General features: G+C 38.2%; 92 protein-coding genes, 1 CRISPR repeat array and 1 other annotated feature (2 of these 94 cut by a window edge). Of the genes, 76 read left to right on the top strand and 16 right to left on the bottom strand.

The features are described 5' to 3' along the window. The 4 genes in view from AB3I12_RS09750 to AB3I12_RS09735 are tightly spaced (at most 51 nt apart) and all read left to right on the top strand, a layout consistent with a single transcriptional unit that may run on beyond the window. Positions 1 to 4814, top strand: partial view of a prealbumin-like fold domain-containing protein gene (locus AB3I12_RS09750; protein WP_368015654.1) — the 3' portion only. The gene continues 1 nt to the left of window position 1, outside the view; 4814 of the gene's 4815 nt are visible here — the last part of the coding sequence; the start codon is cut by the window's left edge — 2 of its three bases fall inside, at positions 1 to 2; its stop codon occupies positions 4812 to 4814. A 51-nt stretch (positions 4815 to 4865) separates the two neighbouring features. Then, a complete protein-coding gene (locus tag AB3I12_RS09745; RefSeq protein ID WP_063627625.1) occupies positions 4866 to 6158 on the top strand; it encodes a pilin N-terminal domain-containing protein in 1293 nt (430 codons plus the stop codon). Then, complete coding sequence (locus AB3I12_RS09740) at positions 6151 to 7665, top strand: SpaH/EbpB family LPXTG-anchored major pilin (protein ID WP_063627624.1); 1515 nt, start codon at positions 6151 to 6153, stop codon at positions 7663 to 7665. The genes AB3I12_RS09745 and AB3I12_RS09740 overlap by 8 nt, the downstream gene beginning before the upstream one ends. A gap of 26 nt (positions 7666 to 7691) precedes the next feature. Continuing rightward, positions 7692 to 8519, top strand: coding sequence for a class C sortase (locus tag AB3I12_RS09735; RefSeq protein WP_063627623.1), 828 nt, complete (start codon positions 7692 to 7694; stop codon positions 8517 to 8519). Positions 8520 to 8698: 179 nt separating this feature from the next. On the opposite strand, the gene AB3I12_RS09730 is transcribed toward AB3I12_RS09735, so the two are convergent. The 3 genes from AB3I12_RS09730 to AB3I12_RS09720 all read right to left on the bottom strand — a co-directional run bounded on the left by AB3I12_RS09730 (position 8699) and on the right by AB3I12_RS09720 (position 11121). Then, positions 8699 to 9268 (bottom strand): class I SAM-dependent methyltransferase, encoded by a 570-nt coding sequence (locus AB3I12_RS09730; RefSeq protein WP_063627622.1) that lies wholly within the window; start codon positions 9266 to 9268, stop codon positions 8699 to 8701. After that, the gene (locus tag AB3I12_RS09725) at positions 9268 to 10224 is read right to left on the bottom strand and encodes a TIGR01212 family radical SAM protein (RefSeq protein WP_010736968.1); all 957 of its coding nucleotides are present in this window, start codon (positions 10222 to 10224) and stop codon (positions 9268 to 9270) included. Before AB3I12_RS09725 ends, AB3I12_RS09730 begins: the two co-directional genes overlap by 1 nt. A 246-nt stretch (positions 10225 to 10470) precedes the next feature. Further along, complete coding sequence (locus tag AB3I12_RS09720; RefSeq protein WP_010721028.1) at positions 10471 to 11121, bottom strand: phosphatase PAP2 family protein; 651 nt, start codon at positions 11119 to 11121, stop codon at positions 10471 to 10473. Positions 11122 to 11502: 381 nt separating this feature from the next. On the opposite strand from AB3I12_RS09720, the gene AB3I12_RS09715 reads away from it, so the two are divergent. The 8 genes from AB3I12_RS09715 (at position 11503) to celB (ending at position 25861) form a co-directional block, all read left to right on the top strand. Further along, positions 11503 to 13503, top strand: coding sequence for a muramidase-2 (locus AB3I12_RS09715; protein WP_063627621.1), 2001 nt, complete (start codon positions 11503 to 11505; stop codon positions 13501 to 13503). A gap of 99 nt (positions 13504 to 13602) precedes the next feature. After that, positions 13603 to 13813, top strand: a binding site (T-box leader). 125 nt (positions 13814 to 13938) lie between these two features. After that, positions 13939 to 16353, top strand: a complete 2415-nt coding sequence (gene leuS, locus AB3I12_RS09710) for a leucine--tRNA ligase (RefSeq protein ID WP_063627620.1) — start codon at positions 13939 to 13941, stop codon at positions 16351 to 16353. Positions 16354 to 17424: 1071 nt separating this feature from the next. Then, complete coding sequence (locus AB3I12_RS09705) at positions 17425 to 21114, top strand: hypothetical protein (protein ID WP_063627619.1); 3690 nt, start codon at positions 17425 to 17427, stop codon at positions 21112 to 21114. 221 nt (positions 21115 to 21335) lie between these two features. Next, positions 21336 to 21650 (top strand): PTS cellobiose transporter subunit IIB, encoded by a 315-nt coding sequence (locus AB3I12_RS09700; RefSeq protein WP_010736972.1) that lies wholly within the window; start codon positions 21336 to 21338, stop codon positions 21648 to 21650. Between the two features lie 16 nt (positions 21651 to 21666). Next, a complete protein-coding gene (locus AB3I12_RS09695; RefSeq protein ID WP_010736973.1) occupies positions 21667 to 23646 on the top strand; it encodes a transcription antiterminator in 1980 nt (659 codons plus the stop codon). Between the two features lie 12 nt (positions 23647 to 23658). Further along, positions 23659 to 23985 (top strand): PTS cellobiose transporter subunit IIA, encoded by a 327-nt coding sequence (locus AB3I12_RS09690; RefSeq protein WP_010721022.1) that lies wholly within the window; start codon positions 23659 to 23661, stop codon positions 23983 to 23985. A 14-nt stretch (positions 23986 to 23999) separates the two neighbouring features. Next, positions 24000 to 24518 carry a hypothetical protein gene (locus AB3I12_RS09685; protein WP_063627618.1) on the top strand — a complete coding sequence of 173 codons (519 nt, stop codon included), beginning with the start codon at positions 24000 to 24002 and terminating at the stop codon, positions 24516 to 24518. Further along, positions 24518 to 25861: a PTS cellobiose transporter subunit IIC gene (gene celB / locus AB3I12_RS09680; RefSeq protein ID WP_010721020.1), complete on the top strand. Its 1344-nt coding sequence runs from the start codon at positions 24518 to 24520 to the stop codon at positions 25859 to 25861. The genes AB3I12_RS09685 and celB overlap by 1 nt, the downstream gene beginning before the upstream one ends. 159 nt (positions 25862 to 26020) lie before the next feature. On the opposite strand, the gene AB3I12_RS09675 is transcribed toward celB, so the two are convergent. Further along, the gene (locus AB3I12_RS09675) at positions 26021 to 27523 is read right to left on the bottom strand and encodes a UDP-N-acetylmuramoyl-L-alanyl-D-glutamate--L-lysine ligase (protein WP_034700494.1); all 1503 of its coding nucleotides are present in this window, start codon (positions 27521 to 27523) and stop codon (positions 26021 to 26023) included. Between the two features lie 351 nt (positions 27524 to 27874). Between AB3I12_RS09675 and AB3I12_RS09670 the strand changes: the two genes are divergently transcribed. The 19 genes from AB3I12_RS09670 to AB3I12_RS09580 all read left to right on the top strand — a co-directional run bounded on the left by AB3I12_RS09670 (position 27875) and on the right by AB3I12_RS09580 (position 47850). Beyond that, entirely contained in the window at positions 27875 to 28720 is an 846-nt protein-coding gene (locus tag AB3I12_RS09670) for a hypothetical protein (RefSeq protein ID WP_063627617.1), read from the top strand. A 95-nt stretch (positions 28721 to 28815) separates the two neighbouring features. After that, positions 28816 to 30462, top strand: a complete 1647-nt coding sequence (locus AB3I12_RS09665) for a polysaccharide biosynthesis protein (RefSeq protein WP_063627616.1) — start codon at positions 28816 to 28818, stop codon at positions 30460 to 30462. A gap of 83 nt (positions 30463 to 30545) precedes the next feature. Further along, a complete protein-coding gene (locus AB3I12_RS09660) occupies positions 30546 to 31271 on the top strand; it encodes a pseudouridine synthase (protein ID WP_063627615.1) in 726 nt (241 codons plus the stop codon). Between the two features lie 626 nt (positions 31272 to 31897). Beyond that, on the top strand, positions 31898 to 32845 hold the full coding sequence (locus tag AB3I12_RS09655; protein WP_010721015.1) for a sugar ABC transporter permease: 948 nt from the start codon (positions 31898 to 31900) through the stop codon (positions 32843 to 32845). A 13-nt stretch (positions 32846 to 32858) separates the two neighbouring features. Beyond that, complete coding sequence (locus tag AB3I12_RS09650; protein ID WP_010721014.1) at positions 32859 to 33779, top strand: carbohydrate ABC transporter permease; 921 nt, start codon at positions 32859 to 32861, stop codon at positions 33777 to 33779. Positions 33780 to 33816: 37 nt separating this feature from the next. Beyond that, complete coding sequence (locus AB3I12_RS09645) at positions 33817 to 35271, top strand: ABC transporter substrate-binding protein (RefSeq protein ID WP_010721013.1); 1455 nt, start codon at positions 33817 to 33819, stop codon at positions 35269 to 35271. Positions 35272 to 35494: 223 nt separating this feature from the next. Further along, on the top strand, positions 35495 to 36109 hold the full coding sequence (locus AB3I12_RS09640; RefSeq protein ID WP_010721012.1) for a YesL family protein: 615 nt from the start codon (positions 35495 to 35497) through the stop codon (positions 36107 to 36109). Then, a complete protein-coding gene (locus tag AB3I12_RS09635) occupies positions 36102 to 37829 on the top strand; it encodes a sensor histidine kinase (RefSeq protein ID WP_063627614.1) in 1728 nt (575 codons plus the stop codon). Before AB3I12_RS09640 ends, AB3I12_RS09635 begins: the two co-directional genes overlap by 8 nt. 4 nt (positions 37830 to 37833) lie before the next feature. Then, positions 37834 to 39282 (top strand): response regulator transcription factor, encoded by a 1449-nt coding sequence (locus AB3I12_RS09630; RefSeq protein WP_063627613.1) that lies wholly within the window; start codon positions 37834 to 37836, stop codon positions 39280 to 39282. 186 nt (positions 39283 to 39468) lie between these two features. Next, positions 39469 to 40104 (top strand): DUF998 domain-containing protein, encoded by a 636-nt coding sequence (locus tag AB3I12_RS09625; protein ID WP_063627612.1) that lies wholly within the window; start codon positions 39469 to 39471, stop codon positions 40102 to 40104. A gap of 132 nt (positions 40105 to 40236) precedes the next feature. After that, positions 40237 to 40977 carry a tRNA pseudouridine(38-40) synthase TruA gene (truA, locus tag AB3I12_RS09620; protein ID WP_063627734.1) on the top strand — a complete coding sequence of 247 codons (741 nt, stop codon included), beginning with the start codon at positions 40237 to 40239 and terminating at the stop codon, positions 40975 to 40977. Between the two features lie 195 nt (positions 40978 to 41172). Next, the gene (gene msrA, locus AB3I12_RS09615) at positions 41173 to 41982 is read left to right on the top strand and encodes a peptide-methionine (S)-S-oxide reductase MsrA (RefSeq protein ID WP_196763503.1); all 810 of its coding nucleotides are present in this window, start codon (positions 41173 to 41175) and stop codon (positions 41980 to 41982) included. A 168-nt stretch (positions 41983 to 42150) separates the two neighbouring features. Further along, positions 42151 to 42990, top strand: a complete 840-nt coding sequence (locus tag AB3I12_RS09610) for a GH25 family lysozyme (RefSeq protein ID WP_081248846.1) — start codon at positions 42151 to 42153, stop codon at positions 42988 to 42990. A gap of 176 nt (positions 42991 to 43166) precedes the next feature. Then, the gene (locus tag AB3I12_RS09605) at positions 43167 to 44159 is read left to right on the top strand and encodes an aldo/keto reductase (RefSeq protein ID WP_010721005.1); all 993 of its coding nucleotides are present in this window, start codon (positions 43167 to 43169) and stop codon (positions 44157 to 44159) included. Between the two features lie 53 nt (positions 44160 to 44212). Next, positions 44213 to 44887 (top strand): DUF1003 domain-containing protein, encoded by a 675-nt coding sequence (locus tag AB3I12_RS09600; RefSeq protein WP_034700483.1) that lies wholly within the window; start codon positions 44213 to 44215, stop codon positions 44885 to 44887. 281 nt (positions 44888 to 45168) lie between these two features. After that, on the top strand, positions 45169 to 45489 hold the full coding sequence (locus AB3I12_RS09595) for a PTS sugar transporter subunit IIB (RefSeq protein WP_010721003.1): 321 nt from the start codon (positions 45169 to 45171) through the stop codon (positions 45487 to 45489). Between the two features lie 15 nt (positions 45490 to 45504). Continuing rightward, positions 45505 to 45822 (top strand): PTS lactose/cellobiose transporter subunit IIA, encoded by a 318-nt coding sequence (locus AB3I12_RS09590; protein WP_010721002.1) that lies wholly within the window; start codon positions 45505 to 45507, stop codon positions 45820 to 45822. Positions 45823 to 45856: 34 nt separating this feature from the next. After that, a complete protein-coding gene (locus tag AB3I12_RS09585; protein ID WP_010721001.1) occupies positions 45857 to 47110 on the top strand; it encodes a PTS sugar transporter subunit IIC in 1254 nt (417 codons plus the stop codon). A gap of 272 nt (positions 47111 to 47382) precedes the next feature. Next, on the top strand, positions 47383 to 47850 hold the full coding sequence (locus AB3I12_RS09580; protein WP_010721000.1) for a GNAT family N-acetyltransferase: 468 nt from the start codon (positions 47383 to 47385) through the stop codon (positions 47848 to 47850). A 292-nt stretch (positions 47851 to 48142) separates the two neighbouring features. Here AB3I12_RS09580 and AB3I12_RS09575 read toward each other — a convergent pair whose 3' ends face one another. Together AB3I12_RS09575 and AB3I12_RS09570 are read right to left on the bottom strand one after the other, a co-directional pair. Beyond that, positions 48143 to 48460 (bottom strand): YrhK family protein, encoded by a 318-nt coding sequence (locus tag AB3I12_RS09575; protein ID WP_010720999.1) that lies wholly within the window; start codon positions 48458 to 48460, stop codon positions 48143 to 48145. 27 nt (positions 48461 to 48487) lie between these two features. Further along, the gene (locus tag AB3I12_RS09570) at positions 48488 to 49621 is read right to left on the bottom strand and encodes an alcohol dehydrogenase catalytic domain-containing protein (protein WP_010737002.1); all 1134 of its coding nucleotides are present in this window, start codon (positions 49619 to 49621) and stop codon (positions 48488 to 48490) included. A gap of 250 nt (positions 49622 to 49871) precedes the next feature. Between AB3I12_RS09570 and AB3I12_RS09565 the strand changes: the two genes are divergently transcribed. After that, entirely contained in the window at positions 49872 to 50756 is an 885-nt protein-coding gene (locus AB3I12_RS09565) for a hypothetical protein (RefSeq protein WP_231105520.1), read from the top strand. Positions 50757 to 50883: 127 nt separating this feature from the next. On the opposite strand, the gene AB3I12_RS09560 is transcribed toward AB3I12_RS09565, so the two are convergent. Continuing rightward, on the bottom strand, positions 50884 to 52578 hold the full coding sequence (locus AB3I12_RS09560; protein WP_010720996.1) for an oleate hydratase: 1695 nt from the start codon (positions 52576 to 52578) through the stop codon (positions 50884 to 50886). 53 nt (positions 52579 to 52631) lie between these two features. Continuing rightward, positions 52632 to 52760, bottom strand: a complete 129-nt coding sequence (locus tag AB3I12_RS09555) for a hypothetical protein (RefSeq protein WP_010720995.1) — start codon at positions 52758 to 52760, stop codon at positions 52632 to 52634. A gap of 674 nt (positions 52761 to 53434) precedes the next feature. On the opposite strand from AB3I12_RS09555, the gene cas9 reads away from it, so the two are divergent. The 6 genes from cas9 to AB3I12_RS09525 all read left to right on the top strand — a co-directional run bounded on the left by cas9 (position 53435) and on the right by AB3I12_RS09525 (position 60822). Further along, entirely contained in the window at positions 53435 to 57445 is a 4011-nt protein-coding gene (cas9, locus tag AB3I12_RS09550; protein ID WP_368015653.1) for a type II CRISPR RNA-guided endonuclease Cas9, read from the top strand. Beyond that, entirely contained in the window at positions 57427 to 58293 is an 867-nt protein-coding gene (gene cas1, locus AB3I12_RS09545) for a type II CRISPR-associated endonuclease Cas1 (RefSeq protein WP_053766204.1), read from the top strand. The genes cas9 and cas1 overlap by 19 nt, the downstream gene beginning before the upstream one ends. Beyond that, positions 58290 to 58634 carry a CRISPR-associated endonuclease Cas2 gene (cas2, locus tag AB3I12_RS09540; RefSeq protein ID WP_010720992.1) on the top strand — a complete coding sequence of 115 codons (345 nt, stop codon included), beginning with the start codon at positions 58290 to 58292 and terminating at the stop codon, positions 58632 to 58634. The genes cas1 and cas2 overlap by 4 nt, the downstream gene beginning before the upstream one ends. Then, positions 58624 to 59283 carry a type II-A CRISPR-associated protein Csn2 gene (gene csn2, locus AB3I12_RS09535; RefSeq protein ID WP_053766205.1) on the top strand — a complete coding sequence of 220 codons (660 nt, stop codon included), beginning with the start codon at positions 58624 to 58626 and terminating at the stop codon, positions 59281 to 59283. Before cas2 ends, csn2 begins: the two co-directional genes overlap by 11 nt. Before the next feature lie 116 nt (positions 59284 to 59399). Continuing rightward, positions 59400 to 59700: direct repeats of the CRISPR family, unit length 36 nt; unit sequence GTTTTAGAGCTATGTTGTTTTGAATGCTTCCAAAAC. A 401-nt stretch (positions 59701 to 60101) separates the two neighbouring features. Next, a complete protein-coding gene (locus AB3I12_RS09530; protein ID WP_010720990.1) occupies positions 60102 to 60473 on the top strand; it encodes a DUF1622 domain-containing protein in 372 nt (123 codons plus the stop codon). After that, a complete protein-coding gene (locus AB3I12_RS09525) occupies positions 60463 to 60822 on the top strand; it encodes a DUF1622 domain-containing protein (RefSeq protein WP_063627609.1) in 360 nt (119 codons plus the stop codon). Before AB3I12_RS09530 ends, AB3I12_RS09525 begins: the two co-directional genes overlap by 11 nt. A 234-nt stretch (positions 60823 to 61056) precedes the next feature. Here the strand turns inward: AB3I12_RS09525 and AB3I12_RS09520 are convergent, their stop codons facing one another. After that, positions 61057 to 62487 carry a helix-turn-helix domain-containing protein gene (locus AB3I12_RS09520; RefSeq protein ID WP_063627608.1) on the bottom strand — a complete coding sequence of 477 codons (1431 nt, stop codon included), beginning with the start codon at positions 62485 to 62487 and terminating at the stop codon, positions 61057 to 61059. Between the two features lie 495 nt (positions 62488 to 62982). On the opposite strand from AB3I12_RS09520, the gene tdc reads away from it, so the two are divergent. The 4 genes from tdc to AB3I12_RS09500 all read left to right on the top strand — a co-directional run bounded on the left by tdc (position 62983) and on the right by AB3I12_RS09500 (position 70550). Further along, positions 62983 to 64815, top strand: coding sequence for a tyrosine decarboxylase (gene tdc, locus AB3I12_RS09515; protein WP_063627607.1), 1833 nt, complete (start codon positions 62983 to 62985; stop codon positions 64813 to 64815). Positions 64816 to 65130: 315 nt separating this feature from the next. Beyond that, entirely contained in the window at positions 65131 to 66561 is a 1431-nt protein-coding gene (locus AB3I12_RS09510) for an amino acid permease (RefSeq protein ID WP_063627606.1), read from the top strand. 16 nt (positions 66562 to 66577) lie between these two features. Then, positions 66578 to 67897, top strand: coding sequence for an amino acid permease (locus tag AB3I12_RS09505; RefSeq protein ID WP_063627605.1), 1320 nt, complete (start codon positions 66578 to 66580; stop codon positions 67895 to 67897). A 109-nt stretch (positions 67898 to 68006) separates the two neighbouring features. Continuing rightward, positions 68007 to 70550, top strand: a complete 2544-nt coding sequence (locus AB3I12_RS09500) for an HAD-IC family P-type ATPase (RefSeq protein WP_063627604.1) — start codon at positions 68007 to 68009, stop codon at positions 70548 to 70550. 137 nt (positions 70551 to 70687) lie between these two features. On the opposite strand, the gene AB3I12_RS09495 is transcribed toward AB3I12_RS09500, so the two are convergent. After that, entirely contained in the window at positions 70688 to 72142 is a 1455-nt protein-coding gene (locus AB3I12_RS09495) for a helix-turn-helix domain-containing protein (protein WP_063627603.1), read from the bottom strand. A 255-nt stretch (positions 72143 to 72397) separates the two neighbouring features. On the opposite strand from AB3I12_RS09495, the gene AB3I12_RS09490 reads away from it, so the two are divergent. The 16 genes from AB3I12_RS09490 (at position 72398) to AB3I12_RS09415 (ending at position 85496) form a co-directional block, all read left to right on the top strand. After that, positions 72398 to 72997, top strand: coding sequence for an NUDIX hydrolase N-terminal domain-containing protein (locus tag AB3I12_RS09490; protein ID WP_010720982.1), 600 nt, complete (start codon positions 72398 to 72400; stop codon positions 72995 to 72997). Positions 72998 to 73092: 95 nt separating this feature from the next. Then, positions 73093 to 73545, top strand: a complete 453-nt coding sequence (locus tag AB3I12_RS09485; protein WP_010737013.1) for a MarR family winged helix-turn-helix transcriptional regulator — start codon at positions 73093 to 73095, stop codon at positions 73543 to 73545. A gap of 13 nt (positions 73546 to 73558) precedes the next feature. After that, positions 73559 to 74083 carry a GNAT family N-acetyltransferase gene (locus tag AB3I12_RS09480; RefSeq protein ID WP_034700466.1) on the top strand — a complete coding sequence of 175 codons (525 nt, stop codon included), beginning with the start codon at positions 73559 to 73561 and terminating at the stop codon, positions 74081 to 74083. Positions 74084 to 74096: 13 nt separating this feature from the next. Next, positions 74097 to 74807: a B3/4 domain-containing protein gene (locus tag AB3I12_RS09475; RefSeq protein ID WP_010737015.1), complete on the top strand. Its 711-nt coding sequence runs from the start codon at positions 74097 to 74099 to the stop codon at positions 74805 to 74807. A gap of 288 nt (positions 74808 to 75095) precedes the next feature. Continuing rightward, positions 75096 to 75452, top strand: coding sequence for a VOC family protein (locus tag AB3I12_RS09470; RefSeq protein WP_063627602.1), 357 nt, complete (start codon positions 75096 to 75098; stop codon positions 75450 to 75452). A 102-nt stretch (positions 75453 to 75554) separates the two neighbouring features. Next, positions 75555 to 75815, top strand: coding sequence for a hypothetical protein (locus tag AB3I12_RS09465; RefSeq protein WP_010720977.1), 261 nt, complete (start codon positions 75555 to 75557; stop codon positions 75813 to 75815). A 229-nt stretch (positions 75816 to 76044) separates the two neighbouring features. Further along, entirely contained in the window at positions 76045 to 77358 is a 1314-nt protein-coding gene (locus AB3I12_RS09460; RefSeq protein WP_010737017.1) for an NCS2 family permease, read from the top strand. Positions 77359 to 77624: 266 nt separating this feature from the next. Beyond that, the gene (locus tag AB3I12_RS09455; RefSeq protein WP_063627600.1) at positions 77625 to 79250 is read left to right on the top strand and encodes an alpha-glucosidase; all 1626 of its coding nucleotides are present in this window, start codon (positions 77625 to 77627) and stop codon (positions 79248 to 79250) included. Between the two features lie 63 nt (positions 79251 to 79313). Continuing rightward, positions 79314 to 79778 (top strand): LytTR family DNA-binding domain-containing protein, encoded by a 465-nt coding sequence (locus AB3I12_RS09450; protein ID WP_014834434.1) that lies wholly within the window; start codon positions 79314 to 79316, stop codon positions 79776 to 79778. A gap of 98 nt (positions 79779 to 79876) precedes the next feature. Beyond that, the gene (locus AB3I12_RS09445; RefSeq protein ID WP_063627599.1) at positions 79877 to 80293 is read left to right on the top strand and encodes a DUF3021 family protein; all 417 of its coding nucleotides are present in this window, start codon (positions 79877 to 79879) and stop codon (positions 80291 to 80293) included. 3 nt (positions 80294 to 80296) lie between these two features. After that, complete coding sequence (locus AB3I12_RS09440) at positions 80297 to 80734, top strand: hypothetical protein (RefSeq protein WP_063627598.1); 438 nt, start codon at positions 80297 to 80299, stop codon at positions 80732 to 80734. Positions 80735 to 81008: 274 nt separating this feature from the next. Further along, on the top strand, positions 81009 to 81443 hold the full coding sequence (locus tag AB3I12_RS09435; protein WP_063627597.1) for a MarR family winged helix-turn-helix transcriptional regulator: 435 nt from the start codon (positions 81009 to 81011) through the stop codon (positions 81441 to 81443). A gap of 79 nt (positions 81444 to 81522) precedes the next feature. Beyond that, positions 81523 to 82629: an NADH-dependent flavin oxidoreductase gene (locus AB3I12_RS09430; RefSeq protein ID WP_063627596.1), complete on the top strand. Its 1107-nt coding sequence runs from the start codon at positions 81523 to 81525 to the stop codon at positions 82627 to 82629. A 35-nt stretch (positions 82630 to 82664) separates the two neighbouring features. Then, positions 82665 to 83342 carry a type 1 glutamine amidotransferase domain-containing protein gene (locus AB3I12_RS09425; RefSeq protein ID WP_063627595.1) on the top strand — a complete coding sequence of 226 codons (678 nt, stop codon included), beginning with the start codon at positions 82665 to 82667 and terminating at the stop codon, positions 83340 to 83342. A 344-nt stretch (positions 83343 to 83686) separates the two neighbouring features. Next, positions 83687 to 84508: a hypothetical protein gene (locus AB3I12_RS09420; protein ID WP_063627594.1), complete on the top strand. Its 822-nt coding sequence runs from the start codon at positions 83687 to 83689 to the stop codon at positions 84506 to 84508. A gap of 166 nt (positions 84509 to 84674) precedes the next feature. After that, entirely contained in the window at positions 84675 to 85496 is an 822-nt protein-coding gene (locus tag AB3I12_RS09415) for a hypothetical protein (protein ID WP_063627593.1), read from the top strand. Between the two features lie 118 nt (positions 85497 to 85614). On the opposite strand, the gene AB3I12_RS09410 is transcribed toward AB3I12_RS09415, so the two are convergent. Beyond that, positions 85615 to 87519, bottom strand: coding sequence for an RNase A-like domain-containing protein (locus AB3I12_RS09410; RefSeq protein WP_231105519.1), 1905 nt, complete (start codon positions 87517 to 87519; stop codon positions 85615 to 85617). Positions 87520 to 87922: 403 nt separating this feature from the next. On the opposite strand from AB3I12_RS09410, the gene AB3I12_RS09405 reads away from it, so the two are divergent. The 7 genes from AB3I12_RS09405 to AB3I12_RS09375 all read left to right on the top strand — a co-directional run bounded on the left by AB3I12_RS09405 (position 87923) and on the right by AB3I12_RS09375 (position 97994). Next, positions 87923 to 89218, top strand: a complete 1296-nt coding sequence (locus AB3I12_RS09405) for an FAD-dependent oxidoreductase (RefSeq protein WP_063627592.1) — start codon at positions 87923 to 87925, stop codon at positions 89216 to 89218. Continuing rightward, entirely contained in the window at positions 89208 to 90668 is a 1461-nt protein-coding gene (locus tag AB3I12_RS09400; RefSeq protein WP_053766217.1) for a helix-turn-helix domain-containing protein, read from the top strand. The genes AB3I12_RS09405 and AB3I12_RS09400 overlap by 11 nt, the downstream gene beginning before the upstream one ends. Before the next feature lie 112 nt (positions 90669 to 90780). Beyond that, complete coding sequence (gene glpK, locus AB3I12_RS09395) at positions 90781 to 92277, top strand: glycerol kinase GlpK (RefSeq protein ID WP_010720962.1); 1497 nt, start codon at positions 90781 to 90783, stop codon at positions 92275 to 92277. 14 nt (positions 92278 to 92291) lie between these two features. Then, on the top strand, positions 92292 to 94115 hold the full coding sequence (gene glpO / locus AB3I12_RS09390) for a type 1 glycerol-3-phosphate oxidase (RefSeq protein ID WP_010720961.1): 1824 nt from the start codon (positions 92292 to 92294) through the stop codon (positions 94113 to 94115). Then, complete coding sequence (locus AB3I12_RS09385; RefSeq protein WP_010720960.1) at positions 94116 to 94832, top strand: MIP/aquaporin family protein; 717 nt, start codon at positions 94116 to 94118, stop codon at positions 94830 to 94832. It abuts the gene before it with no gap. A 511-nt stretch (positions 94833 to 95343) separates the two neighbouring features. Beyond that, positions 95344 to 97242, top strand: coding sequence for a mannonate oxidoreductase (locus AB3I12_RS09380; protein ID WP_063627591.1), 1899 nt, complete (start codon positions 95344 to 95346; stop codon positions 97240 to 97242). A gap of 203 nt (positions 97243 to 97445) precedes the next feature. Beyond that, a complete protein-coding gene (locus AB3I12_RS09375) occupies positions 97446 to 97994 on the top strand; it encodes a CDP-alcohol phosphatidyltransferase family protein (protein ID WP_063627590.1) in 549 nt (182 codons plus the stop codon). A 141-nt stretch (positions 97995 to 98135) separates the two neighbouring features. On the opposite strand, the gene AB3I12_RS09370 is transcribed toward AB3I12_RS09375, so the two are convergent. Both AB3I12_RS09370 and AB3I12_RS09365 read right to left on the bottom strand, forming a co-directional pair. Continuing rightward, the gene (locus AB3I12_RS09370) at positions 98136 to 98447 is read right to left on the bottom strand and encodes a DsrE family protein (protein WP_010720957.1); all 312 of its coding nucleotides are present in this window, start codon (positions 98445 to 98447) and stop codon (positions 98136 to 98138) included. Between the two features lie 12 nt (positions 98448 to 98459). After that, positions 98460 to 98720, bottom strand: a complete 261-nt coding sequence (locus AB3I12_RS09365; RefSeq protein WP_010737033.1) for a metal-sensitive transcriptional regulator — start codon at positions 98718 to 98720, stop codon at positions 98460 to 98462. Positions 98721 to 98890: 170 nt separating this feature from the next. Between AB3I12_RS09365 and AB3I12_RS09360 the strand changes: the two genes are divergently transcribed. From AB3I12_RS09360 to AB3I12_RS09335, 6 genes are all read left to right on the top strand, one after another. Further along, positions 98891 to 99202, top strand: a complete 312-nt coding sequence (locus tag AB3I12_RS09360; RefSeq protein ID WP_063627589.1) for a rhodanese-like domain-containing protein — start codon at positions 98891 to 98893, stop codon at positions 99200 to 99202. Continuing rightward, a complete protein-coding gene (locus tag AB3I12_RS09355; protein WP_063627588.1) occupies positions 99203 to 100858 on the top strand; it encodes an FAD-dependent oxidoreductase in 1656 nt (551 codons plus the stop codon). Between the two features lie 75 nt (positions 100859 to 100933). Further along, on the top strand, positions 100934 to 103069 hold the full coding sequence (locus tag AB3I12_RS09350; protein WP_063627587.1) for a UvrD-helicase domain-containing protein: 2136 nt from the start codon (positions 100934 to 100936) through the stop codon (positions 103067 to 103069). Positions 103070 to 103363: 294 nt separating this feature from the next. Continuing rightward, the gene (locus AB3I12_RS09345; RefSeq protein WP_010737037.1) at positions 103364 to 103873 is read left to right on the top strand and encodes a hypothetical protein; all 510 of its coding nucleotides are present in this window, start codon (positions 103364 to 103366) and stop codon (positions 103871 to 103873) included. Then, positions 103873 to 105177, top strand: coding sequence for a glycosyltransferase (locus tag AB3I12_RS09340; RefSeq protein WP_063627586.1), 1305 nt, complete (start codon positions 103873 to 103875; stop codon positions 105175 to 105177). Before AB3I12_RS09345 ends, AB3I12_RS09340 begins: the two co-directional genes overlap by 1 nt. 193 nt (positions 105178 to 105370) lie before the next feature. Further along, entirely contained in the window at positions 105371 to 107242 is a 1872-nt protein-coding gene (locus AB3I12_RS09335) for a glycosyltransferase (protein ID WP_063627585.1), read from the top strand. Between the two features lie 64 nt (positions 107243 to 107306). Here the strand turns inward: AB3I12_RS09335 and AB3I12_RS09330 are convergent, their stop codons facing one another. Further along, positions 107307 to 108185, bottom strand: a complete 879-nt coding sequence (locus AB3I12_RS09330) for a cation diffusion facilitator family transporter (RefSeq protein WP_063627584.1) — start codon at positions 108183 to 108185, stop codon at positions 107307 to 107309. Between the two features lie 294 nt (positions 108186 to 108479). Between AB3I12_RS09330 and AB3I12_RS09325 the strand changes: the two genes are divergently transcribed. Continuing rightward, the gene (locus AB3I12_RS09325; RefSeq protein WP_063627583.1) at positions 108480 to 109937 is read left to right on the top strand and encodes an NAD-dependent succinate-semialdehyde dehydrogenase; all 1458 of its coding nucleotides are present in this window, start codon (positions 108480 to 108482) and stop codon (positions 109935 to 109937) included. Positions 109938 to 110012: 75 nt separating this feature from the next. Here AB3I12_RS09325 and AB3I12_RS09320 read toward each other — a convergent pair whose 3' ends face one another. Both AB3I12_RS09320 and AB3I12_RS09315 read right to left on the bottom strand, forming a co-directional pair. Beyond that, positions 110013 to 110969, bottom strand: a complete 957-nt coding sequence (locus AB3I12_RS09320; RefSeq protein WP_002317103.1) for a glycosyltransferase family 2 protein — start codon at positions 110967 to 110969, stop codon at positions 110013 to 110015. Between the two features lie 171 nt (positions 110970 to 111140). After that, a complete protein-coding gene (locus tag AB3I12_RS09315; protein ID WP_002317104.1) occupies positions 111141 to 111494 on the bottom strand; it encodes a PepSY domain-containing protein in 354 nt (117 codons plus the stop codon). 198 nt (positions 111495 to 111692) lie between these two features. Between AB3I12_RS09315 and pepA the strand changes: the two genes are divergently transcribed. From pepA to AB3I12_RS09295, 4 genes are all read left to right on the top strand, one after another. Beyond that, positions 111693 to 112772: a glutamyl aminopeptidase gene (gene pepA, locus AB3I12_RS09310; protein WP_063627582.1), complete on the top strand. Its 1080-nt coding sequence runs from the start codon at positions 111693 to 111695 to the stop codon at positions 112770 to 112772. Between the two features lie 536 nt (positions 112773 to 113308). After that, positions 113309 to 113629 carry a thioredoxin family protein gene (locus AB3I12_RS09305; RefSeq protein ID WP_002317106.1) on the top strand — a complete coding sequence of 107 codons (321 nt, stop codon included), beginning with the start codon at positions 113309 to 113311 and terminating at the stop codon, positions 113627 to 113629. Positions 113630 to 113658: 29 nt separating this feature from the next. Continuing rightward, positions 113659 to 114126 carry a universal stress protein gene (locus tag AB3I12_RS09300; RefSeq protein WP_053766226.1) on the top strand — a complete coding sequence of 156 codons (468 nt, stop codon included), beginning with the start codon at positions 113659 to 113661 and terminating at the stop codon, positions 114124 to 114126. Positions 114127 to 114657: 531 nt separating this feature from the next. After that, positions 114658 to 115343, top strand: the 5' portion of a protein-coding gene (locus tag AB3I12_RS09295) for a GntR family transcriptional regulator (RefSeq protein WP_053766227.1). Its footprint extends 55 nt past the window's final position; 686 of the gene's 741 nt are visible here — the first part of the coding sequence; its start codon is at positions 114658 to 114660; the stop codon falls past the right edge of the window.

Raw genomic sequence — 115343 nt, 5'->3', positions numbered from 1 at the left:
TGAAGGTAAAAATAAGGCAGGTGTGCTTACAATTGATGATGCTCTTGACGATTTTGGTTCCTTTGTCCAACCCGCTCTTTTTGATGGGGCCGCTAGTCCATGCTTCCTCAAATGGTCATTTCCAGGTAACTGGACAACCAACAGGTTTTCAATTAGGTGAGGCTTACGGGAACAATGATAACGGCGTCCAATTGATGATCGATCCTGAAAAAGACGGCACGTATACGAGTGATTTGCCCGAAACAGGCGTTCCAAGCGATACGAATGTCCGCCTTCAAATCAATTGGTGGTTGGTCGATGACGATATTTATCCTAGTGGCGATCTAATGGCTAATGAACGCTATACGATCATTGAAAATATTCCTGACACATTATTGATTCCAGCAGGTGGTCTATCGGGTGAATTGATGGATGAAACTGGACGATTTTCTTTTGGTACGTTTTATGTAAATGAGGATCGTAGTATAGCGATCCAATTTAATACCCGTATTTATAATTTTAGTGAGATTCAGGGCTCGTTTTCTATTGATACGAGTTTTGATAATATTACCGAAGAATTGATCGTGGATTTGGGAGAATATGGTGTAGTTGAAGTGCCGATCATTGTTAAAGGGGAAGAGATCGTTGAAAAACAGGGGATTAGTTTTAATCGGGATACTGGAATTGTTGAATGGGAAGCGTTGATCAACGAAGAACATCGGGCGTTGACAAATGTGAAAATCACAGATTTCTTTGGTGATAACCAGGAATTTGTGTCAGTTAGTATCCAAAAGAAAGAAGTGGAAGATGAACAGTTCCATCCTTTATTAGCAAGTGATTATAGTCAAGCGCAACAAGACAACCAAATAACTTGGACGATCAAAAATAACGAAACGCCTAAACGAACGGCTTATCGATTAATCATCCGTACCAGAGTCAAAGATCTGAGCCAACCAACTGTTCATAATCAACTCATTGTCGAAAGTGATGAATTAGGTCGGACAGAAACGAATGATGTCGAATTTGATATCGTAAAACAAGACTTTTCAAAACGAATAGCTAAAAATCCAAATGGATCAGACAAAATTGATTTTTATCAGGCGACAGATGAGCCTGGTCAACCAACAGGTAATCGAGAAGCGTATGACTATGTACTCGTGACTTGGCAAATCGACACGTATTATTACGTCGATGGTGAAAAAGACCCTATCGTCGATCGATTATCCGTCATTCCAGCAAATGCTGCGAGCCATACCTTTGAACAAAACTCACTGCAGATCACTGGAACGAATGCGGAAGGCTTTACAGTCGGATTCAATGCAGAAAACACAGAGATGACACTCACACCACCAGGGGATGCGAATGGCACCTACCGAATCACCTACCAAACGAGGATACAAACGACGGATGGACAGGTTTCAGCGGATACGATCCAGTTTTCCAACCATGCAATCCAAGGAAGTTTTGGTGAAGGTAGCGCTGGCGGAATCATTCCTAACCCAAGCATGCCAGGGATCGTAAAACGTGGAGTTGGGGGTGACCAGACTCAGCAGATCCAACATTGGGAGATTTTGTTCAATCAGGAAAACAAATTAGTTGAACAAGTAGAAATCCGTGATTCTTCCATCATCTTTGAAGAGGATCTCGTGCGATTGTTCGATCCTAATAACTATCACGGCTACTATGAGAACAATGTTCGTCCTTTTAAATGGATCTATTATGCTCGCTCATTACTAGAATCGACATTAGTCATCACAGATGACGTAGGCAACACATTAGAAAAGGGTGTTGATTTTGAGTTGGTTTTGCATAATCTTTCTGAACCAGGCGAACGATTGATGTTGCCGGATGGGAGTTATTTACATCAAGCGAATAGTGCTTATCAAACAGGGTTTACGATCCGCTTGATTGGAGATTATGAAACAACGGATCGAACCATTAAGATTCATTTTTCAACGAAAGAGCATCAGTTATCTAGTAGAGGGTATTTAAAAATCTGGGATGAAGATCCTTCTCAGTTCAATAGAAGTAATTACTATTCCAGCGATCCAGTAGTCCAAGGGATCTATCCTTGGTTAGGTGGAACATATATCCATCCAGATATTACGTTCTTCAACTACGCCAAAGCAACTTGGCGACAAGGAGACGTTCAGTATTCTCAAGATTCAGTTGGTTATGGAACATTTGGCAATTGGCACTATAGCCTCATAAACGATGGACATAAAAAAGGGTTATTCCTACAGCCAGGACAAAAGTATGAAGAAGCAATCGCTGAAGATGCAGAACAAGCTGATGCTGGAAATATCGGAACGTTTGAATATTGGACAGATGAAAGTTTTTCAAATGAGAGCCGACAACCGGTCTACACTGGAATCGTTGATCGCTACCAAACACTGTTTCGTCTAGAATTCAATCCTTCCAGTGGTCCATTACCAGCAGGAACCGTCATTGAAGATGATTTTTCGGCCCTTGCTGGTTGGGAGTTTAAGCCAGACTCTGTTCACGTCTTTCATGGGACCGCCAACCTAACTGGTCCGATTGATCCTGATACGAATCAACACCGCTGGAAAATAGCGGCAGGAGATTATACAGGGAATGAACGACTAGTGGAAGGTACGGATTATCGCCTAGAATATGATCCGCAAACACAATTGATGCGGATCGTTCTCTTAAAAGAGAGTCATCGACCAATCGTTATCTTCTTCATTGCCGATTATGTTGCCACTCAAGAACTAGCTGATAATCCATTACTAGCAGGTTCTTATAAAAATATAGTGACACTGACAAGTCCTGGTGGGCGCAAGACAGAAGTAGAAACGCAAGTCACGATACCGACAGAAAGTTTAGTGATCAAGACGGGTGAAGTAGCAGACGACGGCGAACATATCACCTACCGCGTGATCGTGAATCCAGGTGGCGCCAAATACCAGAATTTGTATCTCTTTGATCTCATGGATCATGAAGAAGAAACGACGCTTCTGCTAGATCCCGATACTGGAAAATATCGAATCAACGTTTTTGAAGGAAAATACAATCCCCAGACTCAGCAATTTGAAAAAATACGCCGTTTAATCGATGAACAAGATTTTCTACTGTTGGCACCACAACAACTCTTAGTCCCATATTTGCCAGAGTACATTGGCGTAGATGGGCGAGGTGCTTATCAAATCTTTGAATGGCAAGCAAATCCAGAAAATGATACAAGTGAAGCTCATTGGATCAGTCAGCAAACAGGAAGAGCTTTAAGTGAGCCAGGTGTGAAGGCAGAAACCGCCTTTGACCAGTTAGCTGCGGACGGTTTGATCAATTTATCGCAAAAAACTGCTCATTTCCAATTAGTTGTAGGTGATAATACCGGTCAGTCAGAAGTGACAGATAAAACATTGATCGTAGAATATACTGCCCAAACAACCGCTGATTCTGTCAATAATCGTGCAGGTGTTTTCTTGAATGGAAAACAAAAAGTGACGGAAGAATCCATTACGGACATCACGACGGGCGAAGGTTATGCTTCAGGAATCCACCGAATCGTGGAATTCTATAAAGCCGATCACGAAGGAAATGACCTTACAGGTTCAGAATTCCGTTTAGAGAAAAAATCTAAAAATTTTTTCCAAGAACAATTTCCTGAAAGAGTATTAGGGACATTTACGGTAGATAATCCTACTCAGATCGGTGGTGTTCATGAAGAAGAGGCTTATGGATTGACGAACGGAATCTATCGTCTGACAGAGATTACTCCACCAGCAGGTCCGTTTGCTGTACTACCAGAGCCCATTTATTTCAAGGTACAGGCATCAGGAACGACTAGTAGAGAAGAGGAAATTTTTTTCACCGATGAACAAGGGATTCCAGTGACACAAGAACGAGCAACAATCCAATTAGACAATGGACAGTTCAAGTTGACTGTTGAAAACCGACCAAAGCCTTTCATGATCGAAAAAAATTGGGATTTTACCACGCCTAATGCGGCAGTACCAGAGGAGATCAAAGAAGATTATGAAATTACGGTCAATTTATTAAGGGAACAACGGCATGAACAAAGCGATGAGTGGCGCTTGGATGCTTCATTCACACCCATGACTTTCACTTTGAATCAGGAGAATGAGTTTAAAGTGCTGGTCGAAGAGTTAGCCGATCTAGGTGAGGATTATCGATATATCGTAAAAGAAACCAGCATCATCAATACCAAAACAGGAAAAAACCTGCAACCATATTTTGATTTAAGTAGTGGGGAAGAGGGCGATCAAGTTGATAATCTCAATAAGATCGTGAAAGATGCTAATCAAAATTGGCAAATCATCCTGAAAAATAGCACGACACCTGAAAGTACCCCTGAACGTGTCTATGTGGGATTTGAGAAACAATTTGAATTCAGCGATTTAGATTACTCGAGCATTAACTACATTACCTTTGAGTTATTTAGAAGTGTCGAAGAAGGGGAAAAGCAGAAAATCCAAACGATTCTCTTAACGCCAGGAGATACAGGTGAAGGGTTGAAATGGATCAGTAACCGCTTAGAGAAATTTACCCCAGATGGTCAAGCTTATCATTATTACATTAGAGAAATAAGTATTACTGATCACGAAGGTAGTGACCTTTCTGAACGATTTAGGCTAGCTGATACAGATTACATTTTGTTACAACCACATGAAGCTGTCCAAAACTTGGACGAAATGGAAGTCGTACCAATCATGAATACGGAAACGTCTGGCTTATTGCCAATGACAGGTGGACCTGGACTTCGCTTCTTTCTAATTGCAGCCCTCACTACCATTGTTTTATTACTAGGTTGGTTGTTCTATCGCTTGAGAAGTAAGCGAAATAGCAAATAGTAATTAGGACGGTCTGATGGCATTTCAGCAAATGAGAAAGGAGTAGAGGATATGCAGAAAAAAAGAATGTTTCAATGGCTGCTGCTAGGTCTGCTGTTAGTAACCGGATTCTTCCCATATAGAGGCTATGCTACTGATCCTGAGACTGTGACGTTCATCTTACACAAGAGAGTCCTTGTAGATGAGTCGATCACAGATCCACAGACCTCTCCATCAAATGGCAGACAATTGACAGAAAATGAATTGGCTAACTTAAATGGCCTTGGTCTGAGTGTTCCTTATAATGGCGCCACGTTTCATGTCTATCATTTGACGGATTATTATCTTCAATCACAAGAAGATGCGCAAGCTTTAGCTAAACGCTTGGGACAGATGAACCCGATCCAGATCGAACAATTTATTGCAGAGCAGCAATTAGAAGAAGTGACAGGTAGTCCTGTCCTAACGCAGACTCATGCTGAATTTGGCGAAGGAGTGGGTGTGGTCGATGTTCCCAGAAAGCACAACGGTCACTATGGAATTTATCTGATCGTTGAGGATCATTCCCAGCAAACTAGTTATTTCAATGTGACAAATGCTGCACCGATAATGATTGGCTTGCCTCTAATGGATCCACTAAATGAAGTAGAGCTGACTCAGATTCATCTTTATCCTAAAAATGCTGGGTATTTTCGACAACCGTATTTTTACAAATATGGCAAAGAAGAAGACACTGAGCAGACCGAACCTCTCGAAGGTGTGATTTTTTCCCTGTTTCGTTATAACGAAGCTGGGGAAAAAATCTATTTAGCGCAAAATCAGGAGGCATTAGGGGATGTGTGGAAACAAAGTGATGATCCCTTAAACGATGAAGCAATCGCAACCTTCATCTCTGATGCTGCAGGGCGTGTCAAGATAGCAGACCATTTTTTGATCGGTGGTGAATACTATTTTGAAGAATTGCAAACTCTTCCGGGGTATGAGATCAGTGAAGAAAATCGGCAGATTCCATTATTTATCCCAAATACTTGGAAAAATGAATCAGGTGAGTTTTTATTCATGACACTTAATGAACAAAAAATGTCGGAACCTTTTTCTGATGAACAGGACGAATCGATAGAGAAAGGGCCTAGAATCTATAACATTTCACGAGCAGGAGAGTCTCAAAAGGACGATGATCTGCCAACGGATGCTGGGGGAGGACAAGGAGGAACAGCGACAGGGACGGAACAGTTATTCAATCGTCTGTTACCACGTACTGCAGAAATGAGACAAGCGCTAGCTATTTTAGGCATTGCGTTGTTATTACTGGCTTACTTGTTAAGGAAGTACATGAACAAAACTAGGAGGGAAGAAGATGACTGAAAGTAAAAAGAATAAATTCAGGATATTCGTGATGCTTGCTACGTTGTTGTTTTCGGCATTCAGTATTTTAGGAATGAGTCTTCCAGTAGCAGCAGCCCCAGAGCATGTGAATGTCACGCTTCATAAACGTGTTTGGCAGGATGAAATCCCGAAAGAAGCGTATCAACAAAATACTGGTGAACTAATGGAAAACTTTGGCGGCGATCCGTTAGACGGCGTGACATTTTCTGTCTATGATGTCACAGAACAATATTTTCGTTCTATCAGAGAGGATGGGAAAACAGCACGAGAAGCCTTGGAAAGAATCCAGTCTGATGCGGCTTTATATAAAAGAGCCCCTGATTATGCCAGTGGCCCTTTGCAGACTCAAGTGACAGCAACAGCAAGTGGCGAGACCGATCCAAACAGACAGGGGATTGCGGTCTTTGACCAATTACCTCGAAAAGATGCCCAAGGTAGAGATGCTGTTTATCTCTTTGTCGAAGAAGAATCACCAGCGAATATATATGAAATGGCATACCCACTACTTTTGGCTTTGCCAGTCTATGCTGGTGATGGAGAACTAACAGAGATCCACCTCTATCCTAAAAATATTTTGAAAGAACATTCGAAAACTTTAGTAGATAGCGGTCGGTTTAATGAAGTAACAATCACTCAAGATGGGAATCAAGTAACCTACTATGATGTTGGAACAGATGACATCTTAAATTATCTGTTGACGGTTGCTGTTCCCCGTGACTTAGGTAACAAAGCATTTTTCGAAATCACGGATACACCAACTAATGGGTTGCGACTAACGACCCCTGATTCAATCGAAGTATTGATTGATGGTGTAGCGGTACCTAGTAGTTATTTTACGATTGATACAGCTGCTCCGAATGGTGGGTTTACGATTACTTTCCACATTGACAATGAGGAAGTGGTTGAATTATTACAAGGAAAAACGCTCACGATTTCTTATGACATGTCGCTCACGGGTGATGCAATCACTCAACTATCTGATAATACCGCCACAATCGATTTTGGCTCGGATCCTACGATCTTAGATGGACCAAAAGTCAAGACGAATGAGCATCAATTTAGAAAGATCAATAGTCATGATGGTAATCTATTAAGCGGGGCGGTCTTTCGGATTTTTAAAGATTCTGATGGTCAAGTATTGTACGCACGTCTGAATGAAGAGAATGTCTTGATTGGTTGGGATGATGTCGGGACAGAAATAACCTCAGGACCAGATGGCTATTTTGATATTCGGGGCTTTAAAGCGGGAACTTACACGTTGGAAGAGGTGACGGCTCCAAGTGGTTACGTCATTTTAGATCCTTATACCACTTTTGAAATTGATCCAACTGCTTCAGAGACACCTTTAGTTACGATCGAAAACCAACCTCAAGGGCTTTTACCGGAAACCGGTGGTATGGGCATCTATATTTTCCTGCTGATCGGGGGACTGATTCTCTTAGCAGCCTACGTCGTTTATCGACAAACGAAAAAAAAGCCAATGTAAACAGGTTTTGAAGGAGGGAATATCCAATGTCCCAAAAACAGCGACCAAAAAAGTGGCTTCGGATCGTGATGTATCTCCTTTTTTTAACAGGTGGATTAATTGCGAGTTATCCTTTTTATGTCAATGCCTTCAACCAACTCGTTGATCATTATCGTATCAATGAGTCTCAAAAAACGAAAGCAGAACAGCAACAGGCACGAGAAAGAGCCAAAAAGTATAATCAAGAACTAGCAGAAAGAGGCATGGGAGCGATCACGCTCCCAACCTACACTGGACGGAAAGAAGCGGACCTCGCTAATTATTTAGCAAATCACTTGATTGGTTCGATTCAAATTCCTAAGATTAGGATCAGTGTTCCGCTGTTTGACCATGCAAGCCCAACGATCCTCCAATATGGTGCTGGTGTTTTGGAAGGCACATCCTATCCTACTGGTGGCAAAAATAATCATAGTGTGATCTCTGCCCATAGTGGGATTCCTGAAAGAAAACTTTTTACGGATCTCGATCAACTGGAGTTGGAGGATATTTTCATTATCACCTATGCAGAAGAAAAGTTGGCCTATGAAGTGAATGACATCACTATTGTGACCCCTGACGACGTTAGCTCTCTAAAAATTTATCCAGAGGAAGATCTCGTGACTTTAGTCACCTGTACACCGTATATGATCAATTCCCATCGATTATTAGTCAGAGGACATCGAGTGCCTTATACAGAAGAACTAGCCCAAAAAGAAGCGAATGCAGAACAAAGACAATGGTGGCTCAATCTCATGATCTTACTCATTTTATTGCTCTTTGTAGGAAGTCTATCCCTGTTCATTCTGCGAGTCATACGTGAAAAGCCAATAGAATAGAAAAAGACATGTTGGATTACTTGAGAGAACCAACAATGAGAAAAAGCCCATAACCATAGAAAGCTTAGTGAAAACTTTCTAGTTATGGGCTTTTTTATATTCGTCAATTAGCAAAACTGTCCAAAAACATTGATAAGCCATAAAGAAGCGAACGGAGTAATTGAACAAAGCCAATTATTTCAACATTTTTTCTTCTCCACACAATACAAAATCGGTGGATTGTTTTTTTGATTAATAAATTGATAGTTTAAAACATTATACTGATCTTGAGGGAGCATTTGACAAAACTGTTGTACCATATCCAGTTCTGATTTCCCACCTTCATGACCATAGTAGACGACGATAATCATGCGTCCTCGAGGGGCTAAACGTTTCAGTATCTCTTCCATTGCGATTTTCGTTGTTTCAGGTAAAGTAATGATTGCTTTGTCACTCTTAGGAAGATAACCTAGATTGAAAATCCCTGCTTTGATTGGTTGCTCTGGAGAAACGACCTTCCCCAGTGTCTCATGACCTTGTAAATAAAGAGAGACTCGATCGGTCAATGCTTGTTCAGCGAGTTTTTCTTTCGTGGATTGCAAGGCAGCAGGTTGGATATCAAAACTGTAAACATGTCCGGTCTTCCCGACCAATTCAGCCATAAAAAGCGTATCGTAGCCATTACCCATGGTGGCATCAATAGCATGGTCACCTGGTTGCAGGGTTTCTTTTAATAACGTATGGCTAAAGTGTAAAGCAGTTTGTAGCATTAGCAACGCACTCCTTTACGAACATCAAATTTCCCTTGATAACTATTGCGACGAACCAATTCTTCATCTATCGCATTCAAGACTTCCCACTTTTTCAAACTCCACATTGGTCCGATCAACGAATCCCAAGGCGCATCACCGGTAAGCCGATGGATAATGATTTCTTGAGGGATCATTTCCAATTGATCACAAATCACGTTGACATAATCAGGACGGGTCATCAGTTGCAAACGACCTTCATGATAATCACGAAGCATCCTTGTTTTGCGCATCAAGTGCATTAAGTGAAGCTTGATTCCTTGGATATCTGAATCAAGGATCGTACGTCGGACATTTTCACGCATCATTTCTAATGTTTCACCAGGTAAACCGTTGATTAAGTGAGTGCAGACACGAATGCCATGTTTTCGTAATTTATTCACACCATCAAGGTAAGTTTGGTAGTCATGTGCGCGATTGATCAGTGTAGAGGTTTCTTCAAAAGTCGTTTGTAATCCTAATTCGACCCACAGATAAAGCCGTTCATTTAGTTCTGCGAGATAATCCACGACCGCATCTGGTAAGCAGTCTGGGCGAGTACCAATCGACAACCCGACAACACCAGGAAGGTTGATCACTTGTTCAAAACGCTCGCGAATGATTTCTACAGGTGCATGAGTATTCGTGAAATTTTGGAAATAAACGATATATTGGGTTACCCCTGGCCATTTTTGATGCATCATATCGATTTCTTTATGGAACTGAATAGGTAATGGGTCTTCGGGAGCGACGATCATATCACCTGATCCAGAAACACTACAAAAAGTACAGCCCCCGTGAGCTACTGTACCATCACGATTGGGGCAGTCAAATCCTCCATCGATTGGCACTTTGAAAATTTTCCCGCCAAATTCATTTCTTAACGCATAATTCCATGAGTGGTAGCGTTTATTTCCATCTGAATATGTAAATTCCATTGTTATCCTTCTTTCTTAATGGTGCTAAATTCATCACTTTCTTCTACTCGTATTGAACGATTCAGATCATTATACCTGATGAATGACGTAAAATCTAAGCACTTTATAACGATAATCGTTCTTAGGATCAAGTAAAGAGACAGATTAACTAATCATCAAAGAAAAAAGTTAACTGTCTCTCCACAATTTTTTATTGATTTGGATGATTTGTAACAAAAGTTCTCACTAAAAAATACTTGTGTGAGATCAAGACGTTTTCTGCGTGTTTAGCCATTTTTCTTTTTGGGTTCGATAAATTGGATACGTGAAGCATAACCACGAGAGGCTAAGTAAAAAGCCACCTAGAATATCACTTGGAAAATGAACGCCTAAATAAATACGGCTAATCCCAACACTTACTATAATAAACGCTAGAAGTATTTGAATCAATGGACGAAAGACCTTTTTTTGAATAATGACAGGAATTAGAAAAATCAGTGTACCATATAAAATCATACTACCAGCTGCATGACCACTAGGAAAACTGTAACTGTGCTCTACCACAAGGTGTTCAAGGGTTGGGCGAACGCGCATCACGAATAGTTTGATCACAGGATTGATGATCCCAGCAATGGCAATAAAATTAACCGCTAACCAAATCATTTCAGGTCTTTTTTTCTTCCACCATAACAAAAATGAAACCAGCAAGAAGACTAAGATGACCGTGAGTGGATTGCCAAATTTTGTCATAAACAGCTGATAAGCATTCCAATGGGGATAGGGAGCGCGGATCATTTCTGTTATTGATTGATCAAATCCCGCCAGTAAAGAAATACGGTATTTGACAATGTAGCCTAAGACTAAAAAGAGCAGTAAAAAACAAGCTCCAGCTACATGAAAAGTTGTACGTTGCTTCATAAATATCCTCCTTTTCAACAATGACTCATTATAGCATTATTCTCTCTATAAATAATATCCATAATTATTTATAGAATCGAGCACTTAATCAAAAAATAAAAAAGGTATTTTATTTGTAAATCACTTTGTAATCTCCTAGACATTTTCAAGTAATATAACTGACATACTTTGACTGGGAAAGTTTAAATCGATTATTTGTTAAAAGTCGTTAAAATCAAGCGGGGAAAGGTGCTATTTTTTTCTCAGTGTTGAACATTACGAAAGGTTACAGTCTGATTACAATAAGCAGTCACACACTTAAATAACTTTTAATAAAGATTAAGAGAAGTTATAATTATTATAATAGTATAGAAATTGTAGATAGAAGTTGGAGGATAGAAGATGGAAAACATTGCAAGAAAAGAACGTAGACGTTTAAATGAAACCAAACGTTTTCGTAAAGTAAAACGTAGTGCTGCACTTGTCGGTACGGCGATGGTCGGCTGTTCTGTGGCAGCGCCATTGATTCAGCCTGTACAAGTAGATGCTGATCAAACCCCCACACAATTCGGTGCCAGAATCAATACAGCAGCGTTTATTGCTGAGATTGCTACGTATGCACAACCAATTGCCCAAGCCAACGATTTATATGCCTCAGTCATGATTGCTCAAGCAGTCGTCGAAAGTGGTTGGGGAAGTAGTGCCTTGTCACAAGCACCTTACTATAATCTATTTGGGATTAAAGGAAGTTATCAAGGTCAAACTGTTTATATGGATACACTCGAATATCTTAACAATAAATGGGTATCTAAAAAAGAACCTTTCCGTCAGTACCCTTCTTTTGCAGAGTCATTTAATGACAATGCCTATGTTTTAAGAAATACCTCTTTTGGTAATGGCTATTATTATGCAGGTACTTGGAAAAGCAATACTAAATCTTATACTGATGCTACTGCTTGTTTGACAGGTCGTTATGCAACTGATCCAGGGTACGCTGGAAAACTAAACAATATTATTACAACCTATGGATTGACCAAATACGATACACCAGCTAGCGGCAACGCTGGAGGCGGTGCAACGATTGGAAATGGCGGGAATACGGGAAATACATCCAATTCTGGAAGTACTAGTGGGAACTCAGGCGGTTCTGCAACTACGACTGGTACGACTTATACCGTCAAATCAGGAGACTCCGTTTGGGGAATCTCTCATTCATTTGGAATCACGATGGCGCAGTTAATCGAATGGAATAATATCAAAAATAATTTTATCTATCCAGGACAAAAATTAACGATCAAAGGTGGCCAATCTGCAGGTTCTTCAACCACTAACACTGGTAATAATGCTTCTTCTGGAAATACTTCTGGCAACACGAATACGTCTGGCAGTACGGGGCAAGCAACTGGTGCAAAATATACGGTTAAATCAGGCGATTCTGTTTGGAAAATTGCGAATGATCATGGGATTTCGATGAACCAACTGATCGAATGGAATAACATCAAGAATAACTTTGTTTATCCAGGTCAACAGTTGGTTGTTTCAAAAGGTAGTTCTTCAGCAAGCGGTTCTACTTCTAATACATCGACAGGTAATACATCTAGTAATACGGCAAATACAGGAAGTACTACTTCTGGAAGTACTTATACTGTCAAAGCAGGCGAATCGGTTTGGAGTGTTTCGAATAAATTTGGAATTTCCATGAACCAACTGATTCAATGGAACAATATTAAAAATAATTTTATTTACCCAGGGCAAAAATTGATTGTCAAAGGTGGCTCATCTTCAAGTAATGCGTCCGCTTCGACAGCTAATAACAAGAACACCGCATCAAGCAATACCAGCTCAACTGCGACAGGGCAAGCGACTTATACTGTCAAGGCAGGCGAATCAGTATGGGGTGTTGCAAATAAAAATGGGATTTCCATGAACCAGTTGATTGAATGGAACAATATTAAGAATAACTTCATTTATCCAGGACAGAAATTGATCGTCAAAGGTGGAAGCAGTAAAGCAAGCGCAACAGCAACAACCAAACCAACAGCTTCAACGCCAGCTTCTACAACTCCAACGGCTTCTTCAACGGGCGATACGAAGTACACCGTTAAAGCAGGCGAATCGGTGTGGGGCGTTGCCAATAAACACCATATTACGATGGATCAGTTGATTGAATGGAACAACATCAAAAACAATTTTATTTATCCAGGACAAGAAGTCATCGTTAAAAAAGGCACTGCACAATCAACGCCAGCGAAATCAGATGAAAAAACCTATACCGTCAAAGCAGGCGAATCAGTATGGGGCGTTGCCGATAGTCATGGAATCACCATGAATCAATTGATCGAATGGAATAATATCAAGAATAACTTTATTTATCCGGGACAACAGTTGATCGTCAAAAAATAAGTAATGACACATGGCAGGAAATCAGTAAATGTGTGAAATAATATTTGAACTTGTAGCATTTATTTGTTACTATGAATCTACACTTTTGAGTAAATAAAAATCAACGCCTGAAAAGGAAGTAGTAAAAAGTCGAAAGTTTTAGAGAGCACATGGTTGGTGGAAATGTGTACGGACGCTTTTGAACTCGCCTTTGAGTTGCGCCTACTGAAATCACAAACAGAGTAAGTAGGAGCGGTGACGACCGTTACAACGTTTGAGGCCTTTGTGAAAAGGCAAAATTAGGTGGTACCACGTAGATTACGTCCTATAAAAAGAGCAATCTTTTTATAGGACTTTTTTGTTTTCTTCAGATGAAAAAAACAAAAAGGTGAGGCTAGACTTCACTAAACTTCGACAGATTGATGTGGAAGTACAAATAGATCAGGGGGATAGAAAATGAGTTATAACCATAAAGAAATCGAAAAGAAATGGCAAAAATACTGGGCAAAAAACAATACCTTCAATACCCATGATGATCCTGAAAAACCAAAGTTCTATGCGTTGGATATGTTTCCATACCCATCAGGTCAAGGATTGCATGTTGGACATCCGGAAGGCTATACAGCAACAGATATCTTATCTCGTTTTAAACGCAGTCAAGGATTCAATGTCTTGCATCCGATGGGATGGGATGCGTTCGGACTACCAGCCGAACAGTACGCATTAGATACAGGAAATGATCCAGCTGAATTTACACAAAAAAACATTGAAACATTTCGTCGTCAAATCAATTCTTTAGGGTTTAGTTATGACTGGAATCGTGAAGTCAACACAACTGATCCAGAATATTACAAATGGACACAATGGATCTTTACAAAATTATACGAAAAAGGTTTGGCATATGAAGCAGAAGTAGCAGTTAACTGGGTACCTGAACTTGGTACGGTGATCTCTAATGAAGAAGTGATCGATGGAAAAAGTGAACGTGGCGGCTACGATGTCGTCCGCAAACCAATGCGTCAGTGGATGCTAAAGATCACTGCATACGCAGATCGTTTACTTGATGATCTTGATTTAGTAGATTGGCCAGATAGCATCAAAGAAATGCAACGCAACTGGATCGGTCGTTCAGTAGGAGCAAATGTTGAATTTAAAGTTGCTGGAACAGACAAAACGTACACGATTTTTACCACACGACCAGATACACTATTTGGCGCAACGTACTCTGTTTTAGCTCCTGAATTAGACTTGGTGCAAGAAATCACGACGCCAGAACAAAAAGCAGCAGTTGAAGCATACATCGAAGAGACAGCTAAAAAATCAGATTTGAAACGTACAGATCTAGCGAAAGAAAAAACGGGTGTCTTTACTGGAGCTTATGCCATCAATCCAGTTAATGGAAAAGAGATCCCGATCTGGATCGCTGACTATGTGTTAGCTTCTTATGGTACTGGAGCAATCATGGCTGTTCCTGCTCACGATGAACGTGATTATGAATTTGCAAAAACCTTTGATTTAGAAATTCTTCCCGTGATCGAAGGAGGAAATATTGAAGAGGCTGCTTATACAGAAGATGGTCCTCATATCAATTCTGAATTTTTGAATGGCATGAATAAAGCAGAAGCCATTGCTAAAATGAATGAATGGTTAGAAGAAAATAGTTGTGGGAAAAAAGAAGTCAGCTATCGTTTACGTGACTGGTTATTCTCACGTCAACGTTACTGGGGGGAACCAATTCCGATCATTCATTGGGAAGATGGTACGGTCACAGCTTTACCAGAAGAAGAGCTGCCATTACGTTTGCCTAAAACGACTAATATCAAACCAAGTGGAACAGGAGAATCGCCACTGGCTAACATCGAAGAATGGGTAAATGTTGTCGATCCTGTGACTGGCAAAAAAGGTCGCCGTGAAACCAATACAATGCCACAATGGGCAGGAAGTTCTTGGTATTATTTACGTTATATCGATCCACATAATAAAGCAGAATTAGCGAACTATGAGAAATTAGAACGCTGGTTGCCAGTAGATATCTACATTGGTGGAGCAGAACATGCCGTTCTTCACTTGCTGTACGCTCGTTTCTGGCACAAATTCTTATATGATATCGGTGTTGTACCTACAAAGGAACCATTCCAAAAATTATACAACCAAGGAATGATCTTGGGAGAAAACAACGAAAAAATGTCTAAATCACGTGGCAATGTCGTTAATCCAGATGATGTCGTGGCCAAATATGGCGCAGATACATTACGATTATATGAAATGTTTATGGGACCATTAGACGCATCGATTGCTTGGAGTGAAAATGGACTAGAAGGAAGTCGCAAATTCTTAGATCGTGTTTGGCGTTTGATCGTGGATGAAAACAATAAGATGCGTGATCGAATCACCACTTTAAATGATGGAAAATTAGATAAAGTGTATCATCAAACCGTCAAAAAAGTTACGGAAGATTACGAAAATCTTCACTTCAATACAGCCATCTCTCAATTAATGGTGTTTGTCAATGAAGCGTATAAAGTGGATGCACTACCTTATGAATATATCGAAGGATTTGTTCAATTGTTGGCACCGATCGCACCACACATGGGTGAAGAACTATGGGCAATCTTAGGAAATGAGGAAGGGATTTCTTACGCACCTTGGCCAACTTATGATGAGTCAGCTTTAATCGAAGATGAAATCGAAGTTGTCTTCCAAATCAATGGTAAGGTCCGAGGAAAAGCTAATGTTTCACGTGACTTACCAAAAGATGAACTTGAAAAAATAGCGATGAACAATGAAACGATCAAAGAAAACATTGCTGGCAAAACTGTTCGTAAAGTGATCGTTGTACCAAATAAATTAGTAAATATCGTGGCTAATTAAAAAGCAGGAACAAGTGAATTATAAGAGATTGTTGAAGGAGCTTTCGATGAAACCCAGAGCCACTTTCAGAATGAAGAACAGATCATTAAAAACAATTTTGGCTGTTTCAGTATTTTAAGATGTTTTATAAGTCGCAATCAGTTCAGCAAGTTTATAACTGAATAAACAAAAAAGAGATTATGACAAAAGTGTCTAGCTCTGAGAAATAAGCCGGAAAAGAGGTTGAGCCATGTGTTGGCTCAACCTCTTTCTTCGGCTTATTTTCCGTTAGAGCTTGAAACACCGTGGATAAGATCGTGAAAGAGGCGGATAGCTCCGAGCAGATGCTTAAATACTATTTATTTGTCTTGGGTCGCTTCCTCTCAAACTCTTTTATAGAAAAATAAAGTGAAGAGAAACTAAAACAAAGAAAATATCAATTGAAGAGTTAGAACCATTCACCGAGTGGAAGTTTGCTGACGTTTTTTTTTGTGAATGACTATCCAAGATGAACAGTTATTTTTTGTTAGTTACAAAAGTGAAAAAAACAAAAAGTGTTTTATTAAAATTGCTTATGTCTCACAATATTTGCATCGTGATACCTTTTGAACGTAAACAAATGACACATTTTTTTAAAACATTGTTATTTTTATTTAGTTGGCATGTTTTCTTTTTTTTTAATACCAAGCTATAGTATTACGCTATTTTGTTTTTTTTATTTTAGAAAAATGACAGGCCGATGAAACAACCGCAAATCTGTTAAAAATTACCATTCTATCGGTAAAAAAAGGTTTTGCTCTAAGCGGATAATCGTAGATAATTTTAGTGTAGGTGTTTCATATGTTTTTGGAGGTGAGTATACGTAAGATTAAAATGAAAAATTTTTCTTTACATAGTGATTTTTGTTATGTTAATAGTCAAATAAACTATCATCTCATGAGCAAAAAAGTAACCTTTTACAAATATTAGGAACGTTCACACTAGGAATGTTCATAAGAAATAATAAAAATTTTGTTTATTTAATCTTTCCTTTTAGAGAATTTGAGCAAGGAAAAAGAGTGAGTGTATTAGTAAGAGAGGAGGACAGAAAATTTGAAAAGCAAGCATTTGCGAACGATAACAACCTCTTTGTTGTTGTTCCAAAATTGTCTTTATCCATTAACCGTTTTTGCTGAGGAAGCACCACCAGAACTAGATACGGAGTTTGTACAGGATTTACAAAATCAAGGGGAACAACCAGTGATGCAAGAACCTGTTTCACCTGAAACAGCTGCAAACGACTCAACAGAAGAGTCAATCGAGGTAGAGGAGCCAGTAGAAGAAAATACAGAGGAAATCGTAGAAGAAGCACCTGCAGTTGAGGAAGTACCGATCGTTGAAGAACAAGAAGTGGAAGAAGTACCAACTGAAATACCAACTGAACAGCCAACTGAAGTAACGGAACCTGTGACTCCATGGGAAGATCCTGTACCACCAGTCCTTCGACAAAGTGCTGAGTTAAGGAAGAATAATTTACCAAACCTAGATAAATATCGACCTGATCTGATAGCAAATGGGAAAAAAAGTTATATTGAGAAAACGTTAGCGACACAGATTAATCGCACTATTATGTTGGGAGCTGCCGTTGGTTCGAAGACTTCCTTTACTGTGAATGTGCCTACCTATGAGAAGGTCACTCAAGATAAAGATCATGGTTGGATTTCTTGGATAGCAAGTAATCTAACCACAACGGATGATTATCCATACGATACGATGTATTATGGGAATCATTCATCTTACCGCGGAACGTATACGTTAACGATTCCATCTGATCAAAGTGTCAATGGGTATCAAGTGACGGTTACGAAGCCTAGTATTTCTTCTTATGCCGCATCTTTTACCGTCACGATCACTAGGCTGGCATCGACCAGTGCAAAAGAAGATCGATTAGTACTTAACGGAGACGTGAAACTAGGGACGACGGCTGTAGCCTCCCAATACTCTGTTTTAGACTCGATCCCGATCGAAGATGTTTCGTATGTCAATGCTTTGCTGGGAACGATTACAGTGAAGAAAGAGCAACCTGAATTTGAGATCAAAAATGAAGTGATCGTTGAAGCACAAAGAGGAAAAGAACTGTCTACGAGCATCCTAAAATCTTGGTTTTCTACGATATCGGAGAATTCAGGGAATTATGACTATAGTCTGTCTTCCGGACCGGCAGAATGGGCACCTGGAGCAACTGGAAAAGCTACAGTTATTGTCAAAAATAAAACAACGAATAACACGCAAGAATTTACGACTAACTATACTGTTGTAGATACTACTGCACCAAAATACACAGTAATCAGGGATGCACCATTGGAGGCTAGACGAAAAGGGAGTCTCACTGATGAAGAACTAAGGAGTATATTTGAAAAACTAGAAGATAACTGGAGTAAACCGGAGGATCTCCAGATTGAGTTATTTGATTATAACGGTTCCAACGTTCCTTGGGAGATTGCTGGGACTCAACCAGGTGTTGAAATTGTCAAGGTACGTGTGACCGACCAAGCAGGGAATGCTGCTACGGGAAGTGGTTATCGTATCCAAGTGGTTGATACTACGCCTCCTGATGGGAAACTAAAAGACAAAATCGTGATTGAACAAGGAATGGAACTGAAAGATTTAAGAGATTTACTAGAGGGTGATCCAACCGACAATTGGTCCTTGCCAGAAAAAATCAGTCTTTCGTTGGCTGTTGATGGCGGCAAGCAAGTCTCGGAATTACCTAGGGGAGAGCATAAATTTACGCTAACCTTGACGGATGAGGCTGGAAATCCTAAAGAGCTCAAAGGTACGTTACACGTCGGTGATGCGTTTAAAATCAAATCGGAAGTGGTTGTCCAAGCACAAAGAGCCAAAGAGCTATCAACTGAAATTCTCAAAAGCTGGTTTGAACAATTACCAAACAATCCTGACAGTTATGACTATCGTCTGTCTTCCGGACCGGCAGAATGGGCACCAGAGACTAACGGACAAGCAACAGTCGCTGTCACAAATAAAGCAACAAATGAAACAAAAGAATATGAAACGAAATACTCCGTCGTAGACACTAAATCACCCACCGCAACACTTAAAAAAGAGATCGTGTTTGAAGCAAGGCGTACAGGTGCGCTCACGCAAGCAGAACTACGAGAACTGTTGATTGAGAGTGATCTGCAAGATAATTGGAGTTTACCAGAAAAGATTACGATCGGATTGACTAACATCGGATCCGCAAATGAACCGTTTGAACTTGTTGGAAAGGCACCAAGTATGTACAGTAATATTTTTATTACCTTAACAGATGAAGCAGGAAATACGAGTCGATATCTGAAAAATATTTCAGTCGTTGACACGCAAGCACCAGAGGGCAAGCTTAAGGAGTCACTGTTTTTTGAAAAAGGCAGTAAAGAGCCAGATTTACGAGAGTTATTAGATGGCGAACCCACCGACAACTGGTCGCTACCAGAAAATATCAAACTTGCATTAAGCTTCAAGGACGGCAAGCAGTTTTCAGAATTACCTGAAGGGGCGCACGAGTTTACGTTAACCTTGACGGATGAAAGAGGAAATGCTAGAGAACTTAAGGGTAAGTTGTACATCGGTGAACGGTTTGAAATAAAGTCTGAAGTGGTTGTTGAAGCCCAACGAAGCCAAGAATTATCTCGGACGATTCTAGAATCATGGTTTGATAAACGACCAAAAGATACCGATGATTATGAGTATCGTCTGACTAATGGACCGAAAGAATGGGCACCTGGAGCAACTGGAGAAGTAACAGTTGCTGTCAAAAACAAAACAACGAATCACACGCAAGAACTTACTACTAAATATACAGTAGTAGATACGAAGGCACCGACAGCAGAGTTTGAACGGAGTGTTTCATTTGAAGCAAGACGTACAGGCAGTCTTAGCCGAGAAGAGTTAATGAGTGTGATTAAAGAAGGGACTTTACAAGATAATTGGAGTTTACCAGAAAAGATTACGATTGGGCTGGAGGATCTTCAAGGAGGAAAGTTTGAAATTGCTGGGAAAGTGCCTTCATCTACTGCGTATGTTGTAGCCTCTGTTCTAACAGACGAAGCAGGAAACCAACAACACTTTTCACCTATAAATCTATTGATCGAGGATACAACACCTCCAGAAGGAAAGCTAAGAGATTCACTTGTCTATGAGCAAGGAAGTGAAATGCCGGATTTACGAGAGTTGTTAGATGGCGATCCAACTGACAATTGGTCCTTACCAGAAAATATCCGACTTGAGTTAACTTTCGAGAATGGCTTAGAATTTTCTGAGTTGCCTGCAGACGATCATCGATTTACGCTGAAATTGATTGATGAATTTGGCAATAAAACAGAACTAGACGGAATATTGACGATTACATCTAACGCACAATACATCGATGTCACCATTCCTGCACGTATGAGTTTTGTACAGGAGGATATTCTAGCTGGTATCGCTTCACCAAATTATGAGATCAAAAATAATTCCAACCGTCCGGTATCCGTTTATGTGGATGCCATGACTAGTCTTGAAGAAACCGAACGATTAACTGAACTGACATTAGGTTTGCAAAATACGGATCATGAACAAGAGGTAGTTTTAGTAGCAAATGGTCAAAATCTATCAGAAACCGTTGAACTTGTCACTTTAACAAGTGAACAGAATGCTTATGAGTTCTCTTTCTTTGGAACAGCAGGTGACAACATCTTGTCGGAAACCTTAGATGCGCCAATCAGACCTAGTTACTTGATGCAGTTGCATTTTAAAACACCATGAGATATAGACCTATTCAAAAGAGGTCGTGAAAGCATCGGATAGTTCCGAAAACAAACAGAAAGAATTTTTTAACCAACTAAAAAAGAAACTGAGGCAAGTTTTAGCTCAGTTTCTTTTTTTGTATGTTTTTTTCTTCCTAATCGATACGGAAGTATTTCTTTTGTAAAGAAAACGTTTACAATCTATACTTTAAATAGAACGAAAAGGAAGGAGCAAATAAAATGAAAAAAGCATTGATTATTTGTGCAGCAGGGATGTCATCTTCTATGATGGCTTCTAAGACCACGGATCTATTCAAACAAAAGGGGGAAGAAATCGAAGTCGATGCGGTATCTGCGACAGAAGGCGATAAAATGATCAAGTCAAGCGACTTTGATTTATTTCTCATTAGTCCTCAAACCACGATGTTTTTAGATAAGTTTGTTAAACTAGGAAAAACGGTTGATAAACCTGTGGTTAGTATTCCCTTTCAAGCGTATGTTCCGATTCCCACAGGTATTCAGAAATTAGCGGAATTGATTGAAGAAAATATCTAACTAGGAGTGGATAAAGATGAAACAGATCGAAAAAGCATTGTTAGGGCTATTGATCAACTACCAAAAAAAATATATCACTAGTCATGAGCTTGCTTCTGAATTGTCTTTATCTGATCGAACAATCCGTAAATACATGGTTGATGTCAAAGAGAAAATTGAAAAAAATGGGGCAAAAATCATTGCCAAACAAGGACAAGGATATCAGTTGGCGATCTTAAAGCCTTTGGCATTTGCATTTTTTTTAAAACATCAAAATATCGCAGCTGATCAAGGCATGTCTGAAATGGAATTTTTTGAAACTGAAGACCGGCAAAAATATCTGTTGAATAAGTTATTGCTAGAAGATGAAGCCATTTTTATGGATGAATTAGAGTCGGAACTCTTTATCAGCCGTTCTAGTTTATCCAATGATCTAAATGAGATAAAGGCAAAAATCGAGCCCTATGCGTTAAAAATTTGTTCTAAACCACGACAAGGAATGTGGATCGAAGGATCAGAGCAAAACAAGCGCCATTTTATTATGGACACGTTTTTTGGAGATCAAGCAGCGAACTCTTTAAAAGATTATTTAGTGAACAGTCACTTTTTCAATGAATTCAATTTTGAAGAGGTTTTAATCATTATTTTAGATGAGATCCGAGAAGCAAATTTAAAAGTTTCTGATTTTATCATGCAAAATCTAGCATTGCACCTAGCATTGACGATCAAGCGAATCAACGAAGGATTCCCCATTGAAGCTTTAGATTTTAGTGAAGAGTTAGTGGATCGCCGTGAATATCAGGTAGCAAAAAAGATCGTTCAACGAATGAATCGTGTGACAAAAGTACCTTTTCCAGAAGCGGAAATTCATTATCTGACATTGCATTTGGTTGCTAAGTCTAATCCCATCGAAAAAATAAATGATGAGCTGCTTTACGAGGAATTAGCAAGAGTGATTGAGCAGCTTGCCGACTTTTTTGGCGATTCACTGATTGAGGATCAACAATTAAAAAATGGTCTGCTTAATCATTTGACGCCAATGGTGGTTCGTCTACGGCAAGGGATTACTTTAGAGAATCCGTTGACTGAGGATATAAAAAAAGAAAATATGGTCGCCTTTGAACAGACGAAAAGAATATTTAGTCAAATGCCTATGTTACGACAATTCACGATCAATGAAGATGAATGGGCGTATCTTACCTTACACATCATGGCAGCTTTAGAAAAAGTCAGAACAGCGAAAAAAATACGGGTATTGATCATTTGTGCAACTGGTTATGGAAGTGCGCAATTGTTGAAGAATCGTGTGCTTGCTGAGTTTGGCGAAATGCTCTTAGTGACCAATGTCAAAGGTTATTACGAGATCAATGAAATGACTTTGATGGGCGTAGATATGATTATTTCATCAATCGATTTATCAACGATGATTTTTAAGATCCCCGTATTACATGTGAGTGTCTTTTTGAATCCACTAGATAGCCAAAAAATTCGACAGACGATTGCGGACTTACAACCTTGTCCGTCAAAAAGAATAAAAACTATTTGCACAGATTCTCCGAAAAAAAGACAGGATTATCATGGCCAGCTTTCTGAAAGATGGTACAAAGTCTATTCTGAAAGACCAACTAAAGAGACGGTGATTTTAGACCTACTCTCGCTTTTAGAAAAAGACGAAGTAAAAGATTATACCCTTGAAATGATGGCACAAATCAGCAAGCGAGAGAAAATGGGACAGATTGTCTTCAGTGAAACCGTTGCAGTCCCACATCCAGCTATTCCAGTAGGGGTCACGACAAAAATTGCAGTCGCAGTGATTCCGGAGGGGATGTTTTGGGATGATTACCAACAGATCAAATTTGTTTTTCTCGTGTCACCATCTTTTATTGAAAACGAAGAAATTACTATAGTGACAAAAGCAATTGTGCAATTAATTGATCGCACAGATTTGCAACAACAAATTTTAATTGAACCAACGTTTGAAAATTTTAGCAATCATTTTGACGAGGTGATTGAATAAGGAGGAATACGTGTGACTGGAAATATGACGAGTGAAGAATTACAAGTCATCGCTTTTGATATTATTTTGCATAGTGGAAATGCCCGAACATTGATTCATGAAGCCTTCAAACTTCTACGGCAAGGAGAAAAAGCGGAAGCGAGTCAACAATTAGATAAAGCAAATGAAGCTATTTTAGAAGCGCATAAAGCCCAGACAAACTTGCTAAAAGAATATGCAAGTGGGCAAAAAATCGAGATGGAGATCATCATGGTCCATGCCCAAGACCATTTAATGACAACAATGACCCTTTTAGAAGTTGCAAATGAAATGAGTTATTTGTATCAACAAAAAGCTTGAAAGAGGAGATTAAGGTGGATGAAACTAAGAAGCAACAATTAGCTTTAGAAAAGAAACAATTTAGTTTGAAAATCATGTACTTCAATCGTTATCTTGTGATTCGTTATTTGACAGCCTTTTTCTTTTTCATCAATCTTAATTGGCTAGTACTACTATTAATCGCAAGAAGCAGTGCCTGGCTACTGCCGCTTAGCTTGCTGGGTTTGATCGTTCCTGCTATCGGTGAACAAGTCATACTTTATCGTACGCACACGAACCGAGCACCTTGGACGAGCAATTATTTTAAGATTCAAGGAATGATGAACGTAGGAATCAGTGGCTTACTACTTACCCCATGGTATCGCTCATTTTTTCCATTTATGGCTAATGATCATAGCGCCAAGCTATTTTTACTCGCATTATTTGTAAGCGGTATCTTTGTTTGTGGCTTTTGCTGGTTCCGCTTAGAAAAAATTGAACGTAATCAAGACCGTCAATATCAACGTGTTAAACAATATGAAAAGAGTTCACAATTAGGGAAGGGGAGTAACTAATGTTTAAATTTTTGGAAAAGTATTTGATGGGACCGATGGGAAAAATTGCACAAATGAAAATCGTTCGGGCGGTAATGGCAGCAGGGATGGCTTCGATTCCATTTACGATTGTCGGGTCGATGTTTTTGGTTTTGAATATCTTACCTTTACCATTTCCATTTCTTGAAGGGTTTTTCAACGCTACATTTTTTAAAGTCAGTGATTTGTACATGATCATCAACACGATGACCATGGGGATTTTATCCATTTATTTTGCTATTGTTTTTGCTTATGAACTGACTTCAATCGAACGAGATGAACAAGGGTTGAATGTCAATCCTTTAACTGGTTCGCTGCTTGCGGTATTTGCTTTCTTCATGTGTATTCCGGAATTAGTGTTATCTGATGGGAAAGTAAGTTTGATCGCTAGTATCTCAGATACGGAAACGGTTGTGAACGGGATTCGGATGGGCTCATTTGTCGAGCGGCTAGGCACTTCCGGTATCTTTACAGCAATCATCATGTCATATATAGCTGTTGAATTATATTGCATCTGTGTCAAACGGAATTGGGTCATCAAGATGCCTGATGTAGTACCTCCAGGTGTTTCTCGTTCCTTTACAGCTTTGATCCCTACATTTGTGATTGGCTTCGTCGTGATGCTTGTTAATGGTCTGTTGGTTGTATTAGGAACAGATATCTTCAAAATGATTGCGATTCCATTCGGGTTTGTTACTCAATTAACGAACACATGGTTAGGGATCATGGTGATCTATTTCTTGATCCATGCACTATGGATCGTGGGTATCCACGGCGCCAATATCATTACTTCTTTCTTGACACCAATCGTATTAGCGAACATGGCAGCAAATGCACAGGGAGCGAATTTCCCGCTTGCTGGCGAATTTAATAATTCCTATGTAACAGTAGGAGGATCAGGGGCCACATTAGGATTGATCTTCTTCATTGCCTTTTTGGCTAAATCCGATCAATTAAAAGTACTAGGGAAAGCTTCACTAGTTCCAGGTATCTTTAATATCAATGAGCCAATTATTTTTGGGATGCCAATTGTTTATAATCCGTATCTGGCTGTTCCATTTTTCCTAGCACCGATGGCATCGGCTTCACTAGCTTATTTTGCCATTCGCTTCGAGATCGTTAAGCCAATGCTGGCGCAAATGCCTTGGCCTTCGCCAGTTGGTGTGGGCGCATTTGTCGGTAGTGGGGGAGACTGGAAGGCGGCTGTTTTAGCAGTATTATGTGCAATTTTAGCGTTCTTCATTTGGTTACCATTCATCAAATACTATGACAATAAACTGTTGACTGAAGAAAGAGAAAAAGCAGCCGAATTAGCTGCGGAATAAAGCCATGTGATTTGCTTCAATTAACTCAATAAAAACAAAGATAGAAAACTACGATAAATATGAAGCGACCTCCAAAAAATCTAATTTTTGGAGGTCGCTTCAATACGTTTCGCATCTCGTGTTTTTTTTATTGTAAACAAGTGGTATTCATTGAAATACTCAATCTTCAATCAATTCTTTGACGACTTCATAATCGCCTTTATAAGGAACATCTATCCCATTGATTTTTTGATAAGGGTCGACTCCTTTTCCAGCGACTACAACGGAATCTTCAGGATTGCTGATCGCTAATGCTTGTCTGATCGCTTCTGGACGATCCATTTCATAATGAACCTCAAGCTCAGCATTAGTGATAGCTGCATTGATTTCTTCAGCGATTTTTTGTGGATCTTCAAACGCTGGATCATCCGCTGTTAAAAAGACGACGTCAGCTGTTTCTGATAATACTTTTCCGAAATCCTGACGGCGAGAAACTGCTTTGTTTCCGGGACTACCTAGAACAACGATGACCCGACCCTTAGGATGTTCTTTTTTGGCAAATTCTAATAATGTTTTTAAACTGAGATAATTATGTGCGTAATCGACATAAACATGACTGCCATTTTTTTGGATCAACTGATCCATCCGTCCAGGCACACGTGCTGCTTTGAGTCCTTTTTGGGCATCCTCGATGGAGGCGCCAGTCAACGCAGCCGCAATGATAGCACTTGCTGCATTTTCTTGGTTGAAATCACCGGCTAATTGGATCTCATAGTCTGCTTCGATATCAAGTTTTCCGTTGTGTTTGATCAAGTGAAAGGCATGGTTCCCTGAAGTTAAACTTTTTACTTCATAATCAGATTCGGCAGAACGTCCATAAGTGATGTAAGGGACGTTTGCTAACTCAGCCGTTTCCTGTAAAAGATCGAAATGATCACTTTCATGATCTAAAATCACAGTTTTAGAATTTAAAATCAATTGACGTTTGCAATAGAAATAATCATCAAAAGTTGGATGTTCAATGGGGCTGATATGATCAGGAGAGATGTTCAGGAAGATTCCTACATCTAGCGTTAAACCATATACCCGTTGCGTTTTGTAAGCTTGTGAGGATACTTCCATCACTAAATGTGTCATGCCATTTTTTACCGCTTCCGCCATCATGCGATACAAGTCTAATGATTCAGGCGTTGTTAAATGGGATTTAAAAAAAGTTTGTCCATCTAAAGTCGTGTTCATTGTTGAAAGCAACGCTGTTTTATTGTTTGTCGCATGATCTAAAATGGCTTTGGTAAAATAAGCTGCCGTTGTTTTTCCCTTAGTTCCAGTGTAGCCGATCACTTGCAATTGTTTTTGGGGATACTGATAAAAAGCCATGGAAAGGATCGCCATCGCTTTGCGAATATCAGTCACGATGATACCAGTTGCTGTATTTTCGTAAGGCTGTTCAGCGACGTAGTAGCTCAAACCATTCGAGATCGCACTTGTTAAATACTCTTCTTTGAAATTCAGACCTTTACAAAAAAACAACGTCTCATGATCTACTTGGCGTGAGTCATAACTTAACTTTTTGAATACAAATTGCTCAGGAGCATCTAAATGCCAACCTTGAACAGAAACAAATTCTTTTAATAAATTTTCTTTGATCAATAATTTACGGATATCTTCTAAAGAGAAGCTCATTGAATCATCCCTCACTTTATTATTCATTGGGTTCTGATCCATTATAGCATATTTCAAAAGGCTTACGGGAAGGGAAGAAAGAGAATAAAGTTGATTGCAAAAAGGAAAAAGCTAGCGTAAGACGATGACCTCACTGATTACAGGGCTAGTTTTTTGTAAAAAGATGAGAGGAAGAAAAGATTTACTCAATTTTTTTGATATTAGTATAGAAATGTTTTAACCTTTAAGTACAAGGATATTCTGTTTTCAAGATGTCTTTGATTACTATAGAGAGGAGGATAAGGAAATTCCTGATTCCAATAAGAAATGATAGATTGATTAAGAAAAATATGAAAATGAAAGGAAAATAGAATGGTTGAAATAGAAGAGAAGCAAATTCTAGTTTTGGGGTTGAAATCAGAAAGAGATAAGTTTATTCTCTCGTATTCAGATGAAAAGTTAACCCGAGAAAACTACATTGATACTTATAACAATAAAATAAAAGAAGCTATTTTACAGGAAGCTGAAAAATTGACCACTAAAGAGAGGTGGCAGAATTTTACCAAGAATTTATATTCCTATATTCCCATAAATATTAAAATGGATCCTATAGGGAAACATTATCTTCAATCTTTGCAAGAAAAAGAGAAAAATAAATTAGAAAATATTTATAAAGATGTACATATATTGAAGTTAAAAGAAAAATGTTTGTTCGAAAAAGATGGAGAAGTTATTTCCCCTATTTTACATGCCAAAAGAGGATGTAAAATAGGGATCGATGCTGCTATAAAAAATGCCAATACTCAATTATTTTTTGTTATAGACGGAATAAATATACGGAATGTTGTTCATAAAAAAGATTTGTATAACCGAAGTATTACAAATAGAGAACTGAGATATATTTATCGTCATCGCTACGCTTTAGAGGGGAAAATCACATTTTTTTCTAATGGAAAACAATGTGAAGCACCTTGGGAAAAAGATCCGCAACTATGGAGTGAATACAAGCATTCCTCACAAAGCTTTATTTATAAATATAGAGATATAATTAGTAAAAAACAAGGCATGTTGAAGTCTGGAGAACATTCGAGTATAAAACAACCACTCAATCACTTAACGGAAAAGGCTATCAATGAACAGAAACACAGGAACAGTTTGTTATCTAATTCTAATGAAAATATAAAAATAAAACAAAACAAAGAGTTATCTAAAGAATAGTGAATTTACAGAAAAATCACACAAAAAAGATTGCCAGTTTCCCATTTTGCTATTAAACTGTTAGTAATGTTTTGAAGAAAGTTGGAATCTGATCGATGACTAATCAACGAAAACCAGCAATGGAAAATTTAACACCTCAAGAAAAAATGGCTCGTGGCTCTGCTTGGATGACAGCTAGTAATATCATTTCCCGGTTACTCGGTGCGATCTACATTATCCCATGGTACGCATGGATGGGAGAGAATGCGAAAGCTGCCAATGGATTATTCAATATGGGCTACAATATTTATGCTTTGTTCCTACTGATTTCAACAGCTGGGATTCCGGCGGCGATCGCAAAGCAAACCGCTCGCTACAATTCATTAAATGAATATGGGACCTCTCGGCGTTTATTTATTCGAGCATTACAGATGATGGGTGTACTAGGACTCTTATTTTCATTATTTATGTATGTGGCTTCGCCTTGGCTCGCACATGCTTCTGGTGGCGGAGCAGAATTGATTCCAACGATGCGATCACTCAGTATCGCGATACTTGTTTTTCCTTGTATGAGTGTTATACGAGGGTATTTCCAAGGAAACCAAGAAATGATGCCGTATGCACTTTCCCAAATCGTGGAACAAGTCGCACGGATCTTTTACATGTTGCTTGCGACCTTTATTATTATGAAAGTCATGAAAGGCGATTATGTCACAGCAGTTACTCAGTCGACTTTTGCTGCATTTATCGGAATGTTAGCAAGTATTTTGGTTTTGTTGTATTTTTTGAAAAAACAACAGGCGTATTCAGCGGCACGTGTCCAGTATAGTCATAACCAAGTCAACGTAGCGACAAAAGAATTGTTACTAGATACGATCAAAGAAGCGATTCCGTTTATTATTGTTGGGTCAGGAGTGACGATCTTTAAATTAGTAGATCAGTTTACCTTTATTAAAATCATGTCAGCAACGACTGAATATTCCAAAGATCAGTTATTGGATCTCTTTTCAATTTTCAGTGCAAACCCAGATAAATTGACGATGGTCGTGATTGCGCTTGCTACTTCCATCGCTTCTACTGGGTTGCCGTTGATCACCGAAGCGGTGACGATCAAAGATCATCGTGGTTTAGCGAAACTGACAAGTGGCAATTTACAATTGTTTTCGTTCTTTATGTTTCCTGCTACCTTTGGCGTGATCTTGCTAGCCTATCCTTTAAATACGTTGTTTTATGCACCTGATAAACTAGGAAGTCACGTGTTGATCCAAGCCAGTTTTGTGGGGCTGTTCCTTGGTCTATATATGTTAGTTTCCAATATGCTTCAAGGGATGTTTGAAAATGCCGCAGCGATCCGTTATCTTGCAATCGGTTTTGTCGTGAAGGTGATCTTGCAATATCCAGCGATCCGTCTGTTTGAAGTCTACGGTCCACTATTTGCGACGATGATCGGTTTTGCTGTTTCTTGCTCGCTGATTTTAAAAAAGATGCGTCAAGTGGCACGTTTCAAACCAAGTTTTGTTTGGCGGAGAACACTATTGATTTTTATTTTGACACTGATCATGCTGGTAGCAGCTGGGGTCACGAAATCTGTTTTCGGTTTATTCCTCAATCAAGATAGTAAAATTCAGTCATTGTTCTTGATTTTATTTGTAGCTGGTGTTGGCGGTACGGTGTACGCATACTTAGCGTTAAAAATTCGATTAGCTGAACGTCTTTTAGGACCAAGTATGGTTCGATTACGCCATCGATTAAGAATCAAGTAGTAAATAAAATTTGAAAAAAGAAGTTAGGAATAATGTTCCCTATTATCCCTTAACTTCTTTTTTCAATCAAATGGAGGAAAAGCATGCGATTAGACAAATTTTTAGCGGATGTCGGATTAGGCAGTCGCAAAGAAGTCAAGGCACTGATCAAAAAAGGGCACATCAAAGTGAACGATCAAACCATTAAAAGTGACAAATTCCAAGTAGATGAATGGAAGGATCAAGTGACTTATGAAGGCGAACAGTTCATTTACCAAAAAGATTTTTATTATATCCTCAATAAACCAGCTGGAGTAATTTCAGCCACTCAAGACAACTACGATCAAACAGTGCTTGATCTATTCGATGATACTTCTTATCGGGAAGACCTTTTTCCAGTCGGGCGTTTAGATAAAGATACAGAAGGCTTATTGGTTGTGACAAATGATGGCGGCTTGGCTCACCGTTTACTTTCCCCAAAGAAACATGTCGAAAAAGAGTACTTCGCTGAAGTCAACGGTATCATGACCGAAGCCGATGTACAGGCATTTAGTCAAGGATTGACCATTGACGGTGGCGAAGAAACCAGACCTGCTCAATTAACCATTGTTTCAGTCAATTCGGAAGATGAAACATCGGTGATTCGCTTGATCCTGCATGAAGGAAAATTCCATCAAGTCAAACGGATGGTCAAAGCCGTAGGAAAAGAAGTCACTTATCTTAAAAGAATCCGAATGGGGAATTTCCTGCTCCCAGAAGACTTGGCACTCGGCGAGTATCGGCAAATGACAGCTGAAGAAGTCAAGCAGTTAGAGGGAAAGGAAATGTAATCGAACGAAATACAATGAAGAAACAAAAGCCAGCTGGCCTGTTTTTAGGCTCATTGTCAAATGATAAAATGATAGTTAGGGTATCTTCGATAAGCTGAGTATAAGACATCTTGAATCCTTCGATGAATTGGTTCGCCCAATTCATTCTAAAGGAGTTCAAGGTGTCTTTTCTTATTACAGCCACATCGCTTTAGTTTATATAAAGCAATATACTTGCTGTTAACAAAAGAGTGAATAGAAGCAGTATAGGATTGATCGTCTGTTCAAAACTCCTGTTCAACTAATCGTGAGTATTGTCTATCTCAAAACGAATATAACTTGTACAGTAGCAACTTAAGTACCTACTAGAATATCAGTGATTTTCATTCTAATGAGCGGCTGATTTTTCTGCATGTTCGACTTCTTTATCTATACCTAACACCCTTTTTTATGCTCATTTCATCCGTGTTTATTTAGAAATTACTGCCATTAGCCAACGATTTTTTGAAAAAATTGATCGCTAAAATTGAACCTCTGCCTAATTTTGTTATCTATATTTTGTATCATTTTATCTATAATTTGTTTATTTATTCCTTTTGTTGTAAGCGCTATAATTGGCTTGTGAATGACACGAAAGGAGTTTTACGATGAAAAAAAGAAAGGGGTTAAATCATTTTTTTGCTAATCTATGGCGCTACAAAGCTTTAGTACTGATGGCTGTGCCGGGGATGCTATGGATGATTTTTTTCTTTTATATCCCAGTATTAGCAAACGTAGTAGCATTTAAAAACTTCCATATTTCTGCTGACGGGTTTTTAGCTAGTTTAAGAGAAAGCCCTTGGGTTGGTTGGGAAAATTTCCGCTTCTTATTTACTTCTGATCAAGCTTTCTTGATCACTAAAAACACCATTTTATATAATGTTACTTTTATTCTTTTGAATTTATTGATTTCCGTTGTTTTTGCCATCATTATGAGTGAATTACGGAATAAACGACTGGTAAAAGTTTACCAAACAATGTCGTTACTTCCTTACTTTCTATCATGGGTCATCATTGGGTATTTTGTTTATGCCTTCTTGAGTCCTGACAAAGGAATCTTTAATCAGTGGATCACTGGGCATGGTGGAGAAGCGATCAACTGGTATAACGAACCGAAGTATTGGCCGTTTATTCTTGTCTTTATCGGTACGTGGAAAGGGATTGGCTATAACAGTATCATTTATTTTGCTTCTGTTATGGGGATCGATCCTACTTATTATGAAGCAGCGATGGTGGATGGTGCCAGCAAATGGCAACAAATCAAACATGTGACGATTCCACAATTGATTCCGTTGATGACGATCTTAACGATTCTAGCTGTCGGGAATATTTTCCGAGCAGACTTTGGTTTATTCTACAATATCCCGAGAAATTCCGGGGCACTTTATGATGTCACACAAGTATTGGATACTTACATTTATAATGGCTTGACCTCTACTGGTGACTTTGGAATGACAGCTGCAGCGGGATTGTATCAATCCGTTGTCGGGTTTGTTCTATTGATGATCACAAATACGATTGCTCGTCGTTTCGACAGCGAATCAGCATTGTTCTAGGGAGGAGAAAGAAATGAAAAAAAAGAAAGTCGAACGAGTACAGATTCGTTCATTTAACAAAACAACCAATTTTTTCTCTAACTTGTTGATCGCATTGTTTGCTCTTTCTTGCATCTTACCGTTTCTATTCGTGATTGCGATTTCTTTTACGAAAGAATCCGCTTTGACACAATATGGCTACAGTTTTTGGCCAAAAGAATTTAGTACATTTGGGTATACTTACTTATTCGGTCAAATGCAAGACAAGATTTTCCAAGCTTTATTTGTGACGATCCTTGTCACTGTTCTAGGGACTTTGATCAATAGTACAGCGACTTCTTTATACGCTTATGCGATTTCACGATCAAACTTCCCATTTCGGCGCTTCTTTACCGTATTTTGTTTGATCACGATGTTGTTCTCACCAGGGATGGTTGCGAACTATTTAGTAATGACAAATCTCTTGCAGTTAAAAGATACGATCTGGGCATTGATTTTGCCAATGGCGGTTAGTCCGTTCAATATCATCGTGATGCGAACGTTCTTCAAACGCTCGGTTTCAGATTCGATCATTGAATCTGCAAGAATTGATGGGGCTAGTGAGCTGCGAATCTTTGTGCAAATCGTTTTACCGCTGGCAATTCCAGGGATTGCAACGATCAGTTTGTTTGCCGCCTTAGGGTATTGGAATGATTGGTTTAATGCGTTGCTTTATATTCAAGATGATAAACTGGTTCCTTTGCAATATTTATTGATGAAGATCCAAAGCAATATTCAATATTTGACACAAAATTCAGGAGCGGGCAGTCAATTGACAGGCGGACTTGCTTCTGTTCCGGGAGAATCAGCTCGAATGGCGATCGTCGTGATTTCTACTTTGCCGATTGCGATCAGCTACCCATTCTTCCAGAAACATTTTGTTAAAGGATTAACGATTGGTGGAGTAAAAGAGTAATGCAATAAAAATATAAAACAATTTAGGAGGAAGAAAAATGAAGTTATGGAAGAAATTAGCCTTTACTGGCGTTTCTGCAATGATGGTTGGAACATTGGCAGCCTGCGGATCGGGGACAAAAGAAAAAGCTGAAGCAAGTGATTCAACAACCCTTCAAATGTATCAAATCGGTGATAAACCAGAGAATTTCGATCAGTTAATGGATATTGCAAATAAACGGATCGAAGATAAAATCGGAGTTAAAGTCAACATCAACTACATCGGTTGGGGCGATTATGAGAAGAAAATGAATGTCATTATCTCTTCTGGTGAAAACTACGATATTGCCTTTGCCAACAACTATGTATCAAATGCGCAAAAGGGTGCATTTACTGATTTGACAGAATTAGCACCAAAATATGCGAAAGAAGCGTATGATTCTTTAGATGAAGCGTATATCAAAGGAAATTTAGTTAACGGAAAATTGTATGCCTTTCCAGTAAATGGCAATGTGTTTGCCCAACAAGTGTTGACTTTCAACAAGCCGTTATTAGATAAATACAATTTATCGATTGATGGGATCGAATCTTATCAGGATGCGGAAAAAGTGTTACAAGAATTCCATAAAAAAGATCCAAATACAGCTGCTTTTGCGATTGGACAAGGATTTAAGGTCCAAGGAGATTTCGATTATCCATTAGGGAATACATTACCATTTGCGGTTGATTTGAACGGCGATGACACTAAGATCATCAATCAATACGACAACAAAACGTTTATCGAATTATTACGTACGATGCACAGCTGGTATAAACAAGGATTGATTCCTAGCGATGCTGCTACTAGTAATAAAGATTACCCACTTGAAGGGAATACTTGGTTAATGCGTGGCGAAACGCAAGGACCATACGATTATGGCGATACGATCTTGACTAATGCAGCGAAACAAGAATTGGTTTCAAAAGCAATCACTGTTCCATTGAAGTCAACTGGACAAGCACAAATGGCCAACTTTGTCGTATCAAATACCTCTAAAAACAAAGAAAAATCAGTTGAATTTTTAGGTTTATTAAATAGCGATCCAGAATTATTGAATGGTTTAGTTTGGGGTATCGAAGGCGAAGCATGGAAAAAAGATGGCGATGACAAGATCAAATTATTAGATGGGTACCAACCAAACATGCACATGTCTGCTTGGAATACCGGTAACAATGAAATCTTATACACACAAGATACGATCACAGATGAAATGATCGCTGAAAGAGATAAATCAATCGAAGAAGCAAAAACTTCTCCAATCTTAGGCTTTAGTTTCAATACAGATAGCGTAAAAACAGAACTAAGTAATATCTCAAATGTCATGAATCAATACCTAGATGGATTAAATACTGGGACAGTTGATCCTGATGAAACATTACCAAAACTAAAAGATGCTTTGAACAGAGCAGGTTATGACAAAGTATTAACAGAAATGCAAAAACAATATGATGCATTTCGTAAGGAAAGTAAATAATTCAAGAAACTGAATCAGTTTCTAGAAAGAAGCAGAACTTTTTCCGAAATTTGCATGTCGAATTTTTGGAGAGTTCTGCTTTTTGATTAGTGTCCGAAGAAATGAAAGAAAAGCAACCAAGTAGCTAAAAGTTCATTAGGCTTTTTATCAAACTGGTTCTTTTACTTTTTTACTACTCTTGTATAATGAAAGGGAATACAATGTTTTTTATGGAGGGAATCGCATGTTAGGTAAAGCACTAGAAACATTATTTATCAGAGTGTGGGTGGTCATGAAATTAACTTTTTATTTTTGGATCTATACACTGATGGGAGCCATCGTATTAGGGATTGGACCTGCTTATAAAACAGTCAACGAATTGTTTTATCTTTATGGTTTTGAATATAAAGAGATTACGTTTAAGCGAGGGTGGGAAACATTTAAACAAACATTTGTCCGTGGGAATGTGTTGTTTGGTTTATTTTTAGCGGGGACATTTTTGCTTGGCTATAATTTATACTTATCTGTTCAAATTCAAGGCATTCTTTTTTTGATTACTGATTTTATCCTGATTTTTAGTTTACTTTATATTTACTCCACTTATCAGTATAGCTTGATTTTAGATAGTGAATACGAAATTTCGATTCCTAACCTACTTAAGTTAAGTTTTGTTTCAGGCTTTTCCAGTTTTTCGACCTTTTTGAAATTGTTGATTGGCGGAGGCATTATTTTTTGGCTAACTTGGAATTATAAAGGACTGATTCTCTTTGGTGTGATTGGCTTATTGACTGTTTGGAATGGGCTGGTAACCAAACAATGGCGGGAAAAACTGGATATGCAGTTAGAAAGCTATGAATAAATGGCGTATTTTATTTTCACAAGGAACACTTCTGAATCGTCTTTTCCGAAAATATGCGCTCGTCCTGATTTTATTAACAACGGTGGCGACTGCTATCATCAGTGTTCATACGTGGGTACAAACGCAAGAGCAAGCCAAGCGAACGACAAGTGAGGCGTTACAAAGTACCAGTCGTACACTGAACGATAAAACGACACTAAGTAAAATCATTAAAGACCAATTGTTGGGGAACTCTGATAAAATCGAGAATGCGACTACTTATCTGACAAAACCGATCAATGAATATTTGATGTACGCTTATGATCAACAACAAAAAACGACCGATTTTGTCTCTTTTCCTTATCTAATGAGAGATATTTATGTCAGCTATGAGGAAGTCAGCTCCGTCTATGTTGTTTTCAGTCAATTGCCTGAGTATCTGGAATCTTCTAGAGCAAATAAAGGTGGGGTGATTAAAAGTGGTACGCCTAAATTGACAGATGCGTTTTATATCAAAATGTCGATCACGCAAGGTGGAAGCGAAGTCGGGAGCATGTTCGTCGGTTTTGAAAAAGCGGAATTGGATGCGGCATTAAAGAGTTTGAATACCTTTAGCGGCTTATCATTGTATATGATCTCTGGTACCACCAACCGTTTATACACATTCCATGATCAAGGAATGACAAAGGATAAACTAGCAACCCAAGAACAATTGATTACAACCAGCCTTCAAGAAAATTCCACTTTGCCACTGATAAACCTTGAAAAAAATAATTTCATCCAGTACCAACAATTACCCGATGATTACCGGATATTGGCTACTTTAGATCGTTCGATGGTTAGACGAGCGGTTATCCAAGATTTAGCACCATTGATTTTCGGTGTATTTCTATTAGATGTCAGTCTGTTATTCTTTTTATACCAAACCTTCAGGCGCTATTCGCAACAAGTAGATCTCGTGATGGATGCAATGAATGAAACGGCTAAAGGGAATTTGGAGACGCGGATCGATACGACCCAAACGGAATATGAATTAAAAGACCTTTCTATAGGGATCAATGAGATGTTGGATAGCATCAACCAATATGTTGAAGATATCTATAAATTGGAAATCAAACAGCAAGATGCCCACATGCGTGCATTACAAGCACAAATCAACCCTCATTTTCTCTATAACACGTTAGAGTATATTCGGATGTATGCGTTAAGTGAAGGCAGCGAAGAATTGGCAGATGTGGTGTATGCTTTTTCGGCCTTGTTGCGAAACAATACTAATCAAGAAAAGACGATCAGTTTAAAGGAAGAACTGGACTTTTGCGAAAAATATGTCTATTTATATCAGATGCGTTACCCCAACCGGATCGCCTATCATTTTTCCATTGATCCATCATTAGCAAGTATCGAAGTACCGAAGTTTGTGATTCAACCATTGATCGAAAATTATTTTAAACATGGGGTCGATTTTACACGTTTTGATAATGCCTTAAGCGTGAAAGTGTTTCGTGAAGGGCAGCGAGTCCAGATTATTGTGAAGGATAACGGCAAAGGGATCACACCGGAGCGCTTGGCAGAGATCGAATCAAGATTGGCGCATCCTAAAGTCGAATTGTACCAATCGATTGGATTGCAAAATGTGAATGAACGTTTGCGTGCTAGTTTTGGACATAGTTATCAGATGAAGCTAAGTACCAATCAAGAAGGAGGATTGTCTGTCACTATTACATTTAAAGAAAAGGGGTAGGAACATGTACCGAGTGTTATTAGTCGACGATGAATATATGATCTTGGCAGGGTTGCAAAAAATTGTTGATTGGGCAAGTTTGGGATTTCAGGTAGTCGCAACGGCAGAAAACGCGATGCAAGGATTGTCTGTTTTAGAAAATCAATCCATTGATTTAGTTATAACAGATGTCACGATGCCCGAAATGAATGGTTTAGAATTTATCGAGGCGGCTCAAAAGGAACATCATGCGTTTGAATTTATGATTCTTTCTGGTTATCAGGAATTTGATTATTTAAAAAGTGGGATGCAATTAGGGGCCATCAATTACTTGATGAAGCCAGTTAATAAAACCGAACTGATTGCTAGTTTAACCAAAGTGAAGCAGCAATTAGATCATCAAATTGAACAGAAAAACCAGCAAGAAATCTATCAAGAAGTCCTTTTTAGTCAGTGGCTCAATGAAGAATTAGATGAAGTGAGTGAAGAAGAGATTTTAGACAAAATCGGAGGGAAACAACGAAGAGTTTTACTCGCTCAAGTGTCTAGATCCGTCGGGAAATCAGTGAATCAGTGGCTGAAAAACCACCAAGAACTTTTTTATTATCAACGAAACTTTGGAGACATGGAACGCTTTACTTTGTTGCTGGAAGAAGCGTCAGTTTCTGCATTTTGCCGCTTCATTCAAGAGAAGAGTATGGAAGAAAACTGGTTAATCAGTATTGGAGATGAAACAGCAGATCCTGATAAGATCCCTGAGAGTTATCAACATGCCAAAGATAATTTACAACTGCATCAATTCTACGGTGAAAAAGACCAACATATCTTTTTTGCCGAACAAGAAGCAGCAAAAGAACAGGCAATTGATTTTTCTTCGTTTAATCGTGTGTTGAAAAGCGGGCAATTGGCTAGTGCCCAACAAATGATTACTCAATTTTTTGACCAATTCCAAACTGCTGTGATGACACCGGAAGATATCCGTCATTTTAGTTTTTTGTTGTTTATGGATATCCACCGGGAATTGATTCGGCTAGAAGACGATGAATATTTAAAAGGGATTCAACAGATCAATCAAGCAAAAACAGTCCAAGAACTGCATCAACTCTTACTATCTTTGATCAAGGAACAGCAAAAACAAGTCCGATATAGCGAGAATGTCGAACGAGTGATGACGATCTTACACGAACACTACCGAGAACCTTTAACCCTGAAAGAAGTTTCAGAAAGCCTGCATTTGAATGTGATGTATTTGGGGCAATTATTCAAAAAAGAAACGAAAAAAAGTTTTTCAACTTATTTAAATCATCTCAGAATGGAACAAGCGAAATGGTTACTGCTGCATAGCAATCAAAATATCAATGAAATTTCTAGTGAAATCGGCTACAACAACACAACCTATTTTTCAAAGTTGTTCAAAAAAATCGTCGGCAAGTCACCAAAAGAATATCGTGAAAAAAATGGAATGATCGTATAAAATCAGCTACTGTGGTTCAGGGGGAAGTGCTCATCACCCTCATCAAGTAAATCCAAGGTGCCGCATGTCTTGAAGCTTGTTTAAATTAGTATAATTCGGTACAATTTTTCTAGATGATGTCTAGAATTTTGAAAGAAAGCGAGCATGAAACTTTCTTTTTTCTGGTTGGTGAAAAGAGGATGCAGGATGGATTTTTTACGTAAATATGGATTTTATTTTTTATTGTCAGGAGTAGTAAGTGATTTTCTGACACCGTATGTTTTAGGAATTTTTTATCCTAAACTTAATCAAATGACTGCTGTGATCAGTCTTTTTGGGGATGTTGGTAGTCCCGTACGAAAAGCATTTTTGATTTGGTCGGTCATATCTGGCTGCTTGTATGTTTTGGCAATGCCAGCGTTATATCAAGCTTTTGTTTCTACTTCAAAACCACTTGCTCTATTAGTGACAGCTGCCATCGGTCTATATGGTGTTACAGATTGTATTTTTACCGGGTTATTTAGTGTGGACACGAACGAAACTTCTTGGAATTTTTCGACTTGGATCCACAATCTTGGTTCAGGGATTGGGTATGGTGGATTTATTTTGTTCCCTTTATTTGTTTTCTTATTGTATCGCAAAATGGGCGATGCACAATTAACTCAATCGTTTTTTATTTTACTAGTTGTCAGTTTGGTTTTTGCAGGAATTTATGGCGCAGCACGTATTCCCGGATTAAATCAATTGCCGGTTTTGAATCAGTTAGGTTTTTGTCAACGGATCAGTTTTTTCTTTAATTATTTACCAATTGTGTGGTTAAGTATCTTACACATTAGGGCATAGCGGACTGTATCCCTAACTAAATGCTAGAAATTCGTAAAACTGATTGAAACCACAGGATAAATGTGTCAGACTAAACCTTGACCGCACATCGTGATGTGCAAATGTATATCGTAGGGGAGTCTAATGAAAGACATGAGAAATATCAAATTAACGATTGAATATGATGGGAAACGTTACTCAGGCTGGCAACGTCTGGGAGATGACGATAAAACGATCCAAGGCAAAATCGAAGCAATCATCTCACAGATGACTGGAGAAAAAATGGAGATCATTGGATCGGGGCGCACGGATTCTGGGACACATGCCAGAGGACAAGTGGCAAACTTTAAAACGACTTCTCAAATGAGTCGTAATGAAATGCTAACTTTTCTCAATCGCTATCTACCAAGAGATATCGTGATCAAAAAAGTGGAAGAAATGCCTGAACGCTTTCATGCTCGATACAATGCGACAGGGAAAAAATATAGCTATTATGTGTGGAATAATCCCATTCCAACTGTTTTTGAACGAAATCATAGTTTCTATTTTCCGCAAGAACTAGACCTGGAAAAAATGAATGAAGCTTGTCAAAAACTAATGGGAAGTCATGATTTTATCGGTTTTTCTGCCTTGAAAAAATCAAAAAAATCAACAGTTCGTACGATTCGTGAACTCTCAATCGAACAAGAAGGCGGCATGTTGCACTTTACCTTTGTGGGCAATGGCTTTTTGTATAAGATGGTTCGGATCTTGATGGGTACACTCTTGGAAATCGGTACAGGAAAGTTACCTGTTTCGGCGATTGATGATATTTTTGAGAATAAAGTAAGACAACAGGCAGGAGAAACCGTGCCGGCACATGGTTTATTTTTAGACGAAGTGTATTACCAATAAACATTCATATCAAATAGAACAAACTGAGAGAGTCGTTTGATTGCCTGTAGCAGGCAAAAGAATGGCTGTCTCAGTTTTTTTGAGTAGCCTACTCTCTCCCATGACTCCTCTAAGCGGTCTATTCGCAATTTCGCTAGTTTCGTGATACATTCAGGACGAATTTACATATTTGACCAAGAAGTGAGGGGAAAAGTGGTGGAGCAAGAGCTAGCAGAATTATACAATCTCATTTTAAACCCTAATACCCGTGAATGGGAGCGGACATTGTTGATCCAAGCGAAAAACCAAGCAGGGGAAAGAAAACAAAGAAAAGAAATCCTTGAAATGATTGAAGTCTCTTTACGACCACTAGCACTTCGGGGGAATTTGACGCCTGACGTCATGGACTTTTATTTGAAGATCACCCATGATCCGATGGGACAAGTGTCTTACGACTTTGCGAAACACCAGATCACCGATGAACGCTATCAAGAAAAAGCCGTCTTTGCCGGGGGCTGTTTCTGGTGCTTAGTCGAACCGTTTGAAACACGGCAAGGGATTATTTCCGTGTTGTCCGGATATACTGGCGGGGAGGTCGAACATCCTAACTATGACCAAGTTAGCAGTGGCACGACTGGGCATGCGGAAGCAGTGGAGATTATTTTTGATCGGCGAATGATAAACTATGAAGAACTATTAGCGATTTTTTGGCAAGTCACCGATCCAACAGATGCCTTTGGACAGTTTCAGGATCGTGGGAATCAATACCGCTCTATCATTTTTGTAGAAAATGAAGAACAAAAAATACTAGCAGAAAAATCCAAGCAACAAGTGATCGCTTCGCATCAGTTTGCGGAACCAATCGTCACACAGATCAAGCCAGCAACAACCTTTTGGCCTGCTGAAAATTATCATCAACAATTTTACAAAAAACAACAAAAACGTTATAAGAAGATCAAGAAGTCTCATCAACAATTTTTATTTTTTAAGCGGGCAAAGAAAAAATGGTCTGGGGGAGACGAATAAGTAATCGTGTAAGTGGAAGATGTTCTGTAAAAATCAGTCATTCCCTTAAAATTGCTAGATGATTTAATAACGATTAAAATCTAATAATACTTTTAAGTAAGCGCTGTTGATTAAGTGGTACACTTATTTGAGAAACCTCTCTCAAATAAAAGAAAGAAGGTACCTATGATGAAGAAAAGGCGTTTATTGGTTTTTAGTGTTCTTTTTTTATTTTCAGTATTTTCAATATTTTCAACATTTTTTGTGGTCCATACTTATGAAAAATCAGAAAGCACCCAAACAATTATCACTGAAAGCAAACAGCATTTACTAGACAATGTGGTGGCAAAACAATGTAATAATCGAGTAAATTTGTTGGATTCGGGGTCAGGCATTTCTGCTTCTGAAAATAGTAGACCACCAAAAGATTTTATTGATGTTTCCTCACATAATGGTTATTTATCTGTCGAAGCATATGAAACAATGAAAAACTATGGGATCACAGGTGTAGTAGTTAAGTTAACAGAAGGGGATTCTTATAGGAACCCACTGGCCCCTGAACAAGTTGCGAATGCTATCCAGGCGGGGTTGAAAGTGAGTGTCTATCATTATGCTTGGTTTAATTATGCAGAAGACACCGAAAAAGAAGCCTACTATTTATTAGCCTATCTAAAAGAATTAAATTTACCTTATTCTACTGTAGTTGTGAACGATAGTGAAAATCCTCAAATGAATCTAGCAAGAGTGACTGAAAATGCGCAAGTGTTTAGTCAGGCCATTCAAGCAGCTGGTTTTTCCCAGGTGGTTCATTATTCCAATCTTTCATGGTTTACGAATGGAACTTTAGACTTGGATGTCTTAGGAAAAGAGAATTGCTGGGTAGCACAATGGCCTCAGAATCCTTCAGAAAACGAACTTTTACATATAGAAAAAGCTGCTTGGCAATGGGCAAGTGATTTATACTTTCCAGAATTTACCGAAAAACAATTCGATATCAACACCGATTACCTAGGGATATTTACCAAATGATCCATGGTGATGATTGAGGCTAAAGAGGATTTTTGTTAGTAATTCGCCAACGATAAGCGTATAATGCACATAGAACGATAGTTATCAACAACGAAATACACGTACGCATACTAGGAAAAAGAAGTGACGAGTCACATTTTTTGAAAGCGTATACTTGTTTAGGAGGAGAAGAATATATGTATGTAGCAAATCAGCAGCGATATGAAAAAATGACGTATCGAAAAACTGGAAAATCTGGGTTGAGATTGCCTTTGCTGTCTTTAGGATTATGGCAAAACTTTGGTGATTATGATCCTATAAGTAATCAACGGGAAATTTTACGTGGCGCCTTTGATATGGGGATCACACATTTTGATTTAGCCAATAACTATGGTGGTCCAGCAGGAGCAGCAGAGAAAAACTTCGGTCGGATCTTTAAAGAAGATTTTCAAACGTATCGTGATGAAATGATTATTTCAACCAAAGCAGGTTATCACATGTGGGAAGGGCCTTATGGAGAATGGGGTTCCCGTAAATCGATCATTGCTAGTTGTGATCAAAGCCTCAAACGGATGGGGTTAGATTACGTAGATATCTTTTATCATCATCGTCCTGATCCAGATACACCTTTGGAAGAAACGGCAGAAGCGCTTATGCAATTAGTTCGTCAAGGGAAAACACTGTATATTGGGATCTCCAACTACAACGGGGAAGACACGAAGAAAATGTCTGCTATCTTACGTGAAATGAACGCTCCATTTATTATCCACCAAATGCGTTACAATATGTTTTCAAGAGAGTTATTAGAAGAAGATTTAGCACCTGTTTTAGAAGAGACCGGTCTGGGAGCTATTACTTTTAGTCCTTTAGCGCAAGGGTTATTAACTAAACGCTATTTACATGGGATTCCAGAAGATTCTCGAGCCCATCGTAAAGAAATTCCTTTTCTATCAGAAGATCAAGTGACACCTACATTGGGTAAGATCAAGCAATTACAGGATTTAGCTGATTTGCGTGGACAGACGTTAGCACAAATGGCTTTAGCATGGAATCTACGACAAGAGTCAGTGACCAGTGTGCTTGTAGGCGCTAGTCGACTTAGTCAATTAGAAGAAAGTGTTCGGATGATGGATAATCTTTCCTTCTCACCTGAAGAAGAACAGAAAATTGAACAAATCTTAGGACACTAATGAAAGCTGTTTTTTCCTTTTTCTCAGAAAAATAACGTAAAGGAGGAGTTGCCGTGGCTCATCAAGATTACGTTCATCTGAAAACAATTGATACAGATATTCGTTCATTTATTTTACAAAAAAATAAGAAACTGACCATAGAGTCCCAAATCCCTTTTATTACTTTTATGAATTATCATTTTGAGTATATAAAAGAAAAAATCATTCAAGACCAGAATGAAACAAAAAAAATTAATCAAGAAATGCTAGAGCAGTTGAAAAATAAGCAAATCATTAGTCAAAATTTAAATACAACGATTAATCAAAAAGCGACTTTTGGTCAAAAATCAGCAGATGCAATTGCCAAGTTTGGTGGTAGTTGGCCGTTTATCTTTCTATTTGTAGTGATTTTAGGTAGTTGGATCTTGTTGAATACGTTACATTTTTTTGGTCTATCATTTGATCGATATCCGTTCATTCTTTTGAACTTAGTGCTTTCTTGTTTAGCTGCTATCCAAGCACCGATCATTATGATGAGTCAAAACCGACAAGCAGCTAGAGATCGGATAGCAGCCGACCATGATTATCAAACAAACCTAAAAGCTGAGTTAGAAATTAGTTTGTTGCATGAAAAAATCGATTATTTGATGTCACAGCAATGGCAACAAATGCTAGAATTACAACAATTACAAATTGAGTTATTAACCCAATTAAACAAAAAATTTCAAGAAACGACAAAAAGTGAATAGTAGGACAAGCAGATGAAAAATAAGCTGGAATTCGCTCAAAGGAGTCATTTTTGCGAAACTACGGCTTATTTTTTTTGATACCATGAATGAGCTACATAAAGTTATCAGAGAAATGATCAACGTTTGCACACTAATTTTAGTGTGCAAAGAAAAAAGAAGTGTGCATCTATACAGTGTCCTCTTGAAAGCGTTAGCACGACAAGGGATTAAAGCGCTTTAAAAGTTGGCACGGTAATTGCTTTATATAAAAGTGTAAGATACAAGAAAGGGAAGTGTAGAAAATGGAAAAGAAAACAATCATGCTTGTATGCTCAGCTGGAATGAGTACTAGTTTATTAGTAACAAAAATGCAAAAAGCGGCAGAAGAAAAAGGAATCGAGGCTGATATCTTTGCAGTATCTGCTTCAGATGCAGACAATCAATTAGAATCAAAAAATGTAGACGTTTTACTTTTAGGTCCACAAGTACGTTTTATGCAAAATCAATTTGCTGAAAAATTAGCACCAAAAGGAATTCCTTTAGATGTAATCAATATGCAAGATTACGGTATGATGAACGGTGCCAAAGTATTAGAACAAGCAGAATCATTAATCAATAAATAATGGAGGAAACCAACAATGCAAGAGCAAAAAAATCTTGAAGCAATCATGGGTTTGATCATGTTTGGCGGAAATGCAAAAAGCGATGCAATGGAAGCGATTGCTGCAGCGAAAAAAGGAGATTTTGAGTTAGCTGATGCAAAAATCAAAGATGCAGAAGAATCTTTAGTGCAAGCTCATCACTCTCAAACAGAAATGTTAACACAAGAAGCACAAGGTAATCATATGGAAGTGACTTTATTAACGGTTCACAGCCAAGACCATCTGATGACTTCGATTGCATTTACAGATTTAGCAAAAGAAATCATTGATTTATATCGACGTTTAGATGCTTAAAGTAAACTGGTGAAATAGAAAAGAGGAAAGAAACATGGATAAATTTGTTGCATTTATGGAGAAACATTTTATACCTGTGGCATCAAAAATTGGTGCTCAACGTCATTTAGTAGCGATTCGTGATTCATTTATGGTCAGTATGCCTTTGATGATTTTAGGTGCGTTAGCAGTAATGATCAATAACTTGCCTATTCCTGGTTTCCAAGAATTAATGAATAAAATTTTTGGTGGCGAAGCTTGGAAAGGATTTGGCGCAGCTGCTTGGAATGGTACATTTGCGATTCTTTCAGTTTTGATCGCCTTTCTACTTGCGTATCATTTGGCAAATGGTTATCGTAAAGACGGCGTTTCTGCTGGAGTAATTTCTTTAGGTTCATTCTTCGCATTAGGCGGAGCGTTGGGCATGAGCTCAAATGGTTTATTTATTGCAATTATTGTTGGGATTATTTCAACAGAAATCTTTGTTCGTTTAAGTGGAAATGAAAAATTAATCATTAAAATGCCTGATGGCGTGCCACCAGCTGTAGCTAAAGCCTTTGCTTCATTATTACCTGCAATGATCACGATCTCATTCTTTGCTTTGATTGCTGCGATCTTTGCTGCATTTGGTGTAGATGATATCGTAGGCGCGTTTTATACAATTGTCCAAGAACCATTCATGGGACTAGCCAATTCTTATCCTTCAGCTTTGTTGTTAGCATTCATTACACCATTCTTATGGTTCTTTGGATTACACGGAGCAAATATGGTAGACCCTTTGATGCAAACAATCAATGCACCAGCAATCGAAGCGAATGTTAATGCGATTGCTGCTGGTCATAGCGCACCATACATTGTAAACAAACCTTTCTTTGATAGCTTTGTCAACTTAGGTGGTACAGGGGCAACATTAGGTCTGTTACTAGCGATTTATTTAGTGGGACGTAGAAATAAACCTTATATGGTTGTTACGAACTTGTCGATCGCACCAGGTGTTTTCAATATCAATGAACCAACAATGTTTGGTTTACCAATCGTATTGAACCCAATTATGTTTATTCCGTTTATTTTAACCCCAATGGTTTTAGTATCTGTTGCTTATTTTGCTACTGCTACCGGACTAGTTCCAGCTGCAACGGTGATGCCACCATGGGTAACACCACCAGTAATCGGTGGGGTATTAGCAACAAAAAGTATCGCTGGCGGTGTCTTAGCTGCTATCAACTTAATCTTATCTGTCTTGATTTACCTACCATTTGTGAAAGTAGCGACAGTTCAAGAAAAAAGAAAAGAAGCATTAAACGGCTAAAAGCACATAAAGGAAAGAAACAGCACATACAATCAAAAGTAGCTATTCTTTAGTGAAAAGATCTTGTTTCGTTTAATGAGCGATCAAAAAAACCAGTTGTCTGACAGAGGTCATGACAACTGTTTTTTTTTGGATAAATGGCTCAAGGATTGCTTTCTTTTTTATTAGCGAAAAAGAAGGATAAAAGGAGGTTTTTTTGGAGTTTAAAAAAAACCATTTCGATAACAAGCGTGCTATAATAGTGCAAATGTATAGGGGAGTGAAAGGACGAAATGAAAGGTTATGAGTTGGTTAAGATCAGAGAAAGACCTGAATGGTTGGAACAGGCAGCGCAATGGTTTACGTCAAAATGGCATCTTCCGCTTTCCTTTTACCAAGAGAGCATGGAAGATTCTCTTCAATCATCTAACGCTGTTCCTCAATGGTATATAGTCGTGACGTCAGAACAAAAAATTATCGCTGGAGCAGGGGTCATCGCGAATGATTTTCATGATCGCCCAGATTTGACTCCGAATGTTTGTGCGTTGTTTGTTGAAAAAGAGTATCGTAATCAAGGAATTGCCAAAGAGATTTTATCATTTATTCGAGAGGATATGGGAGCGCTTGGGATTTCGCAGCTCTATGTAGCGACTGACCATACAGGTTTTTATGAAAGATATGAGTGGGAATATCTGACGACGGTACAAGATAATGAAGGTATCCCGGTTTATTTATATCAACTAGCGATTTTTACAACGTGATCGGAGTTGATTACTCAAAAGGGTTCTTTATCTGATCAGTAATCTTTTGTTTCTGGTGAGCAATGCCAAGAAAAATCGGAAATTGTTTCTTGATGCTATTTTTGTTGGTATATTGGTTATTCGAGTATTATTAGTGGACGGTCCCATTTTTTAGCTTCAAAAAAATTCCAGGAGCAATAGAAAGTTCTATCAGTCCTGGAATTTAGAATGGTTGATTTGTTGGAAAAGCATGAATGAGCTCGCTGTCCTAAATAGGCGTTCCGTCTTTTTACCGAAAAATTAGGAAGCTTTCTTATTCATTCTTTTTTTCGCTCTTTTTTTGTTTTTTTTTCTCGTCATAGATGAAGACATTACGTACTATTTTCAAAATAGGTCGTGCAGTCAAAAAGATCGCTCCTACTAGATAACAATAGGTACTATAACGGTCTGGAATATCTGTTAACAACGCTACGCTTCCAAAAATATAAAAAATCCCTGTTAATAAATCAACTGCAAGAGACAATAATGTATAGCGGTTCTGGAAATAAAGACGAAAACGTTGTCCAGCAATTTCGATATCTTCTTCTTTCCCAATATCTATTTCATGGCTTTTTCGTTTTATTTCTGGCATCTCTCACTCACCTATCTGTGAACAAAGCTAAGGTTTCAAAACAACTTTGATATTTTTATCTTCTTTTTTGTCAAAAATCTCGTATGCTCGGGCAGCATCAGCTAAAGGCATCGCATGTGTGATGATTTGGGTTGGATCGAACAGACCCGCAGCAATCATCTCGTAAATTTTAGGCATCAAATGAACGATCGGTGCCTGACCATGCTTCACTGTGATATCTCTCATGAAAAATTCTTGTAGTGGGTACGAAGAAGCCGGGGTCATATAAACACCAGTGATTTGTACGGTTCCAAATTTTTTGACAGCTTGCGCAGCCATTTGGATCGGTGAAATCGTCCCGCTTTGCAAACTAACGAGATTCTTAGCTTTTTCTTTCACTGGTTCCAATCCATCCATCCCTACACAATCAATGATGACATCAGCGCCACCTTTTGCTAATTCGTAAAGTTCTTTCCCAGCAGACTGAGTATCTTCTAACAAATAAGTTTCTACATGATTGTAACGAGCGGCTTTATCAATACGATGTTGGACCGGATCGACAGCAATCACTCGCTCTGCTCCTGCCATAGCGGCAAATTTTTGTGCAAACAATCCAACTGGTCCTGACCCTAAGACCACTACAGTGTCGCCTTTTTTTACGTTGGCATTTTGAACGCTCCAATAAGCAGTTGGAAGGATATCAGATAAGAAAAGGACTTTTTCGTCTGCAAGATCATTGTCAGGTACGATAAACGAAGTGCTATCAGCAAACGGTACCCGAAGATACTCAGCTTGACCACCCCAATGATTCCCATTTAAACGGCCAAAGCCAAATAAACCACCATAAAGTTGATCTGGATTTGAGCGATCACATTGACTTTCCATCTCATGGGTACAGAAATGACAATGCCCACAACTAATATTAAAAGGAATAACGACCCGCTGTCCCTTTTTTAGTTTTTTTACTGCAGGACCTACTTCTTCAACAATCCCCATTGGTTCATGACCAACGACATATCCTTTTTCTAAGACAGCCTCCCCATGATGATAGAGGTGAAGATCCGATCCGCAAATCGCAGTAGCGGTAATTCGAATAATAGCATCTGTCGGTTCCACGATTTTTGGATCATCTACGTTTCTGATTTCCATTTTTTGGTTTCCTTGCCAGGTAACAGCTTTCATGAAATAAAACTCCTTTCTTCAAACCCTATAACATGTCATTTTTTGAACGAACAGCTAATTTCATTCTAAAGGAGGAGCTGGCTTTTGAGTAGTGAAACGCTTTTAGTAAAGGGAAAATCACTTTAAAATAACTAGTGTATTATTTGGTTTACATTGAGAAGCTCTATAGTTAGAAGTATAATTAAAGTATGTTGATTTCTTAGGTTAAGTAAATAACAGATTAAAAAATAGATCAAAAGGGAGGTTATTTGTGATAAAAGAAAAAAAGGGAGAACAAATCAGAAAACTGATGGTCACATTTGCTTGTTCAGTGACTTTGTTTGTGATTATTTCCGTAGGAATCATTCAAGTGACGTTTTTTGATCAGGCGTATTTACTCGGTCAAATCGAAAAAACAAAGTATAGCGAATTGATCCTCGCAGAAGCTGCTCAGAATTTTCGGAAAGAAAACACAGAAGAAAGTGAATTTTCAGAGGTCGTTGCAACGGCACTTTCACCAAGTTTTGTCGAAGAAGCCCTTCGACCATTTATCCAACATACATATGAAGAAACAAATTATGAGCTAAGAGACAGCAATGAGGTGAGTGAGAAAATTGCTCAGGCTGTGGCTACAATTGCAACAAAAAAACAACTGACTATCGATAAAGAGGAAAAAAATAAAATCGAGACAATGATCTTTATTTACATGTATCACTTCCAAAGTGCGTTAGGTGATCGATACTTGACTATTTTTATCGAAAACATCGTGTCTGCTCGAAAAATAGTGGTACCTCTTTTTTACATCTGTCTGGGTCTATTGGTTTTTTGGCTAGTCTATTTATATCGGTTAATTAACAAAACACCCTTTTCTTTCCCGCGTTACGGTATGTTTATTTTGGGAACGACTGGAAGTATGTTTTGCGTTTTAGCAGGATTGCTTTATATACAAGACGTTTTACATAATATAGCTTTTCATTCACAAGCGACTTTGCAATTAATGACACATTACGTGCAAGATCTACTGATGTATCCAGCGATTATTGGGGGCATTCTTTTGTTTTGTGCTGTATTATTCGGTGGGGGAAGTAAGCTTCTGCAGAAACGGCAAAGTAAAAAGTGGCTGAAAACTGGAAGCAGTACCTTAAAAAAAGCCTAAGATAATAGCTAAATAAAAATCATTCGTTGAATGATGACATACTAAAAAACGACTGTCACTCCCGTTACTAGGAAGTGACAGTCATTTTTTGTTGCGGTTGTTCCTTGTTGATAGCTTGTTGCATCGATCATTCAAACATTTTCTTAGCAGCACGCATCAATGTAGGAATATCTTTGTCATATCTTGGAGTTTTAACAAGACGTGACATTGGAATACCAGCAAAATGGAAAGCAGCGATCTCGCCAGAGCGTACGGCACTTTGTTCCGTAAAGATCATTTGATAAGGTTGTTCGACAAACTCTCCAGTAAATGCCAAGTTCGTTGAGTGTTGAGGAATCACTTTTGGTCGGTCGCTTTTTGCTCGATTATTAAATAATGCAGAAGCATAAGGCATATACACAGGAATATTATTCACAACGCTATCAAAAATCTCGGTTTCCTTCGTTCGAATATTTTCAGGACCAGGATCGACTTTCGAAAGTTGTCCGATCAATTCTTCTAACATTTCTTTCCCAGTCATCTTGATATATTGCTTATCCACAAATTCTCCACGACGTCGAGGGTATAAGAAATATCCCCAAATGACGGTTTCGTTTGGTTTTTGTGAAGTAAAATGTGGTTGGTGATGAACGACGATCGACATATTGACATCTTTTTGTCCGAGTGGCGTGATTGGTGTAGTGGAGATAAATGAATTCAATGCATTACCAGGGACTTGTGTCGTGATCCGAGTAATTTCATTTAAAAGCAAATGATCCTTAGTTGTTAAAGTGAAACTAACCCATTCGCTGGCATCACGATCGGCAAAAAATTTGTCAGGGTTACCTAAATTATAGAAACGTTCACTGGCTTTCTTCCACAAGCTAGAAGCAGCACCATAATCCATATTTTCAACAGCTGGTGTATCGTAGTCACCTAGTGTAGCCGAATCAGTAATTGATCCGTTAGTGAAAAGCACACCTGTATCACCATCAACCACGACGTGTTCTTCCTCATTGGTTAACGTGTTGATCATTTTTAAGCCAGTCACTGTAATTTCATCTTGCATCGGAGTTTCTTTGAATTCCCAATCGACTACGCGGCGGTTCAAAATGATTTGACATCCTTGGTCTTTTAAATAATTGATCAATGGCAACATGATACTTTCATACTGATTGTAGCGAGTTCGGTTTACTCCTACCAAATGTTCGATTTGTGTAAATTCATAAATCATTTGATGCATATAGCGACGAAGTTCTTGGGCAGAACTACGAGTACGAAAAGCAAAAGTTGTTTCCCACATAAACCAAAAGTTTGTCTCAAAGAAGTGAGGATCATCTTTGAAGTATTCTTCAATTGTGACATTATCTAATTTTTCTTCTTCTGAATCAGGCATGGCGATCAGCTTAGTCAATAACAAACGATCTTTATTGTTAAATCCTAGTTTGCCTCCGTCAATAATTCCTTTGCCGCCTTCCATCAAACGTGCTTTATCAAATGTTCGGTGTTTTGCATCAAAATCTCTAGTATCTTCAGCCGCAGTCATTCCTGGTTCGGTGACAGAGGGGATTCGGCTTAAGAGATCCATCAAATCCACGTATGTTCGATAATTGAGCATACGTCCACCACGGGCGATATAGCCCTTTTTGTTTTCTAAGGGATGATTTTTATTCCAATATTCATCGACAACGGTATCCGTTGGGGCACCATCATTGGAGCCATGGTCATCTAAAGAATAAAACGTAATCTGATCACCACGCCAGTTTCCTTCTTGAATCAAATAAACAGCAGCTGCCATATTGGCGATTCCAGCGCCAATCATTATTGCTTTACTTTTTCTCATTGTGATTCCTCCAGTATTTTACAAGTGAACAGTCTGACGATTCGTTTCTTTGACTAGATCGATTCAAATTCATCATACAAATGACGATCATCTTCTAACAAGCCTGTCTTTTTACCAAGATAAACAGCACCCAATGTTAATATGCCTAGTCCAATACCTAGTTTGATCCATTTTTTACTCATAAGATGTTCCTCCTTTGTTTTTTCTCTCGTCCTTCTATGTAAAAGGATAGAACCTTTCATTCTAATTGCCAAATGATAGGGTAACCAAATATCCAAACTTTGGACAGATTGAACAGAGTGTCTAATTTTGAGCAAAAGTAAGTCAATGGAATCGAAAAGTTGGTCAGCTGAAAAAATGGAAAGCTTGGGAGGAAAATCAAGATTGGCAGAAAGTCTGGAAAGAATGGTTTGCCAGATAGCAATGAAAGGATATGTAAGAAATTTTCGTTATTTTATATCTGATGAATCATTAGGTAATTAGAATTATTTTTTAAAAAAAGTTTCATTAGATTTGATTTTAAAATCAAAATTCTAAATAAAATGCTTTCAAAAATAAAAATCGCATAAAAATTTTGTGTTATAGTAAAACTGTTAAAAATCCTATATATAACAAAAAAAGGCAAAATAAAAAAGCACCGAGACAGTGCTTGCTTTAAAAGCTGATAACGGACAATGCCTTATTTTAACTCGCTATGTTGATTTGAATGCTACCAACAAATTGATTATAGCATAATACCAAAGAGTTACAAGTGGAAAAAGAAAATCACTTTGTCTAACTATTCATGATGGTTGGCAATTGTAAAGAAGACAACTTGCTAAGTTGTGTAAATGTTAAAAGAAGGGGTGGATAGTGAATGACAAAGGACTATACGATTGGTTTAGATATAGGAACCAATTCTGTGGGCTGGGCGGTACTAACAGATGATTATCAATTAATGAAAAGGAAAATGAGCGTTCACGGAAATACTGAAAAAAAGAAAATCAAAAAAAATTTTTGGGGCGCACGATTATTTGATGAAGGTCAAACAGCGGAGTTTAGAAGAACTAAGCGAACGAATCGCCGAAGATTGGCTCGCAGAAAATATCGACTCAGCAAATTACAAGATCTTTTTGCTGAAGAACTCTGCAAACAAGATGACTGCTTTTTTGTACGTTTGGAAGAAAGCTTCTTAGTTCCAGAAGAAAAACAATACAAACCAGCATCGATCTTCCCCACGTTAGAGGAAGAAAAAGAATATTATCAAAAATATCCGACAATCTATCATTTGCGCCAAAAGTTAGTCGATTCAACGGAAAAAGAAGATCTCCGATTGGTTTATCTGGCATTGGCTCATCTATTGAAATATCGTGGTCATTTTTTGTTTGAAGGATACTTGGATACGGAGAATACCTCTATTGAAGAAAGTTTTCGTGTTTTTTTAGAACAGTATGGCAAACAATCAGATCAACCACTAATCGTTCACCAACCCGTTTTAACTATTTTGACAGATAAATTATCGAAGACGAAAAAAGTGGAAGAAATCCTCAAATATTATCCTACAGAAAAAATCAACAGCTTTTTTGCTCAATGTTTAAAATTGATCGTTGGGAATCAAGCGAACTTTAAACGTATATTTGATTTGGAAGCAGAAGTAAAACTCCAATTTTCAAAGGAAACCTATGAAGAAGATCTGGAGTCTTTGTTAGAAAAAATCGGTGATGAGTACCTAGATATCTTTTTGCAAGCGAAGAAAGTCCATGATGCGATCTTATTATCAGAGATTATTTCTTCAACTGTCAAACATACGCAAGCAAAACTGTCTTCAGGGATGGTCGAACGGTATGAACGGCATAAAGCTGATTTGGCAAAATTCAAACAATTCGTGAAAGAAAACGTACCGCAAAAAGCAACGGTTTTTTTCAAAGATACCACCAAAAATGGTTATGCTGGTTATATCAAAGGAAAAACAACCCAAGAAGAATTTTATAAATTCGTCAAAAAAGAGCTAAGTGGGGTAGTAGGAAGTGAACCTTTTCTAGAAAAAATCGATCAAGAAACCTTTTTATTGAAACAACGTACTTATACCAATGGGGTTATTCCTCATCAAGTACATCTAATAGAATTGAAAGCGATCATTGATCAACAAAAACAACATTATCCATTTCTAGAAGAAGCAGGACCAAAAATCATTGCCTTATTCAAATTTCGAATCCCTTATTATGTCGGTCCTTTGGCAAAAGAACAAGAGGCTAGTTCTTTTGCTTGGATCGAGCGGAAAACAACTGAAAAAATCCATCCGTGGAATTTTTCAGAAGTTGTAGATATCGAAAAATCAGCGATGCGTTTTATTCAAAGAATGACAAAGCAAGATACGTATTTACCGACAGAAAAAGTACTTCCTAAAAATAGCTTACTTTATCAAAAATATATGATTTTCAATGAACTAACCAAAGTGAGCTATAAAGATGAACGAGGTGTGAAACAGTATTTTTCCGGTGATGAGAAACAGCAGATTTTTAAACAGTTGTTTCAAAAAGAGCGAGGGAAAATCACTGTCAAAAAATTACAAAACTTTTTGTATACGCATTACCATATTGAAAATGCCCATATTTTTGGTATTGAAAAAGCATTTAATGCTTCGTATAGCACGTATCATGATTTTATGAAATTAGCAAAAACAAACCAAAAATCCATGCAAGAGTGGTTGGAACAGCCCGAAATGGAACCGATTTTTGAGGATATCGTAAAAATACTCACCATTTTTGAAGACCGGCAAATGATTAAACATCAATTAAGTAAGTATCAAGAGGTCTTCGGTGAAAAGTTGCTCAAAGAATTTGCAAGAAAACATTACACTGGCTGGGGAAGATTCTCAGCTAAATTGATCCATGGCATCAGAGATCGAAAAACGAATAAAACGATCCTTGATTATCTAATCAACGATGATGACGTTCCGGCTAACCGTAACCGTAATTTAATGCAGCTGATCAATGATGAGCATTTATCTTTTAAAGAAGAAATTGCAAAAGCAACGGTGTTTTCTAAACATAAATCATTAGTTGACGTCATACAAGACTTACCAGGAAGTCCGGCGATCAAAAAAGGAATTTGGCAAAGTCTTAAAATCGTGGAAGAACTGATTGCGATCATTGGATACAAACCAAAGAATATCGTGATCGAAATGGCAAGAGAAAACCAAAAAACGCATCGGACGAAACCACGTCTTAAAGCTTTAGAAAATGGGTTGAAACAGATAGGAAGCACGTTATTAAAAGAACAGCCAACAGATAACAAAGCGCTCCAAAAAGAACGGTTGTACCTGTACTATTTGCAAAATGGCAGAGATATATATACGGGAGAACCGCTAGACATCGAGAATCTTCACCAATACGAAGTGGATCATATCATACCGAGAAGCTTTATTGTGGATAATTCAATTGATAACAAGGTGTTAGTTGCTAGTAAACAAAATCAAAAGAAGCGCGACGATGTGCCGAATAAACAAATAGTCAACGAGCAACGGATCTTTTGGAATCAACTGAAAGAAGCCAAATTGATTAGTCCCAAAAAATATGCGTATTTAACCAAAATTGAACTGACACCAGAGGATAAAGCCCGTTTTATTCAGCGGCAATTAGTCGAAACGAGACAAATCACGAAACATGTTGCGAATATTTTACATCAATCTTTTCATCAGGAAGAGGAAGGAACAGATTGTGATGGGGTACAGATCATTACGCTAAAAGCAACATTGACGAGCCAATTCAGACAAACTTTTGGGCTTTATAAAGTACGTGAGATCAATCCACATCATCATGCGCATGATGCGTATTTAAATGGTTTCATTGCGAATGTTTTGTTAAAACGGTACCCTAAATTAGCACCTGAATTTGTCTATGGAAAGTATGTCAAATATAGTTTAGCAAGAGAAAATAAAGCTACCGCTAAAAAAGAATTTTATTCCAATATTTTAAAGTTTCTTGAATCAGACGAACCGTTTTGCGATGAAAATGGGGAAATTTATTGGGAAAAAAGCTATCATCTCCCACGGATCAAAAAAGTTCTTAGCTCCCATCAAGTGAATGTAGTGAAAAAAGTCGAACAACAAAAAGGCGGTTTCTATAAGGAAACGGTCAATTCAAAAGAAAAACCTGATAAACTGATCGAACGGAAAAATAATTGGGATGTGACGAAGTACGGTGGTTTTGGAAGTCCAGTCATTGCCTATGCCATTGCGTTTGTTTATGCCAAAGGGAAGACACAAAAGAAAACCAGGGCAATTGAAGGAATTACCATCATGGAACAAGCGGCTTTTGAAAAAGATCCGACTACATTTTTAAAAGACAAAGGCTTTCCTCAGGTGACAGAGTTTATCAAATTGCCAAAATATACCTTGTTTGAGTTTGATAATGGGCGCAGAAGATTCCTGGCAAGTCACAAGGAGTCGCAAAAAGGGAATCCTTTCATCTTATCGGACCAATTAGTAACCTTGTTATACCATGCGCAACATTATGACAAAATCACCTATCAAGAAAGTTTTGACTACGTCAATACTCATCTTTCTGATTTCTCAGCCATCTTAACCGAAGTTCTCGCTTTTGCAGAAAAGTATACACTTGCGGATAAAAATATAGAGCGAATTCAAGAACTCTATGAAGAAAACAAATATGGAGAGATTTCGATGATCGCACAATCCTTTTTGCAGTTGTTACAGTTCAATGCGATAGGTGCTCCAGCAGACTTTAAATTTTTCGGAGTAACGATCCCTCGAAAACGTTATACCAGCTTAACGGAGATTTGGGATGCTACGATCATTTACCAGTCGGTCACTGGTTTATACGAAACGAGGATAAGGATGGGTGACTTATGGGCTGGCGAACAGTAGTAATCAATACCCATTCTAAACTGACTTATGCAAATAATCATCTGGTGTTTAAAAATGCGCAACAAACGGAAAAAATCCATTTGTCTGAGATCGATATCCTTATTTTAGAAACAACCGATATCACGATCACGACAATGTTGTTGAAGCGTTTAACAGATGAAAAAATCTTAGTGATATTTTGCGATGACAAGCGATTGCCGTCATCGCAATTATTCTCCTATTATGGGCGACATGATAGTAGTTTGCAGTTATCTAAACAAATTCAGTGGGAATCGGACTTGAAGGGCGTAGTTTGGACAACGATCATTGCCCAAAAGATCCATAACCAATGTCGTTTTTTACAAGAAAATGATTTTGTTGAAAAGGCATCTGCGCTTTCCAAGTTATCAGAAGAATTGGAAACATTTGATCCGACAAATCGTGAGGGACATGCGGCAAGAATCTACTTTCAAACGTTGTTTGGTAATCAATTCACGCGGGAGGAGTCGAATGAAATCAATGCGGGGTTAGATTATGGTTATACGCTGCTAATGAGTTTGTTTGCAAGAGAAATCGTTAAAAATGGTTGTATGACACAATTCGGTTTAAAACATGCGAACCAATTTAATGATTTTAATCTAGCAAGTGACTTGATGGAACCATTTCGTCCGCTAGTTGATCAAATTGTTTATACATATCGTGATCAACCTTTCCCAATTATCAAAAGAAGGCTGTTTGATTTGGTTTCACAAAAGTATTTATATGGGAAAAAAGAAATGTTCTTAACGAATATCGTGACGGATTACACCAATAAAACGATTAAAACATTGAATAATGAAGGGAAAGGAGTTCCTTATTTCGGAATATGAGTTATCGTTACATGAGAATGTTATTAATGTTTGATCTGCCGACAGAGACGAGCGATGATCGAAAAGTTTATCGAAGGTTCAGAAAGTTTTTACTGAGTGAAGGCTTTATCATGCATCAATTTTCAGTATATAGTAAGTTGTTGTTGAACGGTACTGCTAATCAAGCGATGCTCGGTCGATTAAAAGCCCATCATCCTAAAAAGGGCTTAGTTACCTTACTAACGGTCACTGAAAAACAATTTTCACGAATGGTTTATTTGTGTGGGGAAAAAGACCTGAGTCCAGCTAATTCAGACGAACGAGTCATTTTTTTAGGAGAGGATGTGGAGGATGAACCTTAACTTTTCTTTATTAGAACAACCGATAAGCTTTGAAAAAACGCTGATTTTTGTAATTGAAGATGTGGAAGTTTTTTCAAAAGTCGTTCATGGAGTTTACCAGTATGGTGAAAATAGCATGTTAAAGTTTTTCAATGATAAATTACAGCTACTCAAACCATCAGAATTGATGGTTGTGACGGATATCTTAAGTTTTGATAGCCAAGCTCCGACTACATTGAAGCTGATCTATGCTGACTTAGAGCAACAATTAAATGAAAACATCGAACTAAAATCAAGGATTGATCAATTAACCACCAAGGTTCAGGAATGGATTAGTGAGGAACTCTTAGAACATGAATTAGATTTAGTCTGTAAAGAAATGAGTATGGTTGAGCTATTCAAAGCATTAAAAATAAGAATTACGACGCAACCAGAATCAATTTTTCAAAAAATAATGGAGATTTTACAGATTTATAAGTATCTAGTGAAAAAGAAATACTTGGTTTTTATTAATGTTGGAGCGTACTTAACAATCACAGAAATGGCTGAACTACAGGAATATATTTCTTTGTGTCATATGCCTGTCCTTTTTATCGAACCACGAAAAATAAAAGGATTGAAGCAAACTGTTTTAGATCAAGACTATTTTTTGTGTGAAGAAATGTGGTAAAATAAGAACAATCAAAATAACAAAAAAACAGCATGAATGAAGCATTCAAGACGAAAGTTTTGCTATGGACGAGTAGCGCGATTACGAGATCTTGTGAGAAAAAATTTTTCTGCGAGGTTTTAGAGCTATGTTGTTTTGAATGCTTCCAAAACTCCGCTTGGATTTATCTTGAAATGCGGCATTGTTTTAGAGCTATGTTGTTTTGAATGCTTCCAAAACTACACACTCCTTATACAACCTTATTTATAAGTTTTAGAGCTATGTTGTTTTGAATGCTTCCAAAACATTGCACCAGAAGACATATTGAACAAGCGGGTTTTAGAGCTATGTTGTTTTGAATGCTTCCAAAACAGGAATACTTTGATATAAAGCTAGCAAATAGTTTTAGAGCTATGTTGTTTTGAATGTTTCCAAAATGTAGAAGCGTTGTGCTTTACTCGATCGCTGTTTTAGTTTTGTGTTATTTTGAGTGCTGACCTCATCAACTATGATAAGAGGTAGCTTTAGAGTTATGTTGTTTTGAATGAATGAAGATGTCTACTTTATCATGAAAAGTAGGCTCTTTTTTTACTTATATATAGGAAAGTGTCTTCAGTTGTTGAATCTGCTAAGTTTTGATCATTGAAAGGGGGAATCGTGCCTTTTAAAAATGAATGGGTATGTTTACGGAACAGGACACAATTGTTCAGTCTTATCAACATTGAAACGAATTCATTATCTCAAAGAAAAGATGAGTTGCTAATTTCGTGCTTTTTCTCTATCATCAAACAGTAGGCATTTGTTCGTGAACTAAAATGAATGTGAGAGGGGACAGTGAGATGTTTGATACAAATTTGATAACTTATTTGGACTGGTTGATCGCAATTTTAAATATTGCTTCAATCATTATTTTGCTAGTAGGGATTTTTTTAGTCTTAAAAAATCTTTTTGACTGGCACCCACTGAAAAAAGACTACGAACAGCGTAATTTCCGAAATGCGGAAGTACGCAAATTATTGGCTAGTTATATTTTGCTGAGTCTAGAGGTGCTAGTGGTAGCAGATATCATTGAATCAGTTATCAAACCAACTTGGACAGATATTTTAAAATTAGCAGTGATCATCATTATTCGAACGATTATTTCCTATTTCTTGAATTTAGAAACACAAGATAAAAAGCAAGTAAAGGTAGGAACACATAATGGAAATTAATTTGATCGAGAAACTTGCCCCTTATTTGGAACAATTAGTCATCGTATTAGACGTTTTTGCTATTTTAATCATTCTCTGGGGTGCTTGGTTAGCTATCAAAGATTTTCTCTACTTTTCTTTTACGGAACGAAGAATCAAAGCAGAGCGGATTAACCAAAACAATGCAATCAAAAAAATGTTAGGTGGCTATATCTTGTTAAGTTTAGAAGTCCTGATCTCAGCTGGTATCATTGAGTCCATTATCAAACCAACCTTGGAAGATGTCTTCCAGTTAGCTGCTTTGGTTGTGATCCGAACGATCATTTCGTTCTTTTTAAATAAAGAAATCGGCTCGGATGCACGACAATAAGTTATAAGTATCACTCAATTAGTTTATTATGGTGCGCCAACTTAGAAACATTTGCAATATAGAAAAAATCTCAAAACGACTTTCCATGTTTTGAGATTTTTTGTTTTGCTTTTTAATTGCCTAACATCGGCCAGTTTATAGAACGAACGTTATTAAACAGTTGTGCTAACAACTTGGTTTCTTCACTGGAAGCTGGCTTTCAGCGAAGCATATGCCGTTTTTTTCCAGCACGGCTTATCGAACTGCTTGAACTGCCCAGACAATCGATTTTTCAATTGTGTCTACTGAAACGGGAACAATTGTCGGAAACTGTTCTGCTTCTGGTGTATATAGAGTTTTTTCACATAAAATCCGAGTGTTTTCTTGTTGTGCAGCACTTTTTATCGCTTCGTCTAAGTGCTGATAAACAACGGGATCGACTTCCATATCGAAAGTAGTGACGGACTCTAAGGCTTCTCGGTAAATCAGATATTTTACGTCTGAGTTGGTAACGATACGGACGTGGAGTTTTGTTTTATTAATGCGTAAAATGCCACTTAATTCAATAACGAAAGCGTCCAAACAATTGATTTTAAGTCGTAGTCTATAAGGTAATTGGGCTAACCATTGGTTGAATAAAGGCTGTATTTCGGCTAATAAGGATTGCTGTTCTGGGGACAAAAGATAAAATTTTTCAGGTACAAAGAGTTGATAATTATCCCATGCGGTGCGCATCAAACGAATTAAAGCGCGTTCGAATGCTCGGTTACCGATGAATTTTCGATTGAAATAGCTTTCAAACTGGGTAATCAGTTGCTTGATTGATTGGCTATCTTCAATGAAAACTTGATGGAGGTGACAGAAGTCTTCTTCGATTGCTTGGTAAGAATTGAAGCCATAATCACTGAGATTAAATAAGATCAAAGCAAAGTATACTTCATTTTCTTGATAATAATGTTTTAGTTTAGTTGTATGCCATGCATCCATCACATATTGATAAATGGGGCGTTTTTGAAGTTCGGCTATAAAATCTTGTTCAATCGATAAGGGATGCTTTTTTTGAGACAAATAGCTGATCAACAATCCAATACGTAAGATCTCACGATTGTCTTTATCGTAGATACGCCTACTATTAAAGGTTACCGATTCGATAAATTCATCTATTGCCAGGAAGTAGTCTGCTGGAAGTGTTGGGATCTTCAAGGTGCCCGTTCGATAAGTCACATTCAATAATAATAAACGACGTTCGATCTCCCTAAATCGTGGAGAGTGGTGTTGGATTTGAATGTCACAATCTTCAAAATAAGCAAGTACTTGTTTTTTTAATGAATACGCTTTGCTAACAGAAATATACTCGATTTCAGTCAGTTGGAGATAATCAGGTTCATTTTCAAGATATAACTGACAAGTTTTAAGAAATAAAGAAGGGCGTGCTAATTTTTGTATCAGGCGAAAACGAGGGATCGTAGGATCAAAATACAAGGAACAAGTATCTTTTTCTCGTTGGCTATAGATGATCTCATCCTTGAGTTCAGTTCGAATCGCTTTGATGTCATTGAGTAACGTTGTTTTGCAGACTTGTAATAAATGGGATAGTTCGTCTAAATCGATTTCTTTTTTGTGATAGAATTGACCGCAAAGAAATAACTGGCGTAAAATATTTTTTTCCAAATAGTCTTCAAACATTAAAACTCCTCCGCTTTGTAGATGGTTGAACAATGTACCATTCATTATGCCATGATTTAAAGTTTAAAACACCTTTATTTTTTTTCATATGAATGAAAAAGCTTGTGTTGACAAGCTTTTTTGTTATAAAACGATGTTTTATAAAAATATAAAGAGAAAAGATTCTTGTGAAAAAAATACAATAAAAGTAAAAAATGGATGAGTAAACGGATAAATAAAATAATTATTTTTTTAATATACGTATTTATTTTTAAACACACTTAAGAAACGACAGTTTTTTATCTCACGTTTTTATAAAATATTCGTTATTATGAGTAGAAAATTCTGAAAAATCAGACTTTCTTTATTTTTTTCTAAAAAAAGGGGTTATTTTACAATGTTATAAAAAAAATTATCTCATTTTTTGTTCTATAGTCAGTAGTGTGATACAGATGGATGGTTTCATCTGCAGTTACAAAATCGTTGGCCAACGAGAACAATATGGAGGTAATAGACATGAAAGATATGGATATCAAAGCCGTCTTTATTGGCGACAAATCAGAAAATGGCGCATTTTACAAAATGCAATTGAACAAGATGGTCGATGAACATTTAGGCTGGAGAGAGAATTATCTTCCTGGTGACGTTGCAGCCATTAGTGAAGCCGACAAACAAGCACCTCGATATATCGCCACTCGTGAGCATATGGTGGAAGTCTTGGATGAAGTCAGTCAACGGATGCGTGCAGGATCAATCCCTTGGCATTCTGCTGGGCGTTATTGGGGGCAAATGAACGCTGAGACATTGATGCCTGCCTTGCTTGCTTATAACTTTGCTATGCTTTGGAATCCGAATAATGTGGCATTGGAATCTTCTATGGCAACTTCACAAATGGAGGCAGAAGTAGGGCAAGATTTTGCTGATTTATTCAATATGACCGGTGGCTGGGGCCATATTACAGCAGATGGCTCGATCGCAAACCTTGAAGGTCTTTGGTATGCACGTTGTATCAAATCTATTCCCCTTGCAGTGAAGGAAGTTTATCCTGAAAAAGTCAAAGATAAAACAGATTGGGAACTATTGAATCTTTCTGTCGAAGAAATCTTAGAAATGGTTGGAACCTTCAGTGATGAAGAATTAGATGCTGTCAAAGCAGCTTCATCTCGTAGTGGGAAACACCTCCAAGAACTTGGTAAATGGTTAGTGCCACAAACGAAGCATTATTCATGGATGAAAGCTTTAGACATTTGCGGGATTGGGTTAGATCAAATGATCGCTATCCCAGTTCAAGAAGATTATCGTATGGATGTTGCTATTTTAGAAAAAACGATCCGTGAATTAGCCGCACAAAAGATTCCAGTCCTAGGTGTGGTAGCGGTCGTTGGGACTACGGAAGAAGGCCAAGTGGATAGTGTAGATAAAATCGTCGAATTGCGAGAAAAATTATACAAAGAAGGAATTTATTTCTATCTTCACGTTGACGCAGCTTATGGCGGATATGCACGTGCATTGTTCTTAAATGAAGCAGGCGAGTTTGTACCTTATGAATCTCTGCCAGACTTTTTTGAAGAACATCATGTATTTAATTATGATGTTTCCATTGATCAAAGTGTTTACGATGGGTTCAAAGCAATCTCTGAGGCAGATTCGGTCACGATCGATCCGCATAAAATGGGCTATGTTCCTTATGCTGCTGGAGGTATCGTAATCAAACACAAAGAAATGCGTAACATTATTTCCTATTTTGCTCCTTATGTTTTTGAAAAATCAGTAAAAGCACCGGACATGTTAGGCGCCTATATTTTAGAAGGATCAAAAGCCGGGGCAACGGCTGCTGCTGTTTGGACTGCTCATCGTGTATTGCCATTGAACATTACTGGTTATGGTCAATTGATTGGTGCCTCGATTGAAGCAGCTCAACGTTTCCGAGCATTTTTAGAACAATTGAGCTTTACCATCAAAGGGAAAACGATTGAAGTTTATCCTTTGAATCATCCAGATTTTAATATGGTCAATTGGGTATTTAAAGTCAAAGGATGCACGGATTTAAAAACGATCAATGAATTGAATGAAAAAATGTTCAATCGTTCTTCTTATATGGAAGGGGATGTTTATAGTGAACATTTCATTACTTCACATACGACCTTTATGAAAGAAGAATATGGAGATTCCCCACTTCCTTTCATTGAACGGATAGGTCTTTCGAAAGAAGAATGGCAAAAAGAACAAAAAGTGACATTGCTAAGAGCGGCAATTATGACACCATATCTTAATGATGACAAGATTTTCGAGTTCTATACGCAAGGCATTACCAAAGCCATGGAAAAGACACTCAATGAAATCATATAACAATAAAAATTAACCGATAAACTGTCTAGTGAAGAACGGTGTTACAGGAAGCTATGATCAAAGAAGATAGATGATGTACGTTGAATTGTTGTATTCAGAGTAGAAAGAGTGGATGTTCAAACGCTTTTCCGATTCAAGATATCAAGATTATGTCAAACTCAGATAGTTGAAGACTAGTGAGTAATCGGATAAACGCAAGCAGTTCTTTTTCAAAATGAAATACTGCCATTAATTTTTTTCGTTCCTAGCTTTTCCCCCCTGTAACGTTCAAATTAGATAGTTTATTCTGTGTTGATGGAAAGAAGGAAAATAACAATGACAGATTCGAAAACTTCACAAATCACTACACTGACATTCATCGGTATGACTTGTGCCTTAGTTGCTAGTGTTCGGAACATTCCTGATGTTGCAGCCACGGGTTGGACGATGCTTTTCTATATGCTTGTAGCGGTATTATTTTATGCTTTTCCTATTTCGTTGATCTCAGGTGAATTTGCTGGGATGTTTCCCCAAAAAGGTGGACCAGAACTCTGGGTCTCAAATTCTTTAGGACGAAAATGGGGCTTTGTTGTCTCATGGCTTTTATGGGTCCAAATGTTTCCAGGGATGGTGATGGTCGCTTCAGCGCTAGCACCTTTATTGGGTAATATGATTGATAACGTTCCTTTAGGGTTGAACAGTAAATTTACTTTGATCGTTATTCTAGTCGTGTATTGGATCATTACATTATTAAATTTGAAATTTGATATGGCTAAAATTGGTGGGAAGATCGGTGTTTGGTTAGGTCTATATATTCCATTAGCAATTATGCTTCTTTTAGGTATTTTTTCATGGATCAAAGTCGGTATCCAACCACATGCAACATTAGGTCATTTTTCTTGGGCTAAATTGATCCCTGATGCCGAAACAGCGAAATCATTCGTTTACTTTGCACCAATCATGTTTATCTTTACGGGGATCGAGATGTCATCTGTCTACATCACCCGTTTGAAAAATCCTGTAAAAACTTATACTAAAGGGATCTTTGCTGCATTGATTTTTCTCTTCTTTGTGAATACGTTGAATGCGTTAGTCGTAGCAAATGTGGTACCTAAAGGCCAAATGGAGTTGAATAATATTGCGCAATCCATTTCAATCTATTGTCAGATTCTAGGATTACCACATATCATCGTTAATATTTTCAGTTTATTAGTCTTTGTAGGTGTAGCTGTCCAATTATCTGCATGGGCTTCAGGACCAGCCAAAACAGTCACTGCAAGTGCGAGAAAAGGAGCATATCCACCAAAATTCAATTTTTGGAAAACGAACCAATTTGATGTGTCAAAATCAGTGATCTTAACACAATCAACGATTATTTCGATCTTTGCTTTGTTTTATTTGTTGATACCAGGTGTCAATCAGGCATTTCTGATGTTAGTGAACTCCACGACAGTGATTTATTGTATTGTATATGTCATTATGGGAATTGCTATTTTGAAATTAAGAAAAGCCAAACCTGAACTTGCCCGACCATTTAGAATCGGTAAAAAAGGTGGCAAGGGTGATTTAGGTGCATGGATCGTTGTACTTGTTCTTTTTGCAGCAATTGGCTGTTCGGTAGGCTTGACGATGCAAGCTGGAACGTTGATCAACTTTATCGCAGTAACGTTGATTAGTTTGATCTTATTTATTGCCCCATTATGTATTGATAAAATCAGAAAACCATCATGGGAACAAGAAGTCCAACAAAAATTGAATCAAGAATAAAGAAAAGGTGAGTAAGATGGAAAGAACCACAATGAAGAAAACTTTGACGAACCGGAATATCCAGATGATTGCGCTAGGAGGTGCGATCGGGACTGGACTATTCTTAGGTTCTGCCAAAGCAATCAAGTTGGCGGGACCTGCTGTCTTGCTTACTTATTTTGTTTGTGGTCTCGCTATTTATGGGTTGATGTATGCGATGGGTGAGCTCTTTTTATCCAATAATGAGTTTCAATCGATCGGCGATTTTATCCAATACTATTTAGGCGAACGATGGGCATTTTTAGTCAACTGGACGTATTGGTTATGTTGGATGGGTGCTGGATTGACCGAATTGACAGCGATTGGTTTATATATCCGCTTTTGGTTACCAGCACTCTCTCCCTTAATCAGTGGGATCTTCGCACTTATTGCCTTAGTGATCATTAACGTAGTTGCGGTTCGTTGGTTTGGTGAGTTGGAATCCTTGTTTTCAACTATCAAGATTTTTGGGATTTTATTATTTATTCTTTTAGGGATTGGCGTTTGCTTTTTGTACTTCAAGTCACCAAGAATTGGTGTTAGAGAAAATTTTGATCAGCTCCAAACCATTTTTCCATTTGGACTAACCGGCTTAGTTGCTGCTTTTCCAATGGTTTTATTTAGTTTTGCCGGAGTTGAAATGATCGGTTTAACGGTGGGCGAAACAGCAGATCCACAGAAAAACCTTAAAAAAGCGATCCAATGCTTACCCGCACGTATCCTCTTTTTCTATATTGGAACGATCGTGGCGGTTTTGTTAGTCGTTCCTTGGCAATCTTTAGATTTAAAAGAAAGTCCGTTGGTCACGATGTTACAGTTCATTCATTGTAGCAAAGGGGCAGGAGTCATCAACTTGATCATCTTGGTTGCTTCACTTTCTTCCACGAATAGTGCCATTTATAGTACGAGTCGTATCTTATATAATACGGCAAAAGAAAAAAATCTTTCAAAATGGTTTCTAACATTATCTTCTCGGGGTGTGCCCTTGCACGGTATCTTATTTACTGGAGGCATGTTTTTATTAGGTCTTTGTTTACATTTTTTTGTATCAGATAGTCGGATTTTATTTCAATTACTTGCAGGCATGACCACGATTTCGTTCTTATTTGTCTGGTCAGCTATTTTATTTGCCCATCTAAAATTAACGAAAAGTCAGTTGAAAAAATGGAAAGATCGACTCATTCTATGTTTTTTTGGTTTGGTAGGAATCAGTTTGTTTTTTGAACCAACTACTCGTGTGATTCCCGTAGTTTCCGTTGTTTGGTTTGGTGCCTTGAACTTGATCTATCAACGGATTCGTCAGACCTCTCCAAAATGATTCGATATTTTTCCCCTATTTTTTTCAGGGCCCTCTGAAATAATTGACGTTAAATCAAGTCTCTCCTACCTATAATAAAAGTATCACAACCGAAAGAGGAGGGATTGCGATGGTCTGGTATAAAGAAACAGCCCAAGAAGTGATGAAGACACTCAAAACGACTCCAGATGGGCTAAACCAAGATGAGCGTATCAGTCGTTTAAAAGAAAACGGCTATAATCATATAGAAGTAAAAAAGAAAGTTAGTCCATTACGAAAGTTTTTGAAGCATTTGACAGAATTATTGATGATTATCTTATTGGTTGCTTCTTTGTTAAAATTTTTTACAGGAGAAGTGATTGAAGGCAGTATTATTCTGGCAGTCGTTCTCGTCAATAGTTTTGTTGGTTATTGGCAAGAGCGAAAGGCTGAGGAAGCGTTAAACGGCTTAGAAAAACTTTTAGGACAGAACGCGGTGATTTTCACAGAAGGGATCAAAGAATTGGTTCCAGCTAAAGAATTAGTGCCAGGTGATTTGTTAGCGTTGAAAGCAGGCGATGTTGTACCTGCAGACGTTCGCTTGATTGAGGTCCATGACTTCATGGTAGAAGAAGCCGCATTGACGGGGGAGTCGGAAGCAGTTGAAAAGACTAGCAAACGATTGACGACAACCGTCTCAACCGGAGATCAGAAGAATCTGGCATTTTCTGGTACCTTAGTTCAAACAGGGACTGCGATTGGTGTGGTCATCGAAACGGGAGATACCACTGAAATCGGGAAAATCAATCAGGCACTACAATCAGTCCAACAACAAACTACACCACTCGTTAAAAAAATCAACCAACTAAACAAGCAGATCTTTCGTGGGATTCTTTTCCTTAGCTTGTTCTTACTCTTTTTCACGACATTTAGATATGGCTTGGAAATGAACTTCTTATTTTCAACGATTATTGCTTTGATCGTTTCGATGATCCCGGAAGGTTTACCAGCAGTACTCACGATGATCCTTTCTTTAGGTGTGAACGAAATGGCTAAAGAGCAAGCGATTATTAAAGGTTTGCCTTCTGTGGAAACTCTTGGCTCTATGACCGTGATTTGTTCGGATAAAACAGGAACCCTGACAAAAAACGAAATGAGTGTTGTCGAAACAGTGACGGATCAAGAAGAAACCATGTTGGCAATCATGAAAAACTGCCAAGAGATCCAAACCAAAGCAAATCAAAACGTGGCCGAATTAACAGGAAACCCGACCGAACTTGCTTTACTACGTTACACGGCAAAAGCATCACTACCTTTGGAGCCAGTCAAAGGAAAAATCCCATTTAGTTCAAGCTATAAATACATGGCAACAATGCATGACAAACAGGAACATGCGATTGTTTATGTCAAAGGGGCACCAGAAGTATTACTAGCAAAAGCGAACTTGACACCGAAACAAGTCGGAAAATGGCAAGAGGAAGCGATGAAACTCGCCCAAAAAGGACAACGAGTCTTAGGCTTTGCTTATAAGACACTTGCTCCTGATCAAGAATTAGGACATGATCAATTGAATGAACTGACCTTTGTAGGGATTGCAGGAATTATCGATCCACCAAAAGAGAGTGCGATCCGAGCAGTCAAAGAATGTCAAAATGCAGGGATCTCGGTGAAAATGATCACAGGAGACCATAAAGACACTGCGCAGGCAATTGCTGAACAAATCGGTCTCAAACACACAAAAAACGTGTTAGAAGGAATTGACATTGATCGTTTATCCGATGAAGAACTAGCGAAACAAGTGAAATCAGTAGATGTATTTGCCCGAACGACACCGGAACACAAGTTACGGATCGTGGATGCTCTTCAAAAAAATGAAGAAATCGTTGGGATGACGGGTGACGGTGTGAATGATGCGCCAGCTTTGAAGCGTGCTGATGTAGGAATCGCTATGGGAATCAAAGGGAGTGAAGTGAGCAAGCAGGCAGCGGACATGGTACTGGGTGATGATAATTTCCATACGATCGCTAAAGCGGTCAAAGAAGGGCGGAGGATTCTCGACAATCTTCAAAAAACAATCAATTTTTTCTTACCAACAGCTTTAGCCCAAGGACTGGTCATTATTTGGGCACTACTCGTTAACCAGCCGTTACCACTGACACCTGTCCAAATTTTATGGGTGAACATGGTTACTACGATCACGTTATCCTATGCTTTAGGATTTGAAAAAGCTGGTAAGGACACGATGAGTCGCTCACCGAGAGATCCAAAGCAAGGGATTCTCACCCGCTACAGTGTGTTTCGAATCTTTTATGTGTCATTGCTGATCATGATTCCTGCTTATTTACTAGCAATGAGCTTTGAAGGACAAGCGCTCCAACAAACCATGCTCTTACAAAATATCGTAGCTGCTCAAGCTGTGTATATGATCAATTGCCGCGAGTTACTTGATCCTTCATTGAATCGAAGTTTATTTGAAAACAAAGCGTTGTTCTTGTCACTCGGGATGTTGGTCCTCTTGCAAGCAGGAGTGATTTACTTACCGATCGCACAACAGCTAATTGGGACAACAAGTCTTTCCCTGACAGAGCAACTACCGATCTTACTAAATATTCTATTACTTTTTGTAATCGTTGAGATCGAAAAGCGGATCAGTAAGATGATCGCCAAAAAACGAAATGCTGAGTTACCCACGTAAAAAGTACCACCACAAACAGGAAATAAAAGCTTATAAACGTACTCTTTGGCCATTACCAAATAGACATTTATAAGCTTTTGTTAGTTACTTGATCATTGATCGATGTTAAAACAGAGCATAAAAAAACTAAGTGTGAGTTACAAATACGATCGCAACGATAAGTCACTTAAACGATCCAATTCATTTTTTGTCGGGATCGTTGAAAGATAAATGACAGGCATTGGCGGCGTATCGATCGGAATATTTGAAACTAATAAATCATTTTTCTTGATAGTGATATCTGACAATTGACTCAATTCAATTGGCTCCAAGATCACTCGTTTTCCTAAATAAGCATTTAATTCTTGTTGCAAAAAAGCTTTCCATGAAGGTTCCCCTTGAAAAATAAAATAAATCGTTGCTTGATACGGCTGCACGGCTAAAAGTGTCTGTTGGATCAATAAAGAAAGTAAATAAAAGAAATAAGTCTCATTGGTGACCTTTTTGACCATGCTCGTTGATTCTTTGACTTGTTGCAACAAAGCGAATTTATAAGGATATAACTCTGGGTATTCTTGTTCATATTCTTTTAAATAATAGTGATATTGCTTGGTTGTTTGTTCGATCAATAACGGTGATTCATAGTATTTCAGGAGTAGTAAAATCAAATTTTCTGGTAAGTTTGTTTGTTCTAACTCTTTGATAGCTAAGCTTTCTGATAGACGATTTACAAATTCACGAATGTTTGTTTCTGCAGGGTGACGGTGTAAAATATCCAAGATCATAGGCGGGTAAGAGTTGTTATAGTTCCAGCTGTCAAGAAAACAGGAAAAAGCAAACGCTGCTTCTTTATCTTTAAGATAGACCCCTTCAGTTCGGTACAGTTTTTCTAATTCAGGAGCATAGAGTAAAAATAATTGATCCTGGGTAGAAAACAATGAAGTCGGGATTCGACAACCAGCTTTGATCCGAATCGTGTTGATAAAAAACCAACAAATCCCGAATACCTCTTCGGTGTCAACAGCTAACTCAGCTTGTCGTAAACGTTTGAGAAATCGGAAGTAGTGAGATTCATGGATCGAGTAATCCTCGAAGAAATAGTTGTTATGGGTAAACGGCATAAGTAACCGATGGTAAAATAGCCGAATGGTTTCTTCTTCACCTGAAAACGACAAACGGTGGCGGTTTTGTTCAATCTGTAATTCGTAGACGACTAATTGTTGATTCAATTTTTTGACATGACGATTCAATGTTTCATAAGACAAGCCGTTACGTGCTAAAAAGGTGGGGGTAGCGACTTCTTTAATCGTTAATAATTCTTTCAATAATTGGACACTGATTGACTGTGTCAGAAAAATTTCCCACAGTTCATTTGTCAGGAGATTCTGTTCGTTTTTTAGTTGAATCCCTGATTGGTCACTATTGATTAGCCAGCCTTTAGGTAATTGGGTTTTGATTGTTTGAAGATCAGAAAAAATCGTACGCTCTGTGGTATTAACAGCTTCGGCTAACTCGTTCACAGTTATTTGCGAGTGATTCAGTAATAGTTCCACTAAAGAGACTTGGCGTTTGATATCTTTTTCAGTAATGATTTTTTTCATTAAAGAATACATCGGATCAACCTTTCTTTGTTAAGTATGACAAGTGAGGAAGACACTCGTTTCGCCGTATCTTCATAATGAAACCTGATTATTTTAGATAGCGCTTACCATTAGTATAATGAAAAAAGGCACAATATCAAATAAAGGATGAGTTTTTTGGATTTTTTACTTCAATCAGCCTTCGTTTATTTAAAGTAGAAGTTAGCTAAAAAATTTGACTTATACTAAAATAAGTAAAAAGATAGTCATGTGAGAGGAGTGAGTAGAATGGAAACTAGACTAAACGATTATCGCCGCTTACTAGCGATTGCTCAAGCTGGATTGCTTTATGGGAAAGACGTATTTGACAAAGAACGATATGAAGAGCTGCAAGAAATCTCGTTGAAGCTGCTGAGTGAAGTGGGATTGGAAACAAAGGAAGAATGGACAAGCCTAATAGAAGCTCATGAAGGATATCCAACACCAAAAGTTGACGTACGTGCATGGATCAAACAAGACGAGAAGATTCTATTGATCGAAGATACAAAAACACAAGAATGGTCATTACCAGGAGGATTTGCAGAAGTTGGTTTGTCTCCTAAAGAAAATATACGTAAAGAAGTCAAAGAAGAAACTGGGTTAGAGGTAGAAGTAGGTCAATTATTAGCGATATTTGATACGAATCTGCGCACAGACATCCCTCAAGCCTTTCAGTACTATAAAATTGTTTTTTCTTGCGCTATCTTGTCAGGTACGTTTGTGGCAAACCATGAAACTTCTAATATGAAATTCTTCCACTTAAATGATTTACCAAAACTCTCGCTGAAACGTACGACCAAAGAGCAACTATTGATTTTAGAAAAAGCTACCTTGCCTTATTGTGATTGATCAGGGAAGGTAGTTTTTTATTTTCAGTGATTTTTTGTTGCAAATGCAATAAAAAAGAGTAAAATCATACTAAAGCTAGGTAAGGGAGGGTTAAAATGGACGAAATCATTCGAGAGATTGGAGCAATTGCCCGTGCCTTGGACTCGATTAGTAACATTGAGTTTCAAGAAGTTGATTTGACAAGAGGACAATATCTGTATTTAGTACGAATCTGTGAACATCCTGGCATTATTCAAGAAAAGTTAGCTGAGATGATCAACGTTGACCGAACAACAACGGCACGTGCGGTGAAAAAATTGATAGCAAAAGACCTGATAAAAAGCATGCCAGATAAAAAAAATAAAAAGATAAAAAAACTTTACCCAACGGATCGTGGAAAAAAAGTCTATCCGTTTATCCTTCGAGAGCATCATTATTCCAATCAAGTAGCTGTCAAAGGGTTATCCCAGCAAGAAGTTTTGCAATTACACACACTTTTGCAAAAAGTTCGGAAAAATGTGAGTGAAGATTGGCATTATATAAAAAAAGGAAACAAAAGAATTTATTGAAAGGACTGGAGCGGTGAAAACAATCGAAATCGTAGGGATCAAAGAAACGGAAGTAGAAAAATTACAGGCAATTAGTATCGAGACCTATCAAGCTACCTTTGGTGAACACAACAGTGAAGAATTGATGACGACCTATTTGGATGAAGCTTATGCGCTCGATAAATTGAGGCGAGAACTACAAGAGGAACAGTCAGAATTTTATTGGGCAGTACTAGATGACCGGATTGCTGGCTATCTAAAATTAAATATAGGGCAAGCACAAACAGAAGCAATGGGAGAAGGATTTTTAGAGATCGAACGTATTTATGTCCGATCGCCATTTAAATCTAAAGGGATTGGATCTAGATTGATCGAATTTGCTGTGCAAAAAGCGCAAGAAAAACAAAAAGAGGCGATTTGGTTAGGGGTATGGGAACATAACTATCCTGCCTTAGCTTTTTATAAAAAACATGGATTCCAACATCATAGCCAACATATTTTTTATATGGGAGATGATGCTCAGACAGATTATCTATATGTCAAAAATTTACAGAAATAAAAGGAGTAGAAACATGGAAAAAATCATCGCGGAACAAAATTTTTGGGAAGTCTTTCCAGAAGCAACAATTGAAGTTTTGGTAGTCGAAGGTATCGATAATCATGTAGATAAAGCCAAAGAAGAACAATTCCATCAACTATTGAATGATGCAGCGAAAGAAGCAAGAGGATATTTGACAGAAGAAACATTCAGTCAAAATGAAGTCATTGCCCAATGGCGTCAAGCTTTTTCACGTTTTAAAACCAAAAAAGGAGCCCGTTCATCGATTGAAGCGTTATTAAAAAGAGCTAGCCAAGAACGTGAATTTTTCCCTATCAACCCATTAGTCGATATCTATAACAGTATTTCTCTAACATTTGGTGTGCCATGTGGAGGAGAAGATCAAGAAAAAATCAAAGGGGATCTTCATCTAGGAAAAGCTCATGGTGGTGAAAGTTTCTTACCTCTAGGAGCAGAAGCTGATGCACCAGCTTTACCAGAAGAAATCATTTATTACGATAACGAAGGAGCAATCTGTCGCAGTTTCAACTGGCGAGAAGCGCAACGGACAATGTTGACGGAAGACACGACTAAAGCCATTTTGGTTATTGAATCAGTCACAAAAGAGCAAGCATCACGTGGCGCAAAAGCAATGACAGAATTGAAAAAACGCGTGGAACAAACATTTGGCGTAGAAGGGAAAACATTTACGCTAACGAAGGAACATCCAGAAATGAACATTTGAAGTAGGAGCGAAACGTAGGAAGAAAAAGTAGCTCAACCAATAAGATCACATAGAAAAACGAGGGATTTTTCTATGTGATCTTGTTTTCTCTAACGAGTGTAGTTTTGAATGGTTTCGTTTCATTGTTGTGCCATCAAATCTTATCAAAACAAGACAAACTGACAAAGAATCGTCACAGTCTGTCAAATCTTGTCGGATTTTTCGATTCTTAAACCGAGAATTCTTTGATTATCCGCTTTCATGATATACTTAATGAAAAGGATCAACACCATCAAAGGAGGATCAGAGATGATCGGTAAAACCAGAGTCATGCTTTATGCAGAAAATGTTGAAGTGCTTAGTCAATTTTTTGTCGAAACTCTAGGCGCAACAGTTAGTGAAACGATTGAGTTACCAGAAGAATTTCAAAGTACGATCGTGCAACTTTCACCAGAATTTGAATTAGGGATTTTTCCAAAAGTTTTTGTCCAACGATTTTCGCCAGAAGTGTTAGATACGACTCCTTCGATCATTTTCTTTACGGATCAATTTGAGGAGATCTATCAAAAAATAGAGAATGCTGGTGAAATCATGGAGAACAATGGCGTAGAGACGTTCAACTTTTCTGATCCAGAAGGAAACTACTTTGTGATCGGTAAGTTGTAATGTTTGAAATCAGAAGAGGTCCTGGTGTTTGAAAAGGAGATGCACAGGACAAGGAATTTAAATAAATGAATAACAAATTTTTGAAGGAAAGGAGAGACTGTCATGAATCTAATCGCAAAAATGGAAGAATATTCACAGAGACGACGAGAAGAAAAAAGTGAAAAAATCCGTATGAAAAACTTGAAGACAGGGAAAAAGCCAACAAAAGGTTGGGGGAAAATGGTAGATACAGGATATGGCGGCTTGAATTCGTTGACTCATTCTAGTGAAATTAGTAAATATTTTTCGGCAGAAAGTGACATCAAGGGATTCATTGCTGAAGAACAAAAACGCATCGGAAAAGAGCAGCTAAAAAATAGCTAAAGCAAACCGATTTGGTACGCTATTTTGTTTGAAATGCTCCTTTTCTATTAAAAAAACTGTTAAATCAGTACATAACGATCAAAAAAACTTAAAGTTCGGATTTTGCTTAAAATCCGACTTTTTTGTTTACTTATGTTCTGATTTAGTATATGATTAAACACGTTGTTTTTAAATAATTCAAAATTTTGAGGGACTTTTTTATAAATGTTCGGTTTTAGGGGGATGAAAGATGAAGGAAAAACTACTTTCCTACTTCGAGATTGAAAAATTAGGTACCACCGTCAGAAGAGAAATACTTGCAGGCTTTACAACATTTATTTCAATGGCGTATATCTTATTTGTCAATCCAACAGTTTTAGGCGCATCAGGAATGGACGAAGGTGCGGTGTTTACGGCTACAGCATTAGCAAGTGCGATCGGCTGTATTTTAATGGGGGTCTTAGCACGTTACCCGATTGGTACTGCGCCAGCATTAGGGATTAATGCTTTTTTTGCTTACTCCGTTTGTTTGGGAATGGGGATTCCTTGGGAAACAGCTTTAGCAGGCGTGTTTGTTGCTTCTTTGATTTTTATTTTGATCACGATTTTCAAATTACGTGAAATGATCATTGATGCGATCCCAGCTGATTTGAAATATGCGATCTCAGGTGGGATTGGTTTATTTATTGCTTTCCTTGGCTTGAATGAAGGGGGAGTCATCGTTTCAAATGAATCTACATTAGTGGGGTTAGGTTCACTAAGCGTAGGTTCAACATGGTTGACGATTTTTGGCTTAGTTGTGACAGCGATCTTATTGATAAGACGTGTTCCAGGAGGTATTTTTATCGGGATGGTAGCTAGCACGATTCTTGGATTAGTGACTGGACTTATTCCTATGCCTTCTCAATTAGTTTCGGCTGCACCAAGTTTAAAGCCAACATTCTTAGTTGCATTGAAACATATCGGAGACATCAACTCACTACAAATGTGGGTAGTCGTATTAACCTTTTTATTAGTTACATTCTTTGATACAGCAGGCACGTTAGTCGGTTTAGCTAATCAAGCTGGTTTTATGAAAGATAACAAAATGCCTCGTGTTGGGAAAGCGTTGGCTTCTGATTCAACAGCTATGCTTGCAGGTTCTTTATTAGGAACTTCACCAGTTGGGGCTTTCGTTGAATCTTCTGCCGGAATCGCTGTTGGTGGTCGTTCTGGGATCACTGCAGTAACGACCGGGATCTTATTCCTATTCGGTTTATTCTTTTCACCGTTGCTATCAGTAGTGACTTCACAAGTAACAGCACCAGCACTGATCATTGTCGGTGTATTGATGGCACAATCGTTGCGTCAAATCGAATGGGGCAAGTTAGAGATCGCCATTCCAGCTTTCTTGATCTTGATCGGCATGCCGTTAACTTACAGTATTTCTGATGGGATCGCATTAGGATTTATTTTCTATCCAATTACTATGATCGCAGCAAAACGCGGAAAAGAAGTATCACCGATTATGTATCTGTTATTCTTTGTCTTTATTGGCTTCATGTGGATACTGAACATTAGTTAACTTGATTTAGTTGATTAATTTTTATGATGTGTGACAAGTAAAAAAACCTTGGCAAATGGAGATCTCGCTATTGTTAGCGAGAAAACAAATGCCAGGGTTCTTTTTTGGAAAAAATTGTTATCGGTAACAACTGAAAGTAAAAGACGATAGCATCAAGGTTTAGGCGTGGTGAAAGAAATAAGGAGAATAATGGCTATTTACTCTCGTTTTTGAAAGCGTTACAATTTTTGCGAGGGATCAATAATCTTTAACCAATGGAGGAAAGTATGGAGAAAAAATGGTGGCATCAATCAGTTGTCTATCAAGTATATCCTCGTAGTTTTCAAGATACGAATGGGGATGGAGTCGGGGATTTACAAGGAGTGATCGCTCGATTGGATTATCTGCATTATTTAGGGATCGATACGATATGGTTATCTCCCGTATATGAATCTCCTAACGACGATAATGGTTACGATATCAGTGATTATCAAGCAATCATGGCCGAATTTGGCACGATGGCTGATATGGAGGAACTGATTGCAGAAGCAAAGAAACGTGAAATAAAAATCATTATGGATCTCGTCGTCAACCACACATCAGATGAACATGCTTGGTTTATCGAAGCTCGTCAAAGTAAGGAAAATCCGTATCGGGATTATTACATTTGGCGTGACCCAATCAATGGAAATGAGCCTAATCAATTACGGTCGATATTCAGTGGTTCTGCTTGGCAGTTTGATGAAACAACTAGTCAGTATTATTTACATCTTTATAGTAAAAAGCAACCAGATTTAAACTGGGAAAATCCCCACTTACGTCAAGAAATCTATCAGATGATGAACTTTTGGATCGACAAGGGAATCGGTGGTTTCCGAATGGACGTGATCGATACGATTGGGAAGTTACCTGATCAAGAAATAACAAGTAATGGTCCCAAACTTCATGACTATTTACAAGAGATGAATCAAGCTACTTTTGGAAACAAAGATCTGATGACAGTGGGCGAAACTTGGGGAGCAACCACGGACATTGCCAAGCTTTATTCTGATCCCAAGAGAAATGAACTATCGATGATCTTTCAATTTGAACATGTCGGTTTGGATCAGCAGGCAGGAAAAGACAAATGGGATTTAAAACCATTAAGTATTCCTGAGTTGAAACAGGTATTATCAAAATGGCAAACTTCTTTAGGGAATGAAGGATGGAACAGTCTATTTTGGAATAACCATGATTTGCCAAGGATCATCTCACGTTGGGGGAATGATCAAGATTATCGAGAAGAAAGTGGCAAAATGTTTGCGATTTTGCTTCATATGATGAAAGGGACACCTTATATTTATCAAGGAGAAGAAATCGGGATGACAAACTACCCGATCAAGGATATTTCTGAAGCGCAAGATATTGAAACGATCAACATGTATCACGAACGGTTAACTTTAGGATTTACTCCGGAAGAAATCTTGTGTTCGATCAATGCAAAAGGGCGTGACAATGCGCGTACACCGATGCAATGGGATAATAGTGAACATGCTGGATTTACCACAGGAACTCCTTGGCTACACGTCAATCCAAACTACCAAACGATCAATGTGAAAACAGCCTTAGCAAAGAAAGATTCTATTTTTTATACGTATAAGCAATTGATCGAGTTACGGAAAAACAATGAACTCATCGTCTGGGGAGATTATCAGTTGGTAACAGATACGCCCGATGACGTATTTGCCTATTATCGGACGTTGAATAATGAACAATGGTTAGTCGTTTGCAATATGTCTGAAAAAAATCAGCCATACACATTGACTGATCAAGCGATGACACTGGTCATTTCAAACTATCCACAAAAACAGATACCAACTGGCAAACTGAATTTACGTCCTTATGAAGCTTTTGTTTTGAAGACGGGCAAATAAATGACTTGTCCGAACACCTCAAAAAAGAGTATGATAAAAGAAATTTAGACAAGTGTGAGGACCATGATGAAAGTATTGTTTGATTTGATTCCAAAAAAACAAGAGGAGATGGTACTTTTTCAAGTTCATGAAAAGGTACCATTTTTAACTTCGATTGCTGATATTTTAGAGAAATACAAAGTGGAAACTATTTTAGTGAGAGACTATAAAAAAGAAAGAGATGTCTATTTAGATTTATTCTCGATTTTTTATATCGAATATCTTGATCGCAAATGTTTTTTTTATACGGAAAATGAAGTGTATGAGCGAAGATTGACACTAGCTCAGTTAATGAAAGAACTCCCAGAACCATTTATCCAAATATCGAAAACGACTATTTTAAATATCTATATGGTTAAAGAAATCAATTCGTCGCTTTTAAATGGAAATCTCTATGTCACATTACAAAATACAGAAGAGTTACTCGTTAGCCGTTATTTTTCCAAAGCATTAAAAGAAAAAATTGATCAGACTTTTCGCAACAAGTGACAAGAAAAATGCAAGAAATGACAATCAAACTAGCTTCAAGAAGGAAACCTTGTAGAATAAATGTACCTGATAGCTGGTAAGATGAAAAGGAGAGCCCGATGAAATTGATACAACGTATGATGAGAAGTATTGGTATTGGAAGCTTTGCTTTCTTGCTGTTCAAATTAGTTTCACAAATCCATGAGATCACGAGAAATGAGATTCTTTTTGTCTTCTTTCTCTCGGCTTTTATTGGCGTAGTATCGCTGATCGAGCGAATTGAGAAGCTTAATTATCTTCAGATTATACTGCTACATTTTATTAGTACGTATGCCTTTAGTTATTTCTTGTTGGTGCTGTTAAATGGAAGAGTTTCTGTTCATCTTGAGAGGTACACGCTAACTTTTGTGAGTATCTATTTCATTGTGTGGCTTTGTTTGATCATCAGGAACTTTTTACGAGCCCGATTGTTAAATAAACGAATCCAAATAATCAATACACGGCATTCAGGAATTTCAGGAAAGAAAGAAGAATAAAACGTGGAACATCTACAAAATTATCTCATTGTGTTAGTATTGATTCTCTTTTTTTTACAGAGATTACTTAAAGAAAGAGCAATCAAAGACACGATGAAAAGTGAAATCATCATTGTATTAGTTGGACTTTATTTAATCATAAGCAACTGGCAAGAAATCATTAAGACTAACCATACACTTATTCTTATTGTTTTGTCTGTTTTGCTGGGATTCATCTTTGGCGTGTTACGTGCCCAAACTGTAAAAATCTATCAAAGACAAAGTGACCAGCAATGGGTAAAAAAGGGAACTTGGCTGACCGTTCTTGTATTTATCATAGGGGTCATCATCAATCGTGTCAGCGTATTGCCTTTTGGTGAAAGCGTACCTGCAGTTGCTGAAACTTTGCATATCGGTGTCTCATTATTAGGTGCCAAAGTAGTTTATCTGAAAAAAGTATAAACCAATCAGTCGCATTTTTTTCTTATTCGGCGGTACCTAGTGACAATTTTTTGCCGTATCTGTTCTCTACTTATCTTATTTCAAATTTTTGGTGCAGCTCATTGTTTGAAGGTGCTTGAATCTTGTTTCTGCGTTTTTATATCCCCTAAAACAGATTATATTATTCTTTCTAGGAATTTTACATGCTCTTGTTTTCCCTTGTTACTACAGCCTTTTTTGACAAATAACAAAAATCATACTATGATATGTTACGCGGATATTAGGGGGAGAAAACATGGGAAAACCGATTGAACAAGCGTTAAATGATTGTCTGTTTTTTAGTGTGAAAAAATTAGATCGCCTGTTGAATAAAATGGCAGATGAAGCATTTAAGAAAACGGGTTTGACACCGACATATGGGTTTATTTTATTGATTTTAAAAGAAAAAGATGGATTACCACAAAAGGATATTGCCCAATTACTTTGTTCTGCACCTTCAACGATTGCTCGTTTTGTCGAAAAATTGGAATACAAAGGCTATATCAAAACAGTCAGTGATGGACGCTTGTCATTAGTTTATCTGACGGATCAAGGACGGGAATTTGTAAAAGAAATCGATAGTAGTTGGGAAGAACTACATCATGCATATCAAGAGATTCTAGGATCTGTAGAAAGTGAATATTTATCTAAAGCAATCAATTCAGCCACTGAAAAACTACAAAAAAAATAAATTTTTTTAATCTCGTTAGTTGTATGCGCAACTAATTATGTGTTTTAATAAACGAAGAGAACTGAATGGAGGAATCACCATGGCAAATTTTAACGAAACAATCACTTTTCCTTCTGGTGTGACATTACCTAACCGTTTGATGATGGCACCTATGACCACCCAATTAAGTTTTTATAATGGTGTGATTACGGAAGATGAGATCACGTATTACCAAGAACGTTCGAAGGGACTAGGCGCAGTTATTACAGGGGCTGCGAATGTGCAAGATATAGGAAAAGGCTGGCCCGGTGAACTTAGCATAGCGCATGATGAAATGATACCTAGGCTCAGTGACTTGGCAAAGGCAATCAAAGAAAATGGGGCAAAAGCGATCGTACAAATCTTCCATGGCGGACGTATGACGAGTCGAGCAACGTTATCAGGCGAACAAACTGTTTCGGCTAGCGCAATCCCTGCAGAACGACCTAATGCGGAAACACCACGTGCCTTATCAGAAGACGAAATCTTAGAAACGATCAAGGCTTTTGGTGAAGCGACTAGAAGAGCAATCGAAGCTGGATTTGATGGTGTAGAATTACACGGTGCTAATACGTATTTGATCCAACAATTCTTTTCGCCACATTCTAATCGTCGTGAAGATCAATGGGGCGGAAGCTTAGAAAATCGCTATCGCTTTATTGATGAAGCAGTGAAAAGTGTGTTTCAAGCTGTCGAAACATACGCAACAAAGCCTTTTATCGTAGGTTATCGCTTTTCACCAGAAGAATTTGAAACGCCTGGTATCCGTTTTGAAGATACCATATGGTTAATGGAAAAATTACGTGAAACAAAATTGGATTACCTTCATGTTTCATTAAGTACGTATGATCGTGTTGCTCGTTCTGAGCAATACAATGAGCAATCGATGCTTCACTATCTCCATGAAACATTGCAAGGAAAAATACCATTAGTGGGTGTAGGGAATGTCCGTAACCGCCAAGATGTTGAAGCGGTTTTATCTGATGCAGAGCTTGTCGCAGTTGGACAGCAACTATTAGTTGATCCCGAATGGGCGGTCAAATTAATGGAAAATCGCGATACAGAACTTGTGACCAAACCATTTGCAAAAGCATATCAAGAACTCTATTTACCTAATCCATTGTATAATTTTTTACAGATCCGTTATCAATCAAATACTAATAGATAAGTGAAGATCTATTAGTAAAGAAAGAAGAGAGAACAATGAAAGTATTGATCGTCTTAACGAATGTGGAAAGATATAAAGGAACCGACCGTCCAACAGGGCTGTGGCTGAGTGAGCTGACTCATTTTTATGATGCTTTAGTCAAAAATAATATCTCAGCTGATTTTGTCAGTCCTAAAGGTGGGTATGTTCCTTTGGAGCCGAAGAGTCTGGAAGCGATGGATGAAATCGATTGGAACTATTATCAGGACGAAGATTTCCGTAACCGAGCGTTAGGAAGCACCTTGAGTCCAGCTGAAGTCGACCCAAACGAGTATCGTGCGATTTATTATACCGGTGGACACGGAACCATGTGGGACTTTCCTGAAGCAACGGATCTAGGAAAAATTGCTTCATCGATCTATCAGAATGACGGAATCGTTTCAGCTGTTTGTCATGGTGTAGTCGGATTACTTCCTGTAGTTGACGTTTCTGGTCAACCGATTTTAGCGGGAAAAACGGTCACTGGTTTTAGTAACGAAGAAGAAACAGCGAATGGAACAACGGACAAAGTACCTTTTCTAACAGAAGATGCCTTGAAAGAAAAAGGAGCAAACTATCAAGCAGGACCAGCTTTTACAGCGGTCGTACATGCAGATGGACAGTTGTTGACCGGACAGAATCCTCAATCTGCGCATCAATTAGGAATCAAAGTCGTTGAATTTTTGAAGAAGTAAGTTGTTAAGGGAAAAAGTTAAGCGAAAAACGAAAATAAACAGTTCCGACGTAGGCCTTCTTATTACAGCATTATAGTAAGTCTGCCAAAAAACAATCCAATTTAACAATAGAAGAAAACTTTATAAAGTAGAGGGTGGAATCTGAAACGTCCTCCAAAATTTAGATTTTTTAGTCTAACTGTTTGGAGTCGCTTCAGATTTTGCCCTCTATTTCTATAAAAAATAAAAAGAATGTACAACGTAAGTCTAAAAATTGATTTTTTTATGGAGTATGAGAGGTAAAAAAACATGGTAAAATAAAAGCGGATACATAGAAAGTAACTAAGGAAGAAAGGAATGATGAAATGAAATTGCTAGAAAAAGAAACGTTCTATTATAAGTGTAATTATCATCTGATTGAACCGATCAATTGTGCTTTTTTTACTGAGGAAAAGGATCGAGGATACGAAAGTCATCGTGAAGCAGTACTTGCCTTTCTCACATATACTAATAGGGCATGGTGTATCTGGACACCAAAATTTGTGCCTGGGCTAACTCAAAAATTAGCCGAAGTACCAGAAGTTGAGATCACACTAACCCCAGAAGTCGAGGCAAAAATAGAAGCTGGTGTAGATGCCCAAATAAAAGCAGATATACAAGGAAAGATCAAATATCTTCAAGCAGTCGGGCGAAAAGTAAACCTCAAAAAGCTACAAATGGAGTATGAAGAACGCAAACAAGAGCGTTACCAAATGATAAAAGAGCTTAGAAAAGAGCGTGAAGCATTATTGATTATGTTTCCTCAACTGTATGAAAAAACAGCCGAAGTAGCGCTCACTTATATGGGAGAAACCTCGTTTGATACTTATGACGGCTTTCCCATACGGGTCAATCCCGAAATGATGAAAGCTGATGAAATCAGTTCTACAACTTTTTTTGCCAAGGGTGGGGAATACCAAATTGCTTTTTGTAGTTATCTCCAGACCCATCGAACAATCGAAGATTTCCAACGAGTCAATCAATTACTTTTCCCAGATCGAAGTGAGTTAGTCATTTATCAATGGAATACTGATTTTACCAATTATTATAATGAACCCAGAAGAGATGATGGAGCGTATCTATGGTCGATCTATGACAAAAAAAGGAAACGATTTACAGTGATTGATATTGCCCTAATTATTCCATAGGTGGTAAAAAGTGTTTAAGAAAGGAGTTAAGGGAAAAACTTCCTAGCTATTTGGTGTTCAATTCTTTCTCTTTTTATGAAAAAGTAGGTTTATGGTAGTTGTCTTACTTCAGTCGGCTTCATGATAAAATAAAGTGAGGCGTAGCTAAGTAGAGGAGAGTGGAAAAATGGAATTGCTAGAAAAAGAAACGTTCTATTATGAATGTAATGAATATCTAATTGAGCCGGTCAATTGTGCTTTTTTTACTGAGGAAAAGGATCGAGGATACGAAAGTCATCGTGAAGCAGTACTGGCATTTCTTACATATGCTAATCGGGCATGGTGTATCTGGACACCAAAATTTGTGACTGGATTAACTCAAAAATTTGCCGAAGTGCCCAAAGTTGAGATCACGCTAACCCCAGAAGTCGAGGCAAGAATAGAAGCTGATGTAGATGCCCAAATAAAAGCAGATATACAAGGAAAGATCAAATATCTTCAAGCCGTCGGACGAAAATTAGATCTCAAAAAGCTACAAATAGATCATGAAGAACGCAAACAAGAGCGTTACCAAATGATAAAAGAGCTTAGAAAAGAGCGTGAAGCATTATTGACCAGGTTTCCACAACTCTACGAACGAACTGAAGAAGTAACGCTTACTTATATGGAAGAAACCTCGTTTGATACTTATGACGGCTTTCCTATAAGGGTCAATCCCCAAATGATGAAAGCTGATGAAATCAGTTCCACCACTTTTTTTGCCAAGGGTGGGGAATACCAAATCGCTTTTTGTAGTTATCTCCAGACCCATCGGACCATTGAAGATTTCCGACGAGTCAATCAACTTCTGTTTCCTGATCGAAGTGAGTTAGTCATTTATCAATGGCATACTGATTTTACCAATTATTATAATGAAGGTAGAAGAGATGATGGAGCGTATCTATGGTCGATCTATGATAAAAAGCAAAAACGATTTACGGTCATTGATATTGAATTGTTTATCCCGTAGATGATAAAAATGTTTAAAAAGGAGAGTCAAGGGTAGAACTTCCTTGGCTCTCTTTTCTTTAAGGGGAAATCAACAAAATCAAGTACATATTGTAGTTCGATTACTCCATACTACACTATTATTCATAGATCAAAGTATTTGTTTCTTCTTTATATCTTTTTAGATCCGGAAAAGCAGTGACGATATAATAATGCCGTTTTTTTCGAATTTTTTGATTGGTTTTTTGAATGATCACCTTGGCATAAGTAATCGAGTTATAAGGCTTATACCTATTATCGTCTATTTTATAAACTCCTCGCCCAAGGGACCAAGCTTTAAAAGAATCATATTCGATTCGATTCTTGGTTGAATCAAAAGAGCATTCTCCTAATGGAACTTTGATCTTTCCATCTAAATAACGTTGATTCGCGGTATAGATCCCTGAATTGATCGCAATTAGTGTTTGGAAAATATCATAAAAGCTTGAGGCATGTTTTAATCTCTTACTTCCTTCAAGTCGCTGTTGTAACTCACTTTCAGTCTTGTCAACATGTCGTGCAATTGTGTGGCCTTTTCCGCCGTTTGCAAAAAGTTCATCATAGACTAGATCGACAGGCGTATACCAACTAAATCCTTCATCGTCATCTTTATTGTTGGGGTCTTTCTCTTTCAGTTCTTTGATTCGCTCTTTCAGTAGCGCCATACTAGCTGCTGTCCAGGTAGCTCCTAGCGCCCCTTTGATCAAGACGTCCTTGGTCTTACCGTCAATGATATCTCCGGTCTCTTCATCAAGCACGCCACGCCGACCATCAATGGTGAGGGCATCATCATATGGAATAGCATCGGCACTGTAAGAAATCTCAATGGCGTCCCAGTAGTAAGTAGGAACGGCTTGCTTCGTTTCTGCATAAATAAAGTTGCCTGCTTGATCTAACACCACGGCTTGTCCGTATAAGGAAGCAATCATCCCTGATGGATCAAAATCAATCCCATTATTATTCGGAGCGAGTGCCTCCGTTAAACGATTGGTGATTTGTGCTTTGCGTGTCGTATATTCTTTTGCCATTGCTTGTGCGGTTTCAACTGCTACTGCTGTTGAAGGCACATCAATTGCACCTAATGTATAGGTGGTTGTTTGTTGCACATAGCCAAGTAAGCCATCAAGAGTAGTAATTTGTTCTAAGGCTTGCGTCATAGAGATAGGTAGTTCTTTTGTATATAAAAAGGCTTGTGAGGCACCATTAGCAATATAGAATTTACCAACGATCTCTAAGATTGCTTGATCACTCGCTCTGGAAGGTTCCGCTAGTTCAATACTTTCTAGTACAAAAAATTGGTCGTCTGCATAAGTGTGTTTCGCTACAGATGCATCGCGTCCAAGAATGCAAGCTTGTCCTTGTTCAGACCATAGAAGGTTGTAACTGATGCGCCTACGATACATCGAAGCGTCACTACTTATGGAAAAGCGATAAGCACCATGATCATTTGTGCCGGTGAGGTATTCACGCATTACCGCATGGCTGGTGACGTCCTGCGCATAGCGGGCTTGTAGATTTTGTGAAAAATTATACGTGCTTGTTGTGGAATTCATCCCAGAAAGTGCGAAATCTGTGAGATCTTGTTGCACATTGGAGGTAGAGCCTAATGATTCACGAAGCCCTTTACTGGTTTGAATAAGATCGTTTGTCATCACACCTAAATAGGAACCTAATTGGTAACTGCTATATGCGATACTAGCACCTAGCATGACGGGAATGATGAATGGGGCGGCAGCAGTTTCCAGAAAACTTGCGCCTAAAGTTGCTCCACCAGATAAGGCAGAAGCATATTCTGACAAAGATAAATGGTTAAAGATATTTAAAGGTGAGTCAATTGCTTGTTTTTCTGATGCAAGAGTTGAAGGAATTGGCTGTACCAAGGGAGGCATTTCTTCTTGCAAGACAGCTTGTGGTTCGACCGTGGTTTCTTGAGAATAGACACTCAGTGGGGACGAGAAAAAGGGCAAAAGCAACAACAAGGACATTAGTATAGATCTTTTTTTCATAATTAAACTCCTTTTGATTATTTTTTCACTAACCCAACAAACTTTAATGTTCTCCTTTCTGTGTATTCGCTTACATAAAAATTGTAAATGAGATAACTAATTAAATCAAAAATCATGTTATTAAAATAACGTTTATTTTTTTACTTTAAAATAAAAAAGTTTAGAAAATTTTACATAATAGTATCTATTTTTTTAAAAAGTGCTAAAAAATAGAAGATTGAATAAAAATCAGTCAATTTTAAATAACTGATTATATCTATTTATCAATTGGCTTACTTATGACCTTTATTTTTTCACGGCTGTTCTTATGATCGAAGATTTGCTTCGTTTTTGAGTACATTTTTTGAAACATTAACGGTTACATGATACTCTTCAAATAGGCTATTGGAAAAGAGGGAAATGGATGAGGATCGTGATCATTGGTGGTTCTTTTGCGGGGATCTATGCAGCAATTTCTTTGCGAAAAAGTTGTCCTGACAGTGAAATCATACTTTTGGAAAAACAAGACAAGATTGGGTTTATACCGAGTGGACTCAATTTACTGTTAAAAAAGCAACTCACAAGTAAAGAGCAACTTTATTGGTTGACTAAGGAAGAATTGCAAGCGCTATACGCAATTGATGTTCAAGTACGCACGGAAGTCGTTTCACTTGAAATAGCCACGAAGACTGTGTTTATCCAAAATGGGCGACAGCTTACTTTTGATACATTGGTGATTGCAACGGGTTCGAGTCAGCAATTCAAAAATGGAAACAAAAGTACGCAGATCCGCTCTGTTAAAGATATCCACTTAAAAGAATCTTTGGAACAAAGTCTTGCGAAGGCACAAAAAATTGCTGTGATTGGTGCGGGACAAGTAGGACTAGAAATAGCAGAAGGGTTATATCATCAGCAAAAAGAAATCCATCTCTATGAAAGTCGACCAACATTGTTGTTCCGTTATTTCGATCCCGAAATGGTTGAACCGTTAACACATGAGTTATTACAACGGAATATCCAATTGTTTTTGAATGAACAAGTGCAAACGCTCGAAGAAAACGAGCAAGTGGTCGTAGTGACGGATCAAAAAACAGAAAGCTATGATTTAGTTCTGCTAGCGAATCACACGCGTCCAGACCATCATCTCTGGCAAGATCAGTTGAAGCTAAATGAAGATGGTACGATTTGGGTCGATGAGTATTTGCAAACGTCAGCGAAGGATATTTATGCAATCGGTGATGCGATCCAAGTGACGTTCCAACCGACTCAAGAAAAAATGTATGTCTCTTTGGTCAATAATGCACTACGTACGGCACAAGTGGTCAGTCAAACGATTAGTGGCAAACGTACGAAAGATCCGGGAACCTACCGAGCAATTGGAAATCATTGGTTTGGTTATTTTCTGGGAAGTGTCGGGCTAACGGAAGAAGAAAGTATTTTTTATCCGCAGACTGTCCGTAAAACATATTTGCTTGCCCGCTTAGCTGCGACCAATAGTGAAACGGCGAAAATCAAAGTGATGTGCAATGAAAAGGGACAATTACTTGGTGCGCAGTTGCGAAGTCGTGGAGAGATATTCGATTTATTGGATCGATTCACTCTCGCTATTGAGGAAGGCTGGACGTTAGAGAAATTATTCGAACGGGAGTTATTCTTCCAGCCAGAATATCGGTTGCCGCTTCAATTGATAAAGGTGGTTGATACGCTCGATGAAGATTGAACAATTACTAGAGAAAAAAGAGCAGTTGCAAGTGTTGATTCTTAGGGAAATGGTGTTGCATGGTGGAACTGTAGGCACGAATCAATTAAGGGAACAAGTCAATCTTTCTAAAACATCATTTGATCAATATATAGCAGAAATCCCAATGATCGGTAGGATGATGGGGAAGAAAGTAGCAATCAAAAGAAATGAATTTCAAGTCACATTAGAGTTGGCTGAAGATGTCAGCTTAGAAAAAATCATTCTATTCTTAGTTCAACAAAGCTTGAAATTTAATCTGCTTGTTTATTTATTAGAACATCACCAAGCATCGATCGTTCGTCTAGCGACAGCTTTTAATATCAGCGAATCTTCTGTCTTTCGTAAGATCAAAGAATTGAATCAGTTACTGCAAGAATTTTCTCTACAAATCAAAAATGGCCAACTCTATGGCGAGGAATTGCAAGTTCGTTATTTCTACTATGTGTTATTCCAATTTATCTCTGAATCACAACGTCCCCTTTTCTTACAACAGACGCCTGATAAAGCGCCACTTATTTTAGGATTGGAGCGAGCCTTAGAAACGACATTCTCTCAAGAGTCAGCTAGTAAAATCGCCTGCTGGCTAGGGATCACTCGTAAACGGCTATTGAGTGAAAAAACGACGTTTGCTACATTGAAAGAAAAGAAAATACTTTACCAAAAGGATCGTTTGTATCAAGCACTTGATCCGGTCATTTCACTTTATTTAAGTCGGACAGCTGCTGAGATCAGTGGCTATGAGCCTTTGATGTTTTACAGTTTTTTTGTCTCGTTTGCGGTGTTATCAGAAGAACATTTTTATCAATATGATTTAACCCGAAGCAAAAAATTACCAACAGCTGTATTAGATACGTACATTAGAGAAACGATGTTGTGGCACTATCGTCCACGAAAGTTGAAGATCAAGGAAGAAAAAGCAGTCGGTTATCAATTAGCTCAAATCGATAATGAGTTTTATTTTTTTCGAGGAGTCATGATGATCTATGAGCCAGAACATCTCTTGCAACAACAGAAAAAGATGTTAGGCCGCTCCCTTAGTCAATTACTCGAACGATTGAAAGAAACAACGCTGACACAACTACCTGCTAAACAAGGTGAAGAAGCTGCTTTAAGTTATCTCATGATTCAGTATGCCAATATTCTTATGATGATCGATTTTTATATTGCGAAATCGGTCACTATCGGAATCGATATTGAAACATTACCGATTTATCGAGTGGCATTTCAACAATTTTTGTTAAGAGAGTTAAAAGGAATCAGTGGGATTGAGATTGAAAATCGACGACCAGGGAAAAAGTATGATTTAGTGATCACATTTAATCAAGAAGATCCTCATCAAAATTATTATTATTTATCAGAGTTTGCTTCAAGCTATGATATCGCAAGGTTAAAGCAAAAAATCGAAGAAGAAAAAAAAGCAAAAAATTAAAAACTGTCAAAAAAACAGAAAATAAATGTTTTTTTGGCAGTTTCTAAAAAATGAATCGGTGTAAGATAAAGATAAATTTAGAAAGCGTTTGCAGATAATGGAGGAGATCAGAATGACAGAATCAACATACATCATGGCGATTGACCAAGGAACGACAAGTTCACGAGCAATTATTTATGACAAAAAAGGTAGACATATCGGGAGTTCACAAAAAGAATTCACGCAATATTTTCCTAAGGAGAGCTGGGTGGAACATGATGCGAATGAAATCTGGAACTCCGTACAGTCGGTCATTGCAGGGGCATTCATTGAATCTGGGATCAAACCGAATCAAATCGCAGGCATCGGAATCACCAACCAACGTGAAACGACGGTGATCTGGGAAAAAGATACTGGACGTCCGATTTATCATGCTGTGGTATGGCAATCTCGTCAATCCGCATCAATCGCTGATAATTTGAAAAAGGAAGGCTACCAAGACTTTTTCCATAAAAAAACAGGTTTAGTAATTGATGCCTATTTTTCTGCTACAAAAATACGTTGGATTCTTGACCATGTAGAGGGAGCGCAAGAACGTGCTGAAAAAGGCGAATTGCTTTTTGGTACGATCGATTCATGGCTGGTATGGAAATTAACAGACGGTCAAGCACATGTGACGGATTATTCCAATGCAAGTCGGACGATGTTGTTTAATATTCACGATCTTGATTGGGATCAGGAAATCCTTGATCTCTTGAACATTCCTCGAGCAATGCTGCCAAAACCGACTTCTAATTCGGAAATTTATGGTTATACACAAGGGTATCATTTCTATGGAAGTGAAGTGCCGATTTCTGGAATGGCTGGTGACCAGCAAGCTGCTTTGTTTGGACAAATGGCTTTTGAACCTGGAATGGTCAAAAATACGTATGGTACAGGATCATTTATCGTCATGAATACTGGGGAAGAACCCCAACTATCCAAGAACAATCTATTAACGACGATTGGTTATGGAATCAATGGCAAGGTTTACTATGCACTGGAAGGGAGCATTTTCGTAGCAGGTTCTTCCATCCAATGGTTGCGAGATGGGTTGCAAATGTTACAAAAAGCAAGTGATTCCGAAGAAGCAGCAAAACGTTCTACAAGTGAGGATGAAGTCTATGTCGTGCCAGCATTTGTTGGGTTAGGGGCACCTTATTGGGATCAAGCTGCGAGAGGTTCGATGTTTGGGTTGACACGTGGAACGACCAAAGAAGATATTATCAAAGCAACCTTACAATCGATTGCATACCAAGTAAGAGATATCATTGATACGATGCAAGAAGACACAGGGATCAAAATACCAGTCTTGAAGGTCGACGGTGGAGCAGCGAATAATGAATATTTGATGCAATTTCAGACAGATATTTTAAATATTCCGATCCAACGAGCAGAAAATCTGGAAACTACGGCATTAGGTGCGGCATTTCTAGCTGGTTTAGCGGTTGGTTTTTGGAAAGATACAGATGAAATCAGAGAATTTTATGAAGCGGGCAAGATGTTTGAAGTAGAGATGCCTGAAGAGCGTAGAGAAAAATTATATGGCGGTTGGAAAAAAGCGGTAGTAGCAACACAAGCATTTGAGTAAAGGGAGGGAATGTCATGTTTTCAAGAGGAACAAGACAAGAAAGTATTGAAAAAATGCAACACGAAAAGTTGGATCTGCTGATTATTGGTGGTGGTATCACAGGGGCTGGTGTGGCGCTTCAAGCCGCAGCATCAGGAATCAAAACGGGGCTAATCGAAATGCAAGACTTTGCAGAAGGTACTTCTTCACGCTCCACAAAATTAGTACACGGAGGGATTCGTTATCTTAAAACTTTTGACGTCGAAGTTGTAGCAGATACTGTAGGCGAACGAGCGGTGGTCCAAGGTATTGCGCCACACATTCCAAAACCTGATCCAATGTTACTACCGATCTATGAAGATGAGGGGGCAACGACGTTTAATATGTTTTCAGTCAAAGTGGCAATGGATCTCTACGATAAATTGGCAAATGTGACTGGAACAAAATATGAAAACTATACGTTGACGCCAGAAGAAGTGTTAGAACGAGAACCATTTTTGAAAAAAGAAGGGTTAAAGGGCGCTGGTGTTTATTTAGACTTTCGGAACAATGATTCACGTTTAGTGATCGATAACATCAAAAAAGCAGCAGAAGATGGTGCTTATCTAGTAAGTAAAATGAAAGCGATTGGCTTTTTATATGAAGGAGATCAAATCGTGGGTGTCAAAGCACGTGATCTGCTAACGGATCAAGTCGTGGAAATCCACGCAAAAATAGTGATCAATACAAGTGGTCCATGGGTCGATAAAATCCGTAACTTGAATTTCAAACGTGCGGTATCACCTAAGATGCGACCAACCAAAGGTGTTCATCTAGTCGTAGATGCTAAAAAACTGCCTGTTCCACAACCAACATATTTTGACACGGGCAAACAAGATGGTCGAATGGTTTTTGCCATTCCACGAGAAAATAAAACGTATTTTGGAACGACAGATACGGACTATCAAGGAGACTATACGGAACCAAAAGTAACGCAAGAAGATGTGGACTATTTATTAGATGTCATCAATCATCGTTACCCAGATGCAAACATCACCCTCGCAGATATCGAATCAAGTTGGGCAGGGTTACGCCCATTATTGATCGGTAATTCTGGTTCTGACTATAACGGTGGTGACAACGGCTCTATTTCAGATAAAAGCTTTAGCAAAGTCGTTGATACAGTTACTGAATATAAAGAAAACAAGGCTTCTCGGTTAGAAGTAGAGGATGTATTGAATCATTTAGAAAACAGCCGTGATGAAAAAGCCCCTTCTTCGATTTCTCGAGGCAGCTCATTAGAACGTGAATCGGATGGTTTGGTGACACTATCAGGTGGGAAGATCACAGACTACCGTAAGATGGCAGAGGGGGCACTAAAATTAATCCGCCAGTTATTGAAAGATGACTACCGGATGTCAGTAAAAGAAATCGATTCGAAACATTATCCCGTTTCCGGAGGAGATTTTGATCCAACGAAACTAGAAGAAACTGTGGAAGAATTGACAAAAATCGGAGTTGAATCTGGTTTAGCAGAAGCTGATGCAAAATACATTGCAGATTTTTATGGAACCAATGCGAAAAAGATTTTTGCTTTGGCAAAAGAAATGACACCGTATGAAGGACTAAGTTTAGCTGAATCTGCTCGTTTACGTTATGGGTTAGAAGAAGAAATGGTATTAGCACCAGGCGACTACTTGATTCGCCGCACGAATCACTTGTTGTTTGAACGTGATCAACTTGATGCAATCAAACAACCGATTATTGATGCCATTGCGTCTTACTTCGCTTGGTCAGCAGAAGAGAAGAAGCGTCAAGAAGCTCATTTAGAAGAATTGATCGCAGAGTCGGATCTACGTGAATTGAAGGGGGAAAAATAGATGAGTGCAGAAATGACGCAGATCATGGGAGAATTTATTGGTACGATGATTTTAGTTTTACTTGGTGATGGGGTATGTGCTGCGGTTAACTTGAACAAGAGTAAAGCCCAAGCTTCTGGTTGGATCGTGATTGCTTTTGGTTGGGGACTAGCCGTTACAATGGCTGTCTATATTTCCGGATTTATGGGACCTGCTCATTTGAATCCAGCCGTATCTTTAGCGATGGCGATGACCGGTGCAATTGGCTGGAACCTAGTGATTCCGTTTATTATTGCGCAAATGTTAGGTGCGATCGTCGGTGCTGTTTTAGTTTGGTTGACGTATTTACCACATTGGAGTGTGACGAAAGACCAAGGCGCAATTTTAGGTACATTTGCGACAGGTCCTGCCATTCGAAATTATCCAGCGAACTTTATCACCGAGTTGATCGGTACTTTCGTTTTAGTACTAGGATTATTAGCGTTTGGGCAAAACTCATTTGCCGATGGTACAAATGTCTTTGCTGTCGGAGGTTTGATCTTAGCAATCGGTCTTTCCCTAGGTGGACCAACTGGCTATGCGATCAACCCAGCTCGTGACTTAGGTCCACGTCTGACCCATGCGATTCTACCAATTGCAAACAAAGGAAACTCAGACTGGGGCTATTCATGGATACCAGTAGTAGCGCCAATGGTCGGAGCTGTCGTGGCTGTGGGAATGTATATGTTGATGGTATAAAAAGGCGGTAAAGTGTGTTATTCCTTAATAAATAATATAGAAAACGGTAAAATAGGTCTTCTATTTTACCGTTTTTTAGCACTTGACAAAGAGCAGCGCTTTAAAAAATGGGTTATTGAAGATCGCAAAATCAACGGGGGGCTTTGCTGACAAACAGAAAATTTTTTTGGATTTGTTCATGGGACTTGATTGAACTAACCAGAATGAAAAAAGGGCTTTCGTTATTGATTGACAGTGACAGCTAAACTTGCTATAGTGAACTTGAAAATAAATAAAACCTAGATGAATGAGGTATTTTGATGAGTGTAGCAGGTATCTAACGTAGTAAGTTGAATAGCCAATAGAGCCGTAAGCTTATTTGGCATGCTTATAGATGATACCTGTCATTTCATAACCAACAATTCTATTAATGAGGGATGGGGCGCGTCTTATTTGAGATGTTCCTCATCTTTTTATTTTTCCTAGGTCTTATTTATTTTAGGACAGGTATCTCTTCAAAAAAGGAGAGAATATGAAACAAACAATCGATAAATTACAATTTAATCAAATCAAAGAAGAAGTGAAAAAACGAGCTATTGGACAATATAGCAAAAAGCGTATCGAAGAAATGACCCCGCAAACTAATCTACAGACAGTCAAAAATCGCCAAGAAGAAACAAAAGAAGCGCGACAAATCTTAGAAAGCCAGCAACACGTTCCCTTTATGGGATTGACACGGATTGATGCGTTGACTTCCCAAGTGAAAAAAGGCTTTTTACTGACACCAACTGAATTGATCGAGTATGCAGACTTTTTAAGAAGTAGTCGAATGATCCGTCGTTTTTTTGAAAAAAATCAATATCAAACACCCTTGTTGCATGTGTATAGTAAGAATATGCCTGATTTGTCGATGGTCGAAGAGTTGATCTATCAACAAATCAAGAACCAAAAAGTGAGTGATGAAGCCTCACGAAATTTACGGAAAGTACGAAAACAATTACAATTAACAGAAAAAGAAATCCAAGATCGTCTTTTAAAGTTTCTAAGACATCCGCATAACAAAGAAATGATCCAAGAAGCAATGATTGTTCAAAAAGGCGATCACTATACGATCCCAATCAAAGCTAGTTATAAAAATAAAGTGCCAGGCACGATTATTGAACAGTCAAATAAAGGAACGACCGTCTTTATCGAACCAACGGCTGTGGAAAAAGCAAGTATGAATTATCAATTGTTAAAAGCAGAAGAAATAGCAGAAGAATATCAAGTTTTAGCTTATTTGACTGGTGCTTTAGCAGAACAAGAACAAGCAATCGATTTGATTATCGAAACGATTACTAGATTAGATATCATTTTCGCCAGAGGGAAGTATAGTCGAGAAATCCATGGTGTGACACCACGGATCAATCAATCAGAATACATCAAGATCAAACAAGGAAGGCATCCACTGATCCAAGGGAAGGCTGTTCCGTTAGACTTTGAACTTGGTAATGACTATCGAGGATTAGTGATCACTGGAGCGAATGCAGGTGGTAAGACTGTCGTATTAAAGACAGTGGGGTTATTGACGTTGATGGCGATGTTTGGTTTACAGGTTCCGGCAGCCGAAGGAACAGAGCTAGCTGTTTTCGATGAGATTTTTGTGGATATTGGCGATCAGCAAACGATCGAGAATGCGTTAAGTACGTTTTCTGGTCATATGCAAAATATTGCCGAGATGTTACGCAAGGTGAGTAGAAATACCCTTGTATTACTTGATGAGATCGGCAGTGGCACAGAACCTAATGAAGGGGCGGCGCTAGCAGTTGCTATCATGGAAGCCATGTATGAACAAGGGGCACTGATCGTTGCAACTACTCATTATGGCGAAATCAAAAAATTTGCGAATGATCATGAAGATTTTATTCCAGCCGCAATGGCATTTGATAAAGAAGCATTGAAACCTAAATACCTTCTTCAAGTGGGGGAAACAGGAGAAAGCCAAGCGCTATGGATCGCTCAAAAAATGAACATGTCGCAAACCTTAATCGAACAAGCCCAATATTATATCCAGCATAAAGCTTATCGGACAACCAAAAAAGTGTTTCAGACAACGAAAGTAAACGTGCCTAGGACGAAGACACAAGTGCAGCAATTTTCGAAAGGGGATCGGGTATATTCTGCGGTCCACCAACAAGAAGCCTTAGTTTATGAAGATACAGCAGAAGAAACGGTTACGATTTTCTTGGATAAAGAGTTAATCAACGTCCCACGAAAACGTCTCACGTTAAAGATGTCAGCAGAAAAGTTATATCCAGTCGGTTATGAATTAGACCATTTGTTTACAGACTTTCAAACTAGAAAATGGCAAAGAGATCTAGCACGAGGATCGAAAAAAGCGCATAAAAAATTAGCCAAAGAAGCTAAAGAACGACGAGAAAAAAGAGACTAGGGGTTAAATGAAGACATTGTTTTAAAGAGGAATAGCCAATAGCTCTCGTCTTTTTTCGACAGTCGTTCCAGTAGTTTTTATGATCCAAGTATGTGAATAGCTAAATTGGAGTGTTACTCATAACTTTAGACAACGGGAAAAAATTGGCACTTGTACCGATTTAGGTTAAAATGGAACAAAGTTTATTTAGGGAGATGTCATGGATGAAACTGACTTCGAATTGGCGAAAAGAAATAGGAACGATCCCTAATCTTTTATCAATTTTTCGTGTGGTTCTTTTGCCGTTTTATTTTTACTTTGTTTTAGAGCAATCGTTTATGCTTGCCGGTATCTTGATTGCTCTATCAGGAATCACTGACTTTTTAGATGGATTTATTGCTCGTAAGTTCAACCAAATCACGGAATTGGGGAAATTATTAGATCCAGTGGCAGACAAGTTGACGCAACTGGTCTTGATCCTTTCCATGGCTTGGTATCGACCGATGATTTGGTGGATATTCGGTTTATTTCTGATCAAAGAAGGGTTCATGTTTTTTGCTGGTATCATTGGATTGAGAAAAAATGTGAAATTAGATGGGGCAAAATGGTATGGGAAATTAGCAACTGCGGTCATTTACGCAGGCATGGTGCTTTTACTGTTGTTTCCCGAACTTTCGGCGATCTGGGTAAATTGGATCTTTGGATTGATCACTTATAGCTTGCTTCAATCCTTTGTTTTGTATATCCGTGAATATCATAAACTATTGAATTAAGAGAGTAATGTCTCAAATACAAATAAAAGAACTCAAACCAAGGAAGTGGTTTGAGTTCTTTTACTTGATGAGGGGATGGATTTCCGCTCATTGTTTTAAATTCTGTAGGAGAACCTTGCTTAACTCTCGAAGCTAGTAGTCTTAAGGTTTGATATAAGCATAGCCTTTTTCTTGTAATTCAATGAGGTCTAAAATACCAGCTGGTACCACGATGACCTTTTCAGGCAAGGATTCTGTACTGATGTGATTGCCACGCAGCGCATTAGCACAAGCGTGGAAGGTAACCCCTAAAGCAAGAAATTCTTCATTTGCTGGATCAAGGTAGCCGGTGATGCCTTCACCGTTGACACTAACCACAATCGTCGTTTCAGGAGCGATTTTCAATAGGTTCTTGACGTTATTCATCGTTTCATGCCACTTTCTCGTTTCATCGATATGAAAAACAACTTTCATTTGAGTCTCTCCTTATTTTTTGATGATCAAGTTGATTGCTTGTTCCATTTTTTTGGCTTGCTCTTCTGCGCTGTTTTCTGGATGCTCCAAACAGTCTTTTAAGTTTTCTGCCACGATCATTCCCATGACACGATCAATGCTAGAACGAACGGCACTTAATTGTGTGATAATTGCCATACAGTCTTTCTCTTCTTCAATCATCTTTTGGATGCCGCGAATTTGTCCTTCTGTTCGTTTTAGTCGATTGATGATGTTCTTGTCATTGATTTCCATTTGAAAACCTCCTTTATGCTTCTAGTGAGATGATACCCTATGTAGGTATATTTTGTAAATAATTATGACGATTTAAAAAAGCCAGAATTTGAATAGTTGACAATTCTCTCTTTTTTGTGTTGAATATACCCCGTAAGGTATTTACAAAAATAAAAAAGGTGGAAATCAAGATGTCACTATTTCAAACAGTCAAATCAATCTCAACAGCGGAATTAAAAGAAAAATTAAATGGTTCTATTCAGTTGCTCGATGTAAGAACACCAGCGGAATACCAAGGGGGGCATATCAGACAAGCGAAAAATATTCCACTTCAACGTATTCTAAGTTTCAAAGGAAAACAAGAAGCGCCTGTCTATGTCATCTGTCAATCGGGAATGCGGAGCAAACAAGCTACGAAAGAATTGAAGAAAATGGGGTATGATGTTATCAATGTACGTGGTGGAATGAATCAATGGTTTGAACCAACAGTAGGAGGGAAATAAATGAAAATTGTTATTGTCGGCGGGGTAGCAGGAGGGATGTCTGCTGCTACTAGATTACGTCGTTTAAAAGAAGATGCTGAAATCGTCGTGTTTGAAAAAGGACCGTATGTCTCATTTGCCAATTGCGGGTTACCTTATTTTCTCTCTGGTGAGATCAGTGAGAGAGAGAATCTTTTGGTACAAACACCAGAATCATTGGCTGCTCGTTTTCAATTAGATGTGCGTCCCAATCATGAAGTCACAGCCGTTTATCCAGATGAAAAGAAAGTTGAAGTTTTATCTGACGGGAAAAAATGGCAGGAGAGTTATGATGTGTTGCTTCTTTCCCCAGGGGCAAAACCAGTCAGACCAGCTATTTCAGGATTAGCAGAAGCCAAAAATGTTTATACTGTTAGAAATGTACCGGATATTGATATGGTAATGAATGCTCTTGAAGAACAACCCAAAAAAGCTGTCGTAGTAGGGGCAGGCTTTATCGGATTGGAAATGGCAGAGAATTTAAAAAAACGTGGACTGGCAGTTTCAATTGTAGAACTGGCACCACATGTCCTGCCTTCTTTAGATGAAGAAATGGCGGTGCATATCCAAAATGAACTCATTAAACAAGGCGTCCATGTCCAAACAAAACGTTCTGTCACTGCTTTTGAACATGGTGGCAAGCAGTTACGCTTGGATGATGGCACAACGATCGATTCTGATTTAACGATCCTCTCAGTAGGTGTTCAGCCAGACAGTACATTGGCAAAAATGGCTGGACTTGAAACAGGGCTGCGTGGGGGGATCGTAGTCAATGAACACTACCAAACAAGTGATCCTTCCATCTATGCGGTGGGAGATGCCATCGTTGTCAAACAACAAATTACAGGTGCCGATGCGTTGATTTCTCTTGCTTCTCCTGCTAACCGTCAAGGGCGACAAGCAGCAGATAATATAGCGGGAATCGTTCGTAACAATCGAGGAAGTCTTGGTACGTCAATTGTGCGGGTCTTTGACCTTGCTGCCGCTTCTACTGGATTAACAGAAAGAATGGCCCAACAAGCCAACTTACCTTTCTCAGTAGTCCATGTTTCTGGGAAAGACCATGCTAGTTACTATCCTGAAGCTACAGATATTTTGTTAAAACTGATCTTTCATCCTAAGACAGGTGAAATCTATGGCGCACAAGGAGTCGGTGCCAAAGGTGTTGATAAACGAATCGATAGTTTAGCCACAGCCATCAAAGGACAACTAACGATTTTTGATTTACCGGAATTAGAATTTACCTATGCGCCACCTTTTGGTTCTGCGAAAGATCCAGTGAACATGTTGGGATATGTGGCCATGAATGTCGCAGAAGGGCTAAGCGAGACGATCCAATGGCATGAATTGCCAGAAGCACTTGCACAAGGAAAAATCTTACTCGATGTTCGTAATGAAGGCGAGTTGCAAAACGGTGCTTTTAAAGATGCGCTGAATATTCCTTTAAATGATTTACGCTGTCGATTGGCGGAATTAGACCATGAGAAAGAATACATTGTCAGCTGTCATAGTGGACTGCGTAGTTACTTAGCAGAACGTATCTTGAAACAAGCAGGCTTTCATGTCCAAAATCTCGATGGCGCCTTTGCTTTGTATCACGCTGTTCGTCCAGAAGACTTGATTTATCCAGAAAAATAGAGCTTTGCCTTGCATTCTTAGTAAAATGGCGCTAGACTGGTTAGTTCTACTACTTCGAATCAAAGGAGAATGTGTATGGTCAACACACGAAATTTAGAAGAAGCCTATCTAGCGTCAGTTTATCGGCAATTACTAGAAAAGCAGGAAGAGTATCAGCAACTATTACAAGAAACCAGTGCGTACGGACGGGATTCGTTACAAACGATGTCCGAAGATATTCGGATCAATTTTGATAGTTATTTAGACAATCTTGATACGTATTCACTGATTGAGATGAAAAATCGCGAAATCGATCAATTGAATCTCAAGATCCAATCAGCTAATGAGACTTTGAAAAAAATCGAACGGCTATTGATGAGTCCCTATTTTGGGAAGATCGAAATTGATTTTTTAGAGGAAGAAGCACAAGGAAAAAACAGTCACGAAGCTTTTTATATTGGGACGGCTAACTTTACCAATGATGAAGATGAAACCTTGGTTTATGATTGGCGTTCGCCGATTGCTTCTCTTTTTTATAACAACGATTTAGGTCAGTCTTCTTATTTAGTGAATCAAAACCAAATCGAGGTAATGATCCATGAGCGACGTCAATTTATCATCAAAAAAGATCAATTGCTCCACTTTTTTGACACCTCGGTAGCAATCCAAGATGATGTCTTACTTGATGCTTTAGAACAAAGTGAGACGTCAGAGATGAAGGCAATCACGGCTACGATCCAATCCGAACAAAATACGATCATCCGAGACACTACAAGCCAAAATATCTTAGTCAATGGCGTTGCAGGCAGTGGGAAAACCTCAACGATCATGCAACGAATTGCTTATTTGCTTTATCAATACCGAAACCAACTTTCTGCGGATGATTTGCTGATTTTGTCACCGAACCATCAATTTATTGATTATATCGGTAAGGTATTACCTTCGTTAGGTGAAAAAAATCCGTTGAATATCACGATGCTTCAGTTGGTGGATCAACTTTTTTTAGGGAATGTTGAGTCAGAAAAAGCTTATTTTCATCGGATTACGCAGACGGATGTGGATGACCAGACAGCAGTTCTCAGAAGTCAGGCATTTATGAAGCAGATCGAGCAAGCGACCTCCTTGTTTACTGAACAGGCTGATTGCTTTTTAGCGATCAAAAAGAAGGAAAAAATCGTGATCTCAAAAGAAGTGATCAAAAAAATCTATGATAGCACGCCCGATTACCCGAATCTAAGAGAAAAACTTCAAGCGACTAAAGACCGATTGTTGCGCTACTGGGAAAAGCAATTGCTGAAACAAGCAGGTAGTGACGCCATTAAAGATCAATTATTATCCTTACCAGAAGAGATGCAACAAAAGTATTTCCAACAGTTGATCACCGATGAATCGCCAGAGAAATTAGTCAGTTATGGCAAACAATTGCTTCAAAGAAAATATCGAACAGTAACGAAACAAATCAAACAGATGGCGTGGGTCGATGAACAATTTTTATTTGAGGAGATTTATCAAAGTTATACTGGGAATAAGTATCAGCGAACAACTCCTTGTACATTAGATGAAGCCGTCGCACGTTTGCATGTACGCCATCTGCTGATCGAAAAAATCACCCAAGTCAAAAAGTTCGTGTTGATCGATGAGGTGCAAGACTATACGAGTGCGCAACTTTTGCTCTTGTTAAACATCTTCCCCAACGCTCGCTTTACACTCGTAGGAGATGAAAATCAGGGGATTTTTAATTCCACGACTTCTTTTGAAGCAATTGAAAGCTATTTTTCAACGGCTGGACGATCTGTGACGAGATATGATTTATTGAATAGTTATCGTTCAAGCGGGGCAATCACGACTCTCTTTACCCAATATTCAGGGGAAAAAGAAAAGATCGCTATTGTTTCCGTTCGTCCTTATGGGGAAGAGCCGGAATTTGTGACTGCAGCGACTTTCGATCAGTGGCTCAGTCAGGTCAATGAACGACAACAGCACACGGGTGAACAATTAACAGTCATTACGTTGGAAGAACAGCAAGCCGCAATGATACAACAAAAAGTAGAGCGGAACAACCAGCTGAACATCCAAGTACGCCCATTGAGTCTTTCTAAAGGACTCGAATTTGATCACGTACTGATTTATCTAACAGCTGAACCGAATACCCCACGTGAAAGAAGGCAAATGTACACGGCTATATCTCGAGCAATGAAAACTGTCGTTATTTCTTTGGTAACAGATCAATAGAGAAAAAAACAAGTTATCTTTAGTGAAACTCGCTAAGATAACTTGTTTTATATTTTTATTATTTTAGTTATTTTAATTTATTAAGAAAACCTTAACGTCAAGATCAAATCTCATACATATTTCAAGAAACAAGCTACTATTAAATAAACAAATTTAAATAAATACAATAAAAGTAAAGTATAAGTAAGGTCTAGTTGGTCATTTTGATGAATTGTTCGTCTAGCTGTCATCATCAAAAAATGTAAAGGTTTTTATAAAAGGGGACTAAATTTATTTTTTAAAGGTGGGAGAAAAATGAATACTCGAATAAAGCGTGAAGAAGTAGCAACTCTTTTGATTAAGGATAAGTTTTTTGCCAAAGGAAATCGACGGTTAAAAATCAAGCAATGGATTGTTGCGATTCTAGGATGGTGTGGCGTGATTTTTCCATTTATTTGGGTAACTATTTCGTTTCGGGCTTCAATGAAAGGGAGAGGATTACAATGGCATTCGTTTCCGGAAGAACGAAAAACGTTTTCTTTTTTGTTGCTATTTTTAGCGGTTGCTTTTTTAGGCTTTGTTCTTTTATTCTTATTCATGACCCGTTGGAATAATCGTCGTTACCAGACGATGCTAAGAAGTGAAAAAATGTATGATGAAGAAAAATTAGAAAAGCGTCGAGATATTTTAGAAACGGAATTCAGCATGCGCTTTGGACCTAAGGAAGAGCGTGAAGCGGTTTGCTATTACGTAGTATCAGAAGAGCAAAATCTTGAAAAAGATTTGATCGAAAACCTCTACAAAAACGAGGGGGTCGAACTCTAATGGTCAGAGTCATTCATACAGGTAATGAACTACTGGATTTTGTAGCTACGATCATTTATTTTATCCTTGTTTCTTACCCAATCCTTGGTAGTTTTGCATGGTTTATTGGGGTATTATGCTATTCGTTTTTATTTAAATATAAGCACATTGATTGGGCGGAGATTCCGACAGAGGTCGAACCATTTATCACGATCATGGTACCAGCCCACAATGAAGAAGTGGTGATAGAAGACACAATCGATTATTTAATGACAAAAATCAATTATGGGAATTATGAAGTGTTAGTGACAGATGATGGTTCAACGGACGAAACCCCAGCAATATTAGCTCGTTTACAAAAAAAATACCCCAAATTACGAGTGATCCGCATTGATAAAAATAAGGGGAAAGCTCACGCATTTGATATTGGGATGGCTTTTGCCAAAGGTCGGTTGATCTTAAGCAATGATGCGGATACGGTACCTGAACCAGATGCTTTGTCAAATTATGTGAATTACTTTATTCGCCCTGGTGGTAGAAATATCTCTGCTGTTACTGCCAATATGGACGTGAAAAATCGTACGTCTTTACTTGGAAAATCCCAGACTGTTGAATTTTCGAGCATCGTAGGGATCATCAAACGAACACAAGCAGGTGTACTTGGCGGTCTTTATGCGTACAGTGGGGCAAATACCATGTATCGAAAAGACGCATTGATCGATGTTGGCGGCTTTCGTCAAGATCGGGCAACAGAAGATATCAGTATTGCGTGGGATCATCAGTTGAATGGCTGGATCTCGGTGTTTGCGCCAACCATCATATTTTTTATGGAAGTTCCAGTAAGTTTACCCATGCTTTATCGTCAGAGAAAACGTTGGGCAAAAGGGGGGACGGAAGTCTGGTTGACGAATTTTAAAAAAGTCCTCTTCCATCCTTTTGAAAATATCGGCAGGACGTTCATGTTTATTGATCAAACTTTTAGTATTATTTGGTCGTTGTTCTTTTGTATTTCATTTTTCGTTTTTATTATTTTAATGGGCATTTATCTTTATCAAGGAAATTTTGAACAAATCTATCGGACATTGACGATTAGTTTTCTGTTTGTTTGTTTCGAAATGATCTCAGGCATCCTTCAACTGATTGCATCTTTGGTGGTAGACGATCAAGGAAGAAAATTGAAATATATGTTATTTGCCCCATTGTATATGTTGTTATTCTGGATGGTCAATGCGATCACTATCATGACGACCTTTATCCCAGCAATCAAAACGATTTTAGGATACGGAAGCGGCACATGGAAAAGTCCAGAACGAAAAAGTGAATGATGCAACTGAAAAGGACTAGCAAACAAGTGACTGTAGCAGAAGACGAAAGCCGTCTTTTACTACAGTCTTTTTGGTTACATAACTAACTAAATGATCTTAAAAAAACAGCTAAACGATCCCTGGAAACCGTTTACTAACTGTTTTTTATAATAACCATTATAATGTTTAATATAAACATAAAGGAGGAGATAATGTGGAATTGTACTATCTGACGGGGTTGTTTTTAATAATTATATTGTTGTATTTGTTGGCAAAAAAATATGATTTTGTCAAACAGCTTTTTTCAAAGATCACGATTACTTTTTTAGCTGTTTATTTGATATGGCGCTTGTTTTATACCATACCAATAGATAGTTCTGTTTCTTTAATATTTGGGATCATTCTTTACATTGCAGAATTTATCGGGTTATTTGTCTACGGTTTTTTTATTTACCTATTTTCGAATAAATTGTCAAATGAACATCTCTATGAGGCCTATGACGAGAGTTTTCAACCAAGTGTTGCGGCGTTTATTTGTACGTATAACGAAAATAGTAAATTAGTGATCGCCACGGCTTTGGCTGTCAAAGCGTTACGATATCCCAATAAAAAAATATATATTTGCGATGACGGTCATCGTGAGGAATTAAAAGAGATGGCAGAACGTTTTTCCATCGGTTATTTATCACGAGAGGGCAATGAGCATGCGAAAGCTGGCAACATCAACTATGCACTCTCACAAACGACTAGTGACCTCGTACTACTATTGGATGCAGATTTTATTGTCAAAAAAAATATCATTTTTGAAGCCGTTAATTATTTCAAAAATCCTAAAATGGCACTCGTTCAATATCCTCAAACCTTCTATAATAAAGATCCATTTCAGCTTTTAAGAAATTCCTTTTATAATGAGCAAGAATTATTTATGCGCTTTTTGGAGCCAGCTCTTTCTCGAGAAAATGCCCTGATCCATATCGGGACAAATGCAATTATTAGAAGAAGTGCTTTAGAAGAAATCGGTGGGGTTCCAACGAATAGTATTACAGAAGACATGGCGACAGGGATGTTGTTACAAAATGCCGGTTACGAGACCCTCTTTATCAACAAGGCTTATGCATTGGGAATTACCCCTTATACAGCGAAAGAACTAGCTTCTCAACGCTCTCGTTGGGCACAAGGTACGAAGCAGATTTTTGACCACTTCAAGCCACGAAAGTTAAAAGGATTGTCATTGATGCAAAAATTATGTTATTACAACTCTTATTTGTATTGGTTTACTTCTTTCCAGAAAATTATTTTTTTATTAGCTCCTACGCTGTTTATGGTTTTTGATATTTTTATTGTAAGAAGTAACAACCATCAATTGTTACTATTCTTTTTACCGCCGTTTGTTATGATCACCTTATCCTTTAGGTTATACGTGCCTAAAATAAGAAATCTAACGAGTTCTCACATTTATGACTGCTTTGTGGCACCGATCCACACAGGAGCATTATTAAAAGAATTTTTCAAACCACAAAAGAAATTCAACGTAACGAAAAAAGAAATTGTCGGGAGTAACGCATTTGATTGGCGTACGGTGTTCCCGCATATCGTTCTTTTTTGCTGGATTCTTTTTGCTTGTATCATTGCTTTTTACCGATTGATTCGTGGGGAAGGCTATGAATTTGGTTATATTGTTACGTTAGTATGGTCAGTCTATAATCTTTATGGCTTGTTTTATGCCATCACGATCGGTAAAAACCGAGATATCGAAAGTGACAGTGAAGCATTAAGTATCACAGTCAATCGTCAGTTATCCTATGATTCGAAAATCTTTGAGATGTATCAAATGAGTTTTAATGGCTTTCGGATCAGAACTGGTGGGGAATCATTCATTCCGGGAGAAAACTATATGTTTGTTGATCAACAACAAGGGTTACAGATTACTTCAGTGTGTCGAGAAACACAGGAAGCTTACACCACTTTCTCATTTGAAGATTTGACCCCACAATCAGCGGAAGAACTAGCGAGTTATTATAGTGACCAGCTGAACGCTGCCAAACAACTAGAATTTGATATGGAAGATGATTTAGTAGAAAGCTAAAAAAGAAGAATCACTCGCTTTTCAAAAAAGGCGAATGATTCTTTTTTCATTTTTTATCAGCTATTCAAGACTTCTCCACAGGCTCGACATGTACATCTGTTTCGTGGACTTGGAATTGTTCAAATAAAGTGTGTTCAATCAAATCAGAAATATCATGACTTTCTTTGACAGTCAAATTAGGGTCCATGGTAACAGTGATATCTACATAGGTATTGGAACCATAAGTACGCCCTTTGATACTCTTCACGCTTTGGACTTCCGGGATGTTATTGACTGCTTGTTTGTAGCGCTCTAATTTTTGTTGGTCAAAGCCATCAGATAAAGAAAAGGAGCTTTCTCTAAAGATATCAACCGCTGTTTTTAAAATCAATAAACCCACGACGATTGCAGCGGTGCTGTCCAACCAACCCAAATTGAAGGAGGCCGCAAACACTGCCACGGCTGTACCGATACTTGTCCACGCGTCACTAAGATTGTCTTTCGCAGCAGCTAGTAAACCTGGACTATTGACTTTCGTGGCTAATTTTTTATTAAAGAGATAAACCCCGTACATGATCAGCGCTGAGACAATCCCAACAATGGCTGCGGTCATATCAGGTGATTCCATTTTTTTGTCAGTAATCGAGAGAATCGAAGAGTACAAGACTTCCAGACCAACCAATAACATAATAAACGAAGTGATTAAACTCGCAATATTTTCGGCTTTCCAGTGACCATAACGGTGTTCAGTGTCCGCAGGTTTGCGTGAGATTCTCAAACCGATCAATACAGCAACCGAAGCTAGGATATCCGTAAAATTGTTTAAGCCATCTGCTCTTAACGCTTCAGAATTTGCGAGATTCCCGATAGTCAACTTCAGTATCGAGACTACGATATAAGCGACAATACTGATGATTGCACCTAATTCTGCTTGTTTCAATTGTTTATATCTGTCTTTGTTCACACATTTTCACTCCAACATAAAGTATTTTATTATCTTATAATATTTTCGAATAAAATCACTAAAAGTGTGGAAAATATAATGGTTTTGGATAGGCGAAATTTGGAACTATCCCGAGCTTAACTGAATCGATAGGAGCAGCGAATCAAAGAGGATCAGCTATGATGACACCTGCAGTAGATTCAGGGATCAGCTAAAAGCAGAAAGCAGGAAAGTCATCTGATGCGTATGCTTTGAGCTTTAAATTTAACCGTGTTAGGGTAGATTTGTACCGAATAAGAAGGAGGAAAGAGACACATGGCAAAAAGAGATTTACCAAAAGTCGAAACTCGTCTTTATATCAATGGCAAATGGCAGACAGGAACAGAAGGTACCTTCGAGGTGATCAACCCTGCAACAGGTGAAACCTTAGCGAATGTTCAAAAAGGTGGAGAAAGTGAAACCCACGAAGCAATCAAAGCCGCTAAGAAAGCATTTGAAGAGTGGTCAAAAACTTCTCCTGCTCAACGGGCAAAATTAATGAACAAGATGGCAGATCTAGTGGAAGAAGACAGTGAACGTTTAGCTACGATCATGACGATGGAACAAGGAAAGCCACTCAAACAAGCTGCTTCAGAAATCAACACGAACGTTGAAAATTTACGGTGGAATGCTGCCGAAGGGCAAAGAATCTTAGGCGAGATCATTCCTTCTCCGGCAACCAATGAATGGCAAGTACGTAAAGAACCAGTTGGAGTAGTAGGTGCAATCACTCCTTGGAACTTTCCATCCAATATGATTATCCGTAAGATATCTCCAGCAATCGCGGCTGGCTGCACGGTTATCTTAAAACCAGCAAAAGCGACACCGCTTTCTGCATTGGCGTTAATGGAGCTTTTTGATCAAGCTGGCTTTCCTCCAGGGGTCGTCAATATCGTGACTGGAGACTCCTCAACGATCGGTAAAATTCTAACCGAATCAGAAGACGTGCAAAAAATCACTTTCACTGGTTCGACAGAAGTAGGTCAAATCTTAAATAAACAAGCAGCATCAACGTTGAAAAAAGTTTCCATGGAACTAGGCGGACATGCGCCGTTGATTATTTTTCCAGATGCAGATTTAGAATTAGCAACGGATCAATTGATCAAAACAAAATTCATCAATAACGGACAAGTATGTACGTCGCCTAATCGAATTTTTCTTCATAAAGCAATCAAAGAAGAAGCTACGAAATTGATCGTCGAAAAAATCAAACAAGTATCCGTTGGTAATGGCTTAGATGATCCAACGACAGGACCTTTGATTAATCAAGAAGGTGTGGAAAAGGTAGAAGAACAAATCAAAGATGCCGTAGATAAAGGAGCCAAGATTTTAGCAGGTGGGCAACGACTGACAGAAGGCGAGTATGCGCATGGCTATTTCTTTGAACCCACTGTTTTGGATGGTGTCACGAAGGAAATGGACATCTTTTATCAAGAAACCTTTGGACCAGTGATTCCGTTGATTGCGTTTAAGGAAGAAGAGGAAGTGATCAAAGATGCCAATGATACCATCTTTGGGTTAGCTTCTTACTTCTTCGCAACGAATATCCACACGATCGCGAATGTTAGCCAAAAACTCCAATATGGGATGGTCGGTGTCAATGATACAGCTATTTCAAATTCAGCTACGCCATTTGGAGGGGTCAAGCATTCAGGCTTTGGTCGGGAAAATGGAACTTACGGTGTGGAAGAATATGTAGTAGCGAAGTTTGTGACGATTCGGACAGCTAAATAACTAGCGTATCAAAAAGCAAAAAAATAACCAAAGAAGCTAGATTCTTCCCAGCTAGTTTCTTTGGTTATTTCTACGTTATTTCTGTTGTTCTTGCTTTCGACATTCATGATAGACATGATAGAGATTTAGTTCATATTCTTTTTTGGCATTCGTTACAACAGTATCTAAAATCAACCCAGTAACTAATGAAAGTAAGGCAAGGATCATCAATCCGGTACTTAAAATAGCAGAAGGTACCCGTGTGATAAAGTGAGTCAGCATATACTCTCGGATCACTGGAACACCGGCAAATAAGCCGAATACAAAAAAGAAAAAGGTCCAGATGCCAAAAAACATCAATGGTTTGTAGTCTTTCCACATTTTAACGATCATCATGATCACTTTAAATCCATCAGAAAATGTATTCAGTTTCGATTCACTGCCTTCTGGACGGTCTCGGTAATCGATCGGCAATTCGACCAATTTGAATTTTTTGTCTAAGGCATGGATCGTCAGTTCAGTTTCGATTTGGAATCCGGAACTCATGATCGGGAAACTTTTGACAAAAATACGATTAAATCCTCGATAACCTGTCATGACGTCTCGTATTTTTGTTTTATATAATCGTGTGATTGTGTTTTTTACTAAATTATTCCCAAAATCATGAAACGGACGTTTGTTTTCGTCAAAGTAAGTCCCATTTGAAAGTCGGTCTCCAATTACCATATCCGCTTCACCTGAGCGAAGTTTATCCAGTAATCCATGCACCGCTTCGGCAGGATAGGTATCATCACCATCCACCATAAGATAGTAATCTGCATCAATATCAAAAAACATTTGCCGAATGACATTTCCTTTCCCTTGTCTTGGTTCTTTTTTGACGATTGCCCCACACGCCACGGCAAGTTCATAGGTGGTATCAGTCGAATTGTTGTCATATACGTAAATCTCTGCTTCCGGTAATTCTCGTCTAAAGTCTGCAATGACTGTTGAAATCGTCGCTTCTTCATTATAACAAGGAATCAGAACAGCAATTTTCTCTTGTTGTTCCATTTTTCACTCTCCTTAAATCATAGAAAACAAAATCTCTATTAAGAATACTGTATCAAATTCTTAAATGCTAGTACCTAGAGAGAATTTTCACTTCTTTTTGTTTCTATTGTAAAAAGCCCCGTATAAAACCACTATTTTTATGTTAATGGTGATAGCTGAGGCTTCGCTTTATTAAATCAATTCATTCTTTTTTCTTGAAATTTCTAACACGGTGCCGGTATACGCATCCGCTAAAAATTCGTAGCAAATGATTTCGCCATCTTCCAGGCGGGAAATCCCTCCACGATAAGCTTTGGAATGGATCGCAAATTTTCTAGTCGGTTCTTTTTCAAATGAGATCCAAGACCCCTCGATGGAGCCTTCTTTTAAGAATGATTCTTTGACTTGTTCTAAGACTTGATCGGCTGATAACGTTTTCTTACGTTGATACAAAACCATTGAAGTGATGCCACTGATTAAACCAAGTCCGATACCTATAGCAAGACCGTTTTTAAAATTATTTGACTCACATTCTTCAGAATACATACGTCTTACCTCCTTCTTTGTCCAAAAAGATTATCTTCATTTATTCTACCATACTCTGTGTTTTTCTTAGAAATAAATAACCGCTATCAATTAAAATAAGCTATAATAAATGTGAGTGATTGACTAAGAGCAATACAAATTAGTCAGTCAACTATAAATTTGAGAGGAGCATAGTCTGAATCTTAGGCGAACTTTATTATGGATGAAAAAACATTTCAACGAATCAAAGAGTTAACAGAACTTCAAGGAACAAGTGGTTTTGAACAAGACATTCGTGCGTATATGGAAGCGCACATGGCACCCTTAGTGGACGAATTACAACTAGATGGTTTAGGTGGAATCTTTGGCTTACGCCAACATGAAGAGGCAGATGCCCCACGTGTGATGGTTGCGGCTCATATGGATGAAGTAGGATTTATGCTAACCCAAATCCAGGACAACGGTTTATTCAAAGTTGTACCTTTAGGTGGCTGGAATCCGTATGTGGTTTCTGCTCAACGCTACACATTGAAGACTTCTTCTGGCAAAAATTACCCATGTATTTCTTCTTCTGTTCCACCACATTTATTACGTGGAACAAGCGGCCAAAAATCAGTGGAAGTGACAGATATCTTATTTGATGCTGGTTTTGAATCACGTGAAGAAGCAATGAGCTTTGGCGTATTGCCAGGCGATACGATCGTACCATTCGCTGAAACAATCAAAACGGCTAATGGCAAAAATATCATCAGTAAATCATGGGATAACCGCTATGGTTGTACAATGGTTTTAGAAGCGTTAGAAGCGCTGCAAAATGAAAAACTAGGTCATACATTGATCGCAGGAGCAAACGTGCAAGAAGAAGTTGGTTTACGTGGGTCAAAAGCTTCTGTCAACAAATTCAAACCTGATCTATTCTTTGCAGTCGATTGCTCAGCAGCAGACGATACGGTAACGAAAAAAGGGACATTCGGACATCTAGGTGAAGGAACGTTGATGCGTATCCAAGACCCAGGATTGATCATGTTACCACGCTTGCGTGAATACTTATTAGACGTGGCTGAAACAAACAACATTCCTTACCAATACTTTGTCTCAAAAGGCGGCACAGATGCAGGTGCGGCACATACACAAAACGAAGGAATCCCAAGTACGGTGATCGGAGTCGTAGGACGCTACATTCATACACATCAAACAATGTTTAGCATTCGTGACTTTGAAGCAGCAAGAGAGATGTTGATCCAAACATTAAAAGGATTAAACAAATCGACTGTCAATACGATCGTTTACGGAAAATAAGAATACATCCTTTAAACGAAGTGAAACGAGAACCATGGATCGTGGAACAGAGATAAGCGAAGGATAGTATAAATAGTTAAGAAGAGGCTGTGAAAGAAGCGTTTAGCTCCGAGCGAATAAGAGAGGATTTTTTAAAATAGCTCCTCATATTTTAGAAAATCATCGCTTATTGTTGAGGAGTTGCTTCTTGAACGCCGTGAATCAGAGGTCGTGAAAACATCGGTTAGCTCTGATGACAATAAGAAAGAATTTTTTGAAACAGCTTCTCATGTTTTGAAAAATTCAGGTTTATTTCAAGGAGCTGATGTTTGAACACCGTTTATTCGTTTTTAGAGATACTAGAAGAGACTGAGACAAGTTTTGTCTCGGCCTCTTCTTGTTTTGTCGTCAGTCAGTAAATACGGGGGAAATCGGTGAATCGTTTTTTTGGTTGAAGCACCTGAATTTTTTGAATACAAAAGTGAGGACTGGTTAGGAGTTGGTGACTTTTAAAGAAAGGTGTATAATTTAAATATAAGAAGAAAAGAGGGACAGCAATGATTATTCCAGAAAACTTAGAAGAATTAGCAGGTTACGTTGAAAAAGGGAACAGTGTCTTTTTCTTTACCGCAGATTGGTGTGGCGATTGTCGCTTTATCAAGCCTCAAATGCCAGAAATAGAAAATGATTTTGCCGCATGGCGTTTTATTGAAGTCGATCGTGACAAATACATAGATGTAGCCGCTGAGTGGAACATTTTTGGAATCCCAAGTTTTGTAGTGATCAAAGACGGTAAAGAATTAGGTCGTCTAGTGAATAAAGATCGGAAAACAAAACAAGAAATCGAGGATTTTTTAAATCGTGTGACGAACGGCTAACATCTGGATATTTGTTAGGAGGGATCAGGATGGAACAAGAATATAAAAATATTTTGGTCGGGATCGATGGAAGTGAGCAAGCACTTTCTGCCTTTAAAAAAGCAGTTGAGGTTGCTCGAAGAAACGACGGAACCGTCTATGTAGCAAATGTGATCGACCAACAATTTTATAATTTCATGGGCTATGTCCCAATAGATCAAACGCTAGTTGACCAACAAACAGAAGCAGCGAAACAAATGATCGAAGACTGCAAAGCTTATGGAAAAACAGTTGACTATCAAAAAATCGAAGGAATCGTTGCTTATGGTTCTGTTAGAGAATCAATGGCAGTCAACTTACCAAAAAAATATGCGATCGATTTGATCATGGTCGGTCAATCAGGATTAAATGCGGTTGAACGATTTATGACAGGTAGTGTTTCCAGCTATGTCATCCGCCGAGCACCATGTGATGTCTTGATTGTCTCTGATGAAGTGGAAAAAACAGAAAATAATTAGTCATGAATCAAGTGAGAGTAGGACAACTGGCTGATGTGTGCTCCAAAAGTTGTACGTGAAGACGACAAGTTTTGCAAGTTTTAGGTGGGCTCACGCTTGTCCTAGTCTCATTTTTAAAATTCCATGATTAGTTAAGGGGAAAATAAGTATCGTATGCCATGCCAATTAACCGTGAGTTTCAAGTTTTTTTGGTACAATGGCAGAGTCTATAAGAAATGATAGTAAGTAATGGTAGCATTGACACAATCAGGCCTAATAGGGGTGCTGGAATATAACGGAATCATAACGAAAAAGATCAGTCATTGCCAAATTGTGAAACACGCTTCCTCAAAAAGTTTTGTGTTTTGGTGATAGAAAGACCAGATCTGGATAAAGAGCTAACTGGCGAATTTCTTGAAACGACAACGCCTTTTATGGGGTGGGAAAACTAGTCAAAAGGATTTTTTTCCAAATTTTCTTTTTTCTTATTGCTTTTTAAAACGCTTTCTTGTATTATTGTTATAACAATAGAACAATGATGGAGGTGAAAAAATGAAGAAACAGCTTTTCAAAGACAGTGGGAGTTCACCACTATATAGCCAAATCTCGGAAGATCTGCGGTTTAAGATCTCATCGGGAGAATGGGCAGAAGGAGAAAAAATACCTGCTGAGCTTGAACTGTGTGAGATTTATAATGTTAGCCGAATCACGATTAGAAAAGCGATCGATGAACTAGTACGTGCCGGTTATCTATACCGTGAACGAGCGAAAGGAACATTTGTATTAACAAATGACCACTCGGATGAAAAACAACATTATACGATGGTTCGAAGCTTTACTAAAGAGATGGAAGAGTTAGGAAAGCAAGCAAAAACACTTTATGCAAAAGTGGACTTGATTTCAGCCACGGATAAGATGGCAAAACAACTATCTATCGAAAAAGGATCAAAAGTCTTGCAACTTCGAAGGATTCGCGGTACCTCAGAAGGGGAAGCTTTCGCCTATTTCGTCACACATATCCCGTATATCTATGATTTTTCGTTGGATAGCGACGATTATTATGACTCATTCTATAATTATTTGAAAACATTCGGCATCCTTATTAATGACAGTCGAGAATACGTCGAAGCGATTGCTGCAACGCCTGAACTACAGGCCGTTCTTGATATTGAAAAAGGAACGCCTATCTTGAAACGTGTTAGAATGACTGCGGAAAGAGACGGCCATTTTAAAGAAAT

This window comes from Enterococcus sp. C65 (genome assembly GCF_040887165.1).
GTDB classification, from domain to species: Bacteria; Bacillota; Bacilli; order Lactobacillales; family Enterococcaceae; genus Enterococcus_B; species Enterococcus_B hirae.
The sequence above is the reverse complement of the archived record's forward strand: the minus strand, read 5'-3'. Positions and strand labels throughout refer to the sequence as shown.

Bases quoted from the DNA above. Each gene is read 5' to 3' on its own strand.
- AB3I12_RS09745 (WP_063627625.1), top strand. From the start codon at position 4,866: ATGCAGAAAAAAAGAATGTTTCAATGGCTGCTGCTAGGTCTGCTGTTA.
- AB3I12_RS09740 (WP_063627624.1), top strand. From the start codon at position 6,151: ATGACTGAAAGTAAAAAGAATAAATTCAGGATATTCGTGATGCTTGCT.
- AB3I12_RS09735 (WP_063627623.1), top strand. From the start codon at position 7,692: ATGTCCCAAAAACAGCGACCAAAAAAGTGGCTTCGGATCGTGATGTAT.
- AB3I12_RS09730 (WP_063627622.1), bottom strand. From the start codon at position 9,268: ATGCTACAAACTGCTTTACACTTTAGCCATACGTTATTAAAAGAAACC.
- AB3I12_RS09725 (WP_010736968.1), bottom strand. From the start codon at position 10,224: ATGGAATTTACATATTCAGATGGAAATAAACGCTACCACTCATGGAAT.
- AB3I12_RS09720 (WP_010721028.1), bottom strand. From the start codon at position 11,121: ATGAAGCAACGTACAACTTTTCATGTAGCTGGAGCTTGTTTTTTACTG.
- AB3I12_RS09715 (WP_063627621.1), top strand. From the start codon at position 11,503: ATGGAAAACATTGCAAGAAAAGAACGTAGACGTTTAAATGAAACCAAA.
- leuS (WP_063627620.1), top strand. From the start codon at position 13,939: ATGAGTTATAACCATAAAGAAATCGAAAAGAAATGGCAAAAATACTGG.
- AB3I12_RS09700 (WP_010736972.1), top strand. From the start codon at position 21,336: ATGAAAAAAGCATTGATTATTTGTGCAGCAGGGATGTCATCTTCTATG.
- AB3I12_RS09695 (WP_010736973.1), top strand. From the start codon at position 21,667: ATGAAACAGATCGAAAAAGCATTGTTAGGGCTATTGATCAACTACCAA.
- celB (WP_010721020.1), top strand. From the start codon at position 24,518: ATGTTTAAATTTTTGGAAAAGTATTTGATGGGACCGATGGGAAAAATT.
- AB3I12_RS09675 (WP_034700494.1), bottom strand. From the start codon at position 27,523: ATGAGCTTCTCTTTAGAAGATATCCGTAAATTATTGATCAAAGAAAAT.
- AB3I12_RS09670 (WP_063627617.1), top strand. From the start codon at position 27,875: ATGGTTGAAATAGAAGAGAAGCAAATTCTAGTTTTGGGGTTGAAATCA.
- AB3I12_RS09665 (WP_063627616.1), top strand. From the start codon at position 28,816: ATGACTAATCAACGAAAACCAGCAATGGAAAATTTAACACCTCAAGAA.
- AB3I12_RS09660 (WP_063627615.1), top strand. From the start codon at position 30,546: ATGCGATTAGACAAATTTTTAGCGGATGTCGGATTAGGCAGTCGCAAA.
- AB3I12_RS09655 (WP_010721015.1), top strand. From the start codon at position 31,898: ATGAAAAAAAGAAAGGGGTTAAATCATTTTTTTGCTAATCTATGGCGC.
- AB3I12_RS09650 (WP_010721014.1), top strand. From the start codon at position 32,859: ATGAAAAAAAAGAAAGTCGAACGAGTACAGATTCGTTCATTTAACAAA.
- AB3I12_RS09645 (WP_010721013.1), top strand. From the start codon at position 33,817: ATGAAGTTATGGAAGAAATTAGCCTTTACTGGCGTTTCTGCAATGATG.
- AB3I12_RS09640 (WP_010721012.1), top strand. From the start codon at position 35,495: ATGTTAGGTAAAGCACTAGAAACATTATTTATCAGAGTGTGGGTGGTC.
- AB3I12_RS09635 (WP_063627614.1), top strand. From the start codon at position 36,102: ATGAATAAATGGCGTATTTTATTTTCACAAGGAACACTTCTGAATCGT.
- AB3I12_RS09630 (WP_063627613.1), top strand. From the start codon at position 37,834: ATGTACCGAGTGTTATTAGTCGACGATGAATATATGATCTTGGCAGGG.
- AB3I12_RS09625 (WP_063627612.1), top strand. From the start codon at position 39,469: ATGGATTTTTTACGTAAATATGGATTTTATTTTTTATTGTCAGGAGTA.
- truA (WP_063627734.1), top strand. From the start codon at position 40,237: ATGAGAAATATCAAATTAACGATTGAATATGATGGGAAACGTTACTCA.
- AB3I12_RS09610 (WP_081248846.1), top strand. From the start codon at position 42,151: ATGAAGAAAAGGCGTTTATTGGTTTTTAGTGTTCTTTTTTTATTTTCA.
- AB3I12_RS09605 (WP_010721005.1), top strand. From the start codon at position 43,167: ATGTATGTAGCAAATCAGCAGCGATATGAAAAAATGACGTATCGAAAA.
- AB3I12_RS09595 (WP_010721003.1), top strand. From the start codon at position 45,169: ATGGAAAAGAAAACAATCATGCTTGTATGCTCAGCTGGAATGAGTACT.
- AB3I12_RS09590 (WP_010721002.1), top strand. From the start codon at position 45,505: ATGCAAGAGCAAAAAAATCTTGAAGCAATCATGGGTTTGATCATGTTT.
- AB3I12_RS09585 (WP_010721001.1), top strand. From the start codon at position 45,857: ATGGATAAATTTGTTGCATTTATGGAGAAACATTTTATACCTGTGGCA.
- AB3I12_RS09580 (WP_010721000.1), top strand. From the start codon at position 47,383: ATGAAAGGTTATGAGTTGGTTAAGATCAGAGAAAGACCTGAATGGTTG.
- AB3I12_RS09575 (WP_010720999.1), bottom strand. From the start codon at position 48,460: ATGCCAGAAATAAAACGAAAAAGCCATGAAATAGATATTGGGAAAGAA.
- AB3I12_RS09570 (WP_010737002.1), bottom strand. From the start codon at position 49,621: ATGAAAGCTGTTACCTGGCAAGGAAACCAAAAAATGGAAATCAGAAAC.
- AB3I12_RS09560 (WP_010720996.1), bottom strand. From the start codon at position 52,578: ATGAGAAAAAGTAAAGCAATAATGATTGGCGCTGGAATCGCCAATATG.
- AB3I12_RS09555 (WP_010720995.1), bottom strand. From the start codon at position 52,760: ATGAGTAAAAAATGGATCAAACTAGGTATTGGACTAGGCATATTAACA.
- cas9 (WP_368015653.1), top strand. From the start codon at position 53,435: ATGACAAAGGACTATACGATTGGTTTAGATATAGGAACCAATTCTGTG.
- cas1 (WP_053766204.1), top strand. From the start codon at position 57,427: ATGGGCTGGCGAACAGTAGTAATCAATACCCATTCTAAACTGACTTAT.
- cas2 (WP_010720992.1), top strand. From the start codon at position 58,290: ATGAGTTATCGTTACATGAGAATGTTATTAATGTTTGATCTGCCGACA.
- csn2 (WP_053766205.1), top strand. From the start codon at position 58,624: ATGAACCTTAACTTTTCTTTATTAGAACAACCGATAAGCTTTGAAAAA.
- AB3I12_RS09530 (WP_010720990.1), top strand. From the start codon at position 60,102: ATGTTTGATACAAATTTGATAACTTATTTGGACTGGTTGATCGCAATT.
- AB3I12_RS09525 (WP_063627609.1), top strand. From the start codon at position 60,463: ATGGAAATTAATTTGATCGAGAAACTTGCCCCTTATTTGGAACAATTA.
- AB3I12_RS09520 (WP_063627608.1), bottom strand. From the start codon at position 62,487: ATGTTTGAAGACTATTTGGAAAAAAATATTTTACGCCAGTTATTTCTT.
- tdc (WP_063627607.1), top strand. From the start codon at position 62,983: ATGAAAGATATGGATATCAAAGCCGTCTTTATTGGCGACAAATCAGAA.
- AB3I12_RS09510 (WP_063627606.1), top strand. From the start codon at position 65,131: ATGACAGATTCGAAAACTTCACAAATCACTACACTGACATTCATCGGT.
- AB3I12_RS09505 (WP_063627605.1), top strand. From the start codon at position 66,578: ATGGAAAGAACCACAATGAAGAAAACTTTGACGAACCGGAATATCCAG.
- AB3I12_RS09500 (WP_063627604.1), top strand. From the start codon at position 68,007: ATGGTCTGGTATAAAGAAACAGCCCAAGAAGTGATGAAGACACTCAAA.
- AB3I12_RS09495 (WP_063627603.1), bottom strand. From the start codon at position 72,142: ATGTATTCTTTAATGAAAAAAATCATTACTGAAAAAGATATCAAACGC.
- AB3I12_RS09490 (WP_010720982.1), top strand. From the start codon at position 72,398: ATGGAAACTAGACTAAACGATTATCGCCGCTTACTAGCGATTGCTCAA.
- AB3I12_RS09485 (WP_010737013.1), top strand. From the start codon at position 73,093: ATGGACGAAATCATTCGAGAGATTGGAGCAATTGCCCGTGCCTTGGAC.
- AB3I12_RS09475 (WP_010737015.1), top strand. From the start codon at position 74,097: ATGGAAAAAATCATCGCGGAACAAAATTTTTGGGAAGTCTTTCCAGAA.
- AB3I12_RS09470 (WP_063627602.1), top strand. From the start codon at position 75,096: ATGATCGGTAAAACCAGAGTCATGCTTTATGCAGAAAATGTTGAAGTG.
- AB3I12_RS09465 (WP_010720977.1), top strand. From the start codon at position 75,555: ATGAATCTAATCGCAAAAATGGAAGAATATTCACAGAGACGACGAGAA.
- AB3I12_RS09460 (WP_010737017.1), top strand. From the start codon at position 76,045: ATGAAGGAAAAACTACTTTCCTACTTCGAGATTGAAAAATTAGGTACC.
- AB3I12_RS09455 (WP_063627600.1), top strand. From the start codon at position 77,625: ATGGAGAAAAAATGGTGGCATCAATCAGTTGTCTATCAAGTATATCCT.
- AB3I12_RS09450 (WP_014834434.1), top strand. From the start codon at position 79,314: ATGATGAAAGTATTGTTTGATTTGATTCCAAAAAAACAAGAGGAGATG.
- AB3I12_RS09445 (WP_063627599.1), top strand. From the start codon at position 79,877: ATGAAATTGATACAACGTATGATGAGAAGTATTGGTATTGGAAGCTTT.
- AB3I12_RS09435 (WP_063627597.1), top strand. From the start codon at position 81,009: ATGGGAAAACCGATTGAACAAGCGTTAAATGATTGTCTGTTTTTTAGT.
- AB3I12_RS09430 (WP_063627596.1), top strand. From the start codon at position 81,523: ATGGCAAATTTTAACGAAACAATCACTTTTCCTTCTGGTGTGACATTA.
- AB3I12_RS09425 (WP_063627595.1), top strand. From the start codon at position 82,665: ATGAAAGTATTGATCGTCTTAACGAATGTGGAAAGATATAAAGGAACC.
- AB3I12_RS09420 (WP_063627594.1), top strand. From the start codon at position 83,687: ATGAAATTGCTAGAAAAAGAAACGTTCTATTATAAGTGTAATTATCAT.
- AB3I12_RS09415 (WP_063627593.1), top strand. From the start codon at position 84,675: ATGGAATTGCTAGAAAAAGAAACGTTCTATTATGAATGTAATGAATAT.
- AB3I12_RS09410 (WP_231105519.1), bottom strand. From the start codon at position 87,519: ATGAAAAAAAGATCTATACTAATGTCCTTGTTGTTGCTTTTGCCCTTT.
- AB3I12_RS09405 (WP_063627592.1), top strand. From the start codon at position 87,923: ATGAGGATCGTGATCATTGGTGGTTCTTTTGCGGGGATCTATGCAGCA.
- AB3I12_RS09400 (WP_053766217.1), top strand. From the start codon at position 89,208: ATGAAGATTGAACAATTACTAGAGAAAAAAGAGCAGTTGCAAGTGTTG.
- glpK (WP_010720962.1), top strand. From the start codon at position 90,781: ATGACAGAATCAACATACATCATGGCGATTGACCAAGGAACGACAAGT.
- glpO (WP_010720961.1), top strand. From the start codon at position 92,292: ATGTTTTCAAGAGGAACAAGACAAGAAAGTATTGAAAAAATGCAACAC.
- AB3I12_RS09385 (WP_010720960.1), top strand. From the start codon at position 94,116: ATGAGTGCAGAAATGACGCAGATCATGGGAGAATTTATTGGTACGATG.
- AB3I12_RS09380 (WP_063627591.1), top strand. From the start codon at position 95,344: ATGAAACAAACAATCGATAAATTACAATTTAATCAAATCAAAGAAGAA.
- AB3I12_RS09375 (WP_063627590.1), top strand. From the start codon at position 97,446: ATGAAACTGACTTCGAATTGGCGAAAAGAAATAGGAACGATCCCTAAT.
- AB3I12_RS09370 (WP_010720957.1), bottom strand. From the start codon at position 98,447: ATGAAAGTTGTTTTTCATATCGATGAAACGAGAAAGTGGCATGAAACG.
- AB3I12_RS09365 (WP_010737033.1), bottom strand. From the start codon at position 98,720: ATGGAAATCAATGACAAGAACATCATCAATCGACTAAAACGAACAGAA.
- AB3I12_RS09360 (WP_063627589.1), top strand. From the start codon at position 98,891: ATGTCACTATTTCAAACAGTCAAATCAATCTCAACAGCGGAATTAAAA.
- AB3I12_RS09355 (WP_063627588.1), top strand. From the start codon at position 99,203: ATGAAAATTGTTATTGTCGGCGGGGTAGCAGGAGGGATGTCTGCTGCT.
- AB3I12_RS09350 (WP_063627587.1), top strand. From the start codon at position 100,934: ATGGTCAACACACGAAATTTAGAAGAAGCCTATCTAGCGTCAGTTTAT.
- AB3I12_RS09345 (WP_010737037.1), top strand. From the start codon at position 103,364: ATGAATACTCGAATAAAGCGTGAAGAAGTAGCAACTCTTTTGATTAAG.
- AB3I12_RS09340 (WP_063627586.1), top strand. From the start codon at position 103,873: ATGGTCAGAGTCATTCATACAGGTAATGAACTACTGGATTTTGTAGCT.
- AB3I12_RS09325 (WP_063627583.1), top strand. From the start codon at position 108,480: ATGGCAAAAAGAGATTTACCAAAAGTCGAAACTCGTCTTTATATCAAT.
- AB3I12_RS09320 (WP_002317103.1), bottom strand. From the start codon at position 110,969: ATGGAACAACAAGAGAAAATTGCTGTTCTGATTCCTTGTTATAATGAA.
- AB3I12_RS09315 (WP_002317104.1), bottom strand. From the start codon at position 111,494: ATGTATTCTGAAGAATGTGAGTCAAATAATTTTAAAAACGGTCTTGCT.
- pepA (WP_063627582.1), top strand. From the start codon at position 111,693: ATGGATGAAAAAACATTTCAACGAATCAAAGAGTTAACAGAACTTCAA.
- AB3I12_RS09305 (WP_002317106.1), top strand. From the start codon at position 113,309: ATGATTATTCCAGAAAACTTAGAAGAATTAGCAGGTTACGTTGAAAAA.
- AB3I12_RS09300 (WP_053766226.1), top strand. From the start codon at position 113,659: ATGGAACAAGAATATAAAAATATTTTGGTCGGGATCGATGGAAGTGAG.